General features: G+C 71.5%; 104 protein-coding genes, 1 tRNA gene and 2 other RNA genes (2 of these 107 only partly in view). 49 read left to right on the forward strand and 58 right to left on the reverse strand.

Annotated features, from left to right (window positions below; genetic code table 11):
• The 19 genes from ftsZ to J5Y10_RS12210 all read right to left on the reverse strand — a co-directional run.
• Positions 1-148 carry the 5' portion of a cell division protein FtsZ gene (ftsZ, locus tag J5Y10_RS12120; protein ID WP_209373888.1) on the reverse strand. 1,430 nt of this gene lie to the left of the window's left edge, so the window shows 148 of its 1,578 coding nt (coding positions 1-148); it begins with the start codon at positions 146-148; its stop codon lies beyond the left edge, outside the window.
• Positions 149-205: 57 nt separating this feature from the next.
• Positions 206-1,507: a cell division protein FtsA gene (gene ftsA / locus J5Y10_RS12125; protein WP_209373890.1), complete on the reverse strand. Its 1,302-nt coding sequence runs from the start codon at positions 1,505-1,507 to the stop codon at positions 206-208.
• Positions 1,504-2,400 (reverse strand): cell division protein FtsQ/DivIB, encoded by an 897-nt coding sequence (locus J5Y10_RS12130; protein WP_209373892.1) that lies wholly within the window; start codon positions 2,398-2,400, stop codon positions 1,504-1,506. The genes ftsA and J5Y10_RS12130 overlap by 4 nt, the downstream gene beginning before the upstream one ends.
• A complete protein-coding gene (locus tag J5Y10_RS12135) occupies positions 2,390-3,343 on the reverse strand; it encodes a D-alanine--D-alanine ligase (protein WP_209373893.1) in 954 nt (317 codons plus the stop codon). The genes J5Y10_RS12130 and J5Y10_RS12135 overlap by 11 nt, the downstream gene beginning before the upstream one ends.
• On the reverse strand, positions 3,340-4,230 hold the full coding sequence (gene murB, locus J5Y10_RS12140) for a UDP-N-acetylmuramate dehydrogenase (RefSeq protein ID WP_209374149.1): 891 nt from the start codon (positions 4,228-4,230) through the stop codon (positions 3,340-3,342). Before murB ends, J5Y10_RS12135 begins: the two co-directional genes overlap by 4 nt.
• A 23-nt stretch (positions 4,231-4,253) precedes the next feature.
• Entirely contained in the window at positions 4,254-5,696 is a 1,443-nt protein-coding gene (murC, locus tag J5Y10_RS12145; protein WP_209373894.1) for a UDP-N-acetylmuramate--L-alanine ligase, read from the reverse strand.
• 3 nt (positions 5,697-5,699) lie between these two features.
• Positions 5,700-6,830: an undecaprenyldiphospho-muramoylpentapeptide beta-N-acetylglucosaminyltransferase gene (gene murG, locus J5Y10_RS12150; RefSeq protein WP_209373895.1), complete on the reverse strand. Its 1,131-nt coding sequence runs from the start codon at positions 6,828-6,830 to the stop codon at positions 5,700-5,702.
• The gene (locus J5Y10_RS12155; RefSeq protein WP_408901580.1) at positions 6,827-7,972 is read right to left on the reverse strand and encodes an FtsW/RodA/SpoVE family cell cycle protein; all 1,146 of its coding nucleotides are present in this window, start codon (positions 7,970-7,972) and stop codon (positions 6,827-6,829) included. Before J5Y10_RS12155 ends, murG begins: the two co-directional genes overlap by 4 nt.
• Positions 7,969-9,315, reverse strand: a complete 1,347-nt coding sequence (gene murD, locus J5Y10_RS12160) for a UDP-N-acetylmuramoyl-L-alanine--D-glutamate ligase (protein WP_209373897.1) — start codon at positions 9,313-9,315, stop codon at positions 7,969-7,971. Before murD ends, J5Y10_RS12155 begins: the two co-directional genes overlap by 4 nt.
• The gene (gene mraY / locus J5Y10_RS12165; protein WP_209373898.1) at positions 9,315-10,400 is read right to left on the reverse strand and encodes a phospho-N-acetylmuramoyl-pentapeptide-transferase; all 1,086 of its coding nucleotides are present in this window, start codon (positions 10,398-10,400) and stop codon (positions 9,315-9,317) included. Before mraY ends, murD begins: the two co-directional genes overlap by 1 nt.
• A complete protein-coding gene (locus tag J5Y10_RS12170; protein WP_209373899.1) occupies positions 10,397-11,776 on the reverse strand; it encodes a UDP-N-acetylmuramoyl-tripeptide--D-alanyl-D-alanine ligase in 1,380 nt (459 codons plus the stop codon). Before J5Y10_RS12170 ends, mraY begins: the two co-directional genes overlap by 4 nt.
• Positions 11,773-13,236, reverse strand: coding sequence for a UDP-N-acetylmuramoyl-L-alanyl-D-glutamate--2,6-diaminopimelate ligase (locus J5Y10_RS12175; protein WP_209373900.1), 1,464 nt, complete (start codon positions 13,234-13,236; stop codon positions 11,773-11,775). Before J5Y10_RS12175 ends, J5Y10_RS12170 begins: the two co-directional genes overlap by 4 nt.
• Positions 13,223-15,304, reverse strand: a complete 2,082-nt coding sequence (locus J5Y10_RS12180; RefSeq protein WP_209373901.1) for a peptidoglycan D,D-transpeptidase FtsI family protein — start codon at positions 15,302-15,304, stop codon at positions 13,223-13,225. The genes J5Y10_RS12175 and J5Y10_RS12180 overlap by 14 nt, the downstream gene beginning before the upstream one ends.
• Complete coding sequence (gene ftsL / locus J5Y10_RS12185; protein ID WP_209373902.1) at positions 15,301-16,275, reverse strand: cell division protein FtsL; 975 nt, start codon at positions 16,273-16,275, stop codon at positions 15,301-15,303. Before ftsL ends, J5Y10_RS12180 begins: the two co-directional genes overlap by 4 nt.
• Complete coding sequence (gene rsmH / locus J5Y10_RS12190) at positions 16,272-17,249, reverse strand: 16S rRNA (cytosine(1402)-N(4))-methyltransferase RsmH (RefSeq protein WP_245214613.1); 978 nt, start codon at positions 17,247-17,249, stop codon at positions 16,272-16,274. The genes ftsL and rsmH overlap by 4 nt, the downstream gene beginning before the upstream one ends.
• Positions 17,246-17,707 carry a division/cell wall cluster transcriptional repressor MraZ gene (mraZ, locus tag J5Y10_RS12195; protein WP_209373903.1) on the reverse strand — a complete coding sequence of 154 codons (462 nt, stop codon included), beginning with the start codon at positions 17,705-17,707 and terminating at the stop codon, positions 17,246-17,248. Before mraZ ends, rsmH begins: the two co-directional genes overlap by 4 nt.
• Before the next feature lie 285 nt (positions 17,708-17,992).
• An RNA gene (gene rnpB / locus J5Y10_RS12200) (RNase P RNA component class A) lies at positions 17,993-18,402 on the reverse strand.
• Positions 18,403-18,447: 45 nt separating this feature from the next.
• Positions 18,448-19,266: an N-acetylmuramoyl-L-alanine amidase gene (locus tag J5Y10_RS12205; RefSeq protein ID WP_490384330.1), complete on the reverse strand. Its 819-nt coding sequence runs from the start codon at positions 19,264-19,266 to the stop codon at positions 18,448-18,450.
• A 10-nt stretch (positions 19,267-19,276) separates the two neighbouring features.
• Positions 19,277-20,062 (reverse strand): TerB family tellurite resistance protein, encoded by a 786-nt coding sequence (locus tag J5Y10_RS12210; RefSeq protein WP_209373904.1) that lies wholly within the window; start codon positions 20,060-20,062, stop codon positions 19,277-19,279.
• A 248-nt stretch (positions 20,063-20,310) separates the two neighbouring features.
• Between J5Y10_RS12210 and J5Y10_RS28435 the strand changes: the two genes are divergently transcribed.
• Positions 20,311-23,181 carry an AsmA family protein gene (locus J5Y10_RS28435; RefSeq protein WP_209373905.1) on the forward strand — a complete coding sequence of 957 codons (2,871 nt, stop codon included), beginning with the start codon at positions 20,311-20,313 and terminating at the stop codon, positions 23,179-23,181.
• A gap of 66 nt (positions 23,182-23,247) precedes the next feature.
• On the opposite strand, the gene J5Y10_RS12220 is transcribed toward J5Y10_RS28435, so the two are convergent.
• From J5Y10_RS12220 to J5Y10_RS12250, 7 genes are all read right to left on the reverse strand, one after another.
• The gene (locus J5Y10_RS12220) at positions 23,248-24,240 is read right to left on the reverse strand and encodes an isopenicillin N synthase family dioxygenase (RefSeq protein ID WP_209373908.1); all 993 of its coding nucleotides are present in this window, start codon (positions 24,238-24,240) and stop codon (positions 23,248-23,250) included.
• Positions 24,241-24,586: 346 nt separating this feature from the next.
• Positions 24,587-24,808 carry a ribbon-helix-helix domain-containing protein gene (locus J5Y10_RS12225; protein ID WP_209373909.1) on the reverse strand — a complete coding sequence of 74 codons (222 nt, stop codon included), beginning with the start codon at positions 24,806-24,808 and terminating at the stop codon, positions 24,587-24,589.
• A 27-nt stretch (positions 24,809-24,835) separates the two neighbouring features.
• Complete coding sequence (locus J5Y10_RS12230) at positions 24,836-25,486, reverse strand: LysE family translocator (RefSeq protein ID WP_209373910.1); 651 nt, start codon at positions 25,484-25,486, stop codon at positions 24,836-24,838.
• 53 nt (positions 25,487-25,539) lie between these two features.
• A complete protein-coding gene (locus J5Y10_RS12235; RefSeq protein WP_209373911.1) occupies positions 25,540-26,952 on the reverse strand; it encodes a class II fumarate hydratase in 1,413 nt (470 codons plus the stop codon).
• Positions 26,953-26,991: 39 nt separating this feature from the next.
• The gene (locus J5Y10_RS12240) at positions 26,992-28,131 is read right to left on the reverse strand and encodes an alanine racemase (protein WP_209373912.1); all 1,140 of its coding nucleotides are present in this window, start codon (positions 28,129-28,131) and stop codon (positions 26,992-26,994) included.
• On the reverse strand, positions 28,128-28,532 hold the full coding sequence (locus J5Y10_RS12245) for a VOC family protein (protein WP_209373913.1): 405 nt from the start codon (positions 28,530-28,532) through the stop codon (positions 28,128-28,130). The genes J5Y10_RS12240 and J5Y10_RS12245 overlap by 4 nt, the downstream gene beginning before the upstream one ends.
• A 39-nt stretch (positions 28,533-28,571) precedes the next feature.
• A complete protein-coding gene (locus J5Y10_RS12250) occupies positions 28,572-28,973 on the reverse strand; it encodes a RidA family protein (protein WP_209373914.1) in 402 nt (133 codons plus the stop codon).
• Positions 28,974-29,983: 1,010 nt separating this feature from the next.
• Between J5Y10_RS12250 and J5Y10_RS12255 the strand changes: the two genes are divergently transcribed.
• Positions 29,984-30,733, forward strand: coding sequence for a carbonic anhydrase (locus tag J5Y10_RS12255; protein ID WP_209373916.1), 750 nt, complete (start codon positions 29,984-29,986; stop codon positions 30,731-30,733).
• Between the two features lie 45 nt (positions 30,734-30,778).
• Here J5Y10_RS12255 and J5Y10_RS12260 read toward each other — a convergent pair whose 3' ends face one another.
• The 3 genes from J5Y10_RS12260 to ssrA all read right to left on the reverse strand — a co-directional run bounded on the left by J5Y10_RS12260 (position 30,779) and on the right by ssrA (position 33,783).
• Positions 30,779-32,425: a fumarate hydratase gene (locus J5Y10_RS12260; RefSeq protein ID WP_209374155.1), complete on the reverse strand. Its 1,647-nt coding sequence runs from the start codon at positions 32,423-32,425 to the stop codon at positions 30,779-30,781.
• A gap of 345 nt (positions 32,426-32,770) precedes the next feature.
• Positions 32,771-33,295, reverse strand: coding sequence for an SspB family protein (locus tag J5Y10_RS12265; RefSeq protein WP_209373917.1), 525 nt, complete (start codon positions 33,293-33,295; stop codon positions 32,771-32,773).
• 127 nt (positions 33,296-33,422) lie between these two features.
• Positions 33,423-33,783, reverse strand: a transfer-messenger RNA (tmRNA) gene (gene ssrA / locus J5Y10_RS12270).
• Between the two features lie 160 nt (positions 33,784-33,943).
• Here ssrA and J5Y10_RS12275 point away from each other — a divergent pair.
• Positions 33,944-35,113: a helix-turn-helix domain-containing protein gene (locus J5Y10_RS12275; RefSeq protein ID WP_209373918.1), complete on the forward strand. Its 1,170-nt coding sequence runs from the start codon at positions 33,944-33,946 to the stop codon at positions 35,111-35,113.
• Here the strand turns inward: J5Y10_RS12275 and J5Y10_RS12280 are convergent.
• Positions 35,070-35,969, reverse strand: a complete 900-nt coding sequence (locus J5Y10_RS12280) for a dienelactone hydrolase family protein (RefSeq protein WP_209373919.1) — start codon at positions 35,967-35,969, stop codon at positions 35,070-35,072. The two genes, J5Y10_RS12275 and J5Y10_RS12280, sit on opposite strands and share 44 nt — an antisense overlap.
• Before the next feature lie 129 nt (positions 35,970-36,098).
• Positions 36,099-36,407: a hypothetical protein gene (locus J5Y10_RS12285; protein WP_209373920.1), complete on the reverse strand. Its 309-nt coding sequence runs from the start codon at positions 36,405-36,407 to the stop codon at positions 36,099-36,101.
• 213 nt (positions 36,408-36,620) lie between these two features.
• Between J5Y10_RS12285 and J5Y10_RS12290 the strand changes: the two genes are divergently transcribed.
• The 5 genes from J5Y10_RS12290 to J5Y10_RS12310 all read left to right on the forward strand — a co-directional run bounded on the left by J5Y10_RS12290 (position 36,621) and on the right by J5Y10_RS12310 (position 39,972).
• On the forward strand, positions 36,621-36,842 hold the full coding sequence (locus tag J5Y10_RS12290; RefSeq protein WP_209373921.1) for a hypothetical protein: 222 nt from the start codon (positions 36,621-36,623) through the stop codon (positions 36,840-36,842).
• Between the two features lie 79 nt (positions 36,843-36,921).
• Positions 36,922-37,860 (forward strand): FAD-dependent thymidylate synthase, encoded by a 939-nt coding sequence (gene thyX, locus J5Y10_RS12295; RefSeq protein ID WP_209373922.1) that lies wholly within the window; start codon positions 36,922-36,924, stop codon positions 37,858-37,860.
• Positions 37,861-37,879: 19 nt separating this feature from the next.
• Positions 37,880-38,203 carry a hypothetical protein gene (locus J5Y10_RS12300; RefSeq protein ID WP_209373923.1) on the forward strand — a complete coding sequence of 108 codons (324 nt, stop codon included), beginning with the start codon at positions 37,880-37,882 and terminating at the stop codon, positions 38,201-38,203.
• Between the two features lie 85 nt (positions 38,204-38,288).
• On the forward strand, positions 38,289-39,044 hold the full coding sequence (budC, locus tag J5Y10_RS12305) for a meso-2,3-butanediol dehydrogenase (protein WP_209373924.1): 756 nt from the start codon (positions 38,289-38,291) through the stop codon (positions 39,042-39,044).
• Between the two features lie 43 nt (positions 39,045-39,087).
• Positions 39,088-39,972: a PfkB family carbohydrate kinase gene (locus J5Y10_RS12310; RefSeq protein WP_209373926.1), complete on the forward strand. Its 885-nt coding sequence runs from the start codon at positions 39,088-39,090 to the stop codon at positions 39,970-39,972.
• Position 39,973: 1 nt separating this feature from the next.
• Here J5Y10_RS12310 and J5Y10_RS12315 read toward each other — a convergent pair whose 3' ends face one another.
• Together J5Y10_RS12315 and J5Y10_RS12320 are read right to left on the reverse strand one after the other, a co-directional pair.
• Positions 39,974-41,104 (reverse strand): hypothetical protein, encoded by a 1,131-nt coding sequence (locus J5Y10_RS12315; protein WP_209373928.1) that lies wholly within the window; start codon positions 41,102-41,104, stop codon positions 39,974-39,976.
• Positions 41,105-41,158: 54 nt separating this feature from the next.
• Entirely contained in the window at positions 41,159-42,295 is a 1,137-nt protein-coding gene (locus J5Y10_RS12320; RefSeq protein WP_209373930.1) for an Mrp/NBP35 family ATP-binding protein, read from the reverse strand.
• A gap of 182 nt (positions 42,296-42,477) precedes the next feature.
• Between J5Y10_RS12320 and hflK the strand changes: the two genes are divergently transcribed.
• The 3 genes from hflK (at position 42,478) to J5Y10_RS12335 (ending at position 46,365) form a co-directional block, all read left to right on the forward strand.
• Entirely contained in the window at positions 42,478-43,722 is a 1,245-nt protein-coding gene (gene hflK / locus J5Y10_RS12325; RefSeq protein WP_209373932.1) for an FtsH protease activity modulator HflK, read from the forward strand.
• Positions 43,719-44,594: a protease modulator HflC gene (gene hflC / locus J5Y10_RS12330; RefSeq protein WP_209373934.1), complete on the forward strand. Its 876-nt coding sequence runs from the start codon at positions 43,719-43,721 to the stop codon at positions 44,592-44,594. Before hflK ends, hflC begins: the two co-directional genes overlap by 4 nt.
• A 232-nt stretch (positions 44,595-44,826) precedes the next feature.
• Positions 44,827-46,365: a Do family serine endopeptidase gene (locus J5Y10_RS12335; protein ID WP_342452904.1), complete on the forward strand. Its 1,539-nt coding sequence runs from the start codon at positions 44,827-44,829 to the stop codon at positions 46,363-46,365.
• A 298-nt stretch (positions 46,366-46,663) separates the two neighbouring features.
• Here J5Y10_RS12335 and serA read toward each other — a convergent pair whose 3' ends face one another.
• Both serA and J5Y10_RS12345 read right to left on the reverse strand, forming a co-directional pair.
• Entirely contained in the window at positions 46,664-47,947 is a 1,284-nt protein-coding gene (serA, locus tag J5Y10_RS12340) for a phosphoglycerate dehydrogenase (protein ID WP_245214615.1), read from the reverse strand.
• 77 nt (positions 47,948-48,024) lie between these two features.
• Positions 48,025-48,678 (reverse strand): SCO family protein, encoded by a 654-nt coding sequence (locus J5Y10_RS12345; protein WP_209373937.1) that lies wholly within the window; start codon positions 48,676-48,678, stop codon positions 48,025-48,027.
• A gap of 123 nt (positions 48,679-48,801) precedes the next feature.
• On the opposite strand from J5Y10_RS12345, the gene J5Y10_RS12350 reads away from it, so the two are divergent.
• A complete protein-coding gene (locus J5Y10_RS12350; protein ID WP_209373939.1) occupies positions 48,802-49,134 on the forward strand; it encodes a hypothetical protein in 333 nt (110 codons plus the stop codon).
• Positions 49,135-49,229: 95 nt separating this feature from the next.
• Complete coding sequence (locus J5Y10_RS12355; protein WP_209373941.1) at positions 49,230-52,736, forward strand: cadherin repeat domain-containing protein; 3,507 nt, start codon at positions 49,230-49,232, stop codon at positions 52,734-52,736.
• A 7-nt stretch (positions 52,737-52,743) separates the two neighbouring features.
• Here J5Y10_RS12355 and J5Y10_RS12360 read toward each other — a convergent pair whose 3' ends face one another.
• On the reverse strand, positions 52,744-53,196 hold the full coding sequence (locus tag J5Y10_RS12360; RefSeq protein ID WP_209373943.1) for an Lrp/AsnC family transcriptional regulator: 453 nt from the start codon (positions 53,194-53,196) through the stop codon (positions 52,744-52,746).
• Positions 53,197-53,343: 147 nt separating this feature from the next.
• Here J5Y10_RS12360 and J5Y10_RS12365 point away from each other — a divergent pair, with 147 nt between their 5' ends.
• Entirely contained in the window at positions 53,344-56,748 is a 3,405-nt protein-coding gene (locus J5Y10_RS12365) for an indolepyruvate ferredoxin oxidoreductase family protein (protein WP_209373945.1), read from the forward strand.
• Between the two features lie 8 nt (positions 56,749-56,756).
• Here the strand turns inward: J5Y10_RS12365 and J5Y10_RS12370 are convergent, their stop codons facing one another.
• Both J5Y10_RS12370 and J5Y10_RS12375 read right to left on the reverse strand, forming a co-directional pair.
• The gene (locus J5Y10_RS12370) at positions 56,757-58,439 is read right to left on the reverse strand and encodes a porin (protein WP_209373947.1); all 1,683 of its coding nucleotides are present in this window, start codon (positions 58,437-58,439) and stop codon (positions 56,757-56,759) included.
• Between the two features lie 107 nt (positions 58,440-58,546).
• Entirely contained in the window at positions 58,547-59,023 is a 477-nt protein-coding gene (locus J5Y10_RS12375) for an NMCC_0638 family (lipo)protein (RefSeq protein WP_209373949.1), read from the reverse strand.
• Positions 59,024-59,168: 145 nt separating this feature from the next.
• On the opposite strand from J5Y10_RS12375, the gene J5Y10_RS12380 reads away from it, so the two are divergent.
• The 3 genes from J5Y10_RS12380 (at position 59,169) to J5Y10_RS12390 (ending at position 61,877) form a co-directional block, all read left to right on the forward strand.
• Positions 59,169-60,332, forward strand: coding sequence for an acyl-CoA dehydrogenase family protein (locus J5Y10_RS12380; RefSeq protein ID WP_209373951.1), 1,164 nt, complete (start codon positions 59,169-59,171; stop codon positions 60,330-60,332).
• An 82-nt stretch (positions 60,333-60,414) separates the two neighbouring features.
• Positions 60,415-60,780 (forward strand): hypothetical protein, encoded by a 366-nt coding sequence (locus J5Y10_RS12385; protein ID WP_209373953.1) that lies wholly within the window; start codon positions 60,415-60,417, stop codon positions 60,778-60,780.
• Positions 60,781-60,869: 89 nt separating this feature from the next.
• A complete protein-coding gene (locus J5Y10_RS12390; protein ID WP_209373955.1) occupies positions 60,870-61,877 on the forward strand; it encodes a Bug family tripartite tricarboxylate transporter substrate binding protein in 1,008 nt (335 codons plus the stop codon).
• A gap of 40 nt (positions 61,878-61,917) precedes the next feature.
• Here the strand turns inward: J5Y10_RS12390 and J5Y10_RS12395 are convergent, their stop codons facing one another.
• Entirely contained in the window at positions 61,918-62,901 is a 984-nt protein-coding gene (locus J5Y10_RS12395; protein WP_209373957.1) for a dienelactone hydrolase family protein, read from the reverse strand.
• Between the two features lie 142 nt (positions 62,902-63,043).
• Between J5Y10_RS12395 and J5Y10_RS12400 the strand changes: the two genes are divergently transcribed.
• A complete protein-coding gene (locus J5Y10_RS12400; protein WP_209373959.1) occupies positions 63,044-64,441 on the forward strand; it encodes a M20/M25/M40 family metallo-hydrolase in 1,398 nt (465 codons plus the stop codon).
• Between the two features lie 21 nt (positions 64,442-64,462).
• Here J5Y10_RS12400 and J5Y10_RS12405 read toward each other — a convergent pair whose 3' ends face one another.
• Together J5Y10_RS12405 and J5Y10_RS12410 are read right to left on the reverse strand one after the other, a co-directional pair.
• On the reverse strand, positions 64,463-65,470 hold the full coding sequence (locus J5Y10_RS12405; RefSeq protein WP_209373961.1) for an alpha/beta hydrolase: 1,008 nt from the start codon (positions 65,468-65,470) through the stop codon (positions 64,463-64,465).
• Positions 65,471-65,565: 95 nt separating this feature from the next.
• Positions 65,566-66,663, reverse strand: coding sequence for a hypothetical protein (locus tag J5Y10_RS12410; RefSeq protein ID WP_209373964.1), 1,098 nt, complete (start codon positions 66,661-66,663; stop codon positions 65,566-65,568).
• Between the two features lie 341 nt (positions 66,664-67,004).
• Here J5Y10_RS12410 and J5Y10_RS12415 point away from each other — a divergent pair, with 341 nt between their 5' ends.
• Entirely contained in the window at positions 67,005-67,574 is a 570-nt protein-coding gene (locus J5Y10_RS12415) for an EF-hand domain-containing protein (protein WP_209373966.1), read from the forward strand.
• Positions 67,575-67,692: 118 nt separating this feature from the next.
• Here the strand turns inward: J5Y10_RS12415 and J5Y10_RS12420 are convergent.
• Positions 67,693-67,767, reverse strand: a tRNA-Val gene (locus tag J5Y10_RS12420).
• A gap of 92 nt (positions 67,768-67,859) precedes the next feature.
• On the opposite strand from J5Y10_RS12420, the gene J5Y10_RS12425 reads away from it, so the two are divergent.
• The gene (locus J5Y10_RS12425) at positions 67,860-68,342 is read left to right on the forward strand and encodes a GNAT family N-acetyltransferase (RefSeq protein ID WP_209373968.1); all 483 of its coding nucleotides are present in this window, start codon (positions 67,860-67,862) and stop codon (positions 68,340-68,342) included.
• 74 nt (positions 68,343-68,416) lie between these two features.
• On the forward strand, positions 68,417-69,238 hold the full coding sequence (locus J5Y10_RS12430) for a DUF3108 domain-containing protein (protein WP_209373970.1): 822 nt from the start codon (positions 68,417-68,419) through the stop codon (positions 69,236-69,238).
• An 81-nt stretch (positions 69,239-69,319) separates the two neighbouring features.
• Here J5Y10_RS12430 and J5Y10_RS12435 read toward each other — a convergent pair whose 3' ends face one another.
• Both J5Y10_RS12435 and gph read right to left on the reverse strand, forming a co-directional pair.
• Complete coding sequence (locus J5Y10_RS12435) at positions 69,320-70,075, reverse strand: molybdate ABC transporter substrate-binding protein (RefSeq protein WP_209373971.1); 756 nt, start codon at positions 70,073-70,075, stop codon at positions 69,320-69,322.
• Between the two features lie 69 nt (positions 70,076-70,144).
• Positions 70,145-70,795, reverse strand: a complete 651-nt coding sequence (gene gph, locus J5Y10_RS12440) for a phosphoglycolate phosphatase (protein ID WP_209373974.1) — start codon at positions 70,793-70,795, stop codon at positions 70,145-70,147.
• A gap of 94 nt (positions 70,796-70,889) precedes the next feature.
• Here gph and glmU point away from each other — a divergent pair, with 94 nt between their 5' ends.
• From glmU to J5Y10_RS12460, 4 genes are all read left to right on the forward strand, one after another.
• Complete coding sequence (gene glmU / locus J5Y10_RS12445; RefSeq protein ID WP_209373976.1) at positions 70,890-72,209, forward strand: bifunctional UDP-N-acetylglucosamine diphosphorylase/glucosamine-1-phosphate N-acetyltransferase GlmU; 1,320 nt, start codon at positions 70,890-70,892, stop codon at positions 72,207-72,209.
• A 3-nt stretch (positions 72,210-72,212) separates the two neighbouring features.
• Positions 72,213-74,036, forward strand: coding sequence for a glutamine--fructose-6-phosphate transaminase (isomerizing) (glmS, locus tag J5Y10_RS12450; RefSeq protein WP_209373978.1), 1,824 nt, complete (start codon positions 72,213-72,215; stop codon positions 74,034-74,036).
• 150 nt (positions 74,037-74,186) lie between these two features.
• Entirely contained in the window at positions 74,187-75,494 is a 1,308-nt protein-coding gene (locus J5Y10_RS12455) for an MFS transporter (protein WP_245214620.1), read from the forward strand.
• A gap of 45 nt (positions 75,495-75,539) precedes the next feature.
• Entirely contained in the window at positions 75,540-76,388 is an 849-nt protein-coding gene (locus J5Y10_RS12460) for an oxygenase MpaB family protein (protein WP_209373980.1), read from the forward strand.
• Positions 76,389-76,391: 3 nt separating this feature from the next.
• On the opposite strand, the gene J5Y10_RS12465 is transcribed toward J5Y10_RS12460, so the two are convergent.
• The 4 genes from J5Y10_RS12465 to fahA form a co-directional block, all read right to left on the reverse strand.
• Positions 76,392-77,336 carry a Bug family tripartite tricarboxylate transporter substrate binding protein gene (locus tag J5Y10_RS12465; protein ID WP_209373982.1) on the reverse strand — a complete coding sequence of 315 codons (945 nt, stop codon included), beginning with the start codon at positions 77,334-77,336 and terminating at the stop codon, positions 76,392-76,394.
• A 65-nt stretch (positions 77,337-77,401) separates the two neighbouring features.
• Positions 77,402-78,361, reverse strand: coding sequence for a Bug family tripartite tricarboxylate transporter substrate binding protein (locus tag J5Y10_RS12470; protein ID WP_209373984.1), 960 nt, complete (start codon positions 78,359-78,361; stop codon positions 77,402-77,404).
• The gene (locus tag J5Y10_RS12475) at positions 78,358-79,146 is read right to left on the reverse strand and encodes a cyclase family protein (RefSeq protein ID WP_209373987.1); all 789 of its coding nucleotides are present in this window, start codon (positions 79,144-79,146) and stop codon (positions 78,358-78,360) included. Before J5Y10_RS12475 ends, J5Y10_RS12470 begins: the two co-directional genes overlap by 4 nt.
• A 26-nt stretch (positions 79,147-79,172) precedes the next feature.
• The gene (fahA, locus tag J5Y10_RS12480; protein ID WP_209373989.1) at positions 79,173-80,471 is read right to left on the reverse strand and encodes a fumarylacetoacetase; all 1,299 of its coding nucleotides are present in this window, start codon (positions 80,469-80,471) and stop codon (positions 79,173-79,175) included.
• A gap of 56 nt (positions 80,472-80,527) precedes the next feature.
• Here fahA and J5Y10_RS12485 point away from each other — a divergent pair, with 56 nt between their 5' ends.
• Positions 80,528-81,220 (forward strand): GntR family transcriptional regulator, encoded by a 693-nt coding sequence (locus tag J5Y10_RS12485; RefSeq protein WP_209373991.1) that lies wholly within the window; start codon positions 80,528-80,530, stop codon positions 81,218-81,220.
• Positions 81,221-81,308: 88 nt separating this feature from the next.
• Here J5Y10_RS12485 and J5Y10_RS12490 read toward each other — a convergent pair whose 3' ends face one another.
• On the reverse strand, positions 81,309-81,524 hold the full coding sequence (locus J5Y10_RS12490) for a hypothetical protein (RefSeq protein WP_245214621.1): 216 nt from the start codon (positions 81,522-81,524) through the stop codon (positions 81,309-81,311).
• Between the two features lie 268 nt (positions 81,525-81,792).
• On the opposite strand from J5Y10_RS12490, the gene J5Y10_RS12495 reads away from it, so the two are divergent.
• Positions 81,793-83,265, forward strand: coding sequence for an NAD-dependent succinate-semialdehyde dehydrogenase (locus tag J5Y10_RS12495; protein WP_245214622.1), 1,473 nt, complete (start codon positions 81,793-81,795; stop codon positions 83,263-83,265).
• 22 nt (positions 83,266-83,287) lie between these two features.
• Here J5Y10_RS12495 and J5Y10_RS12500 read toward each other — a convergent pair whose 3' ends face one another.
• Complete coding sequence (locus J5Y10_RS12500; protein ID WP_209373994.1) at positions 83,288-84,145, reverse strand: DUF6492 family protein; 858 nt, start codon at positions 84,143-84,145, stop codon at positions 83,288-83,290.
• Between the two features lie 119 nt (positions 84,146-84,264).
• Here J5Y10_RS12500 and gorA point away from each other — a divergent pair, with 119 nt between their 5' ends.
• From gorA to J5Y10_RS12520, 4 genes are all read left to right on the forward strand, one after another.
• Positions 84,265-85,656, forward strand: a complete 1,392-nt coding sequence (gene gorA / locus J5Y10_RS12505) for a glutathione-disulfide reductase (RefSeq protein ID WP_209373996.1) — start codon at positions 84,265-84,267, stop codon at positions 85,654-85,656.
• 93 nt (positions 85,657-85,749) lie between these two features.
• Positions 85,750-86,418 carry a chemotaxis protein CheB gene (locus tag J5Y10_RS12510; protein ID WP_209373997.1) on the forward strand — a complete coding sequence of 223 codons (669 nt, stop codon included), beginning with the start codon at positions 85,750-85,752 and terminating at the stop codon, positions 86,416-86,418.
• A gap of 125 nt (positions 86,419-86,543) precedes the next feature.
• Positions 86,544-87,923: a class II 3-deoxy-7-phosphoheptulonate synthase gene (locus J5Y10_RS12515; protein ID WP_209373998.1), complete on the forward strand. Its 1,380-nt coding sequence runs from the start codon at positions 86,544-86,546 to the stop codon at positions 87,921-87,923.
• A gap of 16 nt (positions 87,924-87,939) precedes the next feature.
• Positions 87,940-89,091, forward strand: a complete 1,152-nt coding sequence (locus tag J5Y10_RS12520; RefSeq protein WP_209373999.1) for a beta/alpha barrel domain-containing protein — start codon at positions 87,940-87,942, stop codon at positions 89,089-89,091.
• A 20-nt stretch (positions 89,092-89,111) separates the two neighbouring features.
• Here the strand turns inward: J5Y10_RS12520 and J5Y10_RS12525 are convergent, their stop codons facing one another.
• Both J5Y10_RS12525 and J5Y10_RS12530 read right to left on the reverse strand, forming a co-directional pair.
• Complete coding sequence (locus J5Y10_RS12525; RefSeq protein WP_209374000.1) at positions 89,112-89,549, reverse strand: hypothetical protein; 438 nt, start codon at positions 89,547-89,549, stop codon at positions 89,112-89,114.
• Positions 89,550-89,628: 79 nt separating this feature from the next.
• Positions 89,629-90,672, reverse strand: a complete 1,044-nt coding sequence (locus J5Y10_RS12530) for a 2OG-Fe(II) oxygenase family protein (RefSeq protein WP_209374001.1) — start codon at positions 90,670-90,672, stop codon at positions 89,629-89,631.
• 144 nt (positions 90,673-90,816) lie between these two features.
• On the opposite strand from J5Y10_RS12530, the gene J5Y10_RS12535 reads away from it, so the two are divergent.
• From J5Y10_RS12535 to J5Y10_RS12570, 8 genes are all read left to right on the forward strand, one after another.
• Positions 90,817-91,818, forward strand: a complete 1,002-nt coding sequence (locus J5Y10_RS12535) for an SDR family oxidoreductase (RefSeq protein WP_209374003.1) — start codon at positions 90,817-90,819, stop codon at positions 91,816-91,818.
• 111 nt (positions 91,819-91,929) lie between these two features.
• Complete coding sequence (locus J5Y10_RS12540) at positions 91,930-93,339, forward strand: nitrilase-related carbon-nitrogen hydrolase (protein WP_209374005.1); 1,410 nt, start codon at positions 91,930-91,932, stop codon at positions 93,337-93,339.
• Positions 93,336-93,737, forward strand: coding sequence for a hypothetical protein (locus tag J5Y10_RS12545; RefSeq protein WP_209374007.1), 402 nt, complete (start codon positions 93,336-93,338; stop codon positions 93,735-93,737). The genes J5Y10_RS12540 and J5Y10_RS12545 overlap by 4 nt, the downstream gene beginning before the upstream one ends.
• Positions 93,734-95,065, forward strand: a complete 1,332-nt coding sequence (gltX, locus tag J5Y10_RS12550; RefSeq protein WP_209374009.1) for a glutamate--tRNA ligase — start codon at positions 93,734-93,736, stop codon at positions 95,063-95,065. The genes J5Y10_RS12545 and gltX overlap by 4 nt, the downstream gene beginning before the upstream one ends.
• Before the next feature lie 5 nt (positions 95,066-95,070).
• Positions 95,071-96,513, forward strand: coding sequence for a cysteine--tRNA ligase (gene cysS / locus J5Y10_RS12555; RefSeq protein WP_209374011.1), 1,443 nt, complete (start codon positions 95,071-95,073; stop codon positions 96,511-96,513).
• Positions 96,498-97,004 carry a GNAT family N-acetyltransferase gene (locus J5Y10_RS12560; RefSeq protein WP_209374013.1) on the forward strand — a complete coding sequence of 169 codons (507 nt, stop codon included), beginning with the start codon at positions 96,498-96,500 and terminating at the stop codon, positions 97,002-97,004. The genes cysS and J5Y10_RS12560 overlap by 16 nt, the downstream gene beginning before the upstream one ends.
• 73 nt (positions 97,005-97,077) lie before the next feature.
• Positions 97,078-97,911, forward strand: coding sequence for an RNA methyltransferase (locus J5Y10_RS12565; protein ID WP_209374015.1), 834 nt, complete (start codon positions 97,078-97,080; stop codon positions 97,909-97,911).
• 54 nt (positions 97,912-97,965) lie between these two features.
• Positions 97,966-98,712: a sulfite exporter TauE/SafE family protein gene (locus tag J5Y10_RS12570; protein WP_209374017.1), complete on the forward strand. Its 747-nt coding sequence runs from the start codon at positions 97,966-97,968 to the stop codon at positions 98,710-98,712.
• On the opposite strand, the gene J5Y10_RS12575 is transcribed toward J5Y10_RS12570, so the two are convergent.
• Positions 98,713-99,681, reverse strand: a complete 969-nt coding sequence (locus J5Y10_RS12575; protein WP_209374019.1) for a Bug family tripartite tricarboxylate transporter substrate binding protein — start codon at positions 99,679-99,681, stop codon at positions 98,713-98,715.
• A 124-nt stretch (positions 99,682-99,805) separates the two neighbouring features.
• On the opposite strand from J5Y10_RS12575, the gene J5Y10_RS12580 reads away from it, so the two are divergent.
• From J5Y10_RS12580 to J5Y10_RS12590, 3 genes are read left to right on the forward strand one after another with little or no spacing between them, the layout of a single operon-like run.
• Entirely contained in the window at positions 99,806-100,459 is a 654-nt protein-coding gene (locus tag J5Y10_RS12580; protein WP_245214623.1) for a CDP-alcohol phosphatidyltransferase family protein, read from the forward strand.
• A complete protein-coding gene (locus J5Y10_RS12585) occupies positions 100,456-101,442 on the forward strand; it encodes a phosphatidate cytidylyltransferase (RefSeq protein ID WP_209374024.1) in 987 nt (328 codons plus the stop codon). The genes J5Y10_RS12580 and J5Y10_RS12585 overlap by 4 nt, the downstream gene beginning before the upstream one ends.
• The gene (locus J5Y10_RS12590; protein WP_209374026.1) at positions 101,439-102,158 is read left to right on the forward strand and encodes a lysophospholipid acyltransferase family protein; all 720 of its coding nucleotides are present in this window, start codon (positions 101,439-101,441) and stop codon (positions 102,156-102,158) included. Before J5Y10_RS12585 ends, J5Y10_RS12590 begins: the two co-directional genes overlap by 4 nt.
• A gap of 8 nt (positions 102,159-102,166) precedes the next feature.
• Here J5Y10_RS12590 and J5Y10_RS12595 read toward each other — a convergent pair whose 3' ends face one another.
• Positions 102,167-103,432, reverse strand: coding sequence for a flavin-dependent oxidoreductase (locus J5Y10_RS12595; protein WP_209374028.1), 1,266 nt, complete (start codon positions 103,430-103,432; stop codon positions 102,167-102,169).
• 56 nt (positions 103,433-103,488) lie between these two features.
• On the opposite strand from J5Y10_RS12595, the gene J5Y10_RS12600 reads away from it, so the two are divergent.
• The 4 genes from J5Y10_RS12600 (at position 103,489) to J5Y10_RS12615 (ending at position 106,603) form a co-directional block, all read left to right on the forward strand.
• Complete coding sequence (locus tag J5Y10_RS12600; protein WP_209374030.1) at positions 103,489-103,965, forward strand: MarR family winged helix-turn-helix transcriptional regulator; 477 nt, start codon at positions 103,489-103,491, stop codon at positions 103,963-103,965.
• Between the two features lie 70 nt (positions 103,966-104,035).
• Positions 104,036-104,983, forward strand: a complete 948-nt coding sequence (locus J5Y10_RS12605; protein ID WP_342452905.1) for an amidohydrolase family protein — start codon at positions 104,036-104,038, stop codon at positions 104,981-104,983.
• 134 nt (positions 104,984-105,117) lie between these two features.
• Positions 105,118-106,098, forward strand: coding sequence for a Bug family tripartite tricarboxylate transporter substrate binding protein (locus tag J5Y10_RS12610; RefSeq protein ID WP_209374032.1), 981 nt, complete (start codon positions 105,118-105,120; stop codon positions 106,096-106,098).
• Between the two features lie 40 nt (positions 106,099-106,138).
• On the forward strand, positions 106,139-106,603 hold the full coding sequence (locus J5Y10_RS12615; RefSeq protein ID WP_209374033.1) for a hypothetical protein: 465 nt from the start codon (positions 106,139-106,141) through the stop codon (positions 106,601-106,603).
• Between the two features lie 18 nt (positions 106,604-106,621).
• Here the strand turns inward: J5Y10_RS12615 and J5Y10_RS12620 are convergent, their stop codons facing one another.
• The gene (locus J5Y10_RS12620) at positions 106,622-107,077 is read right to left on the reverse strand and encodes a DUF3237 domain-containing protein (RefSeq protein WP_209374034.1); all 456 of its coding nucleotides are present in this window, start codon (positions 107,075-107,077) and stop codon (positions 106,622-106,624) included.
• Positions 107,078-107,088: 11 nt separating this feature from the next.
• Positions 107,089-107,307 carry a hypothetical protein gene (locus J5Y10_RS12625; protein WP_209374035.1) on the reverse strand — a complete coding sequence of 73 codons (219 nt, stop codon included), beginning with the start codon at positions 107,305-107,307 and terminating at the stop codon, positions 107,089-107,091.
• Positions 107,308-107,548: 241 nt separating this feature from the next.
• Here J5Y10_RS12625 and rpsD point away from each other — a divergent pair, with 241 nt between their 5' ends.
• The 3 genes from rpsD (at position 107,549) to J5Y10_RS12640 (ending at position 110,211) form a co-directional block, all read left to right on the forward strand.
• Positions 107,549-108,166 carry a 30S ribosomal protein S4 gene (rpsD, locus tag J5Y10_RS12630; RefSeq protein WP_209374036.1) on the forward strand — a complete coding sequence of 206 codons (618 nt, stop codon included), beginning with the start codon at positions 107,549-107,551 and terminating at the stop codon, positions 108,164-108,166.
• A gap of 85 nt (positions 108,167-108,251) precedes the next feature.
• A complete protein-coding gene (locus tag J5Y10_RS12635) occupies positions 108,252-109,028 on the forward strand; it encodes a TspO-related membrane protein (protein WP_209374037.1) in 777 nt (258 codons plus the stop codon).
• 154 nt (positions 109,029-109,182) lie between these two features.
• Complete coding sequence (locus J5Y10_RS12640; RefSeq protein WP_209374038.1) at positions 109,183-110,211, forward strand: amino acid ABC transporter substrate-binding protein; 1,029 nt, start codon at positions 109,183-109,185, stop codon at positions 110,209-110,211.
• A 10-nt stretch (positions 110,212-110,221) separates the two neighbouring features.
• On the opposite strand, the gene J5Y10_RS12645 is transcribed toward J5Y10_RS12640, so the two are convergent.
• Together J5Y10_RS12645 and J5Y10_RS12650 are read right to left on the reverse strand one after the other, a co-directional pair.
• Entirely contained in the window at positions 110,222-111,181 is a 960-nt protein-coding gene (locus J5Y10_RS12645) for a Bug family tripartite tricarboxylate transporter substrate binding protein (RefSeq protein WP_209374039.1), read from the reverse strand.
• 74 nt (positions 111,182-111,255) lie between these two features.
• Positions 111,256-111,304 carry the final stretch of an MFS transporter gene (locus tag J5Y10_RS12650; RefSeq protein WP_209374041.1) on the reverse strand. Its footprint extends 1,226 nt past the window's final position, so the window shows 49 of its 1,275 coding nt (coding positions 1,227-1,275); the start codon falls outside the window, past its right edge; its stop codon occupies positions 111,256-111,258.

A 111,304-nucleotide genomic window follows, 5' to 3' on the forward strand; every position in this document is an offset into this window, starting at 1 on the left:
TGTTGGCGACGAGGAACTCCACCCCGTCAAGCCCCATGCCGATCATGTTGTTCACCGCGTTGCAGCCCGCGCCGCCCACGCCGATGACCGTGATTCGCGGCGTAAAATCCGTGTGTTGCTGCCGCGGAATGGTCAAATTCAGCGTCATCGTTCTAGCCCCCTTCGAAGACGCGATGAAAACGAATCGCCCCCAGGACCTTATGCATCACACCCGGTCCCGGAGCCAATTGACGAAACGCGCGAAAACGCCCCTCGATCCCTGTGAAGCGTCATCGAAATCCAGTGCCGGACGCCCCTCGCCGCCACCCCAGGCGATGAGGCCCAGAGTGGTCGCGAATCCGGGCGCGTGGAAGGCTTCCGGCAGGCCCCGGACCGGGGCCGGACGGCCGAGCCGCACCTGCCGCCCGAGGATCCGCGCCGCCGTCTCCCGCATGCCCACCAACTGGCTCGCGCCGCCGGTCAGCACCACGCGCTGCCCGGCCTCGGGACCCAGATGGGCCTCCGCCAGCCGGTCCCGCACCAGCTCCAGCGTCTCCTCCACCCGCGGGCGGATGATGGAGAGCATCTGTGCGCGGGGCACGCGGGCCAGGCTCTCCCCGTCCTCGCCGATCTGGGAGAGGGAGAGCATCTCCCGCTCGTCCTCGATCGTGCCGAAGAGGCTGCCGAACATGGTCTTCAGCCGCTCCGCCTGGTCGAGCGGGGTGGAAAGGCCGCGCGCCAGGTCGTTCGTGACCTGCCACCCGCCCACGGGCACCTGCGCGGTGTGCAGCAGCATCCCCTCATGCACCACGGCGAGGCTGGTCGTGCCGCCGCCCATGTCGATCACGGTCGCGCCCAGCTCCCGCTCATCCTCGCTCAGTGCCGAGAGGGCGGCGGAGTAGGGGGCGGAGACGGGCTCCTCAACCTCCAGGTCGCAGCGCAGCAGGCAGTTGCCGAGGTTGCGGAGCGAGGCGGAGGCGGCGTCCACGATGTGCAGCCGCACGCCGAGGCTCTCTCCGAGCATGCCGCGCGGGTCGGAGACGCCGGGGGTGGCATCCAACGTGAAGTTCAGGGGCAGGGCGTGGATCGCCTCCCGCCCTTCCTCAGCCATGCGGCGCCGGCCCTCGTTCACCATGGCGCGCAGGTCGGCCTCGGTCACGGCGCGGCCGCCGATGGTCCATTGCACATTGCGCTGCCGGCTGCCGGGCTGCCCGCAGGAGAGGTTAACGATCACGCCGGAGAGCTTGGTGTGCGCCATCTCCTCCGCATGCGCCACCGCGGCGCGGATGGCGCGCTCGGCCGCGGCGAGGTCGGTGATGTTGCCGCCCTTCACCCCGTGGCTGCGCTGCCAGCCATAGCCCAGGGCGCGCGGCAGCCCGTCCGGCTCGATCCGCGCGATGACGCAGACGACCTTGGTGCTGCCGATATCCAGGACGCCGAAGGTGCCGCTGCGTGCGCGGGGATGCCGCGGGCGGGGTGGCGCCAGGCCGGGGCCGGCGCCATCGGGCACGCGGGCCACGGCGTTCACCCGTTCCTCCCGCGCGGGCGGGCCGAGGTCGGGGTGGCCGCGGGCTCGGCCGCAGAGGAGGCCGCGGGGCGCAGCACCAGCCGGTCCGGCAGGCGCAGGTCCACGGTCTGCATCGGGCGGTCCAGCAACTGGCTCTGCCGCTGCAGCTCCGCCAGGCGCTGGATGGCCACCTCCTCATGGCCTTCGGGCAGCAGCACGTCCGTGCCGCTGTGCAGGCGCAGGTTCCAGCGGCGCTCCCCGATGCGGACCAGCGCCTGGGTACGGGCCTTCACGTCCGGCGCATCGCCCAGGAGGTCGTAGAGCGGCGCTGCGCTCTTCTCCGCCCCGGCGCCGACGATGAGAGGCAGGGGGCCGAAGGCGTCGAGGCGGTCCGTCGCGACCGTGCGGCCCTCGCGGTCCACGATCGCGAAGCGGCCGTTGTTCTGCCAGATGGCGAAGGGCTGCCGCTCCTTCACCTTCACGAGCACGAGGCCGGAGAGGTGGCGTTGCACCTCCGCTTCCTCGATCCAGGGAATGGCTTCCAGCCGCTCCCGCGCCTTGTCCGGGGAGAAGCCGAGCACCGGATCGCCCGCACGGACGGACAGGGCCTGGCGAAGCTGCGCGGCGGGCGTGTTGCGCGCGCCTTCGACTTTCACCTCGCTGACCACCAGCCCGCTGACGCGCTCGCCGAGCCTCGCCGTCGCGCCTTCCACGGCGGCCGAGAAGCGGCTGGCGGGATCGAGCTGCGCGACGCCGAGGGCCGCGACGCCGCAGAGCGCGATCACCGCGCCCACCTTCGCCGCCGGCCGCAGCATCGGCCGCTTCCGCCGAAGCCAGAGCCGCAGCGCGCTCGGCCGCACCGGCTCCGGCGGGGCCGGGCGGGCGCGGATGCCGGCCTGGAGCTTACGCGGCATCGCGCATTCCCTTCGGCCCACGCTCCATCCCGTCATGCCGGGCCTGCTGCACCATCCAGGCGCAGAGCTCGGGAAAGGTGATGCCGCGATACGCCGCCTGTTCCGGGACGAGGGAAGTCGGCGTCATGCCGGGCTGGGTGTTCACCTCCAGAAGCACAAGCCCTTCCGCGCCGGGGCGGGAGTCGTCCCAGCGGAAGTCGCTGCGCGAGACGCCGCGGCATCCCAGCGCCGCGTGGGCGGCCACCGCCACCTGCATGGCCCGCGCCGCCACCTCATCGGGCACCCGCGCCGGAATGGTGTGGGCGGAGCCGCCATCGGCGTATTTCGCGTCGTAGTCGTAGAAGGTGCGGCTGGTGTCGATCTCCGTCACCGCCAGCGCCCGGTCCTCCATCACCGCGACTGTCAGCTCGCGGCCAGGGATATAGGGCTCGGCGATGATCTCGCCCCACTGCCAGGTGGCCGCGATCTCCGCGCGCCGGTTGTCGCCGCCGCGCAGGATGTGCACGCCGACGGAGGATCCCTCCCGCACCGGCTTCACCACATAAGGGAAGGGCAGGGGGTCCGCATCGGCCAGTGCCGACGCCTCCAGCAGACGGTGCGGCGCGACCGGCAGGCCGGCCGCCGCGAAGGCCGCCTTGGCGGTCGCCTTGTCCATCGCCATCGCCGAGGCCCGAAGCCCGGAATGCGTGTAGGGAATGCCCATCCAGTCCAGCACGCCCTGGATGGAGCCGTCCTCCCCGAAGCGCCCGTGCAGCGCGTTGAACACCACGTCCGGCCGCGTGGCGGCGATGCCCGCCACCACGGCGCCGAGGTCCGGGCCGGGATCGAAGGTCACGACCTCGAACCCTGCCTCCCGCAGCGCCGCCGCGATCTCCCGCCCGGAGGAGAGGGAAACCTCTCGCTCGCTGGACAGCCCGCCCAGAAGGACCGTGACACGGGTCATGCCGCGCGCTCCCCGATGCGCTTGATCTCCCATTCCAGCGTGATGCCGGAATGCGCGAGGACGGCGGCACGCACCGCCTCGCCAAGGTCCTCAAGATCGGCCGCTTTCGCGTCGCCGGTGTTGAGGAGGAAATTGCAGTGCTTCTCGCTCACCTGCGCGCCGCCCAGGACCTTGCCGCGGCAGCCCGCGGCATCGACCAGCGCCCAGGCCTTGTGCCCCGGCGGATTGGCGAAGGTGGAGCCGCCGGTGCGCGCCCGCACGGGCTGCGTCGCCTCCCGGCTCTCGCGGATCTCCGCCATGCGGGCGGCAATCGCGCCCTTGTCGCCCGGTACGGCATGGAAGCGCGCCCGCACCACCACACCACCGGGCGGAAGCTGGGACCGGCGGTAGGACAGCCGCAGCTCGGCCGCGCGCACGCGCAGCAGCCCGTCGACGGTGGCGATCTCCGCCCAGTCCAGTACGTCCGCCACCTCGGCCCCGTAGGCGCCGGCATTCATTGCCACCGCGCCGCCGACGCTGCCGGGAATGCCGGAGAGAAATTCGAGGCCGGCAAGCCCGGCCGCGGCGGCGTGCTCCGCCACGTTCGCGTCCAGCGCGGCGGCACCCGCCACCACGCCATCCGCTTCCACATCCACGTCACCGAAGCCGCGCGCGAGGCGCAGCACGATGCCGCGCACCCCGCCATCCCGCACGATGAGGTTAGAGGCGGCGCCCATCACCATGACCGGCGCCTCGGCCCGCCGCAGCAGGCGCAGCAGGTCGTCCAGATCGGCCGGGCGCACCAGCCAGTCCGCATTGCCGCCGACGCGGAACCATGTTCCCGGCCCGAGCGGCGCATCCTTCTGGACGCGGCCGCGCAGCGCGGGAAGCGGGGTTGTTTCCCCCATGGCCGCCATGTCGACGGAGGCGCTCATGCCGCGCCCTTGATCCGGCGCGGGCCGCTCTTCGCCTGCAGCTCCGTGAGTTGTGCCGGCAGCGCGTGCGCCCAGGTCGTGATGTTCCCCGCACCGAGGCAGACCACGTAGTCGCCCGGACGCGCGATGGCGTGCACCATCTCCGCCAGGTGGTCGGGGGAGGGCAGGGGCACGACGGAGCGGTGACCATGGGCGCGCAGCCCCTCGACCAGCCCGTCCTTGTCCCGCCCCTCGATCGGCTGCTCACCGGCCGCGTAGACATCGGCCACGATCACGGTGCCGGCGTCGTTCATGCAGGTGCAGAACTCGTCGAACAGCGCGTCCAGGCGGGAGTAGCGGTGCGGCTGCACTACGGCGATCACGTCTTTCGCCCCGGCCTGCCGCGCGGCCTTCAGCACCGCCGCGATCTCCACGGGGTGGTGGCCGTAGTCGTCGATCACCATGATGTTGCCGGCCTGGCCCGCCAGGGTGAAGCGGCGCTTCACGCCCTTGAACCCGGCCAGCGCCATGCGGATCGTCTCCTCCGGCACCTCCATCTCCACGCCAATGGCGATGGCGGCCAGCGCGTTCAGCACGTTGTGCTGGCCCAGCATCGGCAGGCGGAAGGGCTTGAGGTGCCGCGTGCGGCGGGAAAGGCGGTCCTGCACCACCACGTCGAAGGTGGCGCCCATGCGGTCCGTGATCACCCGCTCCGCCCGGACATCCGCCTGGGGGGAGAAGCCGTAGGTGATGAGGCGGCGGTCGGAGAGGCGCGGGATCATCGCCTGCACCTCCGGATGGTCGGCGCAGAGGACCGCGAAGCCGTAGAAGGGGATGTTGCCGACGAAGTTAGCGTATCCCTCCTTCATGTTGTCGGCATTGCCCCAGTGGTCCAGGTGCTCCGGGTCCATGTTCGTCACCACGGCGACCACGGCGGGCAGCTTCAGGAAGGACCCGTCGCTCTCATCGGCCTCCACCACCATCCACTCGCCGGCGCCCAGCCGCGTGTTGGTGCCGTAGGCGTTGATGATGCCGCCGTTGATCACGGTGGGGTCGATCTTCGCGGCTTCCAGCACGCAGGCGACGAGGCTGGTGGTGGTCGTCTTCCCATGCGTCCCGCCGACGGCGATGGACCACTTCAGCCGCATCAGCTCTGCCAGCATCTCCGCGCGGCGCACCACGGGCAGGAAGCGCTTGCGGGCCTCCTGCACCTCCGGGTTGTCGCGCTTCACGGCGGAGGAGATGACGACGACCTGGGCCTGACCCAGGTTCGCCGCGTCATGGCCGATGGTCACGGCGATGCCGGCCTCGCGCAGGCGGGTGACGTTGTAGCCCTCCGCGATGTCGCTGCCCTGCACCTGGTAGCCGAGGTTGTGCAGCACCTCGGCGATGCCAGACATGCCGATGCCGCCGATCCCGACGAAATGAATGGGGCCGATGTTCAGCGGCAGGGCGCGCATGGGCTAGGGCACTTTCCCGATGGGCGTCGCCGCCACGAGTGAGAGGACCCGGTCCGCCAGCCTCTCGGCCGCGTCCGGTCTTCCGAGAAGTGCCGCAGCCCGGGCCATTCCGTCCAGGGTTTCCGGCGCCTGAAGAAGATTTTTCAGCGCCGTGGCAAGGGATTGGGGCGTGAAGCTCGCCTGCACGATCAATTCCGCCGCTCCGCGCTCGGAAAGGGAACGGGCGTTCCCGGTCTGGTGGTCGTCGATCGCGTGGGGAAGGGGCACGAGAAGGCTCGGCCGGCCCGCGCAGGCAATCTCCGCGACCGTCGAGGCGCCGGCGCGCGCGATCACCAGATGGGCTGCGGAAAGCCGCGCCGCGACATCGCCGAAGAAGGGCGCCAGTTCCGCCTTCACGCCGGCGGCGGCATAGGCGGTGCGGGTGCGGTCCATGTCTTCCTGCCGGCACTGCTGCACCACCCGCAACCGGCGGCGATCCGCTTCCGGCAGGGCGGTGATGGCGGCGGGCACCACGTCCGAGAAGACCCGGGCGCCGAGCGAGCCGCCGAGGACGAGGATCCGCACCTCGTCCAGCGGCGGCGCATAGCCCTGCGCGTAAAGTGCCGCGATCGCAGGGCGCACGGGATTTCCCAGCACTTCCGCCCGCACGCCCGCCGGCACGCGGGTCGTGCCTTCGAAGCACAGTGCCAGCAGGTCCGCCCCGCGGGACAGGGTGCGGTTGGCGCGGCCGAGCACCGCGTTCTGCTCGTGCAGCACCGTCGCTGGACGGCGGGAGCCCGGCAGCAGCCGCGCCGCCAGCAGCGGCGGCACGGAGGGATAGCCGCCGAAGCCCACCACCGCCGCGGGATTAAGATCCAGGAGGAGCCGCCGCGCCTGCATCGTGCCGCGCATCAGCGCCACCGCGCCCTTCGCCGCGCCGAGCACCCCATGGCCCGCGAGGCCGGAGCCCTTGAGCACGAAACGCTCCGCATTCGCGAAGGTCGGACTGTCCAGGGAGGAGGAGCGCGCATCGGTCATCAGCGCCACCCGCTCCCCGCGCCCGATCAGGGCGGCGGCCAGCGCCTCGGCGGGGAAGAAATGCCCGCCCGTGCCGCCGGCCGCGATGACGATGGGGCGCGCGACGGGACCTCTCACGTGAGCGTCCCCTCCTCGGCCCGGCTCATCCGCTTCCGGGTGAGAGCCAGCAGGAAGCCCATGCCGAGCGCGATGGCGATGACGGAGGAGCCGCCATAGGACACGAAGGGCAACGTCATCCCCTTGGTCGGGATGAGGTGCAGGGAGGAGGCCATGTTGATGAAGGCCTGCAGCCCGAACTGGGTCAGCAGCCCGGAGGCGGCGAGAATAACGAAGAGGTCCGTCTCCGCCAGCAGCCGCATCATCCCCCGCACCACGACGAAGGCGAAAAGGCCGAGGATGAGGAGGCAGATCATCAACCCGAACTCCTCACCCACCACGGCATAGACGAAGTCGGCATGCGCGTCGGGCAGCACGTTCTTCATCCGGCCCTCGCCAGGGCCCACGCCCATCATCCCGCCCGCGCCGAAGGCCTCCAGCGCCACGTCCACTTGGTAGCTGTTCCCGCCCTCACCGAATAGGAACTGGTTCACGCGCTTATGGACGTGGTCGAACAGGAAATAGGCGCCCACGATGCCGGAGACGCCCATCAGCCCCAGCCCGCCGACGAGGGCAAGGTTGATCCCGGCCACGAAGATCTGCGCGAAGAAGACGGAGGAGACGACGAGCAGCATGCCGATATCAGGCTGGCGCTGCAGCACCAGAGCCACGCCGAGATAGGAGACCAGGGCCGCGCCCCACATCGCCGTGCCGCGCCGCCCGGCGAGCTTCGCCTCGGAGATCAGCCAGGCCGCGAAGACCGCGAAGCAGGGTTTGAGGAACTCGGAGGGCTGGAGGGAGCCGAGGAGCGGCAGGTTCAGCCAGCGCCGCGCGCCCTTCACCTCCGCGCCGATGAACAGCGTCGCGATCGTCAGCAGCAGCGCGCCGGCGAAGCCGAGGATCGCCAGCCGCCGGACCCCCTTCGGGCTGAGCAGCGAGACGCCCGCCATCACCGCCGACGCGCCGGCGAGGAACATCACCTGCTTGGCGAAGAACATGTTGCGGGACGAAGCGCCGATGCGCTCCGCCACCGCCGGCGCCGCGGCCAGCACCATGACGTAGCCGAAGCCCACCAGGGTGAAGAGGGCCGCGAGAGTCCAGCGGTCCACGCTCCACCACCAGCGGCCGAGGGTGGAGGTATCGGCGCGGGAGAGTGCCATCAGGCGGCCTCCGCTTCACGGTTGGCAAGGTTGCGGACAAAGTCGCGGAAGGCATCGCCCCGCGCTTCGAAGGAACGGAACTGGTCGAAGGAGGCGCAGGCCGGGGAGAGAAGCACGGCACCGCTGCCGGTCCGCCGCGCCGCTTCCAGCCCCTCAGCCACGGCGGCGTCCAGCGTGCCGACGACCCGGTGCGGCACGCCGTGCTCGGCCAGGGTGGCCGCGAACTCCTCCGCCGCCTGCCCGATCAGCAGGGCTTCCGCCACCCGGGGGAAGAGGGACGCCAGAGGCACGATCCCGCCGGCCTTCGGCACCCCGCCGGCGATCCAGACCACGCGGTCGTGGCAGGCCAGGGCGTAGGCGGTGCTGTCGGCGTTCGTCGCCTTGCTGTCGTTGAGGAAGGCGATGCCATCCACCTCGCCCACCCGCTCCTGCCGGTGCGGCAGGCCGGGATAGGTGAGCAGCGCCCGCCCCGCCACGGCGCGCGCGATGCCCAGCCCGAAGGCCAGTGCCGTCGCGGCCGCCGCGTTCTGCGCGTTGTGCGGGCCGGGCAGCGCCAGCGCGCCGGACAAGTCCACAATCACGCCGGCACCGTCCCGCAGCAGCGCGCCGTCGCCCCAGATCCCGCCGGGCTGCGGCATGTGGCCGGAGACCGGCACCACCCGGCCCTCATGCGCCGCCGCCACCGCCCGCGTCTCCGCGTCGTCCATCCCGAAAACGGCGAGGTCGTTCCCCAGCATCACCCGCGCCTTGGCCGCGGCATAGCCGGCCATGTCACCGTGCCGGTCCAGATGATCCGGCGAAAGGTTCAGAAGCGCCCCCAGCGCGAAGCGCGCCCGGTCCAGCCGTTCCGCGGAGTAGGAGGACATCTCCAGGATATAGACGCCGTCGTCTGCCAGCACCGGCATGTCCAGAGCCGGCGGGCCGAGGTTGCCGCCCGTCGCCACCACCATCCCGGCCGCCCGCGCGAGATGGTCCAGCAGCGCCGTGGTCGTGGACTTGCCGTTGGTGCCGGTGATCCCGACGAAGCGCGCCCGGCTGCCCACCGCGCGCACGGCGCGATACAGGAATTCCACGTCGCACAGGACCGGTGCGCCGATCTCCGCCGCGCGTCGCGCCAGCGGATGCGCCTTCGGCCCCCGGTGCGGAATGCCCGGGGAAATCATCAGCAGGTCGAAGCGCTCCGGCTGCCCGACGGCGATGCCGGCCGCTTCCGCCGCCGCCCGCGCCGCCTCGCCGTCATCCCACGCCGTGACATCCGCGCCCCAGTCGCGCAGGCGGCGCGCAGCCGGCAACCCGGCCCGCCCCAGCCCGAGAACCGCGATGCGCTGTCCGGCGAAGGGCGTCATCACCGGATCTTCAGCGTGGAAAGGCCGATGAGGGCCAGGATCATGGAAATGATCCAGAACCGGATCACGATGGTCGGCTCCGACCAGCCCTTCTTCTCGTAGTGGTGGTGCAGCGGCGCCATCAGGAACACGCGGCGCCCGGTGCGCTTGAACCAGAAGACCTGGATCACGACCGAGAGCGTTTCCACCACGAAGACGCCGCCCACGATGGCCAGCACCACCTCGTGCTTCGTCGCCACTGCCACGGCACCGAGCGCGCCGCCCAGCGCCAGGCTGCCCGTGTCGCCCATGAACACCGCCGCCGGCGGCGCGTTGAACCACAGGAAGCCCAGCCCGGCGCCGACGAGCGCGGAGAGGAAGACCGCCAGCTCGCCCGTGCCCGGCACGAAGACCACCTGCAGGTAGTCCGCGAAGACGCGGTTGCCGACGAGGTAGGCGATGATGGCGAAGACGCCCGCCGCGATCATGACCGGCACGATCGCCAGCCCGTCCAGCCCGTCCGTCAGGTTCACGGCGTTGGAGGAGCCGACCATCACCAGCATTCCCACCAGGGGAAAGAAGACACCGAAGGGGATCAGCACGTCCTTGAACACGGGCACCGTCAGGCTCTCGTTCAGCCCGGGCGGCAGCAGGTAGAGGATGGCGATGGCGATCACCAGCGCCAGCCCGAACTGCACCACCAGCTTGCCGCGGGCCGAGACGCCCTTGGTGTTCCGCTTCGTCACCTTCAGCCAGTCATCGGCGAAGCCCAGCAGCCCGAAGCCGAGGGTGACGACCATCACCGCCCAGACCAGCCCGTTCCGCAGATCCGCCCAGAGAAGGGTGGAAACCGTCAGCGCCAGCAGGATCAGCACGCCGCCCATGGTGGGCGTGCCCTTCTTCTCGATCAGGTGCCGCTCCGGCCCATCCGCCCGGATCGGCTGCCCGCCGCGCTGGAAGCCGCGCAGCCAGCGGATCACCATCGGCCCGAACACCATGGAGAGCACCAGCGCCGTCAGGCAGGCCGCGCCAGCGCGGAAGGTGACGTAGCGCAGCAGGTTGAAGATGATGAGGTCGCCCGGGCCGGCGAGCAGCGCGGGGATCATGCCGCCGCTCCCTGCTGCTCGAGCGCCTTGATGGCGCGCACCACCACCGCCATGCGGCTGCCGAGCGACCCCTTCACCAGCACGGAATCCCGTGCCCGCAGCGCATCCGCCACCAGCGGCGCCAGCGCCGCGCTGTCCGCCGCGTGCGCACCACGCTTCTCCGCCGGCAACGCATCGTGCAGCGCCGCCATCTGCGGGCCGCAGGTGAACACCACATCCGCGCAGGCCGCCGCGTCCGCGGCCAGGGCGGCGTGCATCGCCGCACCCTCGTTACCAAGTTCCAACATATCACCCATCACGGCCACGCGCCGCGTTCCTTCCTGTGCCGCCAGCACGGCAAGGGCCGCACGCATGGAGGTCGTATTGGCATTATAGGATTCGTCGAGCAGCAGCACCGCGCCGCCCGCCACGGGGACGACGACGCGCGCCCCCCGGCCGGCCAGTGGCGCGAAGCGCGCCAGCCCTTCCGCGAACGACCGGGGATCCGCGCCCAGCGCCCGCGCAGCGGCCATCGAGGCCACCGCATTCATCGCCATGTGCCGCCCGGGAACGGGCAGGGACACGGCGAAGCTCTCCCCGTCCAGCCCGACACGGAAGGACTGGCTTTCGGCATCGCCCCTCCAGTCCAGCAGCCGCGCCGTGCCGCTCTCACCGAAGAGAACGGCTCTCACGCCCGCTTCCTCCGCCCTCCGGTGCAGCAGGGCGGCGCAGGGACCTTCCGCCGGGATCACCGCCACACCGCCGGGCTCGAGCCCCAGCACGATGTCGGCCTTCTCCTCGGCGATCGCCTCCATGGAGCCGAGCCGCCCGAGATGGGCCGGCGCGATGGTGGTGATGACAGCGACATGCGGCCGCGCGAGGCGGGAGAGGGGAGCAATCTCCCCCCGGTTGTTCATCCCGACCTCGATCACGCCGAACCCGGCGGAAACCGGCATCCGCGCCAGCGTCAGCGGCACGCCCCAGTGGTTGTTGTAGCTCGCCACAGCCGCATGCACGGCGCCGCACGCGGAAAGCCCGGCCGCCAGCATCTCCTTCGTGCTCGTCTTGCCCACGCTGCCCGTCACCGCGACGAAGCGCGCGGGGGAACGGGCCCGCCCAGCAGCACCTAGCGCCGTCAGCCCCGCCAGCGTGTCGCCCAGGCGCAGCAGCGGCACGGCGCCCGGCACCTCCCGGTCCACCATCGCGCAGGCGGCCCCGCGTGCCATCGCGTCCGGCACGAAGTCGTGCCCATCCCGCACATCGCGCAGCGCGACGAACAGATCGCCCGGCCCGACGCTCCGGCTGTCGATGGAAACGCCGGACACCGCCACGCCGTCCGGCACGTCGCCGCCCGTGGCCGCGCGCAGCGCGGCGGAATCCCACAGCGCCGCGCTCACGCCGCGATCCCCGCCAGCGCCCGCACCACGGAGACGTCGTCGAAGGGATGCGTCACCCCGCCGATCGTCTGCCCGCTCTCATGCCCCTTGCCCGCCACCGCCAGCACGTCGCCAGGGCCGAGGGCCGCCATCGCCTCCGCGATCGCCGCTTCCCGCCCGCCGATGTCGGTGCCGCCGGGGCAGCCCGCCAGCACCGCCGCCCGGATCCCGGCCGGGTCCTCGCTGCGGGGATTGTCGTCCGTCACCACCACCCGGTCGGCCAGCCGCGCTGCCGCCGTGCCCATCAGCGGCCGTTTGCCGGGATCACGGTCCCCGCCGGCGCCGAACACCACGTGCAACCGGGCGGCGTGCGGACGAAGCGCCGCCAGAAGCCGCTCCAGCGCGTCGGGCGTGTGGGCATAGTCCACATAGACCGCCGCGCCGTTCGGCAGCCGCGCCGCAAGCTCCATGCGGCCGCGCACGCCGGAGAGACGGGGCAGGGCGCGCAGCGCGCGGTCCGCCGGAAGACCCGTGGCCACGGCCAGCGCCGCCGCCAGCATCACGTTGTCCGCCTGATAACGCCCGACCAGCGGCAGGTGCAGCACCTCCCGCCGCCCGAAAAGGGTGATCTCCAGCTCCTGCCCGTCGGCCAGGGGCGTGTGGCGCAGCAAGCGCAGATCGGCGCCGGCCTCGCCCACCGTCACCAGCCGCAGGTGCCGCGCGGCGGCGATGGAGCGGATGGCGGCCAGCGTCGCGCCGTCCATATCCGCGTTCGCCACCGCCGGCCGGCCGGCCTCAAGCAGCGTGTCCAACAGCCGCAGCTTCGCCGCGCGGTAGTCCTCGATCGTGCCGTGGTAGTCCAGATGGTCGCGCGTCAGGTTGGAGAAGCCGGCCCCCGCCAGCATCACCCCGTCCAGCCTGCGCTGCTCCAGCCCGTGGGAGGAGGCCTCCATCGCCGCGTGCGTCACCCCAGCGCGCGCGATGGCGGCCAGGGTGGCGTGCAGCGAGACGGGATCCGGCGTGGTCAGCGAAGGCCCGGGCGGGAAGCCGTCCGCCACCAGCCCCAGCGTGCCCATGGAAGCGGCGCGCGATCCCGCATCGGCCCAGATCTGGCGCAGGAAGTCGGCAGTGCTCGTCTTGCCGTTGGTCCCCGTGACGGCGACCACCGTGCGGGGCTGCGCGCCGTGGAAGCGCGCGGCCATCAGCGCCAGTGCGCGCCGCGCATCGGCCGCCATGACCATCGGGCGCGGCGGCACGCCAGGCGGCCACTCCGTGCCTTCCGGCGCCAGCACCGCCGCCGCACCGCGGCGCACCGCCTCCTCGATATGCGCGCGGCCATCCGTGCGGGCGCCTGGCAGCGCGGCGAAAAGCGCGCCCGGAACCACCTGCCGGCTATCCGCCGTCAGCGCCGTCACTTCCGGCCGGGCCTCGTAGCGCATCGCGACGGAGTCCAGCCGGGCCATCAGCTCATCGAGCCTCATGGCTCGTCATCAGGCCCGGCTCCTCGTCGGAGCCGGTGAGCGTCGCGGCTTCCGCGGCCATGGAGAAGCGGATGCGGCTCACCGCCTGCTGCCACATCGTCTCCACCTCCGTCACCCGCAGCGGCACGGGCGCCGGCAGGGTGGGGGAGGACGGCACGGGTTGCGGCGTCGCCGGGCGGGGCGCCATGGCCGGTGTCGTCATCGGGCGCCCCGGCACGGCCGGCGGCGCGACGGGCGCACCGGGCCGTGCGGTGGCCGCGGTCGCCGGGCGCTGCGACGGGCGTCCGGGCTGCAGCGGGATGGTGATGGCCTGCACGATGGCCGGGTCCTGTGGATTCTCGGGAATCAGTCCCAGCACCGGCGCGATGCGGGAGATCACCGTGCCCGCTGCCGGCGCCGCCACCCAGCCCGCCGTCGCGTAGCCGTGCGATCGCGCGTTCGGGTTCGGCTCGTCGACCATCACGTAAATCGCGTAGCGCGGCGCGTTCATCGGAAAGGCGCCGACGAAGGCCGCGATGCGCTTGTTCGGCAGGTAGCCGCCACGGGGCCCCGTCTTCTGCGCCGTGCCCGTTTTGCCGCCGACGAAATAGCCCGGCACATCCGCGCCCTTGCCGGAGCCGTCCGTCACGACCAGCCGCATCAGCCGCCGCATCGTCTCCGATGTGCGCTCGCTGATCACGCGCGTTCCCTCGCGCGGCACGTTCGGCGGCTGCGCCAGCAGCGTCGGCTGGCGGAGGATGCCGCCATTCGCCACCGCCGAGATGCCGGTGACGACGTGCAGCGGCGTCACCGCGATGCCGTGGCCGTAGGAGATCGTGAACATGTTGATCTCCTTCCAGCCACTGGCCGGCGGGACCATCGGCAGCGCCGTCTCCGTCAGCTCGATCCCCTGGCGGGAGAGCATGCCCATGCGGCCCAGGAACTCGCGCTGTCGCTGCGGCCCGAAGGTCTGCGCCATGTGCGCTGCGCCGAGGTTGGAGGAATAGGCCAGCACCTCGGGGAAGGTGATGATCCGGTTCTTGCCCTTGTAGTCCGTGATCGTGAAGCGCCCGAAGCGGATCGGGTGCGCCGCGTCGAAGGTGCTCGTGTTCACGTTCGCCGTGCCGAACTCCAGCGCGGCGGAGGCGGTGAGAAGCTTGAAGGTCGATCCCGGTTCGTAGGTGCCGACGGTGACGCGGTTGAAGCGCTGGTCCTGCGTCGCCTCGCCGATGTCGCCCGCGTCGTAATCGGGCAGGGACACCATGGCCAGCACCTCGGCCGTGTTGATGTCCAGCACCACCCCCGCACCGCCGATGCCGGAGAAGTCCTCGATAGCCTTCGCCACGCCGTCGCGCAGCGCCAGCTGCACGCGGATGTCGATGGCGGTCCGCAGCGGGTCGTTCGGCCGCGCCCGCAGCCGCTCGTCGTGGTAGCGCTCCATGCCGGAAAGGCCGGCGCCGTCCACGTCCACGTTGCCCAGCACATGCACCGCCGCCCGGCCCTGCGGGTAGTAGCGGCGCTCGCCCTCCTCGAAGTGCAGCCCGGCCACGCCGAGGTCGTTCACCGCCTGCTTCTCGCGCGGTGTCAGAGCGCGGGCGAGGTAGGAGAACTGCCGCTCGCCGGAGAGGCGGCCAACCAGCCTCTCCCGGTCCAGCTGCGGCAGCACGCGGGCGAGCCGCGGGGCCACCTCGGCCGGGTTATCGATCTGCCGGGGATTGGCATAGAGCGCGGTGACAGGCAGCGAGACCGCGAGGATCTCCCCATTGCGGTCCGTGATCGGCGCGCGGCCCGTCACCGGATCGGGCCGGGGGACGGAAGCCGCCTCGCGCTCGGCCATGCGGCGCGGTTCGCGCGGATCGATCACCGTCGCGATCGTCGCCTTCAGCGCCACGGCGCCATAGATCAGGCCGAAGCCGGCGGCGGCCATCACCAGCCGCCCGCGGCTCTTCTCCAGCACAGCCCGGCGCGCCAGGTCCGGCTGGCCGAGGCGCGCGGCTCCGCGGCCGTCCGTCACCCGCGCGGCCTGCACGGGCTCGCGCAGCTGGTAGGCGATGGCGGCGTTCGGGTCGGGGGCTGCGGGGTCGTTCACCGCAGCGTGCCCGCGCTTGCGCTGGCCACCGGCACCGGCGGCGCGAGCATGGGCCGGGACGCAGCCCCGAGCATCGAACCCATCTGGGCGGCGAGCGGGGAGGGCGACACCGGGGCGGGCGGCGGCGGCGCGCTCGGGCGCATGTGCAGCGCCGTGCGCAGCAGGGCCGCCGGCTGCGGCGGGGCCGCCAGGTTCATGCCGCGATCCACCTCACGCTCGGCCAGTCGGGGTTCCGCCACGCGGGGGCGGGGCGCGCGTGGCGCCTCCGCTCGGGCCATCTCGGCGCGGCCGGCATCGGACCGTGCAATCTCGGCCGGGCGGGGCGCCGGCTCACGCGGCTCGGGAAGGCGCATCGTGGCCACCTGCGGCAGGTGCGGCGGCGCCACGCGCGCGGGCCGCTCCACGACGGCGCGCTCGATCTGGGCCGGCGGGGAAGGTGCCCGCTCGGCGGAGGCGACAGCAACTGGCGCGGGTCGGGCCGGGGCGGCAGGCGGCGGCGGCGGCGCGTCGGGCGGCAGCGGCAGGGCGGCAAATAGGTTTGGATCCGCGGCGCCGGCGGTCGCCGGCAGGGACGGGCCGGGGATGCCCGTGACGGAGGCGGCCGCCGCCACGGCCACGCTGCTGGCGGACCCGCCCCGCTCGCCGGGTATGGGGGCGAAGAGGCTCGGCGCGCCGGCGAAGGACACCGCTGCCGGCAGGCGCCGGTCCAGCTCGGCCGGCCGCACGAACTGCGCGGTCTGCATCACCTCGAGCGGCAGAACCCGGTTGGCGGCGGCGCGCAGGCGCTCCGGCTCGTTCAGCATCGCCCATTCGGCGCGCAGCACCGCCGTGCGCTCCCGCGCCGCCTCGGTCTGCTTCACCGTGTCGCGCAGCACCTTCTCCAGCTGCGAGACGTCGTGCTTCACCGAGTAGAGGTGCAGCCCCGCCCCCGCGGCCGCGACCAGCGAGAGAAAGGTGAGGGGTCGAATCATGCGGCCAGCCTCTCGATGGCGCGGAGCCTTGCGGACCGCGCGCGGGGGTTCGTGTCTGTCTCTGCGGTTGATGGCCGCAGGGCGGTGTTGGTGAGCAGGCGGAATTCCGCCGACTTCTGGGCATGCACGAGGGATGCCGGATCGAAGCGGGAGGCGCCGGGCGCCTTCCCCGCCGCGTCGCGCATGAAGCGCTTCACGATTCGGTCCTCGAGCGAGTGGAAGGAGACGACGACGAGGCGCCCGCCGGGGGCCAGCAGCCGCACGGCCGCTTCCAGCCCGCGCTCCACCTCGCCCAGCTCGTCGTTCACGCGCAGGCGCAGCGCCTGGAAGGAACGGGTCGCGCTGTCCATGCCGGAGGGGTCGCGCGGCATCACCATGTGGATGGCCTCGGCCAGCTGCAGCGTCGTCTCAAAGGGGGCGTCGCCGCGGGCGGCGATGATCTTGCGGGCGATCCGGCGGGAATGGCGCTCCTCGCCCAGTTCCCACAGCATGTCGGCCAGCTCGCGCTCCGGCAGGGTGTTCACCAGGTCCGCCGCGCTGGGGCCGGACTTCTCCATCCGCATGTCCAGCGGCCCGTCGGTGCGGAAGGAGAAGCCGCGATCCGCCTCGTCGATCTGGTAGGAGGAGACGCCGAGGTCGAGCACCACCCCGTCCAGCGCCGTGATCCCGCGATCCGCCATCAGGGCGGCCATGTCGCCGAACCGTCCCTCCACCAGGTGCAGCCGCCCGGGGAAGCGGTCCACGAGGGAGGCGCCGCGGGCGATCGCGTCGGGGTCGCGATCCACGGCGTAGAGGGTGCAGGCGGCGGAGGAGAGGATGGCGGCGCTGTAGCCGCCGCCGCCGAAGGTGCCGTCGAGAAAGGTGGCGCCGTCGCGAGGGGCGAGCGTCGCCAGCACCTCGGCCAGCATGACAGGCACGTGGCCGCCGCCGGTGGGGTCCGGCGCGACCAGGGAAAGGAAGGGAGCCTCGCTCATGCGCGGCCTCCCGCGGTCGCCGGCACGGTCAGCCCGCGCTCGCGCGCCCGCTGGCGCGCGGCCTCGACCCGCCTGCGGGCCGCCTCGGGCTCCCAGAGCTGGAAGGAGCGCCCGGTGCCGAGGAAGGTCACCGCCTCCGTCAGCCCGGCATGGGCGATCAGGTCTTCCGGCAGCACCACCCGCCCCTCGCCATCGGGCTTGAGCGGATAGGCATCGGCGAAGAGGCTGAGGGAAAGGTCGTCGAGGTTGTCGGAGAAGACATCCAGCTGCTCCAGCCCCGCGGCCATGGTCTCGAAGACCGGCTGCGGCCAGGCCTCCACGCAGGCATCGCGGTGGGAAAGGCGAAGGATGATGTCCTGCGTGCCCAGGCGCTCCAGGGCCGCGCGGAAGGCGGCAGGGACGGAAACCCGGCCCTTCCGATCCAGCTTGCCCGTGAAGGTGCCCATGAAATGGGTCATCCGCTGGACGTCCGCCCCCTCGCGGCCGCACTGGGCGACTGGTGTGATCCCCTCAGATGGCCGGCGAGGCCCCCCGACCCCGCCGGCTCACCCGACCATCCCGCCAGCCCCTCGCCCCCCTCAGGTCCGGGCCCTTGCGGGATGCCTTGGGATAACATGGGCCGTGATGGGTCAACAAGCGCGATTGCGTGTGCGCGACAAACTGTTGCTGGCAGGCAACGCTACTGAAAGCCGAGCAATTCAATCGGTTATGCGGGTGAACTGAAAGTCTTGTTTAGGAGAGGAAATGCCAGACGGCCTGTAAGCCGGGTTCTGTCAGCCCCCGGCTCTCGCCGGGAACAGGACGACCATTCCTCTGGAACCCCTGTTGCCAGGGGCTTCTCGCGGCCAACCCGGATGGCGGGGCGGGAAGCCCCTGGCGGCGAGTCCCGAAGGAATCCCGCCGGCCATCCCTATTCGGCCTTGCTCCCGGTGGGGTTTGCCGTGCCGCCCCTGTCGCCAGGGGCGCGGTGGGCTCTTACCCCACCGTTTCACCCTTGCCTGGAAGGCCTTTCGGCCGTCCCGGCGGTCTCTTCTCTGTGGCACTGTCCCTGGGGTCGCCCCCGCCGGCCGTTAGCCGGCACCGTTTTCCCATGGAGCCCGGACTTTCCTCCACCGCCCCTTTCGGTGCTGGCAGCGGTCGTCCGGCCGTCTGGCGCGCGGGGTATGCGACTCGGTCGAACGGGGGTCAACCCGCCCGCTCAGCGCCTCGCCGCCTCCTCCGACTCGGCTGCGGCCAGCGCCGCCACCGCCTCCAGCCGGGCCAGGGTGCCGGCATCGGCCCGGCCGCCCCACTCCTCCTGTCGCCAGTGCCGCTGGAAGGCTACCAGGGCCACGTCCGGCCGCGCGGGGTCCACCGGGTAGCCGATCCGCCGCAGCAGTTCGGATGCCCGTGCCATGCCGCCCGGCACGGTGGAGAGGTCGCCGCCCTCCACACCTTCCGGCCACAATCCGATGCCGAGGGAGGCCAGGCCCTGCCAGTCGAACAGTTCCCCCGGGTCCCGCTTGCGGTCCGGCGCCACGTCGCTGTGCGCCACCACGTTCCGCGCGGGGATGGGATGGCGCGAGAGGATCTCCAGGCAGAGATCGGCCAGAGCCGCCATCTGCAGGGCGGGGAAGGGCCGGTAGCCGCAGGAATGGCCGGGGTTCACCACCTCGATCCCAATGCTGCGGGCGTTTAGCCCCTCATGGCCCCGCCAGTGGGAGATGCCGGCATGGGCGGCCCGCCGCGCCTCCGGCACCAGCCGGAACACCCTCCCGTCCTCCTCCACCACGTAATGGGCAGAGACCTTCGCCACCGGGTCGCGCAGCCGCTCGATGGCCGCCGCACCGCTCTCCATGTCCGTGTAGTGCAGGATCAGCGTGTCGATCGGCACGCCCGGCGGCCGGTCGTCCTGGTTCGGGCTCGGCAACTCCTTCACCGCCAGCCCGCCCTCGATGGGCACCCGCGGCAGCCCGGCCGCCCGGCCCTTGCGGGCACCGGGCCGGGGGCCGGGAAGGGGGCCGCGCCGGGCGGTCACGGGGGGATCCTCATAGGCCGCGCTCCCGCTTGATCCGGTCCCAGGCCGCGTTGATGTCCGCCACCTTCTCCGTCGCCCGCCGTGCCATCTCCACCGGCAGACCGCGTGCGGCGAGGCTGTCCGGATGGTGCTCCCGCATCAGCCGCTTCCAGGTGGCGCGGATCTGCTCGTCCGTTGCCCCGCGCGGCAGGCCCAGCACGGCGTAGGGGTCCGGGCCCTCGGGCGCGAGGGCGGGGGAGGAGGGGTTGGGCCGCCCCAGCCGCGCCCTTTCCCAGGACGCCGCGTCCAGCCCGAAGCGGGCATGCACCCCGCCCAGAAAGGCCAGTTCAGTCCGGTTCGCCGCCCCGTCCGCCTCGGCGATGCGGAACAGCGCGCCCAGCACGTCCTCCAGCACCGGCCGCTCCTCCGCGAAGGCAGCGCCCAGGCGCTCGGCGTAGGGCTCCGCGCCCTCGGCGCTGTCCCGTGCCCGGTCGAAGAGCTGCGCCACCTCCCGCATGTTCTCCGGCGGCACGTGGAAGACGCGCTTGAAGGCGTCGATCTCCTCGCGCTTCACGGGGCCATCGGCCTTGGCGAGCTTCGCCGAGAGCACGACAACGGAAACCGCGAAAAGGCTTTCCCGCGAGCCGAGCATCGCCGCGATCCGCGCGCCGTCCAGGCCGGGCAGACCCATGTTCAGGCCGCGCCCGAGCGTGCCCTCGTCCGCCGCGTGCCCCAGCGCGCTGCCGAGCATGGCGCCCACCGGCCCGCCCATGGCGAAGCCGACCGCCCCGCCGATGATCTTACCCCAGAACCCCATGGGTCAGCCCGAGCGCGCTCCGTCCGCCGATCCGCCTAGCCTATGCCCGGAAACATGCCCGCGCGAAAGCGCACTTCCTTGTCCCCCGCCCCCGCCTCAAGCATGGTCCAGCCACGGGGAATCGTGGTCCCGGCAGGGCGGAGGCAGGGTGTCGACAAGGGCGGCCATGGGCGGGGCGGAACCGGGCCATTCCCGGCCGGCCCCGGGCAGAACCTGGCCGGCCGCCGGCAGGGCCTGGCCGGACTAGGATGCGTCGCTCCCTTCTGGCCGGCGTGGGCCTCGTCCTCCTTCTCGCCGCGGTTCTCGCCACCCTCTGGGTCGCCCCCCTTTTCACGGATTGGACCGCGCGTCGGGCCCAGCTGGCGGAGCTGGCCGCCGCCCGCATCGGCCGTCCCGTCACCCTGCACGGCCCCGTGCGCCTGCGCCTGCTGCCCTATCCCGTGGTGGAGGCGCAGGGCGTCACCCTCGGCGATGCCGGGGACGGGTTGGGCTTCGCCGCCGCGTCCATGCGGCTGCGCGTGGATGGCGGCGCGCTCCTCCTCGGCCGGATCGCCCCGCGGGAGATCGCGATCGTCGGCGCGGAGCTGCGCCTCCCCTGGCCTCCCGCCGATGCCGCCAACCTGCCAGCCAGCCTCTCCACCCTCTCCGCCCGGCTCGTGGACAGCCGCGTCATCATCGGCGGCATGCGGCTGGAGAACGTGCAGGCCCGGCTGACGGCGGGCGACGCCACTCAGGGCACCCGCGCCGAGGGCCTTTTCGCCTGGGGCGGGCTGGAATGGCGCTTCGAGGCCGGGATCGGCCGTCCTGGCTACGATGGCTACACCCCGGTGGACCTCAGCCTCGCCATGGGCAACGCCGCGATCGCCGCGCGCGGCGTGCTGACCCCGGAAGGCACGGTGGACGGCAGCGTGGAGGCCTCCGGCCCCGACCTCAGCGCCCTCGTCCCCGGCCCGCCCGGACCCTTCCGCGCCCGGGGCCGGCTGACGGTCGCCGCCGACCTGCTGGCGGCGGACGACCTCACCCTCGACATCGGCGGCAGCCCGGCGCGGGGCGCGATCACCCTCCGCCTCTCCCCGCAGCCCCGGCTCGACGCGGCGCTGCTGGCGGGGCGGCTGGATCTGGATCCCTGGCTGGCGGCGCTCCGCACCCGTCCCTCCACCCTGCCGCTGGGGCTCGACCTCTCGGCGGAGGCGGCGGGCTTCCGGGGCGTGGCGCTGCGCCGCCTCCGCGCCGCGGTCTTCCGGGAGGGTGGCGCGTCCGGCGGCCGGCTCACTCTCTCGGACGTCTCCGCGATCCTCCCCGGCGGGACGAGCGTGGAGCTGAACGGCGCCACGGCTGGGGAGCGGCTGGAGGCCGCGCTGCGCTTCTCCGGTACCGACCTGCGCGGAACGATCGAGGCGGTCGCCCCCGCCATCGCCCCCTCCGGCGAGAACTGGACCGCCTGGCTAGCCCCTGGCCGTCTTCGGGAAGGGGAGGGACGGGCGCGGCTGGTCCTGGAACCCGGCTCCATCGCCGTGCCCGAGCTTTCCGCCACGCTGGACGGCATCCGCGTTTCCGGCGCCGGCGTGCTGCGCTTCGGCGCCCGCCCGGCGCTCGGCCTGGGTCTGACCCTGGACGCGCTGGACCTGGAGGGCTGGCTCCGCCCCGGCCTGGACTGGCCCACCGCCAGCCGCCTCCTCGGCGGCATCGACGCCAACCTGCGCCTGGCGACGGAGCGGGCGCGATGGCGCGGCGCGGTGCTGGAGCGCGCCTCCCTGGACGCCGCGCTGGAGAACGGCCGGCTCACCCTGCGCCGCTTGGCCGGGGCACTGGCCGGCGGCGACCTCTCCGCCTCCGGCACCGCCCTTCTGGGCGCCAGCCCGCGCCTTTCGGACGCCGTGCTGGACTTCTCCGCCCGCAGCGCGCGCGACCTGCTGGCCCTGCTCCCCGGCGGCTGGCCGGATGCCACGCGGCTGGCCGGGGAGTCCATTACCCTCCGCGTCGCCGGCGGCGGCCCGCCCGAGGCCCTGGCGGTTCAGGCCAGCGCCGAGCTGGGCGAGGCCCGGCTGGAAACGGCGGGCACGCTGGACCTGCCCGGCCGCCGCGCGACGGGGAACCTCACCTTTCGCCATCCCGGTGCCCCCCGCCTGCTGAATGACGCGCTGGGCCTGACAGGGGAGGGGGTGCTCCCCTGGATCGGGGAGGGCTCCTTCTCCCTCGTCGCCTCCGGCGCGGCAGGGGCGGGAGGTGCCGCGGCGGAGCGCTTCGACCTCGTGGCCGGGGCGCTGCGGGCCGGCGGCGCCCTGGCCCTGTCCCTTGAGGGACCCCGCCCGCGCCTGACCGGCCGCATCGCCGCCGAGACCCTTTCCCCGCCCGCTTCCCCCTGGCACGGCAGCGATCCCATTCCCTTCGCCGCCCTGCGGGCCGCGGATGCCGAGCTGGCCCTCTCCGTCGCACGCCTGGAACCGCTCGACCTGCCATCCGTGCGTGACCTGCGTGCCCGCTTGCGCCTGAAGGACGGCGCCCTGGCGCTGGAGGACGCCGAGGCGGCGCTGGACCCCGGTACGCTGCGCGGAAGCGCCGCCCTCGACACCAATGGCGACGCGCCGCGCCTTTCCGCGCAGGTCGCGCTGCGCAGTGCCGGCATCACCGGCCCGCTCCTCGGCCTTCCGCTCGACATCACGGCGGGGCAGGCGGAAGCGGATATTCGCCTCTCCGCCACCGGCAGCAGCCCGGCCGCTCTCATTGCGACCCTGGCCGGGGAAGCATCCCTGGCCGTCCGGGAGGGAAGGCTGGCGGGCCTGGATGCCGCCGCCGCCGGCCGCGCCGCCGCGGCGGGGGACGAGGCCATGCTCCGCGCTGCGCTGCAATCCGGCGAGACGGGGTTCGCCACCCTTTCCCTCCGCGCCGCGCTGGGGACAGGGCGCGCCACCCTGTCCGAAGGCACCGCCTCCGGCGATGGCGTGGCCCTCACCCTCCGCGGGGAAGTGGACCTGGCCCGTGCCGCCCTCGACCTCACCGCGGCCGAGAAGCCGGCCGACCCGGTGCCGGAAGTCGGCATCCGCCTCACCGGCCCCGCCGCGGCGCCCCGCCGCGTGCCGGAACTGGCGGCCTGGCTGCGGTGGCGGGCAGAGCGCTGACCTGAACGAGAAAGGGCCGGAGGGGATGTTCCCTCCGGCCCCCCAGCTCACCCGAAGGCCGCCGCGCTACATCCCGATCTTCGCAAAATTCGCGGCGATCCGCATGTCCAGGAAGTCCTTCGCCGTGATCGGCGGCTCGGACCCCGTCGGCGCCTGGATGAGCGCGTCGCGGTTGGCCTGGCAGAAGAAGGGCAGGGAGTAGCGCGGGCCGAGATATTCGTCCGCGCGCGGCATCCGCACGCGGTGCAGGTTGGACTGCAGCTTCCCGTCGCTCCAGCGCGACAGCATGTCGCCGATGTTGCAGGTGATGAGGCCGGTCACCGGCGGCACGTCCGTCCAGGCCAGCTCGCCGCCATCGGCTTCCTTGCCCGGGCAGAGCTGCAGCCCCCCCTGGCCGGTGCGCTGATGCAGCAGCGTCAGGCAGTCATAGTCGGTGTGCGCGCCGGCGCGCCAGCCCGTGAAGTCCTCCGGCTTCGCGTCCACCATCGGCAGGTAATGAATCATGCGCTGCGTGGATTGGTACTCGGGCGAGGTCGGATCGTGCGCCTCGGTAAAGAAGTCCGCGGGAAAGCCGAGCTTGTCGGCGAAGCAGGACAGCACCTTCATCCCCACCGCCCAGTTCGCGCGCTCGAAGGCCAGCATGCAGGCCTTGAAGCCCGGCAGTTCCTCGCCGCTGGGCCAGAGGCCGGCCATCTTCGGCACGGTGATCTGGAAGGACTCCTTATTGTCCGCCGTGCCGGTGGAGGGGCGGACCTGGGCCTTGTACTCCCAGCCGTAGTTGGTTCCCTTCGCCATCGGGTACTTCGCCTTCACCTCCTGCGGCAGGGCGAAGAAGCGGGCCGTCATCTCGAAGGCCTCGTCGATCTGCTCCAGCGGGATGCCGTGGTCGGAGAGCTGGAAAAAGCCGATCTCGGTGGAGGCCTTCCACAGCTGATCCGCGATCTCCGCCTTGCGGGCCTCGAAATTGGCGAGGCTGATGACGGGAACCTCGCGGTCCTTGGTGATGCCCATGCCGCCGAAGCCGGTCTCCCGGTTCAGCTCCTTCAGCGCGTAAGACATGTCATTCTCCTATCGGGCGGCGCGGGTGCCGCCGGGGTGATGGAGCAATGTCAGGCGCCCAGGAGGGCGGCCGCCGCTTCTACTCCGTGAACCGCCTGCCGGGATGGCGGGCGGGAAACGTGTGTCAGGCGCCCTGTCCTCCGTGGCCATGCAAGGGCCGCGGTGCCGGATGGGATCCGGCCCGGTCGTTCATGGGAGGATGAGGAAGGAGAGTGAGCACCGGGCACCTCGACAGGATGGTCTGTCGGAGCAATGCCCCAGGTCCAAAAGAACCTTGGCCGCTTCTACTCGCGGAGTGAGGATTAGAACGCTGCACGCCGGCCCCGCAAGCAAAAACGGAGCCAGATCAGCCCCGCTGCGCGATCCGCAACGCCAGCACCCGGAGAGCCGAGGCAAGGGGCAGCCCGGGATCGTCCCGCGCCGCATCGGCGGCCAGGACGAGGCGCAGCAGGTTCTCCCCCCGCCGCGCGGCCTCCGCCTCCAGCGCCGCCCAGAACTCGGGCTCCAGCGCGATCGAGGTCCGGTGCCCGGCGAGGGTGAAGGACCGCTTGACGAGATGCCCGGCCATCGGGGGCAGCCCTGCCCCGGCCTGCCGCTAGGCCGCGGAAACCGGGCGACGCGTCAACGCGAGGCCGACACCGAGCGCGACCATGGCGACCCCGGACGCCTCGCGAAGCCGGCGGACGAGGCCCGGGCGCCCCAGCGCCCCCCTGCGGACACGGGCGGCCAGCACCGCCACCGCTACATCGACGAGCGTGTTGAGCGCCACGGAGACAAGCCCGAGCACGGCGAACTGCATCGCCACGCCCCCGGCGGCCGGGTCCACGAACTGCGGCACGAAGGCGAGGAAGAAAGCAGCCGTCTTCGGGTTCAGCGCCTCCACCAGGGCCCCCTCGCGGAAGGCGCGGCGGGTTCCGACGGGCGAGCCGCCACCCCCCAGCGCCGCCTGGGCATCGCGGCGCGCGGTCCAGATGGTGCGCAGGCCGATCCAGATCAGATAGGCGGCACCGAGCATCTTCAGCGCCGTGAACAGCTCCGCGCTCGCCAGCACGACCGCGGAGACGCCGAGACCGCCGGCCAGCACATGCACCATGCCGCCGATCCCCGTGCCGAGGCTGGAGGCAATGCCCTCGCCACGGCCGCCGGAGAGCGTACGGGCGGCGACGTAGAAGATCCCCGGCCCCGGCGTCAGGGCGAGGACAAGGGCGGCTGCGGCGAAGAGAGCGAGCTGGCTGAAATCGGGCATGCCCGGCAACCTACCAGCCCGCGTCCGCCGTTCCAGCCCCCGGGAAGGGGCGGCTAGCCGCCGGCCAGCGTGGCGCCCGGCCGGGTCATCTCCTCCGGCCGCACCCAGCGATCGAAATCCTCCGGCGACACGAAGCCCAGCTTCTCGGCGGCGTCGCGCAGCGTCAGGTTCTCCGCCAGCGCCGTCTTGCCGATCTTCACGGCCTTGTCGTAGCCGATCCGCGGGTTCAGCGCCGTCACCAGCATCAGGGACTTCGCCACGTTCTCCGCAATGCGGTCCCGGTTCGGCTCAAGCTTCTCCACCATGTTGTGGGCGAAACTCTCCGCCGCATCCGCCAGCAGGGTGGCGGATTGCAGCACGGCCTGGATGATCACGGGCTTGAAGACGTTCAGCTCCAGGTGCCCCTGCGTGCCCGCGACCGTCACGGTGGTGGTGTTCCCCATCACCTGCGCGCAGACCATCGTCAGTGCCTCGCTCTGCGTCGGATTCGTCTTCCCCGGCATGATGGAGGAGGAGAGGCCGTCCGCCGGGATCACCAGCTCGGAGAAGCCGGAGCGCGGCCCCGAGCCCAGCAGCCGGACGTCATTGGCGATCTTGTTCAGCGAGACGGCCACGCTGTTCATCGCCCCCTGCAGCGCGACGAAGGCGTCGTGCGCCCCCATGCCGACGAAGGGGTTGGGATGGGCTGTAAAGGGAAGCCCGGTCAGCGCCGCCATCCGCTCCGCGAAGCCTCGCGCGAAATCGGGGTGGGTGTTCAGCCCGGTCCCCGCGGCCGTGCCGCCCTGGGGCAGGGCGAGAAGGTCGGGCAGCGCCGCCTGCACGCGCGCGATCCCGGCCTCCACCATCATCGCCCAGGCCCGGAACTCCTGGCCGAGCGTGACGGGCACCGCATCCATCAGGTGCGTGCGGCCGAGCTTGACGATCCCGTCCCATTCCTCGCCGCGCTTGGCCAGGGCCGCGCGCAGCACCTCCAGCCCGGGCACCAGCCGCTTCGTCACCGCCTCCGCGGCAGCCACGTGCATCACCGTGGGGAAGCTGTCGTTGGAGGACTGGCCACGGTTCACGTGGTCGTTGGGGTGCACCGGCTTCCGGCTGCCCAGCTCCTGGCCGAGCATCTGGTTCGCGCGGTTGGAGATGACCTCGTTCGCGTTCATGTTCGTCTGGGTGCCGGACCCGGTCTGCCAGACATGCAGGGGGAAATCGGCGTCGCGCTGATTCCCCGCCACTTCCTTCGCCGCAGCGATCACCGGCTCCGCGATATCGGCCGGCAACTCGCCCAGCGCCAGGTTGGCCTCAGCCGCGGCCTGCTTCTGCAGCCCCACGGCCCGGATCAGCGTCGGCGGGAAGACCTCCGAGCCGATGCGGAACAATCGCCGGGCGCGCTCCGTCTGGGGCCCCCAAAGACGGTCGGCTGCGATCTCGATCGTGCCGAGGGAATCGGTTTCGGTGCGGGTGTTTTCAGGCATGGCCGGCACTTGGGCAGCCGCCACCCGCGCGTCGAGCCCCTAGTGCCAACCGTCGATACGCGGCCAGCGCGCAATGGCGTTACCCGTTCCGTCCAGCACCTCGTAGGCGCCGTAGCCCCCCGCCGCCGTCAGGCAGGCATGGTTGGGATAAACCCGCACCAGGGCCCCGACAGGGAGCCGTTCGAACCAGGATTCATAGGGCACCGGCACCATCCCATGCTCCTGGTAGGCGTGCAGGACGTGCAGCGGCAGCGCCGCCCCCGTCTCCGCATCCCCCAGCGTGCCGTAGGCGGTCCCGGGCGCGAAGGCATTGGCCGTCACGTCCTTGGAGAGTGCCAGCGCCCCCGCATCCAGCACCAGGGACATGGAAGCCCGGTTGTGCCCGATCACGGTGGACAGCACGGACAGCGCCAGGTCGTCCCAGCCACACTGCCCACGCGACATTTGGGCAAGGTCCCAGAACAGCCCCACCCCGGCCCGGATCTCCGTCACCCCATCCAGGTGCCGCGCATGCAGCAGGGTGGGGGAGGAGCCGACAGAGACGATCGGCGTCTCCATCCCCGCGCCCCGGATGGCGCCGGCGGCCGAGGCCGTGGCCACCCGCTCCTGCTCCGCGACGTCGGCGATGGAGGCATTGTCGGCCGAGCCGTAGGAATGGCCGCCATGGGTCATCACCCCCGCCAGCCGCAGGTTCCGCGAGCCATGGATCGCCCGCGCCACGGCCAGAGCCTTCTCGGGCGGCACGCCGGCCCGGTGCTCGCCGGAATCCACCTCCACCAGCACCTCGTGCGTGGCCCCGGCGGCGGCGTCCAGCAACCCCGCCATCTCCGGGCTGTCCACCACCAGGATCAGCCGCGTCCCGTGATGCCGCGCCAGCGCCTCCGCCCGGGGAAGCCGGGCCGGGATTGCTGTGGCCGCCAGCAGGATGTCCGTCGCCTGGCCGGAGGCCGCCAACACCTCCGCCTCCTTCATCGTGGAGACGGTGGCGGGCCCGGTGCCGCCCCCATGGGCGACGCGATGCACCTCCACGGACTTGGCGGTCTTGAAATGCGGCCGGAAGGAAACCCCCAGGGCCTCGGCCCGCGACCGCATCCGCGCCGCGTTCGCCTCCAGCCGCGCGAGGTCCAGCAGCAGCCGGGGCGTGTCCGCCACGCCGCCGCCCGACCAGGGGCCGCTCAAGGCATGTCCCCGTAGGAGGAGATCTCGATCAGGTTCCCGTCCGGGTCGCGGCAGTAGACGGAGGTGATCGCGCCCAGCGCGCCCGCCTTCTCCACCGGCCCCAGCTCGATCGTCACGCCGCAATCCCGAAGGTGGGAGGCCACGTCCTCGGCCATGACCGTCACGATGAAGCACAGGTCCTGGCCGCCGGGCAGGGCGGATTCCCCCGTGAACCATTCCTCCTGGGACACGTCCTGGGGGCGCAGGTTGATCTTCTGGCCGCCGAAGCGCAGCGAGGTGCGGTTGTGCGGGCCGAAGCTCTCCAGCTCCATGCCCAGCACGCGCTGGTACCAACTCGCCATCGTCTCCACGTCGCGGCAGGTGATGACCAGGTGGTCCAGGCGGTCCACGGCGAAGCGCATCGTTCTCGTCCTTCTCGGCCCCCGGATCGGGGTCTGGAATCAAGGGGCAGGGGTGCGGAAGCGCGGGCGCAGCCGCGCCGTGGCCTCGATCTCGATCTTCATCTCGGGCGTTTGCAGCCCGGCATGGATGAGGGTGGAGGCGGGGCGGATCTCCCCGAGATACAGGCGCAGGACGGGCCAGCAGGGTTCCCAGTCCGCCCGGTCCGGCACGATGAACATCAGGCGGACCACATCCTCCAGAGATGCCCCGGCCTGGGCGAGCGCGGCGGCGATGTTCTTCAGCGCCCGCTCGCACTGCACCTGCACGTCGTCCGAGATCGTCATGGTGTCGTAGTCGTAGCCCGTGGTACCGGAGACGAAGACAAGGTCCCCGTCCACCACGGCGCGGGAATAGCCGATCTCCCGCTCGAAGCGGGAGCCGGAGGAGATCAGGCGTCGCATGTCGCCATCCCCTGGCGATGGCCCGGCAGGGATGCCAGGCAGGTGGGAGATGCCAGGGCAGATGACAGGGCGGAACGGGCGGGTCAATGGCCGGCATGGCAGCCCGCCCGCCGCCCGGCCAGGGTACCACGATCTGCACGGGTTCCCGGCCTCTTGCGTGGCGAACGGATCGACCGTTCCCCGCGGTCCCGCCCTGCGGCGACCTGCCCTGGGAGCTGTCGTCGGCCAGCGCCCCCTCCGCCCCCGTCTTCAGACGTGCCCGGCAAGGATCACGGTTCGGCCGGCGCTGCCTCCGGAATCGAAGCGGGACGACGTTCCGGGCAGGTGCGCAACGAGGCCGGCGCGCCTTGCCAAACCTCGGCTGAGGACATGACATGGCGTCATGAGAGCGCTCCATCCCGCACGACACGCTTCACCGCAACGACCGGGGTGCGGCAACCGGGCTCGGGCCGTTGCCGCGATGGTTGCCCTGGCGCTGCCATTCGGTCCTGGAGGCTGCTCAACCGCGACCACGGCCCCGACCTTCCCGGCAGACTACAGGGAGGTGTTCGCCGTCAATCTCGCAGCGGAATACGAAGCCTCCAACGGGAGGTCGCCCGAGATCACGAGAGAGCCGCGATCCGTGGCGAACGCCTTGTTCGCCACGACGACCGTATGGGTCCGCTACCGCGTTCGCGGTACCCTCTCATACGACCGGCTCTTCTCGGCCGATGGAGACGGGACCGTCTGGCGCTGCATCGGTATCAGCGCGGACGCCAATCACCCTGAGCGGGGCATCAGAGCTGCGAGGACCGTCATGGATCGGGGCGACCGCTGCCCGCAACTCGTCGAGTTCACACCGTTCACCGAACTGGAGAGGGTGGCTGATCGGCTTCGCGGGTGTCGGGCGACAGGGAAGCAGTTCTGCGTCGTTTCTGAACCAGGCACTCGTCCGGAACGCGCCATCCGTTTGCGGCCCCCGAGTTAAAGAATCGTGCGGACGGCACTGCAGACCATGGAAGACCTGAACGATGCCGGATGACTCTTGCGGCTGCTGCGCCAAGGCCGCCCTGCGCGGCCGGGCCGGCGGCCGGCGCGGCCTTCTCTGCGCCGGCCTCGGCGCGCTGACCGCGCCCGCAGCCCTTGCCCCGGCCCGGGCGGCTGACCCGGTGCCCCACACCCGCCTGACCCCGGACGAGGCCCTGACCCTGCTGAAGCGGGGCAACGACGAGTTCCGGCACGAGGAGCCCTTCAGCTTCCCCCATGGCCACAAGACCCTGGCCGACCTCTCCCGCGGGCAGGCGCCCTTCGTGGTCCTGGTCGGCTGCTCGGACAGCCGCGTGCCGCCGGAACTGCTCTTCGGGCGCGGCCTGGGCGAGATGTTCATCGTCCGCAACGCCGGCAACACGGTGGATACCGCGGCGCTGGGCAGCATCGAGTACGGGGTGGGCGTGCTGGGCTGCCCGCTGGTGGTGGTAATGGGCCACCAGAGCTGCGGCGCCGTGGCGGCCTCGCTGGAGATGGTGGAGCACAACACGGCCTTCCCCGGCGTGATCGGGGAGATGGTGCAACCCATCCTGCCCGCCGTGCTCTCTGCCCGCCGCCCGGACGGGACGATCGCGCTGGACGATGCCGTGGTGGCCAATGCGCGCCGAGTGGCCGCACGGATCAAGACCCAGAGCGTGGTGCTGCAGGACGCGATCCGCGCCGGGCGCCTGAAGGTGGTCGCCGCCCGCTACGAACTCGAGACGGGCGATGTCCGCTGGCTTGAGGAGGGGTGAAATTCCGGCCCGCGGCGCCCCGGAAGGGACGCCTCGAGCGGTCGCTCACTCCAGCCCGTCGTAGAAGTCGTTGCCCTTGTCGTCGACGATGATGAAGGCGGGGAAGTCCTCCACCTCGATCCGCCACACGGCCTCCATGCCGAGCTCGGGGTATTCCAGCACCTCCACCTTGCGGATACAGTCCTGCGCCAGCCGCGCCGCCGGACCGCCGACGGAGCCGAGGTAGAAGCCGCCGAACTGCTTGCAGGCATTGGTGACGGCCTTGGAGCGGTTGCCCTTGGCAAGCATCACCAGCGACCCGCCGGCGGCCTGGAACTCCGCCACGTAGCTGTCCATCCGCCCCGCGGTGGTCGGGCCGAAGGAACCGGTGGGCATCCCCTCCGGCGTCTTGGCCGGGCCGGCGTAGTAGACCGGGTGGTTCTTGATGTAGTCCGGCAGGCCCTGGCCGGAATCCAGCCGCTCCTTCAGCTTGGCATGCGCGATGTCGCGCGCCACCACGATGGTGCCGGTCAGCGAGACGCGGGTCTTCACGGGGTGCCTGGAAAGCTCCGCCCGGATCGCCTCCATCGGCTGGTTCAGGTCGATTTTCACGACCTCCCCGGCCTCCTCCAGCCCCTCGGTCTGGTCGGGCAGGAAGCGGGCGGGGTCGTGCTCCAGCTCCTCCAGGAACACGCCCTCCGGCGTGACCTTTGCCTTGATCTGCCGGTCCGCGGAGCAGGAGACGCCGATGCCGATGGGCAAGCTGGCACCGTGCCGGGGCAGGCGGATCACCCGCACGTCGTGGCAGAAATACTTGCCGCCGAACTGCGCGCCGATGCCGATGTTCTGCGTCAGCTTGTGGATCTCGGCCTCCAGCTCCCGGTCGCGGAAGGCGTGGCCCGCCTTGCTGCCCTTGTCCGGCAGTGTGTCGTAGTAGCGGGTGGAGCCCATCTTCACCGTCTTCAGGTTCGTCTCGGCGGAGGTGCCGCCGATGACGATGGAGAGGTGGTAGGGCGGGCAGGCGCTGGTCCCCAGCGTCTTGATCTTCTCCTCCAGGAAGGCGAGCAGCTTCGGCTTGTTCAGCACGGCGCGCGTCTGCTGGTACAGGAAGGTCTTGTTGGCGCTGCCACCGCCCTTGAGGATGAACTGCAGGAAGAACTCGTCCGCGTGGTAGTCACCCGGGGAGGCGTAGATGTCGAACTGCACCGGCAGGTTGTTGCCGGTGTTCACCTCGTCGTACATCGTCAGCGGCGCCATCTGGGAATAGCGCAGGTTCGTCTCGGTGTAGGTGCGGTGCACGCCGTAGGAGAGGGCCTCCTCCTCGTCGCCCTCAACCCAGACGCGCTGGCCCTTCTTGCCGAAGACGATCGCCGTGCCCGTGTCCTGGCACATCGGCAGCTTGCCGCCCGCCGCGATGCTCGCGTTCTTCAGCAGGTCCAGCGCCACGAAGCGGTCGTTCGCGCTCGCCTCGGGGTCCTTCAGGATGTTGGCCAGCTGCTGCAGGTGCCCGGGGCGCAGCAGGTGCGACACGTCCTTGCAGGCCTGGAAGGCCAGCTGCTCCAGCGTCTCTGGCTTGATCTTCAGGATCGTCTTGCCATCCACCTCGACCGTGGAGACGCCGCCGATCTCCAGCTTGCGGTAGGGGGTGGTGTCCTCGGCAAGCGGGAACATCGGGCTGAACAGGAAGCCGGCGCTGCGCTGGGAAACAGGCATGCCGGAATCCGCCTCGGCGCCGTCATGGGTGGCCACCGGCGTGGCCGCGCTGCTCGGGCCGGGAGGCACCGGCACGTTGGCGTCGAGCGTCTGGTCAGATGAGGAGGTGATGGGGGAGGTCACGAAGCGCGCTCCAAGATCATGGTCCCCCAGATCAGAAGCCCTGGGGTCGGCGGGAGAGGCCCGGCGGCCGCCCACCGGAGAGGCAAACGGCCGCGCGCGGCCAGGCGGTCGCGCGGCGGGAGGACGTTCGGGTGTTAGCGCGGCCCTGTCGGGGGCGCCAGCAGGTAGAACGTAAATGGAAACGGGGTGCGGCCCGGGGAAGGGGCCGGGCGCCCTTATTCCTTATTCCTTCGTCGGGCGGCGCCGGAAGGCGTCTAGGCTCACCACCTGGGCCGGCGCGTCGCCCCGCGCTGGGGCCTCCTCCGGCGCGGGCGGGCTCTCGGGCTCCACCGGCTCCGGCACCTGCTCGGCCTCCGCCTCCGGGATCACGGCATCGCCGAAGCGCAGTCCCACCCGGACATGCGGGTCCCAGAAGGCCACCAGCGCCGCGAAGGGGATCACCAGCGTCGCCGCCACCCCGCCGAAGGAAAGCCCGACCGAGACCTTCTGCTCCCCCCGGTCCACCGTCAGGTCCCAGAACTGGTGCTGCAGGACGATCGTCATCTCCTGCGGGTAGCGGGCCTTCAGGTGGCCCGGCACCTTCGTGTCCCGGTGGTCGGTGCGGAAGGTCAGATAGAAGTGGTGCTCACCCGGCAGCCCGTTCTTCGCCGCGAACTCCAGCGCCCGGAGCGCCACGTTCCGCATGGCCTCCTCGGTCCAGCGATCGTAGGGCAGCAGGCTTTCGGGAGGTGGCGCGGAATCGCTCATGCGCTGGTCGTGTCCAAGGCTGGTCCGGTCATCATCGGTCGGTCAGACGCAACATACGGCAACGCGGCCCCGCGGCCTAGTTGCGCGGCGCGCAGGCGCAAGAGGCAATGGGATGGCAGCAGGAAAAGGTGGGGGGATTCTGTTGCCCCGTTCCCCCCGGACGGCGCTTACCTATCTCTAGGCAGCGAGCGCCATGGTCTCGCGACCATTATCGTTGGCACTTGTGATTTAGCCCGATAACGGCGGTACAATGCCGGGCAAAGGACACGTCTTTACCGCGCGCGTCGAGCCTGTTTCGCCCCCATGACCCGCTTCCCGTGCCGGGAAGGCCCCTCTCAGGGTCCGGGCCGATAAGCCCGGTTCAGGATGGTGGAGGCGCCGGGCACTGCCCCCGGGTCCACAACGCTTATTCCACGTGCCGTTTATCACCATAGTCGCCCGAAGGCGGCACCACGGATATAGGCGCCCGTGCAGGCTTTGACCAGGGGCAAGCCGTCCCTTCCACCACCCCCGGCGGTATCGCCGCCCGAGGAACTCGTCCGAAGCTGTTGCAAGCAAAACCGATTGATCAGTGACTTATGGCACCGCGTCCCGCAGCAGATCGGACGTAACGTTCTGAACTAGCAACGTACTAGGGACGGGTCTGCGATGGGAACCACGCACCCACCTCTCCGCAAGGTCATCGACGCCATCTACGCCGCGGCGGCGAGCCCGGAGGGATGGTCGGATGCCCTGACCGTCCTGGCCGACCATGTCGGCGGGACCGGTGCCATGCTCGTCTTCAACGCCCCGGCGGAGAAGCGGGCGGCGATGGTCACGGGGCGGCTGCGGCCGGACCTCACCCAACTCTATATGCGGGACCCCAGCTACGCCGATAATCCCTGGACCACACGGCTCACCGCGGTGCCCATGGGGCGCCCCGGCATCGCCAGCCGCTACGTGGACCCCGCGCTGCTGCGCCGGACGCCGACCTATGCCGATCTTCTCCTGCCCCAGAAGATCGAGGACCTGGTCGTGCTCACCCACCCCGCGATGTCGCGCGGCCGGGCCTCGGGCGGCTTCGGGATCACCCTCTGCCAACGCGGGGCGGAGCGGGCGGATGACGCTGCACGCCGCCTCGGGCGTCTCGCGCCCCATCTCTATCGCTGCCTGGAGATCTCGCTTCGCATGGCGCCCTATGCAGATGGCCGGGCGCAGCTGGACGCGGTGCTGCAGGCGATGCCCGGCGCCGCCCTGCTGCTGGACGGGGCAGGCCGCCTGCTTCTCGCCAACCCACCGGCGGAAGCCGTGCTGCGCGCCGCGGACGGGCTGACCGCCGGGGCCGATGGCGGGCTGCGCCTCGTGGCCTCGCTGCCGGCGGAGACGCGCCTCCTCTCCCGCCGGGTCGCGGAGGCCCTGGCCTGCTCGGCGGATGCGGAGGAGGCGCTGTCCGGCCCCTTCCTCCTCTCCCGTCCCTCCGGCCGGCCGCCGCTCCTCCTGACCGTCCTTCCCCTTCCGCCATCGGCCTTCCCGATCTGGCACATGGGCAGCAGCCCCCGCGCCCTGGTCCTGGTGACGGACCCGAACGCCCTGCGCATGGTGGAGGCCGCGGGGCTCTGCGCGGTGCTGGGCCTGACTCCCGCCGAGGCGCGGGTGGCCACCCTGATCGCCGCCGGCGCCAGCGTGCCGCAGGCCGCCTCGGCACTCTGCGTCTCGCCCACCACCGTCAAGACGCAGCTCTCGAGCTGCTTCGAGAAGACCGGGCTGCGGTCCCAGATGGCGTTGGCCCGGCTCATCAACGGCTTCCCGGGCGCCCCAGAAGGGGATGCAGAAAGCTGACCAGCCGCTCGGCCGCATCCACCGCAACCCCCGCATCGGCCTCCGTCCGGATGCGCCCGCCGCCGGGAAGCGGGAGGAGAACCGTCCGGGTGCCGTAGGCCGCGCCGATGTCCCAGCCGTAGCTCGCCGTCGGGTAATCGTGCCAGCGGGCGGCGGGCCGCCCGGCGACGGTTAGTTCCCGCCGCAGCGCCTCGCAGCGGCCGGGCGGCTCGCGCGTGTCCTGGCCGGGGACGAAGAGGGCCGCCGGGGCCGAAGTCCAGGGCTGCGGCCTGGCATACCCGTCGTCCAGCAGCGCCGCGCAGCCGGGATAGAGGGCGGCATGGGCGACGAAGCGCGGGCCGTAGGGCCCGAGCACCGGGTAGGCGACCTCATCCGCACCGGCCAGGAGCGCGAGGCGGCCGCCGGAGCCCAGACCCACCACCGCCACACGCCTGGCGTCGATCTCCCGCCGCTCGGCCAGATGCGCCAGCACGTCCGTCAGCTGCTGCGCGCCGGCCCAGGCGTCGTCCGCCGCCATGGCGATCTCGGTGCCGGAGGCGAGGTGGCCGTCGGGCGAGTTGGCGTCGAGGTCGATCTGGAGGGTAGCCCACCCCTCCTCCACCAGGATCTCCGAGAGTTCGGCAACCCGGCCATCCATCTCGTAGGCGTCGGCCACGAGGATCACGGCAGGGAAGGGCGGCCCGTCCGCCTTTTGGGAGGGGAGGGTGAGCAGGGCGGGCACCAGCCGCGGCGGCTCCACGGCCTGCGCGAGGCTGAGCACCAGGACGGACTGGCTGTCCTCCGCGCGCGCCTGCGGCCCAGCGGCGAGACTGACGGCGAGGAGGGTGAGGGCGAGGTGGCGACGATGGCTTGGCATGCGCGGATCTCCGGCCGATGCGCCTGCCCGGGAGGTGCCTCCGCGGGGTGGAAGGGCCATGACCCTCGGCCCTTGGGCAACCGCCGCGCATCCTCCGATCGGAGGAGCGCGGCGGGCGGTTGGCGCGGACTACCGCGCGCTGTCGCCGGGGCTGCAGGGCCGCTCGCCCTGGACCAGGAAGCCGAAGGTGTCGCGCTCCGGAAGGCCGGTCACCTCGCCCACCACCTGCGGCGTGGGCGACAGCACCGGGCGGGGCGAGCAGGCCTGGCCGGCGAGGTAGCCGATGGTGTCGCGCTCCGGCTGGCCGGTCACGGTGCCGACGGGAACGGGGGTGGCCGGCGCGGTGGCGGAAGGCGCCTGCGCCCAGCCCGGCGCCGCGAGAAGGAGCACGAGGGCTGCGCTCCGCAAGGCGGGGCCGGCCTTGAGGATGTGGTTCATAAGATCTCTCCCGGAACGGCCGGCATCGTCTCGCCTGGCCTGTGGCCAGCCTGCCGCGGCAGGCTGACCGCCCGCATCCTCCGACCGGAGGAGAGGGGCGGCCCGCCCTCAGCCCGGCGCCGGCCCGAACCGGTCGAACCTTCGCTGCTTTGCGGCGTTCCAGGGACCAGCGCCACAGACCCCTTGGCCGCCCGACCGCCAGCGAGGACCCCGATGACCGCCACCCTCTCCCTGCCGCGCGCCGCCTCGGCCGTAATTCTTCTCGGCCTGCTGGCCGCATGCTCAAACGATGCCGCGCCGGGCCGTGCCTCTGCGCCACCTCCGCCCGGCCTGACCAATTCGGGCATGAACACGCCGCAACCGGCGGAGCAGCGGGCGGGAACGCTGCCCTCGGGCAACAGCACCAACCCCGGGACCTCGGCCAACACCCGCTAAGCCTCCGGACCGCCTCGGCACGGCTGGTGGTCGGCTCCGCGCCCCGTTAAACCCCCTGCCCTGGGCGAGGGGGGCGAGGATGGAACTGACCGAGACGCAGCGACAGGAGCTGGCCGAGGCCGAGGCCCAGCGCCACGAGACCCGCCGCCCCGTCTCCCCGGGGCTGGAGGCGATGCTCTTCCGCCCGGTTCCGCTGCTGGACCACGGCTTCGTCCGGGTGGTGGACTACATGGGCGATGATACCGCCGTGGTGCAGGCCGCCCGCGTCTCCTACGGGCGCGGCACGAAGGCGGCGAACGAGGATCGCGGGCTGATCCGCTACCTCATGCGCCATCGCCACTCCACGCCCTTCGAGATGTGCGAGATCAAGTACCATGTGAAGCTGCCGATCTTCGTGGCGCGTCAGTGGATCCGCCACCGCATGGCGAACGTGAACGAGTACTCCGCCCGCTACTCTATCCTGGACCGCGAATTCTACCTGCCCGCCCCGGACCAGCTCGCCGCCCAGTCCGCCGTGAACCGCCAGGGACGCGGTAGCGTCCTCCAGGGCGACGAGGCCGCGCGCGTGCTGGACCTGCTGCGGGAGGATGCTACCCGCAACTACGACCACTACCTGGAGATGCTGAACGAGGACCCGGACGGCCGCGTGATCGATGAGGGCCGCCGCGGCCTTGCGCGTGAGCTGGCGCGCATGAACCTCACGCTGAATGCCTATACCCAGTGGTACTGGAAGACCGACCTCCACAACCTCCTCAACTTCCTGTCCCTGCGCGCCGACGCCCATGCGCAGTACGAGATTCGCGTCTATGCGGACGCGATGCTGGACACGGTGCGCGCCTGGGTGCCGCTGACCTATGAGGCCTTCCGCGACTACCGCCAGGGCGCCGTCACCTTCTCCGCCCAGATGCTCGCCGCGGTGCGGGGCATGCTGGACGGGCAGAACCCGCTGCAGGAGGGCAGCGGCCTGTCCAAGCGCGAGTGGCGCGAGCTGATGTCGATGCTTGGCCGCGAGGCCTGATCCCGCCCCGGCACGCGCCATGGGCAAGCCCCCCGCCCGCGCCGGCGGCGTGCCGGCCAAAGCCCCCGTGGGCAAGGCCCCTGGCGGCCCAAAGCCCGCGCGCCCCCGCTCCCCCGCGAAGGCGAAATCGGCCGCGAAGCCCCGGGCCGCCGCCTTCCCCGTGGCACGCGGCGGCTGGCTGTCGCGGCTCTTTGGTGGGGCCTCCTGGCTCGGCGTCGCCGTGATCGTGCTTTCCGTCCTCGTCCTCCTGCCCATCGCCGCCGCCGTGCTGGGCGATATCTGGGCCGTCATCATCGGCGCCCTGATCGGCGGCTTCGCGCTTGGCCGCGCCACCGCGGGATGACACCGGCGCAGGCGGCCGCTCACAAGGCACGCCACCCGTGCCGCCCTCGCGCGTTGTGCATCGGCAGCGCTCAGAGGAGGCGGCGATGGCGGACAAGGTTGTTCTGGTAACGGGGGCCGGCTCCGGCATCGGCGAGGCGACCGCCCGTCGCTTCTCGCTGGACGGCTACGCGGTGGTGCTGGCCGGCCGCACGAGGGCGAAGCTGGAACGGGTGGCGGCAGACCTGCCGGCGGACCGCGCCCTGGTAGTGGAGGCCGACGTGTCGGACGAGGAGGCCTGCATCTTCCTCATCAACCGCACGCTGGAGCGCTTCGGCCGGCTCGACGTGCTGGTGAACAATGCCGGCGTCCATGCCAGCGGCCCGGTGGCGGAGGCGAAGACCGCGGACTGGCGCAAGGTGATGGGCACGGACCTGGACGGCGTCTTCTTCCTCACCCGCGCCGCCGTGCCGCAGCTCGTCTCGACGCAGGGCAGCATCGTCAACGTCTCCTCCGTCTCCGGCCTCGGCGGGGACTGGGACATGAGCATCTACAACGCCGCCAAGGGCGCCGTGACGAACTTCACCCGCGCCCTGGCCATGGAGCTCGGCCCCAAGGGCGTGCGCGTGAACGCCGTGAACCCCGCCCTGACCCTCACCGACATGACGAAGGACATGAAGAACGACGAGACCCTGATGGCGAAGATCCGGGAGCGCACGCCGCTGCGCCGCCCCGCCGACCCGGACGACATCGCCGACGTCATCGCCTTCCTGGCGAGTCACGACGCCCGCTACGTCACCGGCGTGAACCTGCCGGTGGATGGCGGCCTCTCTGCCTCCAACGGCCAGCCGCCCCAGGCCTAGCGGCCCGGCTTGCGGGCGGCACTCCGCCGCCCGACAAGCGCGCATGCCTGTCACCGTCTTCGGCTCCGCCAACGCCGACCTCGTCTTCCCCGTGGAGAGTCTTCCAGCCCCAGGCCACACGGTGCTGGGCGGCGCTTGGCGGGCGCTTCCCGGTGGCAAGGGTGCGAACCAGGCGGTGGCGGCGGCACGGGACGGGGCGGCGGTGCGTTTCGTGGGGGCCGTGGGCCGGGACCCCATGGCCGCCATCGCCCTCTCCGCCCTGCGCGAGGCCGGGGCCGACCTCTCGGCCGTGGCGAAGACGGAGGAGCCCACGGGCGCGGCCTGCATCTGCGTGGATGCCGCAGGCCGCAACCAGATCGCCGTCTCCCTCGGCGCCAATGCCCTGGCCCGCGCTGCCGGTGTGCCGCCCCTGGCACCGGGCGAGGTCCTGCTGATGCAGATGGAAGTCCCGCCGGACGAGAACGCCGCCCTGATCCGCCGTGCCCGGGCCGAAGGGGCGCTGTCCGTCCTCAACCTCGCCCCGGCCGCGCCGATGGAGCCGGACGCGCTCCGCGCCCTGCACCTCCTGGTGGCGAACGAGCACGAGGCGGCTTGGCTGGCGGCGCATCTCGGCTGCGCCAGTTCCGCCGCCGGGCTGCACGCGGCGCTCGGCATCACCGTGGCCGTCACCCTCGGGGAAGCCGGCGCGGAGGCGGCGGGGAAGGGAGGGCGCTGGCATATCCCGGCCTTCCCGGTTCATGCCGTGGATACGTCCGGCGCCGGGGATGCCTGGTGCGGCGTCCTCGCCGCCGCCCTCGGGCGCGGTGTGCCCCTGGAGCCCGCCATGCGCCGGGCCGCGGCCGCGGCCGCCCTTGCCTGCACCCGTCCCGGGGCGGCCGGGGGGATGCCGCTGGCGGCCGAGACGGAGGCATTGCTCGGGGCCGGCTGAGTCAGCCTCGCAAAAGGGTCAGCCGGATCGCCAGGGCCCGCAGGTCGCCCGCCTCCGCCTTGTCCTGCGCGCTCACCAACTGGCTGCGGATGGTGGAGATCCGCACGCCGCGCGCCTCGGCGATCTCCGCGGGGGATTGCCCGGCTGCCAGGGCCAGCGCGACCTCCGCCTCCGTGCGGGTGAAGCCGAAGAGGCGTTGCGCGCGCTGGAGGGTCGTCTCGTCGGCCGTCAGCGCCTCCGGCGTGATCAGCACCAGCGTCCAGCCCACCCCCCCGGCGACCTTCCGGAGCAGCGGCGAGACGGTGATGCGGCACGGCCCCGCCACGCCAAGGGAAAACAGGCATTCCAGCCCGGGCCCGCCGCGTGCCGCGTCGGCGATGGCAACGAGAAGGCGGTGCGTGTCCGCCTCCCGCTCCAGACGCAAAACCCGGTCGGGCGGCGCCCCGCGCAGGATCAGGCCTCCGGCGCCATCGAGTCTCTCGGCGGCGCTGTTGGCCAGCCTGACCCGCCCATGGCCGTCCGTGACCACCGCCGCCGTCCTGATGCCTTCCATCATCGCCGCGACGCCGAGATCCCAGTTCAGCGATGCTGCGGGCCCGCCCGGGGCGGCCAGTTGGATCGCGACCTGCCAGGCGCGCTGAAGGTGAGGGAGCAGGCGCTGCAAGCGCGCCGCCTGTCCGGCCGAGAAGGCGTCCTGCTCCTTGGGCCGCAGGACCGACAGCGCCCCGAAGGCCGCGGCCGGATCGGCGCGCAAGGTCATGCGGGAGCCGATCACATGGAAGGTCCCGATGCGGCAGCCGAAATCATTGTAGTACTCGGACCGGGCCAGTTCCGCGTCCGGGATCAGCTCCGCCCCGTGCATCACCGCGTTCCACGTCATCCGGCCGCTCTGGGCCAGCCAGGGATCGAGCCGGTGGTAGTACTGGTGGTAGAGGGTCGCCCCCTCCTGCGGGAGGTTGGTCAGCAACTCCGAGACGGGATGGCCGGTCCGTGGGTCCACCATCCAGAGGGCTGCCGAAACGCCGCCGACCGCCCGGGCCAGGGCAGCCGGCACTCGCGCCCTTGCCGCCAGATCCGTGGCTGACAGGTAGATATCGGCAATCAGGGCTTCCCACGCTGCATCATCGCTCATGCAGCGCGCAGGATAGACATGTCTTGACAGCGCAACAATCTCGGGCGCGTCTCCTCAGTCCACCACGATCCGCGGCCCGCTCCCCGCCTTCGCACCGCCCGCCTTGGCCCAGACCCGCTCCGCGATGGCGCGGTAGAGCGAGGCCTCGTGGCTCTCCGGCGCCGCGAGCACCACCGGCCGTCCGGCATCCGCGTGCTCCCGGATGGAGAGAGTCAGCGGAAGCTCGCCGAGGAACTCCACCCCCAGCCGCTCCGCCTCCGCCCGCGCCCCGCCATGGCCGAAGACATCGCTGCGGTGATTGCAGTTCGGGCAGCAGAAATAGCTCATGTTCTCCACGAGCCCGAGCACCGGCACGCTCACCTTCTCGAACATGCGGATTCCCCGCCGGGCGTCCAACAGCGCCACGTCCTGCGGGGTGGAGACGATCACGGCCCCCCGCAGCGCCACGCGCTGGGAAAGGGTGAGCTGCGCGTCCCCCGTGCCCGGCGGCATGTCGATAATCATGCAGTCCAGCGCGCCCCATTCCACCTGGGACATCATCTGCTCCAGCGCGCCCATCACCATGGGGCCGCGCCAGATCATCGGCTGCTCCTGGTCCACCAGGAAGCCGATGGACATGGCCTTCAGCCCCCAGGCCTCCACGGGCATGATCCGGTTCCCGTCGGTCCGCGGGCGCTCGTTCGCACCCAGCATCATCGGGAGGGACGGGCCGTAGATGTCGGCGTCCAGCAGCCCCACCCGAAGACCCTTCTGGGCCAGGGAGACGGCCAAGTTCACCGCCGTCGTGCTCTTCCCCACTCCGCCCTTGCCGGAGGCGACCGCGATCACCGCCCCGGCCTCCTGCAGCAGCATGCCCCCGCGCGGCCCGGGGCTGACCCCGGGGCCCGGCCCATGGGAATGCGGGCCGGGGGAGGGCGCCTGAGCCGGAGCCGGACCACTGGCCCGGTGCGCCGTCAGCACCGCCGCGGCGGCCCTGACGCCCGGCACCGCGCGCGCCGCGGCCTCCGCCGCCGCCCGCACGGGCTCGTACTCCCGCGCCCGCTCGCGCGGCACGGCGATCTCCACCTGCACCATGCCGTCCCGCACGGCGACCCCGCCCAGGAGCCCCGCCGAGACGATGTCCCGCCCCGACGCCGGGTCACGCACCCCTGCCATCGCGGACCGCACCGCCGCCTCCAGCCCGCTCACCATCGCTTGAAAACCCCCGCATCCCCGCCAACATGGCGACCTGCCCGGCCTGCCCCCGGATCAAGGGGGAGTGGGCCGCGAATGCCATATGGGCGGCCCCCATCCCGTTCAACCCACCATGGGGCTTCCCATGACGGGCCAAGCGGGCGGGGCCGCCTCGTTATCCAGGGGAGAGTGACCACCAGATGCCGTGGAACAACAGCGGCGGACCGAATCCCTGGGGATCCCCTGGCGGCGGCAACAACCGCCCGCAGGGTCCCTGGGGCAGCCCGCCGCCGAATGGCGGGAGCAATGGGGGCCAGGGGGGCCGTGGTCCCGACCTGGACGATGCCATCCGCCAGGCGCAGGACGCGGTGCGCCGCTGGATGCCGCGCCGCTTCCCCGGCGGGGGCGGTGCCTCCGGCGGCAAGGGAATCGCGATCCTCGCGGTGCTGGCGCTCGCCGCCTGGGGCGCCTCCGGCGTCTACCGGGTGCAGCCGGACGAGCAGGGCATCGTCATGCGCTTCGGCGCCTATAACCGCTGGACCGGGCCGGGCCTGAACTACCGCATCCCCTGGCCGGTGGAGAGCGTCACCACGCCCCGCGTCACGCGCATCAATCGTGTCGATGTCGGCTTCCGCAGCGCCGTGGATCCTGGCGCCATGGCCCAGCGCCCCACCCCCAGCCGCGACGTGCTGGAGGAAAGCATGATGCTCACCGGGGACGAGAACATCATCGACATCGACTTCGCCGTGTTCTGGCGCATCCGCAACGCCGGCGAATACCTTTTCAACACGCGCAATCCCGACGTGACCGTGAAGTCCGCCGCCGAGAGCATGATGCGCGAGGTGATCGGCCGCACGCCGATCCAGCCCGCGCTGACCGAGGCGCGCGCGCAGATCGAGCAGCAGGTCCGCCAGGGCACCCAGGCCATCCTCGACCAGTACGGCGCCGGCGTGGAGATCACCCAGGTGCAGCTGCAGAAGGTGGACCCGCCCCCGGCCGTGATCGAGGCCTTCCGCGACGTGCAGCGCGCCGCCGCCGACCGCGAGCGCGCCCGCAACGAGGCTGAGGCCTATCGCAACGACATCATCCCCCGCGCCCGAGGCGAGGCGGAGCGGATGGTGCAGGAGGCGCAGGGCCAGAAGGACAGCCAGATCGCCCGCGCGAAGGGCGAGGCGCAGCGCTTTATCTCCGTCCTCTCCTCCTATCAGGCGTCGCGGGACGTCACGATGCGCCGCATCTACCTGGAGACGATGGAGGAGATCCTCCGCAAGAACCCGAAGATTATCGTGGACGACCGTTTGCAGGGCCTCGTGCCCTTGCTGAACCTCGATGGCGGCCGCGCGCCGTCGCCGGCCCGCGGCGCCGTGCCGCAGCAGCCGCCCCGGGCCCCGAACGCCGCGCCCGCCGCGCCGCAAGGGTCCAACCTCCAGGGGGCCGCCCGATGAACCGCCTGACCATCGCCCTCGTGGCGGCCGTGCTGGTGGTGCTGACCGCCGCCTCCAGCCTTTTCACGGTGCAGCAGACGCAGCAGGTGCTGATCACGCAGTTCGGCGAGCCGCGCCGCGTGATCCAGGAGCCGGGCCTCCACGTGAAGGTGCCCTTCATCCAGAGCGTGATCGCGCTGGACCGCCGCCTGCTGGATTATGAGGCGCAGGGCGAGGAACTGATCCTGAACGACCAGCGCCGGCTGATCGTGGACAGCTTCACCCGCTTCCGCATCACCGACCCGCTGCTGTTCTTCCAGACGGTGGGCGTGCAGGAGAACGGCATCCGTGGCCGCCTCGCCTCCATCGTCTCCTCCTCACTCCGCCGCGTGCTTGGCAGCGAGACCCTGCTCAACGTCCTCTCGGCGGGGCGCCTGCGGATCATGAACGAGATCCGGAACCAGGTGAACCGCGAGGCCAAGAGCTTCGGGATTGAGGTGGCCGATGTCCGCATCCGCCGCGCCGACCTGCCGGAGGAGAACACCCAGGCCATCCTGTCCCGCATGCAGTCCGAGCGCGAGCGCGTGGCCCGCGAGGCGCGTGCGGAAGGCGAGGAGCAGCGCGCCCGCATCCGCGCCCTGGCGGACCGCGACCGCACCGTGCTGCTGGCCGAGGCGACGGCCCAGGCCGACGTGCTGCGCGGCCAGGGCGAGCAGGAGAGCATCCGCACCTTCGCGGACGCCTTCCAGCGCGACCCTGAGTTCTTCAACTTCTGGCGGAGCATGCAGGCCTATCGCGAGGCCTTCGCCGAGGGCGGGGAGACGCGCCTCCTCCTCTCCCCGGACAATGAGTTCTTCCGCTTCTTCCGGGAGCTGCCGGGCGTCCCGCGGTAATCCACCGCTGGGGCTTGGCCCGGACACACGGCCAGGACGGCCCGCCCCCACCTCCGGGGGCGGGCCGTTCTGCTGTTTGCACCAGGAGGTGATCGATCCCGTCGCCCTTTGTAACCGACGGGCCCTTTCGCCCGGGCCGGATTGGTCCAATCTGCGACCGAGACGCTCCCCGGCCCCTCATGGCCGCCGGGCGCCGCGTCCCGATGCCATGAAGCCCGAAGGGACACCCCCAGTGCGCCTCCGCACCCCGATCGCCGCCACCCTAGCCCTCATCGGGGCGATGGCGGCGGTGCCCATGACGCCCGTTCTCGCCCAGACCCCGATGCAGAACGCGCCGACCTCCTTCCGGCCGCTGGCCCAGCAGCTTCTGCCGGCGGTGGTCAGCGTGCAGGTTTCCACCAGCCCCGCCGCCCGCAATGCCCAGCGCCCCGACGCGCCGGACGCCCCGCAGGCGCCCCCGGGCAGCCCCTTCGAGGAGTTTTTCCGCGACTTCCTCGAGCGCAACCGTCCGCCGGGTGGTGGCCAGGGTGGCCAGGGCGGGCCCCGCCAGCAGCCGCAGCAGCGCCGCGGCACCTCGCTCGGCTCCGGCTTCATCATTGACGCCGAGAAGAAGTTCGTGGTGACCAACAACCACGTCGTCGAGGGCGGCACCGAGATCAACGTGGTGCTGAGCGACAATACGACGATCCAGGCCGAGCTGGTCGGCACCGACCCGCGCACCGACATCGCCCTGCTCCGCCTGAAGACCGACCGCCAGCTCACGGCCGTGCAGTTCGGCAACTCGGACGAGGCGCAGGTGGGCGACTGGGTGCTGGCCATCGGCAACCCCTTCGGCCTCGCCTCGTCCGTCTCCGCCGGCATCGTCTCCGCCCGTTCGCGCGACATCCGCCAGGGCCTCTACGACGACTTCATCCAGACGGATGCCGCCATCAACCGCGGCAACTCCGGCGGCCCGCTGTTTGACATGCAGGGCAAGGTGGTCGGCATCAACACCGCCATCTACTCGCCTTCCGGCGGCTCCATCGGCATCGGCTTCGCCATTCCCTCCAACCTCGCGCGCGGCATCGTCGCCCAGCTCGAGGATGGCGGTCGCGTGCGCCGCGGCTGGCTCGGCGTGAACATCCAGCAGGTGACGGACGAGATCGCCGATAGCCTCGGCCTCAAGCCCGTCCGCGGCGCCCTCGTCGCCCGCGCGCAGGAGGACGGGCCGGCCGCCAAGGGCGGCATCCGCAACGGCGACGTGATCCTGCGCTTCAACAACCAGGACGTCCGCGAGATGCGGAACCTGCCGCGCATCGTGGCCGAGACCCGCGTCGGCACAGCCGCCCCCGTCGTGGTGTGGCGCGACGGCAAGGAGGAGACGGTCACCGTGACCGTTGCCGAGCTACCGGCCGACCAAGCGGAGGCTCAGAACAGCGGCCGCTCCGCCCAGCCCCGCAGCGAGGTGGTGGATTTGGCAGGTCTCGGCCTGAAGGTCGGCCCGATCACCGGCGAGGCCCGGGAGCGCTTCAGCCTGCGCGCCGAGCAGCGCGGCGTCCTCATCACCGAGGTGGACCCGAACGGCCCCGCCGGCGAGCGCGACCTGCGCCCGGGCGACGTGATCGTGGAGGTGCAGCAGGAGCGCGTGAACACGCCGCAGGACGTGCAGAACCGCGTGGAGGCCCTGCGCCGCCAGAACCGCTCCACCGCGCTTCTCCTGGTGGAAGGCCAGCAGGGGCAGCGCTTCGTCCCGCTGCGTCTCCGCGAGGAGGGGAGCGGGCGCCGGAACTGAACCGGCCTACCGGTAACCCAGGGGGCGCTGCCCCCTGGACCCCCGGGCAAGCGTGAAGTGTTTGTCACGAGCCAGGAGGCCGAGCCTTCTGGACCTGCATCGGGCTGCCGCGAAACGGACTTCAGATCGCGGCGCCCGACGATCGGGATCGGGCATGTGCTTGCAGTCGCCTCGGGTCACGGACCCGAGGCTACCGTCAGCGCCGTCAGATCAAGGTCTGTAAGAGGATGATGGCGAGGAGTCCGGGGGGAGGAAGAATTCTCTCGTCCTCCCCCGGGAACAGAGCCTCAGCGCAGGCTCAGCCCCGCTCATAGAGCAGCCGCGCCCGCACCGTCCCGGGAAGGGCGCGCAGTTCCTGCAGCACGGCATGCGCGTCGGCCAAGCCTTCCGCGTCCACCACCACGTAGCCGATTTCGGCATCGGTCTGCAGGTACTGGCCGGCGATGTTGGCGCCGTGGCGCGTGAACACCTCGTTGATGGCGGCCAGCGTGCCGGGGTGGTTGCCGTGCACGTGCAGGAAGCGGGCGCCCCGGGCGCGGGCCGGCAGGATCGCCTCGGGGAAGTTCACCGCCCCGAGCGTCGCGCCGGTATCGGAGTAATCGGCCAGCTTGCGCCCGGTCTCCTCGCCGATGCGGGACTGCGCCTCGACCGTGCTGCCACCGATATGCGGCGTCAGGATCACGTTCTTCAGCCCCTGGAGCGGGGAGACGAAGGGGTCGTCGTTCTTCGCCGGCTCCTCGGGGAAGACGTCCACCGCCAGGCCGTGGATCTGGCCGGATTCCACGCCCGCCTTCGCCGCATCCAGGTCCACGATCCGGCCGCGGGCGTTGTTGATGAGCACGGAGCCGGGCTTCATCAGCGCGATCTCCTCCGCCCCGATCATGCCCTGCGTCTCATGCGTGTCCGGCACGTGCAGCGTCACCACGTCGGCGCCCGCCAGCAGCGCCCTAAGCGAGGGCATGGACTGCGCGTTGCCGTGCGGCAGCTTCGGGATCGGGTCGTAATAGGTCACGCGCATCCCGAAGGCCTCGGCCAGCACGGAGACCTGCGCGCCGATGTTGCCGTAGCCGACGATGCCGAGCGTCTTGCCCCGCACCTCCCGGCTGTCGGCCGCGGACTTGTCCCACACGCCCTGGTGGGCGGCGTTGGAGCGCACGGGGATGCCGCGCAGCAGCATCACGATCTCGCCCATCACCAGTTCCGCGACGGAACGGGTGTTGGAGAAGGGGGCGTTGAAGACGGGGATGCCGCGGCGGCGCGCAGCGGCCAGGTTCACCTGGTCCGTGCCGATGCAGAAGCACCCGACCGCGATCAGCCGGTCCGCCGCCTCCAGCACCGCTTCCGTCACCTGGGTGCGGCTGCGGATGCCCAGCAGATGGACGCCCTTGATGGCCTCCTTGAGCGATGCCTCGTCCAGCGCCTTCTTCTCGCGCCGGATGTTGGCATAGCCGGCCGCGTGCAAGGTCGCCACGGCGCTGTCGGAGATTCCCTCCAGCAGCAGAATGCGGATCTTGTCCTTGGCCAGGGACAGGGGGGCGTGGCCGGGCAGGGCGTCGGGCATGATGCCGCAGGATTGCCGCATTCCCGCACCTCGGCGCAACCGCGCTGGAAGCGGGGCAGGGCCGCCGCCCGCCGATGCCGGATTCCCGGGTCGGGAGATCAGCCCAGCTGGGCCCGGATGGCCGTGGCCATCTCCTCCGGGGTCGCCCCCGGGCGGAACAGGGTCCGGAGCGACCCGTCCCGACCCATCAGGTAGGTGAAGGCCGAATGGTCCATGAGGTAGTCCGAGGCGCCGGGCGGCGTGACCTTGGCGTAATAGACCCGCCAGGCCCTCGCTGCCGCCGAAACCTGGGCCGGCGTCCCCGTCAGCCCGAGGATCGAGGGGTGAAACAGGGCGACGTAGTCCTTGATCTTCGCCGGCGTGTCCCGCTCCGGGTCGATGGTCACGAAGACCGGGCGCACCTGATCCGCCTGCGGGCCCAGCAGGTCCATGGCCTGCGCCACGGCCTGCAGCTCCGTCGGGCAGACATCCGGGCAGAAGGTGTAGCCGAAGAAGACCAGGGCCAGCTTTCCGCGGAGGTTGGCCTCCGTCACCGTCTTCCCGTCCCCGTCCACCAGGGTAAAGGGGCCGCCCACGGAAACCCCGCCGGGCAGCGCCACCCCGCCCGCGCTCGGGGCCGGCGAGTCGCCGAGAAGCCGGGCGAAGGCGGTCCCCAGGGTTTCCCCGGGCTTCCTGACGAGGAACGTAGCCCCCCAGACGGCACCCAGGCCGAGAATGAGAAGGAGAACGGCGATGCGGACAGCGCGGGTCATGGCCCGGCATATAGCGCAGCAACTGCAACGGGGGACGGGGTAGATGCGTTTATCGCCCTGTTGTTCCGCATTCCCCAATTCCCAGACGAACGGAATCCTCAGGCCAGAAAGGAATTTTGCACGATGCCCGACCGGGACCCTGCCCTCGAGACTCTGGCGGAGATCGCCAACGACAACCTGGCCGAGCGGATCCGCCACGAAGCGGCCGCACGAATCCTGGTTGCCGCGCGCCGCATCCACGCCCTTCTCGACCGCCGCGGTGGGGATCACCTGGTGGACAGCCTCGCCGCGGGTTGGGACCCTCACGCCGTGACCGCGCTGGAATACACGGAGACGATGCCCGTGCGCGTGCTGGACGGGCTTCTGGCCGCTGCCCCCCGCTGGGCCCGCGCCATGCGCGATCTCGTGGAGCCCTCCGCCTTCGAGAACCCGACCCCGGGCGCCGCGGCCGCCTGACGGCGCGCGGCCGCCCCCGCGGCGTCCGCTAATCCGGCCTTAACCCGGTTCGACGAAAACTCCGCCGCGTCAGAAAGACGCGAGCGGAGCGCAGCATGCCCGTCGTGGCCACGGGCACAATGCCCGCCACTATCCTTGAGACCGAGGACGCGGGCGATTGGTTCGCGACCTTTACCCTGTCGGGTGTTTCCGGCGTCAGGGACGTCGCGCTGACGGGAAGCGGCGCCTCCTTCTTCTCTGCATCGCTCGATTCGGGCGGCCGCGTCGTGGTGGCCCCCCTGGGGGCCATCGACCGCGAGGCTTTCGCCAGCGGCGCGGACCCTGTGCTGCGTCTCGGCCTTTCCATCCTTTCCGGCGGAACCTGGCTCAGCGCGACGGAAAGCTGGTCCGTCACCCTGCTCGGCGTCGACGATACCGCGCCGTCCGGACTGCGCTTCAGCAGTGGCGGCGTGGTGCTGGAGAACGACCTGGGCGCCGAGATCGGCAACCTGCTGGCGGACGATCCCGATAGTCCGGCGGGGAGCCTGGAATACCGGGTTCTCTGGCCGGACTCGGCATGGTTCGAGATCGTTGGCACCACGCTGAAGCTGAAGGACGGCGTGGACCTCCTGCGGGAGGGCGGCACCTCGCGCGAAGTGATGATCGCCGTCTCCGACGGGCGGAACGAGGCCGCTTTCAGCATCGGCGTCGCCGTGCTGAACGTCACCGACCAGGATGGGACTGCTCCCGTCTCGCCACCCGTCTCGGCGCCCGTGTCGCCGCCCGTGTCGCCGCCCGTGTCGCCGCCCGTATCGCCACCTGTGTCGCCGCCCGTATCGCCGCCGGTTTCTCCTCCGGTCTCGCCGCCCGTCTCTCCGCCGGCATCACCGCCCGCTTCGCCGCCGCCTCCCGCGGCGGACATCGTGATCACCCATACCGGCAGCAACGCCGCCGTGGCCGAGGGCGGTGCGAACGACACCTTCACCGTCAGCCTCGCCACCATGCCCACGGCGGCGGTCACCGTCACCTTCACCGTCGACAGCTCGCTGAATCTTCAGCGCAGCGCGAACGGCATCTTCGCCAAGACCGTCAGCTTCAGCATCGCGCCCGCTGACTGGGCGAGGCCTCGGACCGTCATCGTCTCGGCGGTGGACGACTCGGCTTATGAGGGCACACAGACCGGGCGCATCGCGATCGGCGTCGCCAGCGCGGATTCCAGCTACTCGGCCCTGAGCGGTCTCGGCGTGAACGTGACGATCACCGACAACGACCTGCCGCCATCCCCACCCCCGCCACCACCGCCGCCACTATCCGCCCCGCTACCCGGCATCGTCATCGTCCAGACGGGCAGCAATACCGCGGTCGCCGAGCGCGGTGCGGGGGACAGCTTCACGGTCGCCCTCGCCACGCGGCCGGTCGCGCCGGTGACCGTGACCCTCCTGGCCGGGCCTGATCTCCTGCTCGCGACGAGTGGGGGTGGGGTGGGGGCCTCCGTCACCATCACCTTCACAACGGAGAACTGGGCCGCGGTCCGCGCGGTGATGGTGAGCGCCGTGGATGACGGCGTCGTGGAAGGGGCGGAGATCGCCGGGATCGCCTTCTCCCTCTCCAGCGCCGATCCCTCCTACAACCGCATCTCCGTTCCGGCCCTGCCCGTGGCCGTGATCGACGCGCCAGTGACTGCCCCAGTCTCCCCGCCCCCCTCTCCCCCAGCTTCCCCGCCCGGCACCACAGTCCTGGCCCCGGGCGGCAGCACCGGCACGGTGGCGATCTCGGGCTCGGGCCTGGCGGTCCTGTCGCACGCCGCTGGCGACACCGCGTCCATCGCCAGTCAGGAAGACGGCATCCTCGTCACCTGGCGCGACGGAACGACGACGCTGCTGACCGGCGTCACCAGCATGGCCTTCGCCGATGGCCATGTGGTCTTCGACGGTGCCTCGGCCGGCGCCCGAGCCCTCCGCGCCTACCAGGCGATCCAGGGCACGGATCCGACGGCCGCGTCGCTCGGCTACACGGCCGAGCTGCTGGCGAAGGGCATCCCCATGCTCGCCGTCACCTCCTCGCTCCTGGGAACGGCGGACTGGGCGCAGCGCAGCGCCGGCCTCGACACCCAGGGGATGATCCGGCTGATCTACCAGGACGTGATCGGCTATTCCCCACCGCCGGCCGCGCTGGACTACCTCGTGGGGGCTGCCGCCCGCGGGGCCAGCCTCGCCGAGATCGCGGCCATGCTCATCGACACGCCGGAGGCCGCCTCCTTCTCCGAAGCGCAGAATCCCGCGGGCATCTGGGTGGCGCAGATGACCGAGCGCGAGATCGTGCGCGCCTACGATGCCGTTCTGGACCAGTTGCCGGACCCTGCCGTGCTGGCACGGTGGTCCTTCCTGCTGGACAACGGCTACGTCTTGCCCTGGCAACTCTACGTCTACCTGGCCTCGACGGATCTTTTCATCGCGCGCCACGGGGGCGAGTCCAACGCGGAGTTTGCGGTGGCTGCCTATGAGCAGGCACTGGAAAGGGCGCCGACCCTGCAGGAGCAGTTGGCGGCGCAGAAGGCGCTCGACACCGGCTTGCTCACCCGCATCAACCTGATGACGAACCTCGGCACGATGCAGTCGGAGATCGGCCTTGCGCCGGGCAATGGCCATGCCGAGCAGACCGCTTATCAGGAACGCCAGGCGGCCGGAGAGGTGCTGTGGCGCGGGCATTCGCTGGCGGACATCGCCAATTCCACGACCGGCCACGCCGTGAGCACGCGCAGCGCAGAGGAACTCTCGAAGATCGAGGTCGCGCCCGATGGTCTCGCCCTGCATTGGCAGGATGGAACGGAGGTGCGGCTCGGCGCCGTGCAGGAACTCTCCCTCGCCAATGGCAAGCTGGAGCTCGACGGCGCCCTGCCGGAAGCCGTCATGACCCGGCTTTACAAGGCGACGATCGGCTGGGACCTGACGGGCGCCGGGGCCGCGGCCTTCGCGAACCTCCTTCACTCCGGCGCCACGCTGGCCCAGGTCGCGGACATGTTCCTCAGCACGGATCCGGCGCGGGCGCGCATGGCCGGGCTGGACGCGGGGGGACAGATCGGTCTCGTCTATAAGGGTCTGATCGGTCAGGCTCCCGCCGCCGAGACGCTCGCCTACCTCAAGGGCTTCCTGCAGATCGGGTTCAATCTCCCGACGATCACCGCCTGGCTTGCCGAGCTGCCCGAAGCCGAAGGCGCCTTCGAGCGGAGTCACCCGACGGGGATCTGGGTGCCGGACACCGCCGCCGCAGCCGTGGTGCGGGCCTACGACGCCACGCTCAACATCACGCCGGACCCTGCCAGCCTCCTGATCTGGAAGGCGCTGATGCCGTCCCCGGCAAACCTCGTCACCCTCTACCAACAGCTGATGGATACCGACATGTACCATGCGCTCCATGACGGCCTGAGCGACGCGGCCTGGGTCGCCGCCACCTACCGGGCCGCGCTCGAGGAGGACTTCCTCCCGGGCCAGCTGGCCCATTCCACAGGCCTCGTCGAGAGCGGCGCGGTTTCCCATCTCGGCATGGCGGTCGCGATCGGCGAGTTGCAGCCGCTGGTCGAGCCGCCCCGGTTCCTGACCGCGAGCAGCGTGGACCTGCTCTGATCCGCCGTCACGGCACGGCCGAGACCTCCCGCTTCAGGCAGCGCAGCGTAAAGGCGCTGCGCGTGTGCCGCACGCCGGGTAGGCGATAGATCTTCTCCCGCAGCAGGGTCTCGTACCCCGCCGTGCCGCCCACCGCCGCTTTGATGATGTAGTCGTACTCGCCGGTGACGAGGTGGCACTCCAGGATCTCGGGAATGCCGTGCACTGCCTCCTCGAAGCGGCGGAGCGCGCTCTCGTCGTGCTTCTCCATCATCACCTCCAGGAACACCGTATCCGGCATCCCCAGCGCCGCCTGGTCCAGCAGGGCGGCGTAACCCTTGATGACGCCCGCGGCCTCCAGCCGCTTCACCCGCGTCCAGCAGGGGGAGGCGGAAAGCCCCACCTCCTCCGCCAGCTCCGCGTTGGAAAGGCGCCCCTGCCGGGCCAGGGCCCGGAGGATGCGGCGGTCGGTCGCGTCCATGTTTCCTCCATATCGCGGAATTTTCTTCCGTCCCTTCGGCGGCGCACAACGAAAAACGGGAGAGAACCGCCGGGATTTCCGGTCCATCCTCCCCCATATTCCCCAGGAGAACGAGCCCCCGCAGAGGGCTCGGCCGGAGTGACGTGTATGGGAAGCGTGCAACGGGCCACGATGCGCCTGGACGATCGCTGGGAGTCCAGCGAGGAGCCGGTGCTGATGACCGGCATCCAGGCGCTTGTTCGCCTGCCCCTGGAGCAGCGCGCACTGGACCGCGCCGCCGGGCGCAATACGGCGGGCTTCGTCACCGGCTACCGCGGCAGCCCGTTGGGCGGCTACGACAAGGAACTGCAGAAGCAGGCGAAGCGCCTGGCCGAGGCCGGGGTCGTCTTCCAGCCTGGCCTGAACGAGGACCTCGCCGCCACGGCCGCCTGGGGCACGCAGCAGGCCAACCTTTTCAACGACGGCACGAAGGACGGCGTCTTCGGCATCTGGTACGGCAAGGGGCCGGGCGTGGACCGCAGCGGGGACGCGCTGCGCCACGCCAACATGGCCGGCACCTCTCCCTTGGGCGGCGTGCTGGCCCTGGCCGGAGACGATCCTTCCGCCAAGTCCTCCACCGTCGCCAATGCTTCCGACCACGCCTTCATGGACCTGGAGATCCCCTTCCTCGACCCGGCGGGGGTACATGAAGTCCTGGAGTTCGGGCTGAAGGGCATCGCCCTCTCGCGCTTCGCCGGCACCTGGGCCGCGATGAAATGCGTGGCGGACACGATGGACGCCAGCGCCAGCTTCCGCATTCGCCCCTGGGCCCCGATCATCCCGGAAGGCGACTTCGAGGGCGAGGACGGCCGCCACATCCGCCTGCGCGACCTCGTGCTGGCGCAGGAGCGCCGGCTGCGCCGCACGCGCCTGCCCGCCGCGATCGCCTTCGCCCGCGCCAACGGGCTGGACCAGGTGGTACTGGATTCCCCACGCGCCCGCTTCGGCATCGCGGCCCGCGGCAAGGCCTATGCCACGCTGCGCCAGGCCATGCTGGACCTCGGCATCGACGACACCGCCGCGCGCCTGCTGGGCATGCGCATCTGGAAGGTCGGCCTTGCCTGGCCGCTGGACGACGCGGCCGCGCGTGCCTTCGCGGAAGGCCTGGACGAGATCCTGGTCGTCGAGGACCGCCGCTCCTTCCTCGAGGCCCAGCTTCGGGATGCCCTCTATCGCGCACCGAACGCGCCCCGGATCACCGGCAAGCGCGACGAGGCGGGCGCACCGCTGCTGTCCGACCTCGCGGAACTCGACGCCGCCGCCATCGCCAGGGCCCTGGACGCCCGCCTGCCGCGCGAGCCGCGCCCGGAGTCCATGGCCGCCCGCCTCGCCGCGCTGACCGCGCTGGCCGAGGCCGCGCGCGCGCCCGTCGCGCTGCGCCAGCCCTGGTTCTGCCCGGGCTGCCCGCACAACTCCTCCACGAAGGTGCCGGAAGGCTCCCGCGCCATGGCGGGCATCGGCTGCCACTACATGGTCACCTGGATGGACCGGGACACCGAGGTCTTCACCCATATGGGCGGGGAAGGGATGCCCTGGCTCGGCCAGAAGGACTTCGTGAAGACCGGCCATGTCTTCGCAAATCTCGGTGACGGCACCTACTCGCATTCCGGCAGCCTCGCCATCCGCGCCGCCATCGCGGCGAAGGCGAACATCACCTACAAGATCCTCGTCAACGGCGCCGTCGCCATGACCGGCGGCCAGACGCCGGAAGCCGAGATGACGGTGCCCCGCATCGCCGCCCAGATGGCCGCGGAGGGCGCTGCCCACATCGCCGTCGTCTCGGACGATCCGGAGCGCCATCGGGACGACCCGACGATGCCGAAGGGCATCGCCTATCACCACCGCGACAGCCTGGATGCCGTGCAGAAGGATCTGCGCGAGCGCCAGGGCGTGACGATCCTGATCTACGACCAGGAATGCGCGACCGAGCGCCGCCGCCACCGCAAGCGCGGCACCGCCGCCGCGGCCACGAAGCGCGTGGTCATCAACCCGCGCGTTTGCGAGGATTGCGGCGATTGCGGCGTGCAGTCCAACTGCCTTGCCGTGCAGCCCGTGCAGACGGAGTTCGGGCAGAAGCGACAGATCGACCAGTCCGCCTGCAACCAGGACTTCTCCTGCCTGAAGGGCTTCTGCCCCTCCTTCGTCACGCTGGAGGGTGCGGAACCCGCCGCGCACCCGCAATCCGCCATGGCGCCCGAGAACCTTCCCGACCCCGCGCAGCCCGCCCTGCGCGGCGAGGCCTGGAACGTCGTCCTCGCCGGGATCGGCGGCCAGGGCGTCACCGCGCTTGCCGCCATTCTCGCCACCGCCGCGCATATCGATGGCCGCCCGGTCCGCAGCATGGATCAGCTCGGCCTCGCCCAGAAAGGCGGCGGTGTGCAGGCGCAGATCCGCATCGGTGCGGAAGGCGCGGCCCCCGAGACCCTTGCCGGCCCGCGCATCGGCGCCGGACAGGCCGACCTGCTGATCGCCGCCGACGCCATCGGCGCGCACGGCGCCAATGTCCGCCCGCTTCTCTCCAGGGACCGAACGGCCGCCGTGGTGAATGCCGATGTCGCGGCCACCGCCGGCTATCTGCTCGGCACCCCGCGCGCCGACGCACCGGCCATCCTGGACAACCTGCGCGCCACCTCGCGCGAGCTGCTCGCGCTGCCCGCCGCGCACCGCGTGGAGGAGACGCTGGGCGACGCCATCTTCCTCAACGTCTTCCTGCTCGGCACCGCCTTCCAGCGCGGCCTCCTGCCCCTCTCGCTCGGTGCGATCAATCGCGCGCTGGAACTGAACGGCACGGCGGTGGACCGGAACCGGACCGCATTCGCCCTCGGCCGCGCCGCCGCCCTGGAAGCGCCCGCCACCGTGAAGACGCCGGAGACGCTGGACGAGCTCATCGCCCGCCGCGTCGGCGACCTCACAGCCTATCAGAGCGCCGCCTACGCGCGGGACTATGCCGGCTATGTGGCCCGCATCCGCACGGTGGATGAGGGCCTCGGCCGCGCGGTCGCCATCCAGCTTCACCGGCTCATGGCCTACAAGGATGAGTACGAGGTGGCCCGCCTGCACGCCGATGCCGCCTGGCAGGCCTCGCTGGATGCGGGCTTCACCGGCACGAAACGGAAGGTGCTGCACCTCGCGCCGCCCTTCCTCTCCCGCACCAATCCCGAGACGGGGCGCCCGGTGAAGCGCGACTTCGGCCCCTGGATGATCGGCGCCATGGGCCTGCTGCGCCACGGCAAGGTCCTGCGCGGCACGGTGCTGGATCCCTTCGGCCACACGGAGGAGCGCCGCACCGAGCGCGCCCTCATCGCCGAGTTCCGCGAAGGGCTGGAGGCGCTGCTGCCGCGCATGGATGCCGGCAACCGCGACACCATCCGCGAATGGGTGGAGGCCTGGGGTGGCATCAAGGGCTTCGGCCCGGTGAAGGCCGCGAAGATCGGCAAGGCCCGCGCGCGCCTTGCCGCCCTTGCCGCGCGGCTGGACACCTCCGCCGCCATCCCTGCCATGGCGGCGGAGTGAGGCCGCGCTCAGAACCTCACGATCGCCGAGGCCTGGATGCGGTCGGACCGGCCGCCCCGCGCGCCGTTCACGTCGCGGTTCTCCAGGCTCCGCTCGGCATGGATGTACTCGATGCCGAGGTCGATCGGCTTCACGGGACTCCAGATCAGGTTCACCGCCGCGGCCCAGATGCTGCGGTTCACCGCGTCGCACACCGTGCCGCTGCCCGCCCCCGCGCAGCCGGCGAAGTTGCGGACATAGTCCGGATAGCTCAGCCTGACCCAGTGCAGCGAGGCGTTCGTGCGCAGCGTCTCCGTCCAGTGATACTGCAGCCCTACCATCGCCGCGGCCACGTCCACGGTATCGACCTGCTGCCCGCCACTGGCCACCGCCGGGAGCCCGAAGCTCGTCACGGCCCCGAAGCCGGCGGAGCTGGAATCCAGGTAGCGCCCCAGCCCCTGTCCGTAATGCGCGCTGCCCGCCAGGATCAGTCGCTTGTCAATGAGGTTCACCGCGCCCGTGGCGCCGATGCCGAAGCCCAGCGCGGAATCGCTGTAGCGCTGCGCGGGACTGGTCGCGCCCTCGTTGCTGATGCGGATCTGGCGCAGCATGCCGCGCAGCGCGGCGAAGCCCCAGCGGCCCTCCCAGATCGCCTGCGCCGTCAGGTCCGGCACCTGGTTGATGCCGAAGCCCGCCCCGCCATTCGCATCGGGATAGCTCGTGCCGCCGGTGGCGGTGATGTCGCTGTAGCTGTTCTCCAGCGCCACCTTCACCGTGATCCCGTCGCCCAGCCGGCGGGAATAGCGGAGCTGCGCCTGGCGCACCGCGTCCATGGCCAGCGGCGTCCAGTCGTTCAGCCATTGCAGCGGCACCAGGGGCGTGTCGGCGAAGAGCGAGAAGCTCTGCCCCACCAGCACGGTCCCCCAGCCGCCGTCCTGGAACTGCCCGAACTCGGCGAAGGCCTGGCGCAGGCGCGGCGTATAGGCGTTGCTCGTGCCCTGCGTCGTCAGGTCGTTGGTCTGCCCGGCGAAGTCGATCTCGACCTGCGTCCGCACCTCGCCGAACTCCGCGCCGAAGGGGGTCCGCGTCTCGATGCCCAGGCGGGAGCGCCGGCCGCTCGCCTGGAAATCCCCGGGCTGCCTCGCGCCGTTCGCACCGTGGGACAGCGGGATGGACTGGCCGTTGATCGTGTCGGACCGGTTCCGCGGCCCGAGATCGCCGGACATGTTGAGCTTGGCGAAGCCATAGAGCCGCACGGATGTGTCCGTGCCCGGCACGCGGAAGGAGCCGGGGAAGGAGCCTCGCCACTGGTCACTGGAATCCGCCCGCTGCGCCTGGACGGGAATGGCCGAGGTCACCTGCGGCGGCGCCTGATCCGCCCCGCCCGCGGCGCTGGATCCGCCGCGCGCGAGAGCCGTAGGCGGGGCGCCCTGCGCCGGAGCGGAACCGGGGGCGGCCGGGGCCTGCGCCGGCGCGGCGCCCGTCACCGGGCGGGCGGCGCGCGTCAGTTCCGCATTCCGCTGGTCGGCGCGGCGCTGCGCCGTCTCCAGCTGGTCGATGCGCCGCTGCAAGGCGTTGAGCTGCGCCCGCAGCTCCTGCACCGTCTGCGCGGAGGCTGGAAGGGTGGCGCAGAGAAGCCCCGCGCCGGCCGCGGAGGCCAGAAGAAGCTTTCGGACTGCGGGCCCGCCCCTTGCGCTGCGCTCTGGTGTCATGGAACCCGCCCCGTCAGAAACTGGCCGGCAGGGTCCCGGTGCGGCACCGGGCGGGCAAGAACAGGTGTTATTCGCGCGTGCGGACGAGACGAATCGTCACACCGCCCTCAGGGCCGCCGGGGCGCGACCGTGCCGAATGTCAGCACGCCCTGCGTCCCCGCCCGCGGATCGGCATCCCCGGTGAAGGCCAGCGCCAGATCCGGCCGCCCGGCCTGGCCGGAGGAGAGGCGGTATGTGATCTGCCGCGCCGCCCTGGCGCCCGGCACGGGCACGCTGCCGTCAAAGGCGCGCGTCACCGTCAGCCCCGGCCGCGCCGTGCCTTCCGCGAGACGCACGAAGAGCGGTTCGGCCGTTTCCACGTCCATGCGCTGCAGCCGCAGGGAACAGGCCACGGGTCTCTGGCTGAGAATCAGCACCATCGTCCCCACCGAGGCCCCGCGCGCCACCATGACCTGCCCCTCGCCCCCGCGCAGGAGGGAGGCGGCCTTGTCCGCCGGGATCGCGGCGAACCCCGCCTCCCGCGCGGCGGCGGCGCTGTCCCCGCCCGCCAGCACCCGGGCGCAGATCTGCATGAAGCTGCCCATGGCCGCCGCCGTCTCCTCCGTGAGCGGCGCGGCGGCGTGGGAGGGGAGGGGGATGAGCGCCAGCAGCGCCAGCAGAACTGGACGCCGCCCCGCGCGCGCGGCCCAATGGGGAAAACCCCGATGAGAGAAACGAGGAAACGGCACCATGCCCCTGGATAACGCCTTCGACCTGCCCGAGGACACCCGCGCCCTGCAGGAAGTCGCCCGGGACTTCGCCCGGGAGGTGCTGGCCCCGAAGGCCCTGGAATGGGACGCCGCCCGACACTTCCCGGTTGAGGAGATGCGCCAGGCCGCAGCGCTCGGCATGGCCGCCCTCTATGTGCGGGAGGAATCGGGCGGCTCCGGCCTGACCCGCCTGGACGCGGCCGTGGTGTTCGAGGCGCTGTCCACCGGCTGCCCCGTCACCGCCGCCTTCCTCTCCATCCACAACATGGTCGCCTGGATGATCGACCGCTGGGGGAGCGAGGCCCAGCGCGCGGAGCACCTGCCCGCCCTCGTCACCATGGAGCGCATCGCCTCCTACTGCCTGACGGAGCCGGGCTCGGGAAGCGACGCCGCCGCGCTGCGCACGAAGGCCGCCCGCGACAACAGCGGCTACGTCCTCAACGGCTCCAAGCAGTTCATCTCCGGCGCCGGCACCTCGGACCTCTACCTCACCATGGTCCGCACGGGCGGGGAGGGGCCGGACGGCGTCTCCGCCCTCCTGGTTCCGAAGGACACGGAAGGCCTCTCCTTCGGTGCCAACGAGAAGAAGATGGGCTGGAACGCCCAGCCCACGCGCATGATGACTTTCCAGGACGCGCGCGTCTCCGCCGACGCCCTGCTGGGCGAGGAAGGCCAGGGCTTCCGCATGGCCATGGCCGGGCTGGACGGCGGGCGCCTGAACATCGGCGCCTGCTCCATCGGCGGGGCCCAGCGCGCGCTGGACATCGCATTGGACTACGTGCGGGAACGCCGCGCCTTCGGGAAGGCCGTCTCCGACTTCCAGGCCACGCAGTTCCGCCTTGCCGACATGGCGACGGAACTGGAGGCCGCCCGCTCCCTCCTCTGGCGCGCCTGCGCGAAGCTGGACAGCAAGGCGCCGGATGCCGGGCCTTTCTGCGCGATGGCCAAGCGGTTCGCCTCCGACACCGGCCACCGCGTGGCGGATGAGGCGCTGCAACTCCTCGGCGGCTACGGCTACCTGCACGACTACGGGGTGGAGAAGCTGGTACGCGACCTGCGCGTCCACCGCATCCTCGAGGGCACGAACGAAATCATGCGCGTCATCATCGCGCGCCACCTCCTCGGGCGCCGGGACTCGCGTTGACTCACGCTGGCGTGAGTTGCCATCTTCCGCGCGGAACGGTTGCGCGGCGGCAACCCACGCCAGGATGGCGAGAGGAGAGCGTATGTCCCAGGGCTCCATGATGCGGTCCGGCCTCGCCGCACCGCTCGCCCTGGCCCTCCTCCTCCCGCCCCTCGCCCCGGCGGCCCGCGCCCAGGGCGAGGTTCGCAGCGTCGTCGTTCCCGCCGAGGGTGCCGTGGTCATCCCGCCCCGCAGTGCCCCGCGGCTTGCGGCCCGCCCGGCCGGAACCGGCGTCGGCGTTCCCATTCCGCCCGGCGCCTCCCGCAGCCCCGTCTTCCTGCCGGATGCTGGCACCGGTCTCGCCGCTCCCGTCCTCGGCCTAGCCCTACCGGCCATCGCGGGCGCGCTTCTCGGCGGCAGCATCGCCGGTTCCAGGAGCGGCAGCTCCGCCCCGGCGCGCACGCGCTAGGAGTCCCACCGGGATCGCGGCTAGGAGCCGCTCCCGTTTCGCATTATGTCCGGGTCAGGCGATCCGAACGCCCGGAGGAGGCAACGATCATGTCCAACAGCGATCACACGATCACGCGGCGCCTGGCGCTCGGGGCCGGCCTCGGCACCGTTGCCGCCGGCCTCGCGCCCGCCGCGCGCGCCCAGTCCCAGGGCGGGGCCTATCCAAACCGCCCGGTCACGATGATCGTCGGCTTCCCGCCCGGCGGGCAGACCGACTTCGCCGCACGGATCGTGCAGCCGGGCCTTGCCCAGAACCTCGGCCAGTCGGTCGTGATCGACAACCGCGGCGGCGCTGGCGGCAATATCGGCACGGAAGCCGTGCTGCGCGCGCGGCCGGATGGCTACACGCTGCTCGCGGGCAATTCCTCGCCGATGGCGATCAACCCGCACACCTTCCCGAACATGACGATCAACCCGCTCGATCTGATGCCGATCGGGCTGACGCTGCAGAGCTCCATGGTCCTCTGCGTCCATCCCTCCGTACCCGCCAACAACGTCCGGGAGCTGGCCGCCTGGATCAAGGCGCAGCCCGGCGGCGTGAACTACGGATCCCCGACGGCCGGCAGCCTCTCCCACTGCGCGATGGAGCTGTTCCGTGACCGCATCGGCAAGCCGGAGATGGAGAGCGTGCCCTATCGCGGCTCCGGCCCGGCCATCCAGGACTTCGTGGCCAACCGCTTCTCCGCGATGTTCGACGCCGCCTCCGTCCTCTCGCCCTTCATCAAGTCCGGCCAGCTGAAGCCCATCCTCGTCAGCGGCGCCGCCCGCGCCCCCGCGCTGCCGGATGTGCCGACGGCCGCCGAGCAGGGCCTGCCGGACTTCGTCTTCACCGCCTGGATCGGCCTTTTCGCCCCGAAGGGCACGCCGGACGAGGTGATCCAGCGGGTCCACGCTGCGCAGGACGCCGCGCTGAAGGACCAGGCCGTGCGCGACAAGATCACCGGCCAGGGCGACGAGCCCGGCGGCGGCTCCATCGAGGACTTCGCCAACATGGTTCGCCGTGACCACGCGCGCTGGGGCAAGGTGGTGAAGGAGAACAACATCACCGCCGTCTGATCGGTCGGGGCGGCCGTGCCGGGCACGGCCGCCCCGCTCCTCAGCGCAGCAGCGTCTCCACCAGGAAGGCCCGCACGTTCCGGCGCACCGCCGCCGCATCCTCCGCCGCATAACCCGTATGGGCCCCGACGGCGACGCAGGACGAGGTCTTCTGCACGAAGGGCTCGTTCGTCCCGGCGAGGTTGATCACGCCGTTCGCGCCCTCCTGCATCCGGCAGTTCCGCGTGCTCTGCGCGGTCGGCACGGGAACCAGCGGCGGGATCATCGGGCTGTCGAAGCCGTGCTGGCCGTTCGGGTATTCCGTCAACGTCGCATCGGCCCCGGCCGCGCGCAGCCGCTCCACGTAGTCGCGGCAGGGCGCGACGGGCACGTAGTCGTCCACCACGCCGTGGTGCAGCCGGATCGGCACGGCCGCCACCCCCGCGTCGCCCTCGTAGCGGACATTGCAAGGCGTATAGAGCCCGATATGCGCCGCGAAGCGGTTCCCCGAACTCCCGTGCAGCCGCCGGAACCGCTCGCTCGCGGAATAGACCGCGGCCACCGCCCCCTTCGAGAACCCCATCACCGCGATCCGGTCCGCCCGGATGCGAGGATGCGCCGCCAGCAGGTCCAGCGCGCGATAGGCGTCGACCATCATCGCCAGCGAATGCAGCAGGTCCTGGTCCGCCACCGTGCTGGTGATCCCGCGCCCCGCGAAGCTGTCGAGGATGAAGGCCGCGATCCCCGCCTCGTTGAGCTGCCGGGCCCAGAGCTCCGTCGAGCCGCTGATGCCGCCCGACCCGTGCACGAGTACCACCGCGGGAACGCGGCTCGTCGCCGGCCCCTGCGGCAGGCGAAGCTCTCCCGCCAGCGTCACCTCTCCGCCCTTCTCACCGCGCAGGAAGGCGCCGCCATCCGGCGTCGTGCTCCGCAGCGGCAGCACCTCCGTGCGCCCGGGCAGGGTGGCGCGCATGTCCTGCGCCAGGGCGGGCAAGGCCGCCGTCAACCCCAGGGCCAGCAGGACGGCAAATCCGTGTGCTCTCATGGCATCTCCTCCGCGGGCGCGCTGCCGGCGCCTTCTCCCGGTATTGCGGCACCCGCCCGGCGCGCCGTCAATCGCACCGCGCCACCTCCCGGCCCGGCCCGATCCGCACTATTCCCCTGATCACCATCGAGAGGAGGGCCCCATGCCCAGCCGCGAAGCCGCCATCGCCCGTGCCCGCGCCGAATTCGACAGCGGCGCCTTCCGCGACCGCCTGGCCGCCCTGATCGCCATCCCCTCCACCTCGCAGGACCCTGCCGCGGCCGCGGAGTGCCGCCGCTACCTGGAGGAAGGGATCCAGCCCTGGGTCGCCCGCCTCGGCTTCACCTCCTCGATCCACCCCAACCCCGAGCCGGGCTGCGGCCCCATCCTCATCGCCGAGCGCGTGGAGGACCCCTCCCGCCCCACCGTTCTCCTCTACGGCCATGGCGACACCGTGCGCGGGCTGGAGGACCAGTGGAGCGACGGCATCAAGCCCTGGGCCGTGACCGAGAAGGACGGCCTCTGGTACGGGCGCGGCACCGCCGACAACAAGGGCCAGCACATCATCAACCTCGCGGCCCTTGAGGCCGTGCTGGCCGAGCGGGACGGCAAGCTCGGCGCTAACGTGAAGCTGGTGCTGGAGATGTCGGAGGAACTGGGCTCCAAGGGCCTTCGCCCCTTCGTCGAGGCCCATCGCGACGCGCTCGCCGCCGACGCCCTCATCGCCTCAGACGGCCCGCGCGTGGAACCTGCACTGCCCACCATCGCCGCCGGCTCCCGCGGCAGCTTCATGTTCGACCTCGTGGTGAAGCTGCGGAACGGCGGCGTCCATTCCGGACATTGGGGTGGCCTGACGACCGACCCGGCCATCCTCCTCTCCCACGCCATCGCAAGCATCGCCGACCAGCACGGGAAAATCCTCGTCCGCGACTGGCTGCCCGGCGAGACCGTGCCCGCCAATATCCGCGCCGCGCTGGAGGGCTGCCCCGTTGGCGGAGGGGAGGGCGCCGCCACCATCGACGAGGGATGGGGCGAGCCCGGCCTGACCCCCGCTGAGAAGATCTACGGCTGGGCCAGCTTCATCGTCCTCGCCATGCTCAGCGGCCGCCCCGAAGCCCCGGTGAACGCCGTGGCTCCGGACGCCCGCGCCGTCTGCCAGATCCGCTACACCGGCGATTCCGATCACGCGAAGTTCGAGCCCGCGCTGCGCGCCCACCTGGACGCCCACGGGTTCCAGAAGGTCGCGATCGAGAAGACCGGCATCCGCATGCCCGCCAGCCGCACCCCGCCCGACAATCCCTGGGTGCTCTGGACCAAGGCGAGCATGGAGACGTCGCTGAACACCCGCGTGCAGGTCACGCCCAACGCCTCCGGCGGCCTGCCCGGTGACGTCTTCGTGGACCTGCTGGGCACGCCGCTCGTCTGGGTTCCCCATTCCTACAACGGCTGCAAGCAGCACGGCCCGGACGAGCACGTGATCCCCGCCATGATGCGGGAAGGGCTGGCGGCCTTTGCCGGCATTTGGTGGGACCTGGGCGAGCCCGGCACGCCGGCCCGCTGAACCCGGGCGCGCGCGGGGCGGCTAGGCCCCGCGCAGTGCGGGGAGCGTGAGGAACTCCTCCATCACGTGCCAGATCCGGTGCCGGTTCGTGCCGAGCACCGCGACATGCGCGATCCCCCGCATCATCGCGAACTGCTTGTCCCGGTTCGGCAGCTGCCCGAAGAAGTCCAGCAGCTCCGCATCTGTCGCGTTCCCGTCCGTCTCCGCCCGGCACATCAGCACGGGGCAGGCGATGCGCTTCGGATCCACCATCGGCATGTTCACGGCCATGTCGAGATAGGTGCCGCTTGGCGCGCGGTCCGTCAGCGCCAACTCGTAGTCGGCCAGCGCCTGCGGCACCGCCGGCTCGAAGGTCGAGGGATCGTCGCGGCTGAAGATCCCCACGAAGGCCTCGCGGTTCATCATCCGGAAGTTCCGCGCGCGGTAGCTCGCCACCTGCTCGCGCCGCCGCATGATCTCCGGCGCGCCCTCGCCGGTATAGGTGAAGGCGTCCAGCACCAGCCGCTCCACCCGGTCCGGGTTCTCGTTCGTGAAGCGCCCGGCGCGGATGGCGCCGGAGGACTGGCCGTAGACCATCAGCGTGCGCTGGCCCGTCACCTCCTCCACCTTCGCGAAGCCGGCCTTCAGGTCCTCCACGCCGGATCGGATGTCGGAATTGCTCCCGGTGCGGGACGATTTTCCGTAGTTCTCGTGGTCCAGCGCCCAGACGTCGAAGCCCAGCCCGGCGAAGTGCTCCATCATCGAGTAGCCGGGATGGCCGGGCACCTGCAGGTCGAACCCGCCGCGGCCGGAGAAGGACGATCCGTGCACGAGGAAGAGCACGGGCCGCCGCTCCGACCCGGCCGCGCGGCGGCGCCAGAGATAGAGGTTCACGTCGCCCTTCTTCGCCCAGTGCTCCTCCGCCTCGATCGAGGTGCCGGAAGGACGGGGCGCCTCACCCGCCGCGAGGGCGGGGGTTCCTGCCGCGAGGGCCGCGAGCGCCGCCACGCCGGCGAGCCCACGGCGTGGAAGGGCGGGATGATGGGCCATGGTCGCTCCTCGATCCTTCTGGTTTCGGAGGAGCTTGGTCCCCGGCAGGCCGTCTGCCAAGCACCGGCGAGAAGGCGCGCGGCGGGGCTCCGCCGTCACCTGAGGAGCAGGGTCAGGATACGGACGAGCTCGCGCAGGTTCTGCACGCCCGCCTTATCGCAGGCATTGCGCAGCAGCGTCCGAACCGTGCTGAGCCGCACCGCCCGGATGGTCGCGACCTCCTCGGGGCCTCGTCCGGACGCCAGCATCGCGGCCGCCTGTGCCTCGGCGGAGGTGAAGCCGAAGACGATGATGCCGAGCTGCGTCAGCCGCGCCTCGTCCGACCCCGGTGAGAGGCGGCGCAGCAGAAGCAGCGCCAGCCCCGGTGATCGGCCCCGGCCGTCCTGCCCCAGCATCTGGCGGGGCAGGGGGGTGACCAGCACGGCGTGCTGCGCGCCGCCGGCATCCGCCAGCCGCCGCGCGCCCCCCGCCCCGCCGCGGGCCGCGTCCGCCACCGCCCGGCGCAGCCAGGCCGTGTCCTCCGCCCCCGTCGCGGAGATCGGCGCTCCGCCGCCCCCGCGCAGCCGCAACGGCCCGCCCTCCCGGTCCAGCGCCTCGGCGGCGGCATTGGCCCGCAGCACCATGGCGGAGCCGTCCAGCACCGCCGCCGGTCCGGACAGTACCTCCAGCATCTCGCCCCCGGCCGTCCCGCCGGTGTCCTGCGCCTCCAGCTGCAGGCTGCGGCGGAGATGCGGCAGCAGGCGGTTCAGGCCCTGCACCGCGAAGTCCTCGAAGGCGCCCGCGCCGCGCGGCCGCTGGATGGAAACGGCCCCGGCCAGGCGCGGCGCGTCGTCCGCTCCCCACAGGGGAAGCGCCGTCCCCAGCACATGGAACTGCCCGTGAAGGATCCCGTGTTCCGCGTAGTAGGGGTTTCGGAGGAGGGCGTCGTCGGCGATCAGCTCCGCCCCGCGCACCACCCGTCCTGGAGTGGAGCGGAGGAGCGGCACCGTCCAGGGATCATGGGCGTGCCAGTGCGCGGCATAGCCGGCCAGCGCCTCCACGGTCATGTTGGTCAGGGCGCGGCCGGCCGGTGCGCCGGTCCGCGGGTCCAGCGTCCACACCGCCGCAGCCCCTCCGCCCAGCAGGATGTTGAGCGAGGGCGCCACGCGCGCCGCCGCCCGCGGGTCGAAGGCGGCGAGGTACAGGTCGCCCACCAGCTCGTCCCAGCGACGCTCCTCCTGCGTCAGAGCCGTTTGAATGGAGGGCGCTGACGGAATCCGTGCGGAACCGGTGGTTGTCCTAGGGCCTGTCATCGACACGGCATCGTACGAAATTCGGCGGTAGTTAACACCCGGCGTTGCGGTCGATCCGGCGGGTTGGGTGTCCACGGGCATTCCTGCCCGAACTCCAAAGCCAGTTCGGCATCAGCATCGAGGTCCGCTCCCGGTCCGCCAGTCCGGCGATCGGCACGGTGGTCACGCTTCATCACCGAGGCCGGCTCGCGGCGTTACACGGCACGTCCCATCTTCGGGGCGGCCCCAAGGAGGACCAGCCATTGAGCCGTGACCGCAAGACCACCTTCTCCGCCCTCGCCATCGCCCTCGGGATCGGCGCCATGGCCCTGCCTGCCCTGGCCCAGCCCGCGACCCCCCAGCCCGCGACCCCCCAGCCTGCCGCGCCCGAGGCAGCCCCGATGCGCCCCGCCGCCGGCCCGGCCCAGGTCATTCCCATGGGCCGGGGCGCCGAGCGCATGCTGCAGGGCGCCGATGCCAACCGCGACGGGCGCGTGACCGAGGCCGAGGCCTGGGACGCCCTGGCCGCCCGCTTCGCCGCCGCCGACACCAACAAGGATGGCGGCCTCACCTGGGATGAATTCCGGAGCTATGCCTTCGCCCAGGCCCCGCGCGGCGCGAACCCTGCACGGCAGGAGCGGGTCGAGCGGATGGAGGAGCGCGCACAGTCCATGTTCCGCGCCGTGGACGCCGACCGCGACGGCCGCGTGACGACGACGGAGCTGCGCCCATTCGCCGAGGCGCTGTTTCGCTCCCGCGACCTGAACGGGGACACCGCCCTGACCCGCGACGAGCTGCGGCCGGGCCGCGCCTCTCAGACCCGGGCCCAGTAGGCGCGTTGCCCCCAGCCGCGCGCCGTCACGGCGCGCGGCCTGGGAGGGCCGCGGACCCCAATGGAGCCGTTGCCAGGACCTGTCGGATTGTCGTCGATGTCCCCACGGGAAGGGGAAGTGGTGGGCGCGACAGGGATTGAACCTGTGACCCTTCGCGTGTGAAGCGAATGCTCTCCCGCTGAGCTACGCGCCCGGAGTGGCGGGGCATATCCTCCACCCGCGCCGGCCTGTCAAGCGGCTGGGAATGGCCTTGTCCCGGCCCCGGCGCCCGCCCAATCTCGCCCTGTGACGCAGCCCTTCCGCATCGCGCCCGCGACCTCCGCCCCGGACCTGGACGAGGTGGCGCGGCTCTTCCGCGGCTATGCGGAAGCCCTCGGCCTGGACCTCTCCTTCCAGGGCTTCGAGGCCGAGCTGACCTCTCTGCCCGGTCGCTACGCCCCGCCCGAGGGTGCCCTCCTCCTCGCCCGCGCCGGCGATGGCGCACCGCTCGGCTGCGCCGCCCTCCGGCCACTGGGGGCGGGTTCGTGCGAGATGAAGCGCCTCTACGTCCTTCCCTCGGCGCGCGGACTGGGCCTCGGCCGCGCCCTGGTGGAGGCTGTCCTCGCCGCCGCCCGCGCCGCCGGGCATCGGGAGATCAGGCTGGATACGCTGCCCGGCATGGCGGAAGCCATCGCCCTCTACCGGCGTGCGGGGTTCCGCCCCATCCCGCCCTATTACGAGACGCCCGTGCCCGGCACGATCTTCCTGGCCCGCCCGCTGGAGCCCTGACCGCGCTGGTCACCGCCCCCCTGTTCAAGATGCCGGTCCATCACGATCTATAAAGGATCATCGAAGGACATCGCATGAACCCGGTCCGGCCAGCTCGCCTCGCCCTGCTTGCCGTTCCGGCCCTGCTGTTCCTCACGGGCGCTCCCTCCGCCCAGGCCCAGCCCATCGCGGCCACCTATACGGTCCAGGCCGTCGGCATGACGGTGATGGAGGTGAACGCCACTCTCGACATTACCGAGGCCGGCTACACCGTTGAGTTCCGCACCCGAACCCGTGGCGTGGTCGCGGCCTTCTCCGGCGGCACCCTCGTCACCCGTGTGGAAGGCGTGTGGGAAGGCGACCGGGCCCGCCCGCGCCGCTACGTCTCCGAGGGCGTCTGGCGCGGCGAGAACCGGCGCACCGTGATCGAGTGGCCGGGCAATCAGCCAGCGATCCGCGCCATGGTCCCGCCGAACGACGAGGAGCGGGAAACGGTGCCGGAGGATGCGCGGCGCAACACCGTGGACAACCTCTCCGCCATCGCCCAGCTCGTCCGCCAGGCCCGCCGGACCGGCAATTGCGACGGCAGCCTGCGCGCCTTCGACGGCCGCCGCCTGAGCGAGACCACCGCCCGGTCCCGGGGCCGGGAGCAGTTCGCGCCCGCCCGCGACGAGTGGTCCGGCACCGCCCTGCGCTGCGACTTCGAGGGCCGGTTCCTCGCCGGCTTCCGAAAGGACGAGGACCGGGAGGCCGCGCGCCGCCCCCAGACCGGCACGGCCTGGCTGGGCGAGGCCGCGCCGGGCCGGCCGTTGATCCCTGTCCGCATCGATTCCGTGAACCGCTGGTTCGGCACCATCTCCGCCCGCCTCGCCAGCTTCGGCCCGCCCGGCGAGGCCCAGGCGCGGGCGGGGAACTGACCTCCGATCTGTCCCGGGCCGGGGAGAGGAACCTCCTCTTCGCCTCGGACAGGTCAGAACGAGGGCAGGTCTCGATCGCCGCTACTCCGCCGGCACTTCCATCCCCTTGGCCCGCAGCACCGCCCGTCCTGCCGGCCCCGCCAGATGGGCCAGGAAGCCCCGCGCCGCCTCTCCACCCGCGGTGGGGGAGGGGGAAAGGCCGCCGGAATAGCTCGTCCAGGACTGGATTTCCGCCGGCAGGGGCCCAACCAGCACCACCCCGGCGACCGGCAGGATCTCGCTGATCTGGTGTATGGCGAGATCGGCCGACCCGTCCGCCACGCGCTCCGCCACAAGCCCGCCCCGCACCAGCACGCGCCGGTCCCGCATCTGGTCCGCGACCCCCAGGCGCTGCAGCAGCCCCTCCACATAGGCGCCGCTCGATCCGCCGGAGGCCGGGTCGATATAGGCGATGCGCGGCGCGGCCAGCACGGCCGCGCGGAACGCCTCGACGCTGGCGACGTCCGGACGCGGCGCATCCGCCCGCACCCCGACCCCCACGCCCACCCGCGCCAGCGGCACCGCGCCGGGCGCCACCCGGCCGGCACGGGCCAGCGCCTCCATCTGCGCGGGCGGCACGATCAGCAGGTCGAAACCCTCGCCCTCCGTCACGCGCCGGGCCAGGGCGCCGGCCGTGTCGTTCGCCACGACCAGATGGTGCCCGGTCTCGCGTTCCCAGGCCGGCGCGGCGGCCAGCACCACGGCCTTGAAGGCTCCGGCTGTCAGCACCCGCACATCCGCCGCGGCGGCAGGAGAGCAGGCCAGCACCGTCGCGGCCACCGCAAACCAGCGCACCACGCGTATCATCCTCATCCCCCGCCCTTGCGCCGTGATGCTGCGGCCCGGCGCCGGCCGCCGCAATGGCCCTCAGCCCGGCAGGACGGAGGCCAGCAGCCCGACCAGCTCGGCCGGCGCGCCTGCGACCGGCGCCCCCTCCGCCATTTCGGGTGTGCCGTAACCCCAGGCCGCGAAGACCGGGGCGATCCCCGCCGCCTTCGCCGCGCGGGTGTCGTTCTGATGGTCCCCGATCAGCACGGCGCGCCCCGGCTCCGCCCCCATCCGCGCCAGCAGCGCGAGGGGATGGCCGGGATGGGGCTTCCTGACGGGGAAGCTGTCGCCCCCGCCGATATCGTCCAGCACGGAGGTCAGCCCGAGGTCACCCAGGACGATCCGCGCCGCCTTCTCCGGCTTGTTGGTGCAGACCGCCAGCCGCCACCCGCCCGCCTTCAGGGCGGCCAGCGCCTCGGGGATGCCGGGGAAGGGCCGGGTCTCGTCCGCCGCATGGGCCTCGTAATCGGCCAGGAACTCCGCCACCAGCAGCGGGGTGCTCTCCAGGCTCCGGGCGGCGCAGGCCCGCTGAACCAGCACCGCCACCCCGTCCCCGATCATCCGCCAAACCTCCTCCCGGGTGAATCCCGGGCGGTCATGGGCGGCCATCAACCGATCCAGCGCGGCATGGATGTCCGGCGCGCTGTCCAGCAGCGTGCCGTCGAGGTCGAAAAGGGCGATGCGATCCATGCCGGACCCCATGCCATCCCGCATTACGGCCCGCAATGAAGGTTGAGCCGTCTTCGCCCTTGCGGAAGCTGCCGGCACAGGGCTTATCCACCCCATGCAAAGGGCTGCCATCCTCCTCGCCGCCGGGCTCGGCACCCGCATGCGCTCGGCCCTGCCGAAGGCGATGCACCCCGTGGCCGGGCGGCCGATGCTCAACCACCTCATCGCCGCCTGCGAGGAGGTGTTCGACCGCATCGTCGTCGTCACCGGTCCGGACATGCCGGCGCTGGAGAAGGCGGCTGCCCCCCATGCCACGGTGGTGCAGCGGGAACGCCTGGGCACCGGCCACGCCGCCCTGCAGGCCGCCCCCCTGCTGGAGGGATTCGAGGGCGACGTCGCCGTCCTCTATGCCGATAACCCGCTGATCACGGCCGAGACGCTGCGCCGCCTCCTCCTCGCCCGCGTCTCCTCCGACCTCGCCCTGCTCGCCATGCGCCCCGCCGATCCCGGCCGCTACGGCCGCGTCGTGCCGCACGGGGATGGCGGCATCGCCGGCGTGGTGGAGTGGAAGGACGCGACGGAGGAGCAGCGCGCCATCACCCTCTGCAATGTCGGCGTGATCTGCGCCGCCGCCCCGCGCCTGTTCCACTGGCTTCGCGAACTGAAGAACGACAACGCCGCCGGCGAGTACTACCTGACCGACGTGGTCGCCGCCGCCCGGACCGAGGGCTTCCGCGCCGTCGCCGTGGAGGCTGCAGAGGCCGAGTGCCGGGGCATCAACTCCCGCCTGGAACTGGCGGAGGCCGAGGCCGCCGTGCAGGCCGCCCTGCGCCGGAAGGCGATGGAGGGCGGCGCCACCCTGACCCGCCCGGAGAGCGTCACCCTCTCCTTCGACACGCGGATCGGCCAGGACGTCACGGTCGGCCCGGACGTGGTCTTCGCGCCCGGCGTCACCATCGAGGACGGCGTGGATATCCGCGCCTTCTCCCACCTGGAAGCCTGCACCGTGCGTTCGGGCGCCGTGATCGGCCCCTTCGCCCGGCTGCGCCCGGGCACGGAAGTGGGCGCCAACGCTCATGTCGGGAACTTCGTGGAGCTGAAGGCGGCGGTGCTGGGGGAGGGAGCGAAGGCGAATCACCTCTCCTACATCGGCGACGCCACGGTGGGCGCGCGCACCAACATCGGCGCCGGCACCATCACCTGCAACTACGACGGTTACGCTAAGCACAAAACCAATATCGGGGCGGGTGTCTTTATTGGCTCAAACGCGACATTGGTGGCGCCCGTCTCACTGGGTGATGGCGCCTTCGTCGCGGCCGGCTCTACTATCACCGAAACGGTCGTGCCGGATGCCATGGCCTTCGGCCGCGCCCGCCAGGAGCAGAAGGAAGGCCGCGCCGCGGCGTTCCGCGCCTCCCGCCGTAAGGAGAAGTAAGCGATGTGCGGTATAGTCGGCGTCGTCGGTCGCGAGGAAGCGGCGCCCCGCCTGCTGGAGGCCCTGCGCCGCCTGGAATACCGCGGCTATGACAGCGCGGGTATCGCCACCCTGGTGAACGGCCATGTGGAGCGCCGCCGCGCCGAGGGCAAGCTGGGCAACCTGGCCGAGGTGCTGGAGCACGACCCGCTGCCCGGCACCACCGGCATCGGCCATACCCGCTGGGCCACCCACGGCGCCCCCACCACGCGCAACGCCCACCCGCACGGCACCAGCCGCGTCTCCATCGTCCATAACGGCATCATCGAGAACCACGCCGAGCTCCGCGCCGAGCTGGAGGCCGAGGGCGCGGAGTTCGAGACGGAGACGGACACCGAGACCTTCGCCCGCCTCGTGGACCACCGCCTCGCGCGGGGCGACAGCCCGGAAGACGCCTTCTCCGGCGCCCTCAAGCGCGTGCACGGCGCCTTCGCCCTCGCCGCGGTCTTCGCCGGCCACCCCCGCAAGCTGCTGGCCGCCCGCCAGGGCGCCCCGCTCGCGATCGGCTACGGCGAGGAGGAGATGTTCATCGGCTCCGACGCCCTGGCCCTGGCCCCGCTGACCCGCCGCATCGCCTATCTGGACGAGGGCGACTGGGCCATCGTCAGCGACCGCGACGCCCGGTTCTTCGACGCGGCGGACCAGCCCGTGGAGCGTGCGGTCAAGACCACCGCCTTCTCCGGCGCCGCCATCGGCAAGGGCAACTACCGCCACTTCATGGAGAAGGAGCTGCACGAGCACCCCGCGGTGATCGGTGACACGCTCCGCCAGTACGTGGACCCCGCCACCCGCGCCGTGGCCCGCCCCGCGCTGCCCTTCGACCCGGCGACGCTGCCCCGCCTCTGGCTCTCCGGCTGCGGCTCCGCCTTCCTCGTCTGCAACACCGCCCGCTACTGGTTCGAGACGCTCGCCCGTCTGCCCGTGGACTGCGATGTGGCGAGCGAGCTTCGCTACCGCGATCCGCCGCTGACGGAAGGCGGCGCCGCCATGTTCGTCTCCCAGTCCGGCGAGACGGCGGACAACCTGGCCGCCATGAAGCTGCTGCGCTCCGGCGGCCAGTCCCTCGTCTCCGTGGTCAACGTGCCGGAAAGCACCATGGCGCGGGAGAGCGACACGACGCTGATGACGGTGGCGGGCCCCGAGATCAGCGTGGCCTCCACCAAGGCCTTCACCGCCCAGCTCTCCGTCATGGCCTGCCTGGCGATCAACTTCGCCCGTGCCCGCGGCGCCATTGACGCCGCCGAGGAGGCGCGCCTGACCGCCGCCCTGCTGGAGGTGCCGGAGCACGCCGCGAGGCTGCTGGATTCCAGCACCGAGATCGAGGCCCTGGCCGCCGACATCAAGGATGCGCGCGACGTCCTCTACCTCGCCCGCGGCAGCCTCTTCCCCATCGCGATGGAAGGCGCCCTGAAGCTCAAGGAGCTCTCCTACATCCATGCCGAGGGCTACGCCGCCGGCGAGATGAAGCACGGCCCGATCGCCCTGATCGACTCCTCGGTGCCGGTGATCGCCCTGTGCCCGAGCGGTCCTCTCTTCGAGAAGACCGCCTCCAACCTGCAGGAGGCCGCGGCCCGCGGCGGCCGCATTATCGCCTTCACGGACGAGGACGGGGCCCCCGCGCTCCGCCGCTTCGCCAGCCGCGTGATGGTGCTGCCGAAGGTCGATCCCTTCGTCGCCCCGATCCTGCACGCCATCCCCGTGCAGATGCTGGCCTACCACGTGGCCGTGCTGAAGGGCACGGATGTGGACCAGCCCCGCAACCTCGCGAAGGCCGTCACCGTGGAGTGACCCCGGCCGGGGCGACGACGGCCCGGCCCCTGCGTTCCACCGGTCAGGAATGATGGAGACGCCGTTGTGTACCGCTCCGCCCGGGCGTAACGGGCCCCGGGCGGGCCACGCCGGGCCCGCCCAAGGTTTCCTTGAGAGGACCGGGCCCGCATGAGCCAGACCGCGCTCGACCCCCAGACCCGGCCGGAGCCCATGACCGGCTCCGTCCCTCCGCCGGAACAGGGTGGGGCAGGGAGTGGCCCGACGGGCGGCTCGGAAGGGACCGCCTTCGCTGTCCTCCTGTCGCTCAGCTTGTGCCACCTGCTGAACGACATGATGCAGTCGCTCGTCCCGGCCCTCTATCCCATCCTCAAGGCCAACTACGCGCTGGATTTCGGGCAGATCGGCCTGATCACCCTGGCCTTCCAGTTCACTGCCTCGCTCCTGCAGCCCCTGGTCGGCGCTTACACCGACCGCCATCCCATGCCCTATTCCCTCACCATCGGCATGGGCTCCACCCTCGTCGGGCTCCTCGTGCTCTCACAGGCCTCAAGCTACCCCGTGATCCTGCTCGCGGCGGCCCTCATCGGCATGGGATCCTCGGTTTTCCACCCGGAATCCTCGCGGGTCGCGCGCCTCGCCTCGGGCGGGCGCTACGGGCTCGCCCAGTCGCTGTTCCAGATGGGCGGGAATTTCGGCCAGGCGATCGGCCCGCTCCTCGCCGCCTTCATCGTGGCCCCCCGCGGCCAGGGCAGCATCGCCTGGTTCTCCGGGGCGGCGCTCCTTGGCATGCTCGTCCTGTTCCGGATCGGTGCCTGGTACGTGCGGAACCGGCAGAGGGCCATGCCGCGCGGGCGGCGCTCCGGCGGCAATGCGCCGGCCGCCCTCGGGCGCAACCGCGTGCTCTTCGCCATCGGCGTGCTGGTGATGCTGCTCTTCTCAAAGAACGTCTACACGGCCAGCCTCAGCTCCTACTACACCTTCTACCTGATCCACCGCTTCGATCTCTCGGTGCAGACGGCGCAGGTGCTCCTCTTCGTCTACCTGGCCTCGGTCGTGGTCGGCGGGCTGGCCGGCGGCGCCATTGGGGACCGGATCGGTCGCTTGCCGGTGATCTGGTTCTCCATCCTCGGCGCGCTGCCCTTCACCCTCGCGCTCCCCTATGTCGGGCTGGTGCCGACGGTGGTGCTGACGGTGCTGATCGGCCTGATCATGTCCTCCTCCTTCTCGGCCATCCTCGTCTACGCGCAGGACCTGATGCCGGGGAAGGTTGGCCTCGTGGCCGGGCTGTTCTTCGGCCTGTCCTTCGGCCTGGGCGGGCTCGGGGCGGCCGGGCTGGGGGAACTGGCCGACATGGTCGGCATCGACGCGGTCTACCGCATCTGTTCCTTCCTGCCCTTCCTGGGCCTGCTCACCGCCCTTCTTCCCAACATTGAGGGCGGGCGGCTTCCCGGCTGGCTCCTGCGGCGGCGGGCGTAGCGGGCGCCCGCCGCAACGCCCCTCCGTTCCGCCCGTTCAAACAGGATGCCCCCCGCCACCAGTCCCGCCCATCCGCTGAAGCAGGCCATCGCCGCCCAAGTCACTGCCTTGTTCAACGACCGCGCGCGGGGCGAAAAGCCCGTGCAGCGCCGCCCGGACGGGCTTTTCGGCCCGCGTGCCGTGGCCTGGCGCGTGCACGGGGACGTGGCATCCATGATGGTTGGCGGCATCGCCGGCCTGCTGCTGCAGATGCTCCACCCCGCCGTTCTTGCAGGGGTCTGGGACCATTCGAACTTCCGCAGCGACATGCGCGGCCGCCTGCGCCGCACGGCCCGCTTCATCGCCCTGACCACCTATGGCGGGCGGGAGGAGGCGGAAGCCGCCATGGCCCGCGTGCGGGGTATCCACGACCGGCTGGGCGGCACCCTGCCGGACGGCACGCCTTATGCGGTGAGTGACCCCGCCCTGCTCGCCTGGGTGCATGTCACGGAGACAACCAGCTTTCTGGATGCCTGGATCCGCTACGCCGAGCCGCGCATGTCCATGGCCGACCAGGACCGCTACTTCGCGGAGATGGTGCAGATCGGCACCGCCCTGGGGGCCGATCCCGTGCCCCGCAGCCGTGCCGAAGCGCAAGCGCTGATCCGCGCCACCCGCCCGCAGCTTCGGGTGAACGCCCGCACGCGGGAGGTGGCGCAGCTTGTCCTCACCCAGCCCGCCCCGCATCGGCTGGCCGAGCCGGTGCAGCGCCTGACGATGGGGGCGGCCGTGGACCTGCTGCCAGGCTGGGCCCGCGCCATGCACGGCCTGCCCGCCCCCGTCCTCGCCCGCCCACTGGTCCGCGCCGGCACCTTCGGCGTGGCGCAGACCCTGCGCTGGGCCTTCGCGCGGTAGTTCTTACTCGGGCTGGACGCCCAGTTCCTTCAGGATGCGGCCATAGCTCGCATACTCGTCGCGCAGCATCTGGTTCAGCGCCGCCCGCGGCATGAAGGCCCCGGGTGCGCGGGTGGTCGCCAGCACCTGCTTCACGGCCGGGGTTTCCAGCGCCGTGCGGCAGGCCTCCTCAAGCCGGTCCAGCACGGGGGCCGGCGTGCCGCGCGGCGCGTAGATGCCCACCTGGCTCAGCTGCAGCGCGTCGACGCCCTGCTCCCGCGCGGTCGGCACGTCCGGGAAGTCCGGGTGCCGGCGGTTGGAGAACACGGTAATCAGCCGCATCCGGCCGGACTGCACCATCTCCGCGGCCGAGGAAACGACCGCCGCCGAGAAGTCCAGCCGGCCACCGAGCGTGTCGTTCAGGTGCTGCGCCTCGCCGCGATAGGGAACGTGGTTGAACTCCACCCCAGTCGCCTTCTGCACGCGCCAGACGCCGAGCTGCGGCAGGGAGTTCGGCCCGGGGCTGCCGAAGCTCATCGTGCGCTTCCGCCCCTCGGCGATCAGGTCCGCCAGGTTGTGGATCGGGCTATCCGTCCGCACGACGATGCCGAGGATGTTCTCGTTCGTCCCGCAGACCGCCTCGAAGTTCGCCGGCTCGGTGCCGGCGGTGCGGACCATGTGCGGCTGCACCACGATCGCCGTCATCGGCGTCTGGCCCAGCGTGTAGCCGTCCGGCTGGCTCGTCGCGACGACGCGCATGCCCACCACGCCGGAACCGCCGTCCCGCGTGATCAGCACCAGCGGCTGGCCCAGCACGCGCTGGAAATGCTCGCTCATCGCCCGGATCAGCACGTCCGCCGTGCCGGGGGAGTAGGGCATGATCATCGTGATGGGCTTGTCCGGGTATTCCGCCCGCGCGGGCAGCGCGGCCCCCAGCGCCAGCACGGCGGAGAGTAGAAGACGACGCATGGTGCACCTCATTCCTGGACGGCGCCGCCGGTTCTTGCCGTGTCGGCGCCCTGCTTCCCTGCCGGTCAGTCCGGCGTGACGCCCAAGGCCCGCATCATCGGGCCGTAAACCTCGTACTCGCTGCGGATCAGCCGGGTGAAATCCGCCCGGCTCTTGTAATCCACCACCAGCCGCAGCTGCTTCGCCACGCGCAGGAAGCCTTCCTCCTGCACGCCGCTGCGGCAGGCCTCCTCAAGCTGCGCCAGCACCGGCTCCGGCGTGCCCGCCGGCGCGTAGAGGCCAACCGGGCTGTATTGAAGCGCGTCGATCCCCTGCTCCCGCGCCGTCGGCACGTCCGGATAGTCCGGGTGCCGCCTGTCGGAGAAGACGGCCAGCAGCCGCAGCCGCCCGGAATCCAGCAGCCCCGAGGCGGAGGACACCACCACCGCCGAGAAATCCAGCCGCCCCGCCAGAACCTCGTTCAGATGTGGCGGGTCCCCGCGGAAGGGGATGTGGTTGAACTCCACCCCCGTGGCGCGCTGCACGCGGAACATCGCCAGCTGCGGCAGGGAATTCGGCCCGGGGCTGCCGAAGCTCATCGCCCGCCGCTTGCCCTCCGCCACCAACCCCGTCAGGTCACGGATGGGGTTGTCGGCGCGCACGACCACGCCAAGCACGTTCTCGTTCGTGCCACAGATTGGCGCAAAATTTGCGGGCTCCGTGCCGGTGTTCCGCACGAGATGCGGCTGCACCACGATCGCCGTCATCGGCGTCAGCCCCAGCGTGTGCCCATCGGGCGGGCTGGTCGCGACGAAGCGCATCCCGACCACGCCCGATCCGCCATCGCGGTTCACGATCACCACGCTCTGTCCCAGCACGCGCGTGAAATGCTCGCCGAGCGCGCGGCCGTAGGAATCGGCCGCGCTTCCCGGGGAATAGGGCAGCACGATCGTGATCGGCCGGTCCGGGAAGGCCCGCGCCCCGCCCGCAAGGACGAGGCAGCCCAGCAGAGCCGCGCCGAGGATCCGGGCCGCCCGCACGCTCATCCCTCCAGGATCGCCACGGCCCGCGTCCAGCCGGCGGAAGCACCGTGGATCTTCACGGGGAAGCAGGACACCGTGAACCCGTCCGGCGGCAGCTGGTCCAGGTTGGAGAGCTTCTCCATCTGGCAGTAGCCGATCTCCCGCCCGGCCCGGTGTCCCTCCCAGATCAGGGAAACGTCGCCCGTCTCCTGCACGCGCTTCTTCGTGAAGCTGAAGGGCGCGTCCCACGACCAGCCGTCCGTTCCCACCACGCGCACGCCGCGCTCCGCCAGCCACAGCGTCGCCGCGCGGCCCATGCCGCAGCCGCTCTCCACGAAGTCGTCCTGGCCGTAGCGGCTGCCGGCGCGGGTGTTCACCAGCACGATCTCCAGCGGCTTCAGCTCGTGCCCGATGCGACGCAGCTCCGCCTCCACCTCCTCCGCCGTCACCACGTGCCCATCCGGCTTCTCGCGGAAGTCCAGCTTCACGCCGGGCTGGAAGCACCAGTCCAGGGGCACCTCGTCGATCCGCATGGAAGGCCGCCCGCCCGGCACCAGCTTCTCATCCATGCGGGAGAAGAAGTGGTAGGGCGCGTCCATATGCGTGCCGTTATGGGTGGAGATGTTCACCTGCTCCACCGCCGCGTACTCGCCGTTCGGCAGCGCATCCACGGGCACGGCCATGAACTCGGCCATGGATGGCGCGGTCATGTGGTGGTCGCGGTAGTCGATCTGCGGCAGCATGTGCGGCGGGTCGCTCTTGATGCCCGCCGTCAGCGCGACCGAGATGTCGATGATCTTCCTTGGCATGTCTCTCTCGTTTCCTTCCCGCCCGTTCATTCGGCGGGCCAGGGGATCGCCGGCAGGATCTCCGCCCGGCACTCCCCGAAGCCGATGGAGACGGCGCCCTCCGCATGGGCGCGCCCGCGGAAGATCACCTCGTCCCCGTCCTCCAGGAAGCGCCTGACCTCGCCGCCGGGCAACTGAATCGGCCCGCGCAGGACGATCTCCGCCATGCAGGCCTCCGACCCCGCCTCCGGGCCGGAGCAGGTGCCACTGCCGAAGAGGTCGCCAGGCAGCAGGTTGCACCCGTTGCTCGCGTGGTGCGTCACCATCTGCGCCGGCGTCCAGGCCATGTGCGCGAAATCCGTCGCCGTCAGCCGTGCCGGCTCATGCCCGGCCGCCCGCATGGGCGGCGTCAGCAGGAAGACCTCCAGCGCGATCGAGAGCCCACCCCGCGCCCGGTCTTCCGGATGATCGAGATAGGGAAGGAGGGGCTCCGCCTCCGCCACCCGCCGTCCCGCGATGGCGAAGGGGATCATCGCCTCCGCCGTGACGATCCAGGGCGAGACGCTGGTGGACAGGCTTTTCGCGAGGAAAGGCCCGAGCGGCGGCATCTCCCACATCTGCATGTCGCGCGCCGACCAGTCGTTCAGCAGCCCGTAGCCGAAGAGCCGATCCTGCGCGCGGGAGAGGGGGACGGGCGCGCCCAGCGCGTTCTCGCCCGCCAGCCACACCGCCAGTTCCAGTTCGTAGTCCAGCGCCTCGGTCGGGCCGAAATGCATGCCCTCCTTCTTCCGCCACTGCCCGTTCGGCCGAACCACCGCCTCGCCGCTCACTCGCACGGAGGAGGCGCGGGAGTGGTAGGCCACGGGTAGGCTGTCGAATGCCGGCGGCAGCGGGGATTGCGGGTTCTTCAGCGCGCCCAGCCGCCAGGAATGGTCGCGGGAGACCATGAAGTCCGAAAAGTTCGCGATCGCGCTCGGCAACTGCATCCGCGCCGATGCCATGGAAACGAGGATGTCCTCCCGCCCCGCCGCCCCGCTTCCCTCGGCCAGGAGCTCCGATACCGCCACCCGCAATTCGCGCGAGGCTGCGCGCCCCATGGCCATCAGCGGGTTCAGCGTGGGGCCTGCCGCGGCCTCGGCCGCTGCGCCGGAGAGCAGGCCGGCATCCAGCGCCGCCCGCAGGTCCAGCACTTGATCGCCAATGGCCACGCCACCGCGCGGCGCCTCACCATCGCGGGAAAAGACCCCGAGCGGCAGGTTCTGAATGGGAAAGTCGCAACCTGCGACGTTGGCGGAGGCGACCCAGGCCCGGCGTTCCGGGTCATGGGTGAAGTCAGGGACGTTCATGCGCCCATCCTGTCGCGCTTGCGGAAGGCTGCCAAGAGGAAATATATATTTCAGTCTTGATCGATAATCCGCCCGGACCCGACGCCCTGACCCTTTCCGAAACCGCCGCGAGGCGGCTGCGGCAGGACATTGTTGGCGGCGGCTTGCCGCCCGCGACGAAGCTGCGCCTGCGTGATCTCTCGGCCCGCTACGGCCTGGGGGCCACGCCGCTGCGCGAGGCCCTGGCCCGCCTGGCCGCGGAGGGCTTCGTCGTGCTGGAGGGCCAGAAGGGCTTCTCCGTTCCGCCCGTTACCCGCGCCCACCTCCTCGACGTCACCCGCTCTCGCCAGGTGGTGGAACCGGAGGCGCTGCGCCTCGCCATGTCCGGGGGCGGCGCGGCCTGGGAGGACGGGGTCGTCACCTCCCTCTCCCTGCTGCGGCACGAGATCGGCCGGCGCGACCCGGCCAGCGAAGCTTGGCTGGACGCCTATGAGGTTCGCCACCACCGCTTCCACCGCGCCCTGATCGCCGCCTGCCCGTTGCCATCGCTGCTGCGCTTCTGCGACGACCTCTACCTGCAGAAGACCCGCTACCGCCGCCTGATGGAAACTGCCCACCAGGACTGGCCGCGCATGCTGGCCGTGCACGAGGCACTCGCCGAGGCCGTTCTCGCCCGGAGCGAGAACGCCCCCTCCATGCTCGCCGCCCATATCGGTACGACCGCCGAACACGTCCTGGCCCTCCTGGGCGAGGCACCACCGGGCCCCTGAACGCGCCCCTGAACGCGGAAAGGGCATCGCTCGGAGACGATGCCCTTTCACGTCGCGGGAATCGGAGGGGCCGGGAAGCCCCGCCCGATTAGTCGCCGGAACCGGCCACCGGTGTCTCGGCGCTGAAGTGGCCGCACCAGTCCTCGCGGGAAACCACCGGCCAAAGGCCATGGGCCTCCGGGCTCGGTTGGGTCACCGGCGGGTTGTAGCGGCACAGGCCCTCCGCGGCGGCCTGGGCCTGGGCATGGTCGTCGAAGAACTTGCAGCGGGTGCAGGCAACGTCGGGGGAGTGGGTCATGGACATGGGGTCTGCTCCTCGGGGGTGCTGGTGGAGGGGGCAGGCGAGGCGCCCCGCTCAAAACGATCTCAGCATCAGAACACCGCCGCGGCAGTGAAGTTCATGGTCCGGATGCAAGACGACATTCAACTATACTTGGGAAGCGCGATGCATTCTCATTTCCGCCATGTATTCGAACTGATATTTACTCGCACCCTCATTCCGCCCTGCCGCGCCGGGTGACATCGGCCGCCGACCGGCCCATCTTCCCGCCGTCCGCCAGAGGAGGCCCGCCATGCTCGACACCGCCGCCAAGATCGTCCTGAAGGACCCCAACCTCTTCCGGCAGGCGAACCGCGTCGGCGGCGCCTGGGTCCAGGCCGCCTCCGGCAAGACGATCGCCGTGAGGAACCCCGCCACCGGCGAGGTGATCGGCCAGGTCCCCTCCCTCTCGCAGGAGGAGGTGCGCGGCGCCATCCAGGCCGCCTACGACGCCCAGCCCGCCTGGCGCGCCCTCCTGGCGAAGGAGCGGGCCGCCATCCTGCGCCGCCTTTTCAACCTCATGCTCGAGAACGTGGACGACCTCGCGGCCATCATGACGGCCGAGCAGGGCAAGCCGCTGGCCGAGAGCAAGGGCGAGATCGCCTACGCCGCCTCCTTCATCGAATGGTTCGCGGAGGAGGGGAAGCGCGTCTACGGCGACATGATCCCCACCTTCAAGCAGGGCAGCCGCATCCTCGTGATGAAGGAGCCGATCGGCGTCTTCGCGGCAATCACGCCCTGGAACTTCCCGGCCGCCATGATCACCCGCAAGGCCGGCCCCGGCTGGGCCGCGGGCTGCACCGGCGTCATCCGCCCCGCCTCCCAGACGCCCTTCTCCGCCCTCGCCATCGCCGTCCTTGCTGAGCGCGCGGGCATGCCGGCCGGCGTCTGCAACGTCGTCACCGGCAGCGCGCGTGAGCAGGGGGAGGAGCTCTCGACCAACCCGCTGGTCCGCAAGCTCTCCTTCACCGGCAGCACGGAGGTCGGCCGCACCCTGCTCGCCCAGTGCGCCGGGACCATCAAGAAGACGAGCATGGAGCTCGGCGGCAACGCCGCGTTCATCGTCTTCGACGACGCGGACCTGGACGCGGCCGTGACCGGCGCCATGGCCTCCAAGTTCCGCAACACCGGGCAGACCTGCGTCTGCGCCAACCGCATCTTCGTGCAGGAGGGCGTTTACGACGCCTTCGCCGCGAAGCTGAAGACGGCGGTGGAGAACCTGAAGGTCGGCAACGGCATGGAGCCGGGCGTCACCCAGGGCCCCCTCATCAACGCCGACGCCGTGGCCAAGATCGAGGACCACATTCAGGACGCCACCGCGCATGGCGCGAAGGTGCTGACCGGCGGCCACCGCCATTCCCTCGGTGGCAACTTCTTCGAGCCGACGATCCTGACCGACGTGCCGGTGACGGCGAAGGTGTTGAAGGAGGAGACCTTCGGCCCCATGGCCCCGCTGATCCGCTTCAAGGACGAGGCGGAGGGCATCCGCCTGGCCAACGACACGGAGTTCGGCCTCGCCGCCTATTTCTACGCCCGCGACGTCGGCCGCATCTTCCGCGTGGCCGAGGGGCTGGAGAGCGGCATCATCGGCATCAACGAGGGCATCATCTCCACCGAGGTCGCCCCCTTCGGCGGCGTGAAGGAGAGCGGCCTGGGCCGGGAAGGCAGCAAGTACGGGATCGAGGACTACCTGGAGATCAAGTACTGCCTCATCGGCGGCGTCTGATCCGGACGGGAAGGGGGGCGGATCAGCCCCCCGACCCCGGCCCATCCATCCCCAACATCGCCCGCGCCGCTTCCGGCGCCAGCCCCGTGGAGCTCTGCAGCACCACGAACCCCCCGCGCCCCTTGAGCGCCAGGTCCAGCGACCACCCCTCGATCTGCGGCGCCCGCCACAGGCTCCGCATCACGAAGATCCGGTACCCCTCCGGTATGGCGTGGAGCTTCTCCAGCAGCCCGGCATCCCTCAGGTGGTGCCAGTACAGCGTGTACTCCGTCCATTTCAGCCCGCCGGCATGCCGGTCCGCCAGGGCCCGCTGCCAGTCCCCGTGCCGGGCCTCCAGCGCCTCCAGCAAGTCCCGCATCCCCTCCGCCGAGATCAGGGCGGGGGTCACGTCCATCGTCTCCGGGTAATCGAAGGGCGTCCCCAGCAGCTCCGCGGCCGCCGAGCACCAGGTGTCCCCCTCCCGCACCGCCTTCCGCTGCACCCCGGCCCGGCCATCGGGCATCGCGTCGGCGACCCCCCACTCCCGGATCAGCGCCACATCCGCGTCCAGCGTCAGGTAGAAGGGCGCGGGGCAATGCCGGGCGAAGCCCATCTTCACCAGCATCTGCCGCACGGTGCCGCGCACGGTCGCATCACCCGCCACGCTCTCCGCCAGCACCGCGGAATCCGGCATGAACTGCAGCGCCACCTTCCCGCCTCCGGAACCGGCATGGGCTGCCCGCACGGTCTCCATCGCGGAGTCCGGCGCCACGATGAAAAGGGTGATCGGCTCCCGCAGGAATCGCTCCAACGAGGCGAGCAGGATCCGGGCCCGCTCGATGTCGTTGTGGCGTGCCGAAAGGGTGAGCATGGCCACGAACGGCGCTTCGGCCCTCTCCATTCACCGCTCCTTCATACCCCGCCCCCTCCATCCCACGCCCGCCCCTGCGCGGGAACCCGGGCCGACCCGCACCGGCGACACCCTTGCGCCACCGCGCCCGACCCCCGATTTTTATGGGCATGAGCGCCCCCCATCCCCACGACTTCGACCTTTTCGTCATCGGCGGCGGCAGCGCCGGCGTGCGCCTGGCCCGCATCGCCGCCGGCCACGGCGCGAAGGTCGGCATCGCCGAGGGCCGCTTCTGGGGCGGCACCTGCGTGAACGTGGGCTGCGTGCCCAAGAAGCTGATGGTTCAGGCCGCCGAGTACGGCGAATGGGCGAAGGACGCCGCCGCCTTCGGCTGGCACCTGGGCGAGGCCACCCATGACTGGCCCACCCTCGTCCGCGCCCGGGACATGGAAGTGGCGCGCCTCTCCGGCATCTACGGCCGGATGCTGGGTGGCGTCGGCGTGCAGACCTTCGAGTGCTACGCCCACTTCACCGGCCCGCACGAGCTGAAGGTCGGAGACCGCACGGTCACCGCCAACCGCATCGTCATCGCCGTCGGCGGCAGCCCCATCCGCCCCGACATCCCGGGTGCCGAGCACGCCCTGATCTCCGACGACCTCTTCACCCTGCAGGAGCGCCCACGGCGGGTGCTGATGATCGGCGGCGGCTATATCGGCCTGGAATTCGCCAATATGCTGCACAACCTCGGCTCCGAGGTGACGCTCGCCTATCGCCAGCAGCTCCCCCTCCGCGGCTTCGACCACGAGCTGCGGGAGGTGGCCGCCGAATCCCTGGCGGCCAGCGGCCTTACCATCCTGCCCGGCGAGTCCCCGGTGGAGATCACCCTTTCCGGCGAGACCCGGATCGTCCGCATGGCCAGCGGCAAGGTCGTGGAGGCCGACGCGGTCTTCTTCGCCACCGGTCGCAAGCCCGCCACCAAGGGGCTGGGCCTGGACGCCGCCGGCGTGAACTGCCGCGAAGGCGCCGCCATCGCCGTGGACGACGACCACGCGACCAACGTGCCGCACATCTACGCCATCGGCGACGTGACGGACCGGGTGAACCTCACCCCCATGGCCATCGCCGTCGGCCACGCCCTGGCCGACACTCTCTTCGGCTCCCGCCCGCGCCACGCGAGCTACGAGAACGTGCCCAAGGCGGTCTTCATCTCCCCGCCCATGGCCAGCGTCGGCCTGACGGAGGAGGAGGCCGCCCTGCGCGGCCCGGTGGAGATCTACACCAGCCGCTTCACCCCCATGCGCCACACCATCACCCGCCGCACGGACCGCAAGACCCTGATGAAGCTGGTGGTGGAGGCCGAGACCGGCTGCCTTCTGGGCGCCCACATGCTGGGCGAGGAGGCGCCGGAGATTATGCAGGGCATTGCGGTGGCCGTGGTGAACCGGCTGACCAAGGCGCAGCTGGACGCCACCATCGGCATCCACCCGACGGCGGCGGAGGAGTTCGTGACTATGCGGGTGGCGACCCGGCGCGTGGGGGAGGGGGCGGCGAAGGCCGCCTGAGCGCGGCGGGCGGCATTCCGCCTTGCGTTACGACACGTCTGTTCCCGCCCTCCGCCCTTGGTCTTTTTCCCGGTTGGCGGCGTTGCATTCCCGATGACCCAGCCCTCAAACCTCTGGTTTGTTGCCATGGGCGCCTCCGGTGCGGAGGGGCTCGACGACCTGAAAGAGGTTCTGCGCGAGTTTCCGGCAAACTTCCGGGCGGTGGTGCTGATCGTGCTGCACCGCCCCTGGGGCCTCCCGACCCATCTCCGCTCCATTCTCTCGCGGGCTTCCAGCCTGCCGGTTCTCGTCGCCGAGGAGGGGGAGCTGTTCGAGACCGGACACGTCTATATCGGCGAGCCGGAGGAGCACCTGACCCTCGCCGCCCGCAGCTTCGGCGCGGTGACCCCCGATCCCGCGAGGCTGCACCGCAACCGCACCGTGGACCTCCTCTTCCGCTCCGTGGCCGAGTTCGCGGCCGGGCGCGCCATCGGCGTCGTCCTCTCCGGCTCCCTGGATGATGGCTCCCGCGGGCTGGCGGCCATCCACGCGGCCGGCGGGTTGACCATGGTCCTCACCCCCCGGCTCTTTCCCCGCCACGGCATGCCGGAGAACGCGATCGGCTATGACGGCCCGGTGGACGTGATCGGCAGCCCGGCGCGCATAGCCGCGGCGATCCGCGCGGCGATCGGGACTGGCGGACGGGATCCGGCAGGCCTCAGGCGCGGGCGAGCGCCGGACCACCCTGCCCGGGAAGAGCCCGTCGGGAGCGGTTTCCCGTAGGCTGCGCCCGGAACGGCTGCCTGAACGACCGGCGACTGAACGCTTGCTCCCTGATCCTCCCTCGCTATGGTGCCCGACCGCCGCGCGAGACGGCCCACGCCCGCCCACACCGGACAGATCACCTCATGGCCCACCCCTGGCACCCCGCCTCCTGGCGCGACATGCCCATCCGCCAGGTCCCGTCCTACCCCGACGCCGCGGCCCTCAGCGCCATGGAGGCGAAGCTCACCCGCTTTCCGCCCCTGGTCTTCGCCGGCGAGGCCGACCGCCTGACGGCCCTGCTCGCCCAGGCCGGTGAAGGGAAGGCCTTCGTCCTCCAGGGCGGCGACTGCGCCGAGAGCTTCGCGGACTTCCACGCCAACACCATCCGCGACACTTTCCGAGTGCTGCTCCAGATGGCCGTGGTCCTCACCTTCGGCGGCGGCCTGCCCGTGGTGAAGCTCGGCCGCATGGCCGGCCAGTTCGCCAAGCCCCGCAGCAGCGATACGGAGACGGTCGAGGGCCAGAGCCTCCCCTCCTACCGCGGCGACATCATCAACGCCCCGGAGTTCACGGAAGGCGCCCGCACCCCGGACCCGAGCCGGATGGAGTTCGCCTACCTCCAATCCGCCGCCACGCTGAACCTGCTGCGCGCCTTCGCCACCGGCGGCTTCGCGGACCTGCACCAGGTCCACCAGTGGAACCTCGGCTTCGTCGCCCGCTCCCCGCTCGCGGAACGCTACGCCGACATCGCCCAGCGCATCGACGAGACCCTGCGCTTCATGGCCGCCTGCGGCATGAACAGCATTACCGCCCCGCAGATCCGGGAGACGGAGTTCTACACCTCCCACGAATCCCTCCTCCTCCCCTTCGAGGAGGCGATGACGCGGGAGCCCTCCACCCACCAGGGCCGCCACTACGCCTGCTCCGCCCACTTCCTGTGGATCGGAGACCGCACCCGCCAGCCCGATGGCGCGCATGTCGAGTTCCTGCGCGGCGTGGCGAACCCCATCGGCCTGAAGGTCGGCCCGACGACGGCCGTGGAGGACCTCCTCCGCCTCAGCGAGATCCTGAACCCGAACAACACCCCGGGCCGCCTGACCTTCATCACCCGCATGGGCGCGGCGAAGCTGGAATCCAACCTTCCGCCTCTCCTGCGCGCCATCAAGAAGGAAGGCCGCAAGGTCACCTGGCTGTCCGATCCCATGCACGGGAACACGCACAGCGCAGGCGGCTACAAGACCCGCTCCTTCGACGCCATCCTGCAGGAGGTGCGCGGCTTCTTCGACATGCACGAGGCCGAGGGCACGATCCCCGGCGGCGTGCACGTGGAGATGACGGGCCAGGACGTCACCGAATGCCTCGGCGGCGCCCACCGGCTGACGGAGGCGAACCTGAGCGAGAACTACGCCACCTTCTGCGACCCCCGGCTGAACGCCGAGCAGTCGCTGGAACTCGCCTTCCTCGTGGCGGAGGAACTGAAGTCCCGCCGCGCCGCCACCCTCCACCTCCGCGCGGCCCAGTAGGCGAGGGACGGCATCCATGGACGCGATTCCCCAGAACCCGCCCGGCAACCCGCTCGAGGCGGACATCGCCGCGCGCACGGATGTCTACTTCAAGCGCACGAAGGCCGTGGTGCAGCGCTTCGGCGATGCCCGCGTCACCTACGCCCTCTTCCTGCGCCGCCCCGTCGTCTCCGCACCGCGGCTGATGCTGGACTGGCTCAACGCCGTCGCCGCCGAACGCGGCCTCGATCTCGACGTGAAGCTGATGCATGAGGAAGGCACCTGGGTCGGCGCGGGCGACCCCATCCTCTACATCACCGGCTCCTTCGCCGGCCTGGCGGACCTTGAGACCCTCCTCCTCCAGAAGCTCGGCGCCGCCTGCGTCGCGGCCCACAACGCCTACCAGATGTGCCTGGAGCTGCCGCAAGTCGAATTCCTGGCCATGGAGGCCCGCCACTGCGCCGGCGCCGAGATGCAGGAGATCATGGCCTACGCCTCCAGCATCGGCGGCAAGGCCGCGAAGGCGGAGGGCGCGCGCGGCTTCGTCGGCAACGCGAACGACGCCACGGCCCACTACTACGGCGCGCTGCGCGGCCTCGGCACCATGCCGCATGCCCTGATCGGCTATGCCGGCTCCACCCTCCGCGCCGCGGAGATGTTCCACGAGACCTTCCCGGATTCCAACCTCACCGTCCTGACGGACTACTTCGGCCGGGAGGTGACCGACGGGCTGGAAGTCTGCCGCCGCTTCCCCGAGATCGCGGCCGAGGGCCGCCTCGCCGTCCGCCTGGACACGCATGGCGGCCGCTTCCTCGAGGGGCTGGACCCGCAGACCTCCTACGCAGTGATCGAGCGCCACGCGCCCGGCGCCATCCGCCGCTATCGCAGCGAGAGCGAGCTGCGCCACCTCGTCGGCACCGGCGTCTCGGCCGCCGCCATCTGGCGCATGCGCGACGCGCTGGACGAGGCCGGCTTCCCGAAGGTGCGGATCATCGCCTCCTCCGGCTTCGGCGTCTCCAAGTGCCGCGTGATGGCGGAGGCCCGCGCCCCCATCGACACGATCGGCACCGGCAGCTTCATCCCCGACAGCTGGGGCGAGACCTACGCCACCGCAGACATCGTGGCCTATGACGGGGAACCGCGCGTGAAGGTCGGCCGCGAGTTCCTGCTGCGCGGCGCCCAGGGATAGGGGATCGGGGTAGGGCGGCGCTACAGCGCCACCCGCCGCACCCCGGCGTCCCGCATCCGCCGCACCTCGCCACCATCTAACGGATCGAGCACGAGGATGGTGATGCCCTGCTGCATCCCCTCCGCCCTCACGCGATACACCCAGTCCATCGCGAAGGCGCCGTTGCGCAGCGTGTAGCCGCCGGTCAGGCTCACCTGCATCTTCTCGGGCCGGTCCATGTTCACCAGCAGCAGCGGCGCCTGGAGCGAGACCGAGAAGCTCCGCCCCTCCACCGGCGCCGCCGTCAGCTTGAGCGAGACGGGCTTGCCCTCATTGGCGCTCACGAAGCGTCCGAAGGCCGCTGCGTTGCGCGCGGTCAGCACGCCCTGCAGTTCCGGCGTCCCGGATTGCGCCATGGCGGCCGAGGGCAGCAGCACCAGCCCGCCCAGCATCCCCCGCCGCGTCAACGCACCGACCATCCAGCCATCCTCCGTACTGTTTCCGCCATCGGCGCCCGCCAATATGGCGCGGGCATGGCACCTCAAGAGGAGGTGACCCCTATCGCATCTGGATGCCCTGCTGCCCGGCCGCGGCGCGCTGCCGGATCAGCGCCTGCTCCTGCTTCGCCCCCTCCGCATCGGTGAAGAAGGTGAAGATCGCGAAGCGCCGGCCGCGGGTCACGGGCAGGGCCTCGTGCAGCATGTCGCAGCCGAAGATCGCCGCCCCGCCGGCCTCCGGCTCATGCAGGTCCGGCCCGAACTCCGGGAAGCGCAGCGTCCCGCCCTCGTACTCGCCCGTGTTGAGGTTCAGGCTCATCGCGAAGCGCCGATGGGCGGTGAAGGGCGTGCGGTTGTCGCGGTGCGCCTCGAAGGCCCCGGCATCGGCGGCATCGTAGCACCCGATCCGCGGCACCTCGTAAGAGACGGGCTGGAAGCGGTAGGCCCGCATCATCTCCGGCAGCACCCGGCGCATCAGCCGGGCGTGAAAGGTCTCGTAGAGCCCCCGGTCGTCCAGGAACACGTCCGCCCGGCGCTTGATCCGGTGCGCCCCGGCCGCCTCGGCGGCACCGGCCACCCGGTCCTTCTGCTTCTCGCCCCGCTCCCAATGCGCCAGCAATGCCGCCACCAGTTCCGGCTCCAGGATGTCCGGCACCAGCAGCACCGGCGCGCCGCCGCGCCGCACCGGCGGCGCCGGGGCAGGGGAGGGAAGGGCTGCCAGCGCCGCCCGCACGGCGCTCGCCATTCCCGCCGGCCCGGCAGGCGCGGCGAATTCCAGCCGCCCACGCGGCGAGACCACCGCCACCCCACCCCCAGCCAGCCCAAGGGCCCGGAAGGCACCACCCCCCGCGTCGAAGACCCGCTGCGGCCCCGGCCGCACCGTTCCGTCGGGCGCGCCGGCCAAAACCTCCACCAACACCGTTCCCGCCGCGCGCGCCGCGCTCTCCAGCGCCGGTGCCTCCTCCTCCGGCAGCCCGCCCAGCGCCAGCACCCGTGGCCGTCCGGCGATGACCTGTCCCATCACGTCGAAGCCCTGGCCGGAGGCGTCGGGCAGCACGATCCCCGGCAGGTGATCGCCCACAAGGAAGACGGAACGGTCGCTCATGGCGTCCTTTCTCGCGCGCCGCGCCGCGCCCCGCTACCCCGGCCGCACCCGATTCTGATCGCCCGGAGCAGCCCGATCCCGGCCGCCGAGCGTTAGCCAACTGCCCGCCCCAGGCGCGGCGCGGACGACAGGGAAGACAGGATTATGGACGAAACGAGGATGTCGCGGCGCGGCATGGTCGGGGCCGCCGCCGGCGTCGGCATGGTGGTCGCGGCGGCCAGCCCCGGCGATGCGCAGGCACAGGCCCAGCCCGGGGCGGCCCCGGCCGCGCTGCCCGACCCCCGCAGCCGCTACCCCCGCCCGCCCTTCCAGGAGCAGACCCAGCCCTTCCCCGGCCTGGCCGGCCGCATGAACCCGCGCCCCGACCATGGGGAGGAGAGCTACAAGGGCTCCGGCCGCCTCGCCGGCCGCAAGGCGCTGGTCACCGGCGGCGATTCCGGCATGGGCCGCGCCGCCGCCATCGCCTTCGCGCGGGAGGGGGCCGATGTCGCCATCAGCTACCTGCCGGACGAGGAGCCCGACGCGCGGGAGGTGATCGACCTCATCCAGAAGGCCGGCCGCACCGCCCTGGCCTTGCCCGGCGACATCCGGGACGAGGCGCATTGCCGCCAGATGGTCGCCACCGCCGTGGAACGGCTGGGCGGCCTCGACATCCTCGTCAACAACGCCAGCCGCCAACAGCAGCGCCAGGCCCTCGGCGACATCAGCTCCGAGGATTTCGACGCGACGATAAAGACGAACATCTACGCGATGTTCTGGATCACCAAGGCCGCGCTGCCGCATCTCAAGCCCGGCGCCGCCATCATCCAGACCACCTCGGAACAGGCCTACGACCCGTCGGAGAACCTGGTGGACTACGCCATGACGAAGGCGGCGATGATGAACTTCACCAAGTCCCTCGCGAAGCAGCTTGGCCCGAAGGGGATCCGCGTGAACGGCGTGGCTCCCGGCCCGATCTGGACCCCGCTCCAAGTCTCCGGCGGCGCGACGATGGAGAAGCTGAAGACCTTCGGCGGCAATACCCCGCTCGGCCGCCCCGGCCAGCCGGCGGAGCTGGCCTCCATCTACGTCCAGCTCGCCGCGGCCGATGCCAGCTACGCCACCGGGCAGGTCTATGGCGCCGCCGGGGGCAGCGGCCAGCCCTGACCGCTCCATGCGGGGGTCGGTGCACCGCGCCGATCCCCGTATTCGATGCGAAAACACCGGGAAAACAGGTATTTCCGCGCGCGGGGGAACTACCCTAGGTTCGTGCGATCCATGCACGACCCACTCCGTATCGCCCTGGCCAGCTTCAACCCGCGCATGGCCGCGCCCGAGGCCAACGCGGCGGAGCTCGCCGCGCTGCGCGCCCGCGCGGCCGATGCCGGCGCGGACCTCCTCCTCACCCCCGTCCACTCCCTTTCCGGCGCTGTTCCTCCGGCCGTCGCGGGTGATGCTGCCTTCGCCGCGGCCTGCGAGACCGCGCTAGCCCCGCTTGCCACCGCGGATGGCCCCGCCATGACGGTCGGCCTGCCCTGGCGGGAGCATGGACGCCTGCACGAGTCGGTCGTCGTTCTCGCCGAGGGGGGCCTCCGCGGCCGCCGCACCGCCCACCACCCGCGCCCGGGCTTCGACCCAGGCCCCGTGCCCGGCCCGCTCGCCCTGGGCGACCTCCGCCTCGGCCTCATGCCCGGCGCGGACTGGCGCAACCCCGCAATCCCCGAGACCCTGGCCGAGACCGGCGCCGAGATCCTCGTCGCCTTGGACTCCCTTCCCGAGGAGACGGACAGCCCGGAGCGGATCCTCCAGGCCGCCCTGTCCCGCGTGGTGGAGAACGGCCTGCCCCTGGTCCTCCTCAACCGTCTCGGCGCGGAGGAGGAGAGCGCGCATGACGGCGCCGCCCTGGTCCTGAACGCCGACCGCTCCCCCGCCCTCAGGACCCCTTCCTTCGCCGAATCCTTCACCGTCACGGAGTGGCGGCAGGAGGGAGGTGCCTGGCGCTGCGCCTCATCCCCGCTCTCCGCCCCGATGGAGTGGGAGGAGCGCCTCTGGCGGGCCCTTCTCCTCGCGCTGCGCGACCACGCCCTGCGCTTCGCCCCGGCCCCCATCCTGATCGCGCTGGACGACGACCCGGCCACCGCGCTGACCGCCGCCCTGGCCGTGGACGCCTTCGGCACGGATTCCATCCGGGTCCGCGCCTTCCTGCTGCAGGAAGCCGCCGCCCCGCTGGCCAGCCGCCTCGGCCTGGCCTCCTCGATCCTGGACCTGGGGCCCGCCCTGGAGTGCCTGGGCAATGCCCTCCCGCCTGCCGCCCCCTTCCTGCGGAACCCGCTGCGCCGCCTTGCCATGGATGTGCTGTCCCAGGCAGGGCAGGGGGTGCAGCCCGTCAACGGCTTCAGCGCCTGCTCCGCCGCGTTTTTCCCGCTCCGATACCTTTCCCCGGCCCAGTGCCGCCGGTTGGCCGAGTGGCGCAATGCCGCCCGCCCGCCCGACGCCCTGGGCCCGGAATACCCCTTCCTGCCCCTGCCGGCGGAGGAGCCCGCGCCCGCCGAACGGCATGAGTCCGGCCTGACCCTCTGGCAAAGCCTGGTGCGCGCGGACTACAAGCGCCGCCTGCTCCCGCCCGGCCTGAACATCGCCCCCCGCGCCTTCGGCCACGCAGAGAAAGACAGGGCCCAGGCACCATGAGCGACCACCACTCCCCCAAGCCCGCCCCGACGGGCCCCTTCGTCCGGATCAAGGACCTCTCCGGCGGGAACGGCGACGAGCCTGTGGAGGACATCCGCGGCTTCGCCACCGCCGCGGATGCCGCCACCTTCGCCCGCCGCTACGTGCGCGACAGCGTCGAGCGCTGTCGCACCCCCGGCGCCGACGCGGATGCCGTGCTGGCCGCTTGGTTCGCCTTCGGCGAGGACGCCGAGGCCCTGGACCTGGACGGGGAGCACTGGACCAGCGCCGCCGAGGTTCGCGGCTTCGCCGAGAAGCCCCCGCGCACCCGGACGGAGCGCGATTGGCGCGCCCTCGACCCCCGCCGCCACCTGCCGAACGAGGACGACGACAGCGCCGGGGAGGAGGAGGGCGAGTGAAGGTCCGCTTCGCCCCCAGCCCCACCGGCTGGCTCCATGTCGGCAATGCCCGCCCCGCCCTCGCCAACTGGCTGGAGGCCCGCAAGCGCGGCGGCACCTTCCTCCTCCGCCTGGACGACACGGATACCGGCCGCAGCAAGCCCGAATACGCCCAGGGCATCGAGGAGGACCTGCGCTGGCTCGGCCTCGACTGGGACGATTTTCTCCGCCAGTCCGACCGTACCGCCGCCTATGAGGCCGCGGCCGAGAAGCTGAAGAAGGCCGGCCTGCTCTATCCCTGCTTCGAGAGCGAGGAGGAGCTGAACTTCAAGCGCGAGCAGCGCCGCAAGCAGGGCCGCGCGCCCATTTACGACCGCGCCGCCCTGAAGATGACGAAAGACCAGTACGAGCGGGCGCTGGCCAACAACAAGACCCCTTACTGGCGCTTCAAGCTCAACACCCGCACCGTCGCCTGGCGCGACGGCGTGCTGGGCGAGCGCAGCGTGAAGCTGCCCAGCCTGTCGGACCCCGTGCTGATCCGCGCGGACGGGTCCTTCCTCTATACCTTCACCTCCGTCGTGGACGACCTGGAGACGGGCATCACCCACATCATCCGGGGCGAGGACCACGTCACCAACACCGGCATCCAGATCGACATCATCGAGGCGCTGTCCGGCCGCCCCAACCGCATCTACTTCGCCCACATGCCCCTGCTGCTGGACGCGGAGGGCGGCCCGCTGTCCAAGCGCCTCGGCAGCATTTCCCTCCGCCAGTTCCGGCGCGATGGGATCGAGCCGGCCGCGATGACCGGCTACCTCGCCGCCCTCGGCAGCTCGCGCGATCCCGTGGCGGCATCCCCGCGCGACCTGGTCGCGGACTGGGACATCACCCGGATCTCCCATTCCCCCGCGCGCTTCGACACGAAGCAGCTTCTCGCGCTCAACCGCAAGCACCTGCACGCCCTGAGCTTCGAGGCCGTGAAGGACCGCCTGCCCGAAGGTGCCGACGAGGCCTTCTGGCTCGCCGTGCGCGGCAACCTCGACCTGCTGAACGAGGCCCGGGACTGGCACGAGGTCGCGCGCGGAGAGATCACCGTGCCCGAGCAGCCGGACCAGGCCGATCTGCTGCGCGCCGCGACCGACGCGCTCCCCGCCGAGCCCTGGGACGAGGCCACCTGGCCCGCCTGGACCGCCGCGATCGGCGCTGCGACGGGCAAGAAGGGCAAGCCCCTCTTCCTCCCCCTCCGCCGCGCCCTGACGGGCGAGGACCACGGCCCCGACCTCAAGACCTTCCTGCCGCTGATCGGCCGCGACCGCGCCGCGATCCGCCTGCGGCGATCGATCGGCTGAACACGATGCACCTCCACTTCCACGACAGCGCCCGCCGCGAGAGGGTCGAGTTCCGCCCGATCGACCCGGAGCACATCCGCCTCTACGTCTGCGGCCCGACCGTCTATGACCTCGCGCATCTCGGCAATGCGCGCCCCGTCGTCGTCTTCGACGTGCTGGCCCGCCTGCTGCGCCGCGTCTATCCGCGCGTCACCTATGTCCGGAACATCACGGACGTGGATGACAAGATCAACGCTCGCTCCCGCGAGAGCGGCGAAAGCATCGCCGCCATCACTGCCCGCACGACCGCCGACTTCCACGCGGACATGCAGGCCCTGAACTGCCTGCCGCCCGACGTGGAGCCGCGCGCGACCGCCAGCATCCCCGAGATGATCGAGATCATCGGGAAGCTGATCGCCAACGGCAACGCCTACGAGGCGGAAGGGCACGTGCTCTTCTCCGTCGCTTCCTACCCCGAATACGGCCGCCTCTCCGGCCGCACGCCGGACGAGATGCTCGCCGGCGCCCGCATCGAGGTCGCGCCCTACAAGCGCGATCCCGGCGATTTCGTCCTCTGGAAGCCCAGCGACGCGGAAACACCGGGCTGGGACTCCCCCTGGGGCCGCGGCCGCCCGGGCTGGCACATCGAGTGCTCCGCCATGGCCTGGCGCAATCTTGGTGAGGAGATCGACATCCATGGCGGCGGCGCCGACCTGATCTTCCCCCACCACGAGAACGAGGTGGCGCAGTCCTGCTGCGCCTTCCCCGGCAGCCGCTTCGCGCATCTCTGGATGCACAACGGCATGCTGCTCGTGGACGGCGAGAAGATGTCGAAGTCCGTCGGCAATTTCCTGACGGTGCGGGGCATCCTCGCGCGCGGAGCCTGGGCCGGCGAAGCCTTCCGCCTGCTGCTGCTGAAGACCCATTACCGCGCCGCCCTGGACTACACCGCCGAGCGCCTGGACGAGGCCCGCGCCGAGCTGGACGACCACTACGCCCTCCTCGTCCGCAACCTGCCGAAGCCCGAGGCCGACGACGCGACGGTGGCCGACATGGTTGCCTGGGCGCTGGAACCCCTGGCCGACGACCTGAACACCCCCCTCGTCATCGCCCGCCTGCGCGACCTGCGCGCGCTGGAGAACGTGATGCAGGTCGGCGGCTCCATGGCCACGGTCCTCGCCCGCGCCGACCGCGGCTGGAACCCGAAGCCCGGCCAGGCCGGCGCCGCCCTGCGCGAGGCCGCCGCCGCCATCGGCCTGCTCCCCTCCCAGCCCAAGGCCTGGCGCCAGGGACGGACGACGAGCGGGGAAGGGCAGGATGACGCGGCGATCGAGGCCGCCATCCAGGCCCGCCTGGACGCCCGCGCCCGCAAGGACTGGGCGGAGGCGGACCGCATCCGCGCCGACCTCGCCGACCGCGGCATCGTGCTGGAGGACGGGAAGGGCGCGACCACGTGGCGCCGGGCATAGGCCTGCGCCGCGCGACCGCGGCCGACCTCCCCTATGTCATGGCCGTGGAGGCGACCCCCGGCCACGACGCCTTCATCAATCACCAGAGCCGGGAGGAGCACGAGGCCCAGCTCGCCTCCCCCGCCTTCGCCTACTTCGTGGCCGAGGCAGGTGGCGCGCAGGTCGGTTTCGCGATCCTCTCGGAGATGACGGAGGCGCGCGGGAACCGCTGCCTCAAGCGCCTCGCCCTGGCGCGGCCCGGCGGCGGCCTCGGCCGGCCCCTCTTCCGCGTCATCACCGACTGGGCCTTCGCCAACACGCCCGCGCACCGCTTCTGGCTGCACGCCCTGCACACCAATGCCCGCGCCATCCACCTCTACGCGTCCGAGGGCTTCACCGAGGAGGGTCGCCTGCGCGAGGCCCGCCCGCGCGAGGATGGCACCCGCGCGGACCTCGTCGTCATGTCGATGCTGCGCCCGGAATGGCAGGCGCGCCGCACCGGGCCCGGCTGATTCCCGCAAAGGGCAGGGCAGGGGCACCGCCATTCCCCTTGCCCAACCCGGCCCGCAGCGGCATCCCCCCGATATGACCGGCAAAGAGGGCGGCGCCGCCCTGACACCCCCGCCCAGCGAGAGCCCCATCGTGGTCCTCGTCCGCCCGCAGATGGCGCAGAACATCGGCACCGTGGCCCGCGCCATGGCAAATGGCGGCCTCTTCCACTTACGAATCGTGGCCCCGCGCGACGGCTGGCCGCAGGAGGTCGCCTGGCGCGCCGCATCCGGCGCGGACCGCATCCTGGACGCCGCCACGATCCATGAGACGGTGGACGATGCCGTGGCGGACTGCCATCGCGTCTTCGCAACCTGCCCCCGCCCGCGCCACATCATCATTCCCGTGCGCACGGCCCGCAGCGCCGCGGAGGACCTGCGCGCCATCAACGCGGAGGGGAAGCGCGCCGCCATCCTCTTCGGGCCGGAGCGCGCGGGGCTGGAGAACGAGGACATGGCCCGCGCCGATACTCTTGTCCGCTACCCCCTCAACCCCGTGCATATGAGCCTGAATCTCGCCCAGGCCGTGATGATCCTCTCCTACGAGTGGTGGATGGCCGAGGAGCCCACCCCGCCCCGCGCCCTGATGACGAACGAGACCCGCGTCGCCACCAAGGGCGAGCTGGAGGGCTTCCTGGGCCGCCTGACCCGCGAACTGGACGCCTGCGGCTTCCTCGACAACATCCCCAAGCGCCCGGGCATGGTCCGCAACATCCGCCACCTCTTCGAGCGCGGGGAGGTGACGGAGCAGGAGCTTCGCACCCTGCACGGCGTGGTGACGGAACTCTCCCGTGGCCGCGTCGCCCGCGGCGGCCCGGCCGCGCCGGAGCCGCCGTCAATGCCCACGGTGGATCCGCAGATCGACGGCTAGGCGCTGGACAGCGGCGCGCCCTGCCGCCAGCCTGCCGCGTCCCCGAAGGCGCCGATGGATTTCTCCGACCTGCCTGCCGCCGGCACCATGGCCGTCACGGTCGTCATCGCGGCCGTCGCGGGGCTGGCGCGCGGCTTCTCCGGCTTCGGCGCCGCCCTCATCTTCATCCCGCTCGCCAGCGCCACTCTCGGGCCCCGTATCGCCGTGCCGCTCCTCCTGGTGGTGGACACGGTCACCGCCTTTCCTCTCATCCCCGCCGCCTGGCGCGGGGCGGAGCGGCGGGAGGTCGGCTCCCTCCTTCTCGGCGCCCTGGCGGGAACCCCGGCCGGCACCTGGCTCCTCCTGCACCTGGATCCCACCGCGCTCCGCTGGGGCATGTGCGCCCTTGCGCTGGCCATGCTCGCCCTGCTCGCCTCGGGATGGCGCTATCACGGCCGCCCGGCGCTGCCTCTCTCCATCGGCGTCGGCGCCGCCTCCGGCATCCTTTCCGGCGCGGCCCAGATGGGCGGACCGCCCGTGGTCGCCTATTGGCTCGGCGGCGCCATTCCTGCCGCGCGGGTGCGGGCCAACATCGTCCTTTTCTTCGCCGCCTCCGGCCTCATCAGCGCCGCGGTCTACCTCGCCGGAGGCCTTCTCACGGCAGAGGTCCTGCTCCTCTCCGCCCTCGTCGCCCCCGGCTACGCCCTCGGCCTCTGGTGCGGCGCCCGCCTCTTCGGCCGGGCCAGCGAGAAGGCCTTCCGCCACGCCTGCTTCGCCCTCATCGCCCTCGCCGCGATCCTCGGCCTGCCGCTCCGGGGCTGACTACTCCCGCGCGATCCCCAGATCGCGCAGCACCTGCCGGTTGCTCTCGCTTTCCGCCGCGAAGCGCGTCCGGAACTCCGCGCCCTCAAGGTAACTCGGCACGGAGTTCAGCCGCCCGGCCGCCGTCGCGAAGCTCTCGCTGCCCACGGCCTCCTTGCAGGCACGCTGGATCGCCTCAGCGATGGAATCCGGCAGCCCCGCCGGCGCTACCAGCCCGCCCGCCGAGCTGCCGACGATCGGGTACCCCGCCTCCGTCATCGTCGGCGCCTCCGGCAGCGCCGCGATCCGCCCGGCGCTGAACACCCCGGCCACCGGCAGCCCGGAGGAGACGGGGATGGAGGGGCTTTCCACGAACCCCATGATCTGCCCGCCCATCGCCGCCTGCGCCATCGGCCCCGCCCCGGTGAAGGGCACGTGCAGCGCCTCCACCCCCGCGGCCCGCAGCAGTCGCGCGATCAGGATGTGCTGCGTGCTGCCCTGCCCGGGCGAGCCATAGACCAGCGCCTCCTTCCCGCGCCGCCCATAGGCCACCATCCCCGCGATGTCGCGGAACGGTGCGTCCTTCGCCAGGATCAGCACCTGCGGGTTGTCGTAGACGAGGCAGAGATAGCGGAAGCTGTCCAGCGAGTAGCTCAGCGGCACCAGGTGCGGCTGCGCGGTCAGCGGCGTGTTGGGGGAGAGCCCGATCGTGTATCCGTCCGGCCGCGCCCGTGCGATCTCCGCATCGCCGATCGAGCCGGATGCGCCGCCGCGATTCACGATCACCACGCTCTGCCCCAGCGCGCGGGAGAGGGCGGGCTGCAGGGCGCGGGCCATCAGGTCCGTGTTCCCGCCGGGCGGATAGGGCACGATCAGCTGCACGGGGCGGGATGGATAGCTCTCCTGCGCCTCCGCCATCACCGGCACCGCCAGCGCCATCAGCGCCCCCGCGCACCACCGCCTCGCGAGCGCCCAGGCCGTAACGGACATCGGATTCCCTCCCGTGATTGCGCGGAAGCCTATCGGCGCGGGTGCGATGGCTCAATCGCGGCTCGGTTGGCCTTTCCGCCCTGGGCCTGCCACTCTCCCCGCCATGGAAACGACAGGACAGGGCGTGGCAGGCCAGGGGGCAGGGCAAGGGGGCGCGGACCGCCGCCCTATCGCCGCCCGCGACACGGGCTTCGCCAATCGCTTCGCGGGCTGGCTGATCGCCCGCCGCGCCTCGCCCAACGGCATCTCGGGTGCCGGCATGGTGGCGGGGATTCTCGCCGGCCTTGCCCTGGCCGGCACGGCCTGGTGGCCGGAAGCCGCCCGCCCCCTCTGGATTCTCGGCGCCCTCTTCGTCCAGCTCCGCCTTCTCGCGAACCTGATGGACGGCATGGTCGCCATCGGCCGCGGCGTAGCCTCCCCGGTGGGTGAGCTGTGGAACGAGATCCCCGACCGCGTCTCCGACACTGCCACCCTGCTCGGCCTCGGCGTGGCGGCGGGCAGTCCGGCCTGGGGACTTGCCACCGCGCTCGCGGCCATGGCCACCGCCTATGTCCGCGCCACCGGCAAGGCCGCCGGGACGCCCAGCGACTTCCGCGGCCCCATGGCGAAGCAGCAGCGCATGGCGCTCGTCACCGTCCTCGCCGTGTTCTGCGCCGTCACACCGGTCGCCTGGAACGCCCCGCTGCCCTTCTGGGCCCTCGTCATCATCACCGTGCTCGCCTCCGTGACGGCGCTGCGCCGCCTCCACGGCATCGCCGGAAAGCTTCGCGCCCGATGATCCCGAATCCCGAAGGCGGCGTCTTCGCCCACCCCGTCACCACCGGCATCATCGTCGCCACCCTCGCGGTCCTGGCGGTCTCCGGCCTCGCCATCCTCTGGCTCTCGAAATCCGGCCGCGCGAAGCCGGAATTCCGGCGGGAGCTCTGGCTGCGCTGGGCCTCCTGGTGCGTGCTGCTCCCGCTGATGCTCGGCCCCGTCCTGCTCGGCCGCGCCTGGACCATCGGCGCCGTCACGGTCCTCTCCCTGCTTTGCTACCGGGAATACGCGCGCGCCACCGGCCTGTTCCGGGAACGCGTGCTCAGCGCCACGGTGGTCATCGGCATCCTCGCCGTGAACTTCGCGGCGCTGGACCACTGGTACGGCTTCTTCGTCGCCCTCTGGCCCCTCATGGCCTGCCTGCTGGCCGTGGCGACCATCCCGCTGGACCGCCCGGCCGGCTACATCCAGCGCGTCGCCCTCGCCATCCTCGCCTTCATGCTCTTCGGGGCGGGCCTGTCCCATCTCGGCTACATGGCGAACGACCCGGGCTACCGCCCGCTCGTCCTGCTGCTCCTCACCGCCGTCGCGCTGAACGATGTGGCCGCCTTCACGTCAGGCAAGCTCATCGGCGGCGCGAAGCTCGTGCCGGCCACCAGCCCGAACAAGACCGTCTCCGGCTCCCTCGGCGCCGTGATCGTCACGACAACCCTCGTGGCCTTCGTCGGCGGCGCCATCTTCCGCGGCACGCCGCTCGCCAACCCCGTCTGGCTCGTCGCCATGGGGGCGCTGGTCAGCATCGCCGGCCAGATGGGCGACCTCCTCCTCTCCTCCATCAAGCGCGACCTCGGCATCAAGGATATGGGCACCGTCCTGCCCGGCCATGGCGGCGTGCTGGATCGCTTCAACTCCCTCCTCCTCGTTGCCCCCGCGATTTTCCACCTCGTCGGCTATTTCGTGGGCTTCGGCCTCGCCGTGCCCGCGCGCGTCATCACGGGACCATGATGGACGACTGGAACCTTCGCCCTGCCCGAGACCTCGGCCTTTCCCCGGCCGATCGCCTGAAGAGCCTTTCGCGCGAACAGGGCCTCGTCGGCCTTGCCCTCAACGCCGCCTGGCGCCGAAGCGTGCGCGGCTACCTCGCCGCCGCCCACCGCTTCCGCGTCATGGGGCGGGAGAACCTGCCGGCCGAGCCGCCCTTCGTCCTCGTCGCCAACCACGCCAGCCACCTGGATGCCCTGGCCCTGGCCGCCGCCCTGCGCGGCCCCGCCGCCCGCCGCGCCCATGCCATGGCCGCCGGTGATCTCTTCTTCGCCGGGCCAGCCGTCTCGGCCTTCGCCGCCTACGCCATCAACGCCCTGCCGGTGTGGCGCGGCCGCTCCCGCCGCGGTGACCTCGACACCATGCGCGCGCGGCTGGTCGAGGATCGCCTCGCCTACATTCTCTTTCCCGAGGGAACCCGCAGCCGCGACGGCGCCATGGCCCCATTCCAGCCCGGCCTTGGCATGCTCGTCGCCGGAACCGACATCCCCGTCGTGCCCTGCTGGCTGGAGGGTGCACGGGACGCCTGGCCCGCCCAGTCCGCCACCCCGCGCCCCTTCTGCCCCCTCTCCCTCACCATCGGCCCGCCGCACCGGTTCCCTGATGCGGCGAACGACAAGGCCGGCTGGCAATCCGTCGCCACCACCATGCAGGCCGCCGTCCGTCGCCTCGCGCCCTGAAGGCCCGCTCAGGCCCGTGCCGCCTCGTCCAGCCGCGCGGAAAGGCTGGGCCGCGCGTTCAGCAGGACCGGATCGAACCCAGCCTTCCTCTTGTAGCCGCGCGAGATCTCCTCCAACTCCGAGAAGGGCAGCACCGCCTCGCGCCCGCCAACGGCCTCGAAGCCATCCGGTGCCCGCTGCTCCGCCAAGTCCAGGACCAGGTCCGGCCCCTGTCCCCGCGCCGCCTGCACCAGCGCCGAGGTCGCCGGCCGCCGTGCCGCCTCGTAGGCCCGCAGCCCCGCCAAAGCATCGCCCTCCACCGCCAGGTGATAGGCCAGCGTCCGCGCATCCAGCACGCCCTGCGACGCCCCGTTGGACCCGATCGGGTACATCGGGTGCGCCGCATCCCCCAGCAGCGTCACCCGCCCGCGCGTCCATTCCGGCAGGGGATCGCGGTCCACCATCGGAAACTCGTAGACCTCCTCCGTCGCCCGGATCAGCGAGGGCACGGACAGCCACGGCCACTCCCACCCCTCGAAATCCGGCAGGAAGTCCTCGATCCGCCCGGCACGGTTCCAGTCCTCCCGTGCCCAGTGCATGTCGGCCGGCATCCGCTTCTCGGCGATCCAGTTGATCAGCGCCGGGCGATCCGCCGTCGCCTCCCGGATGGGGTAGCAGACGAACTTCAGGTCGTTCGTCCCCGCCTGCACCATGGTGCGGCCCGTGAGATAGCCCGGGTGTTCGGACACGGCCCGCCACATCAGGTTCGCATTCCAGCGCGGCGCCCCCTCATGCGGGTGCCAGGCCGCGCGGATGGCGCTGTGGATGCCGTCCGCGGCCACCACCACGTCCCCGCGCGCGGCGCCGCCGCCGTCCAGCCGCAGCGTCGCGCCATCGCCATCCGATTCCGCCCCGACCCCGCGCGAGCCGAGATGGATCGCATCCCCAAGCCGCTCCCGCGCCGCCTCCAGCAGAAGCATGAACAGCACGCCGCGATGAATGCTCACCTGCGGCCAGCGGTAGCCCGCCGCCAGCCCGCGATCCTCACGCCAAACCTCCTCGCCGCGCTTCGTGGCGTAGAGCAGCTCCCGCGTCGGCACGCCCGCGGCCAGCACGCGCTCGCCCAGCCCCAGTTCCGTCAGTTCGCGCACGGCATGAGGCAGCAGGTTGATGCCGACGCCGAGCGCCCGCGGCGCCGCCACCGCCTCGTGCACCTCGACCCCGATACCCGCCTGGTGCAGGGCCATCGCGAGCGTGAGCCCGCCGATTCCGCCGCCGGAAATGACAACGTGCATTGGCCGTTCCTCCTCTTGCCGGGCAGGATGGCAGTCCGAGAGGAAAGGTTCAACGATTGAACGATCTGGATGACGAAATCCCGGAACCCGCCGATTTTGGCCCGCTGTCCGGCACCGTCTCCTACGGCATCAAGCGCGCCTACCTCCGCGTGATCCGCGATCTGGAGGCGTCGCTATCCCCGCTCGGCTTCACGCCGCCGCTGCTCGCCGCCCTGTCCATCGTCGCCGCCACCCCTGGGATCGCGCCCGCCCGGCTGGCCGCCGCCATGGGCCATGGCCGTTCGCGCGCCGCGCCGCTGCTGGACCACCTGGAAGGACAGGGCCTTTTGGAACGCCGCGCCGGGCCGGACCGCCGCAGCATCGGCCTCCACGCCACCGCCCAGGGCCGCACGGCCCTGCGCCGCCTCAAGCCGGTGGTCGCCGAGCACGAGGCCCGCATCACCGCCAGTCTTTCTCCCGCGGAGGCCGGGGCTCTGCCCGTTCTGCTGGAGCGCCTAGCGCCGGACAACTGGGCGGGCCGCGAATCCTCTTAAGGGTGTCCTGCCGCCCTCGGCGGGCCTAGCCTCCGCCATCCGCCCAGCAAGGGCGGAACGGAGGAAATCAGTGAACACCCCCCATCACGGCCGGCGAACCGTCCTCGCCGGCGCAGCCGCCCTTTCCGCCGCCGCCATCGCGCGCCCCGCCCTGGCCCAGCAACCCGTCCCCTTCTCGGTCGGCACGGAAGCCCCGCGGTTCCGCGCCCCGCCGAACGCCTGCGACTGCCACTTCCACATCTACGACAACCGCACCCCGCCCGCCCCCGGCGGCCTCGCCGCGCCCGACGCCTCGCCGGACGACTACCGCAAACTCCAGCAGCGCATCGGCACCACGCGCGGCGTCGTCATCCAGCCCTCGCTCTACGGCACGGACAACACGCCCACGCTGCGGGGCATGGCCGCCCTGGGCCCCAACTTCCGCGGCGTCGCCGTGGTGAACACCTCCGTCACCGATGCCGAGCTGCAGCGCCTGCACGCCGCCGGCATCCGCGGCATCCGCTTCAACCTCGCCCAGTTCGGCGCCACCACGCTGGAGATGCTGGAACCCCTCTCGCAGCGCGTGGACGCCCTGGGCTGGCACTGCCAGATCAACATGCCCGGCGAGAAGATCGTGGAGGCCGGCGACACCTTCCGCCGCGTCCGCGGCAAGCTCGTCTTCGATCACCTCGCCCATTGCCCGCAGCCCGCGGGCGTAGAGAGCGAAACCTTCAAGGTGATCCGCGCCCTCATCGACAAGGGCAACACCTGGGTGAAGCTGTCCGGCGCCTATGCCGACACAAAGTCCGGCCCGCCCGCCTACGCGGATTCCAGCGCCGTTGCCCGCGCCTTCGCCGCCGCCGCGCCCCAGCGCATGGTCTGGGGCAGCGACTGGCCCCACCCGACCGAGGCGATGGACAAGAAGCCCGACGACGCCGTGCTCTTCGACCTCCTCACGAACTGGGTGCCGGACGAGGCCGCGCGCAAGCGCATCCTCGTGGACAACCCTGCCGAGCTCTACGACTTCCCGAAGAGCTGAGCCGGGGAAGGGGAGGGGGCGTGGCCCCCTTCCCACCCGTTGACCGCAACAATCCCGCCATGCACGAGATCGCCGCAGACACGCCGCCGCCCCTGTCGGGCAGGACAAGGCGAGAGACGGGACAGGAAACCTCCATGACGCCTTCCGGCATCGGCCGCCGCGCCGCGCTCGCACTCCTGCCGGCGCCCCTCCTTCTGACCCGCGCCCGCGCCGCCCTGCCGGACCGCCCGCTCCGCCTCGTCCTCGGCTTCCCGCCCGGCAGCGGCCCGGACGTGGTGGGCCGCATTCTGGCCGAGGGCCTTCGCGAGGCCGTTCCCGCCGGCGTGGTGGTGGACAACAAGCCGGGCGCCGCCGGCGCCATCGCCGCGCAGGAGGTCGCCCGCGCCGCCCCGGCGGACGGCACCGCCCTGCTCTTCGGGGAGGTCGGCCAGCTCGCCATGGCCCCCAGCACCTATGCCCGCCTGCCCTATGACCCCGCGCGGGACTTCGCGCCCGTCGCCCAGGTCGCGGCCGCCGACTTCGCCTTCGTCGTCCCCACCACCGTCGCCGCCAACAACCTCGCGGACTACGTCACCTGGGCGAAAGCCGCGCCGCAGGTCTTCATGGGCACCTTCGGCGCCGGCACCCCCGGCCATTTCGGCGCCGCCATCCTGGCGAACGAGGCCGGCTTCCCGATCGAGGCCGTCCATTTCCGCGCCACCGGCGACGCGATGACGGCCATCCTCAACGGCAATGTCCAGGGCATGTTCGGCACCGTCGCCCTCGTCGCCCCGCATGTGAAGGCCGGCAAGCTGAAGGCCCTGGCCGTCACCGGCCCTGCCCGTTCCCCCCTGTTGCCGGAGGTGCCCACCACCACGGAACTTGGCCGCCCGTCGCTGGCCTTTGACGCATGGTTCGGCCTCGTCGCCCCCGCCGCGACGCCTGCCCCCACCCTGTCCTCGCTCGACGAGGCCGTGGGCCGCGCCCTGGCCGCCCCGGCGCTGCGGAGCAAGATGGAGGAGGCCGGTTTCCGCGCCGCCCCCCGGAACCGCGAGGCCTTCGGCGCCCATATGCGCGCCGAGACCACCCGCTGGGCCGATGTGGTCAAGAAGACCGGCTTCCGCGCGATCGAGTAGATCCCACCACTGACGTCAGGCACCACGGGAGGACTCAAACTTGGCGCTTCGCGGCTGGGCGAGCCTCGCGTGGCAGTCCGATTACGGCCAGTTCTACCTTGTTGACCCCGGGGATTCCGCCTTCCGCCCACCGGAAGAGATCACGCCGGAGATGATGAACCGGAGCCTCTTCGTCCCTGCCAACGGCCTCGTCGTCTACACCGAGGGGTGCCTGCAGCAGCGCATCGACATTGCCATCCACGACACGGAGCCGGACCACCCCACGGCCGAGCCGATGGGCGGCAATCCCTGGGCCCGGGTGGGGACCGTCGGCCTCCTCTTCCCGTCGCGCCGCTTCGCGCTCTCCAGCCCGTCAAGCCCGTCCCCGCTGCCTTGCGGTCCCTTCTTCCTCCTGGATTCCGCGACCGTCATGGCACGGATCAGCTGGATGGAATTCCAGGGCAGCCGGGACGACAGCGTTCCCGTGGAGCCGGACGTCATCGCCATCGCGCTCTGGCCGGCCTGAACCTCGGCGCCAGCGTGCCTAGACGGCGTAGACCCGGATCCGCACGCTCTCCGGCCGCCGCTCCCCGAAGCCGACGAACAGGCTGCGCCCCAGCCAGGCATGCTGCCCCGCCGCCGTCTCGAACACCGGGTTGGTGCGGAAATATACCCGCTCCGGCAGCACCGGTTCCCCGCGCATCAGCCGCGCCATGTCCTCCGGCGCGGCCGTTCGCAGACCCCGGTTCACGACATAGACCAGCGCGCCGTCCGAGAGCCGCAGCGAGTAGCGCGCCTCGATCTCCGCCACCCCGTCCGGCCGGATCAGCTGGAAGTCCGCCCCACCGGGCAGGATCTCCCCCTCCATCCGGGGCCCGAAGACCCGCCCGCCATGGATCGGGATGATCCGCCGTTCCCCCAGCGGCGTGGCACCGACCAGGACGGGCGGCCCCACTGCCACGTCCAGCTCCCCGACGAACTCCCCCAGCGCCTCGGCCATCGTCCCGCCCTTCAGATCCGCTTCTCGGCGTCCAGCCGCTTCACGAGCTTCTTGGCCAGGATCTTCCCGATCCACCCCGCCAAGGGTGCGGCCGGGATCACCAGCACCCAGCCGGCATGCGCGCCCTGCGTCACCATGCCCAGACCCAGGGCGAGCATCAGCCCGCCCACCAGCGCCCCCATCACCCCGGCGGTGAGCCCAAGGACGAGGATGTCTTCGCGGATTCCCATCCGCGCCCGTTACGGACCCCCCCTGGGTTTGACAAGGCTTGGTTTGACAAGCGCCCCCCAATCCCCTATCGGCCGCCGCTCTTCCCGGGAACGTGGACGTGCCCAGGGGCCTTTGGCCTCCTGCCCGGCGCGCGCCCGCCCCGGCCCCGCAGTTCCGCGGGCGCCGAGGGACTACCGGGACAACACCACGGGCAACGAGCTGAACAGCCGCCAGCCCGGACTGCGATGAAGGAGCCGGCGCATGACCAAGCGCGCGGAAAGCAAGTACAAGATCAACCGCCGCCTCGGCGTGAACCTCTGGGGCCGCGCGAAGTCCCCGATCGCCAAGCGCGAGTACGGCCCCGGCCAGCACGGCCAGCGCCGCAAGAACAAGCCGACCGACTTCGGCATCCAGCTGATGGCGAAGCAGAAGCTGAAGGGCTACTACGGCAACATCGGCGAGAAGCAGTTCCGCAAGTACTACGACGAGGCCGTGCGCCGTAAGGGCGACACCTCGGAGAACCTGATCGAGCTGCTGGAGCGCCGCCTGGACTGCGTGGTGTACCGCATGAAGTTCGTGGTCACGCCCTTCGCCGCCCGCCAGTTCGTCAACCACGGCCATGTCACCGTGAACGGCCAGCGCGTGAACATCTCCTCCTACCTCGTGAAGGACGGCGACGTCATCGAGGTGAAGGAGAAGTCGAAGGGCCTCACCGCCGTGCTCGACGCTGCCCAGTCCGGCGAGCGCGACGTGCCGGAATACATCCAGGTGGACCACCGCCAGATGAAGGGCTCCTTCGTCCGCGCCCCGAAGCTGTCCGACGTGCCCTATCCCGTGCAGATGGAACCGAACCTCGTCGTCGAGTTCTACTCGCGCTGATCAAACCCAGCCCTTAGGTTGGCGTTGCCCGGACGGCCGGAGGGGATCACCCTCCGGCCGTCTCTGTTTCCGGGGATCGCCGACCATGCCGCAGGACCAGCTCCGCCGCCTCCTCTGCCTCATCCTGCCCTGGGTGCAGATCGCCACCGCCTTCCTTCCGGCCCTCGGCCTCGGCACCTCCATGGCCGTCGTCTCCGCCGCCGCCCGTACGCCCGTCGTGCCCGCCGGCTACGCCTTCTCCATCTGGAGCATCATCTTCGCCCTCGCGGCCGCCTACGGCATCTGGCAGTTCCTGCCCGCCAACCGCGATAGTGCCCTGGCCCGTCGCACCGGCTGGCCGCTGGCCGGGGCCTTTGCCCTCAACACGCTCTGGCAGGTCACCTCCCAGCTCACCGGCTCCGTCGGCTTCGGGCTCTTCCTTATCATCCTCGCCAGCCTTGCCTGCGCGCTCTGGGCCCTCTTCGTCGCCCGCAGCACGCCGGAGGCCGGCCTCGGCGCCCGCTGGATCGTCGCCCCGCTCACCGGTCTCCTCGCGGGCTGGCTCACCGCCGCCAGCTTCGTGAACCTCTCCTCCGCCGCCCGCTTCGCGAATGTCCTGCCGGAACACGGGATCGCGGCGACGCTCGCCGCCGTCATCATTCTCCTCGCCGCCGGGGGTGCGGCGGCCGCCCTCGTCTGGCTGCTGCGGCGGGATTCCACCTGGTTTGCCGCCGCCATTCTCTGGGCCTTCGTCGGCGTCGTCGCCGCCAACCTCGGCGTCAACCAGGTGAACATTCCCGCCGCCCTCGCCGCCGCCGTGATGCTGGCCCTCGTCTTCGCAGTCACCTGGCAGCGCCGCCGGGTGGCCCCGCTGCCGGCCTGAAGCTGAAAGTCACTGGTCCGGGCAGTCACCCCGGCGGCTGCTCGCGGCCTGTGCAGCGCGCCGGTTCGGCCCTTTCATTAACCGCCCGCAGCGTGTTGACGGCACCCGTCCGCGCTTCGCACGCTTCCCTCACGAATCAGGGAAGGCAATAACCATGTTGAGACGCGCAATCCTGGCGACGATGACCGCCGCCGCCGCCCTTCTCGGGGCCCAGCGCGCCGCCGAGGCCGGCCCTCAGTACGATGCCATTAAGGCCCGCGGCACGCTGAACTGCGGGATCCACACGGGCATCGCGGGTTTCGCGTTGCCGGATTCCCGCGGCGTCTGGCAGGGCTTCGACGTCGATTTCTGCCGCGGCCTCGCCGTCGCGCTCTTCAACGACCCCAACAAGGTCCGTTACACCCCGCTCTCCTCTTCCACCCGCTTCACCGCCCTCTCCTCGGGCGAGGTCGACGTGCTGTTCCGCACGAGCACGGGGACGATGCTGCGCGATGTTGGCCTCGGCATCCGCTACGTCTCGACGGCCTTCTACGACGGGCACGGCTTCATGGTCCGCGCCAGCGCGAACATCGCCAAGGCCAGCGAGATGGGCGGCGCCACGATCTGTCTCATCCAGGGCACGACGAACGAGGGGATCACCGCGGACTACTTCCGCTCCAACAATCTCTCCTTCACTCCCGTCCTCTTCGCCCGCACCGATCAGGCGGCCGAAGCCCTGCAAGCGAATCGCTGCGACGCCTTCGGCACCGATGCCTCCCAGCTCGCCGCCATCCGCTCCTCCATGCCGAACCCGAGCGAGTGGAAGATCCTCGACGAGCGCTTCTCCAAGGAGCCCTACGGCCCCTATGTCCGCCGCGGCGACGACGAGTGGTACGACGTGGTCCGCTGGTACGTGAACGCCGTGATCCAGTCGGAGGAGAGCGGCGTCACCAGGACGAACGTGGACGAGGTGAAGCGCACCACCACCAACCCCGACACGCGCCGCCTGCTCGGCGTTACGCCGGAACTCGGCCAGGCGCTGAAGCTGGACCCGAACTGGGTGGTGAACATCGTCAAGGCTGTCGGCAACTACGGCGAGATCTACGAGCGCCACATGGGCCCGCGCACTCCCGTCGGCCTCGCCCGCGGCGCCAACGAACTTTGGACGCGCGGCGGGCTGCTCTACGCGCTTCCCATGCGCTGACGGGGCCGGCCTAGAGCCGCAGCCCCATGCGCCGGATCATGGCGGACTCATCCTCCACGGTCCGGCGCACGAAGTTCGTGTACTCCTCCGGCCCCATCGGCATCGCCGGCATGTCGTACCGGTCCAGCACCGCCGCATGGGCCGGATCGGCCACCGCCGCCCGGAACGCCGCGTCCAGCGCGCGCACCACGCCGGCATCCATTCCCTTCGGCCCCGCCACGCCGTAGGGCGAGGTGGACACGATATCCATCCCCAGTTCCTTCAGCGTCGGCACGGCGGGAAAGCGCTTCGCCCGGTCCGGTCCCCAGGTGACCAGAAGGCGGAGCCGCCCCTCCTCCACGAGCGGTCCCCATCCGGAGCTGTCCGCCGTGGCGTGGATCTGCCCGCCCAGCAGCGCCTGCATGTTCTCCGCCACGCCGCGGAAGGGGACATGGACGTAGGTGATGTCCCGCAACCCCGCGATCTGCTCCATCGTGATGTGCAGCGAGGTGCCGACACCCGGCGTGCCGTAGTTGAACTTCCCCGGATTGGCCTTCGCATCCGCCAGAAAGGCCGGGAAGTCCGCCCAGGGCGCGTCCGCCTTCACCACCACGCCGAAAAGATAGCCCGTGAGGTGACTGACGTAGGTGAAGTCGGCCAGCGGGTCGAAGGGTGGGCGCTGGCTCATGTAGGGGACGCGAAAGACGCTGATCGGTATCTGCGCCAGCGTGTAGCCGTCCGGCCTCTCGCTCAGCAGTGCCTGCGCGCCGAGGATGCCGCCCGCACCCGCCTTGTTCTCCACCACCACGGGCTGGCCGAGCCGCTTGCCCGCGGCATCGCAGAAGGCCCGCATCTGAACGTCCGTCGTGCCGCCGGGCGCCCAGGGCACGAGCATCCGGATCGCCTTGTCCGGGAAGCCCCGCTGCGCGAGGGCGGGTCGGGCCAGCGCGACGGCACCCAGGCCGAGGGCCTGGCGGCGGGTGAAAGGCATGGGATTTTTCCCGTTTCGTTTCCTCCCTGTGAGTATCGGCGGTGTTTCGAGCCGAGGGGAAGCGGAATCGCCTCTCACGCCCGCCGGCGCAGCCTGGGCAGCACCAGCAGCGCCACCAGCACG

This window comes from Roseomonas indoligenes, assembly GCF_017813365.1.
GTDB classification, from domain to species: domain Bacteria; phylum Pseudomonadota; class Alphaproteobacteria; order Acetobacterales; family Acetobacteraceae; genus Roseomonas; species Roseomonas indoligenes.

Excerpts from the sequence above, each read along its gene's own strand:
- J5Y10_RS12130 (WP_209373892.1), bottom strand. The coding sequence starts at position 2,400 with ATGCCGCGTAAGCTCCAGGCCGGCATCCGCGCCCGCCCGGCCCCGCCG.
- J5Y10_RS12135 (WP_209373893.1), bottom strand. The coding sequence starts at position 3,343 with ATGACCCGTGTCACGGTCCTTCTGGGCGGGCTGTCCAGCGAGCGAGAG.
- murB (WP_209374149.1), bottom strand. The coding sequence starts at position 4,230 with ATGGGGGAAACAACCCCGCTTCCCGCGCTGCGCGGCCGCGTCCAGAAG.
- murC (WP_209373894.1), bottom strand. The coding sequence starts at position 5,696 with ATGCGCGCCCTGCCGCTGAACATCGGCCCCATTCATTTCGTCGGGATC.
- murD (WP_209373897.1), bottom strand. The coding sequence starts at position 9,315 with ATGACGCCCTTCGCCGGACAGCGCATCGCGGTTCTCGGGCTGGGGCGG.
- mraY (WP_209373898.1), bottom strand. The coding sequence starts at position 10,400 with ATGATCCCCGCGCTGCTCGCCGGCCCGGGCGACCTCATCATCTTCAAC.
- J5Y10_RS12175 (WP_209373900.1), bottom strand. The coding sequence starts at position 13,236 with ATGAGGCTCGATGAGCTGATGGCCCGGCTGGACTCCGTCGCGATGCGC.
- ftsL (WP_209373902.1), bottom strand. The coding sequence starts at position 16,275 with ATGATTCGACCCCTCACCTTTCTCTCGCTGGTCGCGGCCGCGGGGGCG.
- rsmH (WP_245214613.1), bottom strand. The coding sequence starts at position 17,249 with ATGAGCGAGGCTCCCTTCCTTTCCCTGGTCGCGCCGGACCCCACCGGC.
- mraZ (WP_209373903.1), bottom strand. The coding sequence starts at position 17,707 with ATGACCCATTTCATGGGCACCTTCACGGGCAAGCTGGATCGGAAGGGC.
- J5Y10_RS12210 (WP_209373904.1), bottom strand. The coding sequence starts at position 20,062 with ATGGGGTTCTGGGGTAAGATCATCGGCGGGGCGGTCGGCTTCGCCATG.
- J5Y10_RS28435 (WP_209373905.1), top strand. The coding sequence starts at position 20,311 with ATGCGTCGCTCCCTTCTGGCCGGCGTGGGCCTCGTCCTCCTTCTCGCC.
- J5Y10_RS12220 (WP_209373908.1), bottom strand. The coding sequence starts at position 24,240 with ATGTCTTACGCGCTGAAGGAGCTGAACCGGGAGACCGGCTTCGGCGGC.
- J5Y10_RS12225 (WP_209373909.1), bottom strand. The coding sequence starts at position 24,808 with ATGGCCGGGCATCTCGTCAAGCGGTCCTTCACCCTCGCCGGGCACCGG.
- J5Y10_RS12230 (WP_209373910.1), bottom strand. The coding sequence starts at position 25,486 with ATGCCCGATTTCAGCCAGCTCGCTCTCTTCGCCGCAGCCGCCCTTGTC.
- J5Y10_RS12235 (WP_209373911.1), bottom strand. The coding sequence starts at position 26,952 with ATGCCTGAAAACACCCGCACCGAAACCGATTCCCTCGGCACGATCGAG.
- J5Y10_RS12245 (WP_209373913.1), bottom strand. The coding sequence starts at position 28,532 with ATGCGCTTCGCCGTGGACCGCCTGGACCACCTGGTCATCACCTGCCGC.
- J5Y10_RS12250 (WP_209373914.1), bottom strand. The coding sequence starts at position 28,973 with ATGCGACGCCTGATCTCCTCCGGCTCCCGCTTCGAGCGGGAGATCGGC.
- J5Y10_RS12255 (WP_209373916.1), top strand. The coding sequence starts at position 29,984 with ATGCCGGATGACTCTTGCGGCTGCTGCGCCAAGGCCGCCCTGCGCGGC.
- J5Y10_RS12260 (WP_209374155.1), bottom strand. The coding sequence starts at position 32,425 with ATGCCTGTTTCCCAGCGCAGCGCCGGCTTCCTGTTCAGCCCGATGTTC.
- J5Y10_RS12265 (WP_209373917.1), bottom strand. The coding sequence starts at position 33,295 with ATGAGCGATTCCGCGCCACCTCCCGAAAGCCTGCTGCCCTACGATCGC.
- J5Y10_RS12275 (WP_209373918.1), top strand. The coding sequence starts at position 33,944 with ATGGGAACCACGCACCCACCTCTCCGCAAGGTCATCGACGCCATCTAC.
- J5Y10_RS12280 (WP_209373919.1), bottom strand. The coding sequence starts at position 35,969 with ATGCCAAGCCATCGTCGCCACCTCGCCCTCACCCTCCTCGCCGTCAGT.
- J5Y10_RS12285 (WP_209373920.1), bottom strand. The coding sequence starts at position 36,407 with ATGAACCACATCCTCAAGGCCGGCCCCGCCTTGCGGAGCGCAGCCCTC.
- J5Y10_RS12290 (WP_209373921.1), top strand. The coding sequence starts at position 36,621 with ATGACCGCCACCCTCTCCCTGCCGCGCGCCGCCTCGGCCGTAATTCTT.
- thyX (WP_209373922.1), top strand. The coding sequence starts at position 36,922 with ATGGAACTGACCGAGACGCAGCGACAGGAGCTGGCCGAGGCCGAGGCC.
- J5Y10_RS12300 (WP_209373923.1), top strand. The coding sequence starts at position 37,880 with ATGGGCAAGCCCCCCGCCCGCGCCGGCGGCGTGCCGGCCAAAGCCCCC.
- budC (WP_209373924.1), top strand. The coding sequence starts at position 38,289 with ATGGCGGACAAGGTTGTTCTGGTAACGGGGGCCGGCTCCGGCATCGGC.
- J5Y10_RS12310 (WP_209373926.1), top strand. The coding sequence starts at position 39,088 with ATGCCTGTCACCGTCTTCGGCTCCGCCAACGCCGACCTCGTCTTCCCC.
- J5Y10_RS12315 (WP_209373928.1), bottom strand. The coding sequence starts at position 41,104 with ATGAGCGATGATGCAGCGTGGGAAGCCCTGATTGCCGATATCTACCTG.
- J5Y10_RS12320 (WP_209373930.1), bottom strand. The coding sequence starts at position 42,295 with ATGGTGAGCGGGCTGGAGGCGGCGGTGCGGTCCGCGATGGCAGGGGTG.
- hflK (WP_209373932.1), top strand. The coding sequence starts at position 42,478 with ATGCCGTGGAACAACAGCGGCGGACCGAATCCCTGGGGATCCCCTGGC.
- hflC (WP_209373934.1), top strand. The coding sequence starts at position 43,719 with ATGAACCGCCTGACCATCGCCCTCGTGGCGGCCGTGCTGGTGGTGCTG.
- serA (WP_245214615.1), bottom strand. The coding sequence starts at position 47,947 with ATGCGGCAATCCTGCGGCATCATGCCCGACGCCCTGCCCGGCCACGCC.
- J5Y10_RS12345 (WP_209373937.1), bottom strand. The coding sequence starts at position 48,678 with ATGACCCGCGCTGTCCGCATCGCCGTTCTCCTTCTCATTCTCGGCCTG.
- J5Y10_RS12350 (WP_209373939.1), top strand. The coding sequence starts at position 48,802 with ATGCCCGACCGGGACCCTGCCCTCGAGACTCTGGCGGAGATCGCCAAC.
- J5Y10_RS12355 (WP_209373941.1), top strand. The coding sequence starts at position 49,230 with ATGCCCGTCGTGGCCACGGGCACAATGCCCGCCACTATCCTTGAGACC.
- J5Y10_RS12360 (WP_209373943.1), bottom strand. The coding sequence starts at position 53,196 with ATGGACGCGACCGACCGCCGCATCCTCCGGGCCCTGGCCCGGCAGGGG.
- J5Y10_RS12365 (WP_209373945.1), top strand. The coding sequence starts at position 53,344 with ATGGGAAGCGTGCAACGGGCCACGATGCGCCTGGACGATCGCTGGGAG.
- J5Y10_RS12370 (WP_209373947.1), bottom strand. The coding sequence starts at position 58,439 with ATGACACCAGAGCGCAGCGCAAGGGGCGGGCCCGCAGTCCGAAAGCTT.
- J5Y10_RS12375 (WP_209373949.1), bottom strand. The coding sequence starts at position 59,023 with ATGGGCAGCTTCATGCAGATCTGCGCCCGGGTGCTGGCGGGCGGGGAC.
- J5Y10_RS12380 (WP_209373951.1), top strand. The coding sequence starts at position 59,169 with ATGCCCCTGGATAACGCCTTCGACCTGCCCGAGGACACCCGCGCCCTG.
- J5Y10_RS12385 (WP_209373953.1), top strand. The coding sequence starts at position 60,415 with ATGTCCCAGGGCTCCATGATGCGGTCCGGCCTCGCCGCACCGCTCGCC.
- J5Y10_RS12390 (WP_209373955.1), top strand. The coding sequence starts at position 60,870 with ATGTCCAACAGCGATCACACGATCACGCGGCGCCTGGCGCTCGGGGCC.
- J5Y10_RS12395 (WP_209373957.1), bottom strand. The coding sequence starts at position 62,901 with ATGAGAGCACACGGATTTGCCGTCCTGCTGGCCCTGGGGTTGACGGCG.
- J5Y10_RS12400 (WP_209373959.1), top strand. The coding sequence starts at position 63,044 with ATGCCCAGCCGCGAAGCCGCCATCGCCCGTGCCCGCGCCGAATTCGAC.
- J5Y10_RS12405 (WP_209373961.1), bottom strand. The coding sequence starts at position 65,470 with ATGGCCCATCATCCCGCCCTTCCACGCCGTGGGCTCGCCGGCGTGGCG.
- J5Y10_RS12430 (WP_209373970.1), top strand. The coding sequence starts at position 68,417 with ATGAACCCGGTCCGGCCAGCTCGCCTCGCCCTGCTTGCCGTTCCGGCC.
- gph (WP_209373974.1), bottom strand. The coding sequence starts at position 70,795 with ATGGATCGCATCGCCCTTTTCGACCTCGACGGCACGCTGCTGGACAGC.
- glmU (WP_209373976.1), top strand. The coding sequence starts at position 70,890 with ATGCAAAGGGCTGCCATCCTCCTCGCCGCCGGGCTCGGCACCCGCATG.
- glmS (WP_209373978.1), top strand. The coding sequence starts at position 72,213 with ATGTGCGGTATAGTCGGCGTCGTCGGTCGCGAGGAAGCGGCGCCCCGC.
- J5Y10_RS12455 (WP_245214620.1), top strand. The coding sequence starts at position 74,187 with ATGAGCCAGACCGCGCTCGACCCCCAGACCCGGCCGGAGCCCATGACC.
- J5Y10_RS12460 (WP_209373980.1), top strand. The coding sequence starts at position 75,540 with ATGCCCCCCGCCACCAGTCCCGCCCATCCGCTGAAGCAGGCCATCGCC.
- J5Y10_RS12465 (WP_209373982.1), bottom strand. The coding sequence starts at position 77,336 with ATGCGTCGTCTTCTACTCTCCGCCGTGCTGGCGCTGGGGGCCGCGCTG.
- J5Y10_RS12470 (WP_209373984.1), bottom strand. The coding sequence starts at position 78,361 with ATGAGCGTGCGGGCGGCCCGGATCCTCGGCGCGGCTCTGCTGGGCTGC.
- J5Y10_RS12475 (WP_209373987.1), bottom strand. The coding sequence starts at position 79,146 with ATGCCAAGGAAGATCATCGACATCTCGGTCGCGCTGACGGCGGGCATC.
- fahA (WP_209373989.1), bottom strand. The coding sequence starts at position 80,471 with ATGAACGTCCCTGACTTCACCCATGACCCGGAACGCCGGGCCTGGGTC.
- J5Y10_RS12490 (WP_245214621.1), bottom strand. The coding sequence starts at position 81,524 with ATGTCCATGACCCACTCCCCCGACGTTGCCTGCACCCGCTGCAAGTTC.
- J5Y10_RS12495 (WP_245214622.1), top strand. The coding sequence starts at position 81,793 with ATGCTCGACACCGCCGCCAAGATCGTCCTGAAGGACCCCAACCTCTTC.
- J5Y10_RS12500 (WP_209373994.1), bottom strand. The coding sequence starts at position 84,145 with ATGGAGAGGGCCGAAGCGCCGTTCGTGGCCATGCTCACCCTTTCGGCA.
- gorA (WP_209373996.1), top strand. The coding sequence starts at position 84,265 with ATGAGCGCCCCCCATCCCCACGACTTCGACCTTTTCGTCATCGGCGGC.
- J5Y10_RS12510 (WP_209373997.1), top strand. The coding sequence starts at position 85,750 with ATGACCCAGCCCTCAAACCTCTGGTTTGTTGCCATGGGCGCCTCCGGT.
- J5Y10_RS12515 (WP_209373998.1), top strand. The coding sequence starts at position 86,544 with ATGGCCCACCCCTGGCACCCCGCCTCCTGGCGCGACATGCCCATCCGC.
- J5Y10_RS12520 (WP_209373999.1), top strand. The coding sequence starts at position 87,940 with ATGGACGCGATTCCCCAGAACCCGCCCGGCAACCCGCTCGAGGCGGAC.
- J5Y10_RS12525 (WP_209374000.1), bottom strand. The coding sequence starts at position 89,549 with ATGGTCGGTGCGTTGACGCGGCGGGGGATGCTGGGCGGGCTGGTGCTG.
- J5Y10_RS12530 (WP_209374001.1), bottom strand. The coding sequence starts at position 90,672 with ATGAGCGACCGTTCCGTCTTCCTTGTGGGCGATCACCTGCCGGGGATC.
- J5Y10_RS12535 (WP_209374003.1), top strand. The coding sequence starts at position 90,817 with ATGGACGAAACGAGGATGTCGCGGCGCGGCATGGTCGGGGCCGCCGCC.
- J5Y10_RS12540 (WP_209374005.1), top strand. The coding sequence starts at position 91,930 with ATGCACGACCCACTCCGTATCGCCCTGGCCAGCTTCAACCCGCGCATG.
- J5Y10_RS12545 (WP_209374007.1), top strand. The coding sequence starts at position 93,336 with ATGAGCGACCACCACTCCCCCAAGCCCGCCCCGACGGGCCCCTTCGTC.
- cysS (WP_209374011.1), top strand. The coding sequence starts at position 95,071 with ATGCACCTCCACTTCCACGACAGCGCCCGCCGCGAGAGGGTCGAGTTC.
- J5Y10_RS12565 (WP_209374015.1), top strand. The coding sequence starts at position 97,078 with ATGACCGGCAAAGAGGGCGGCGCCGCCCTGACACCCCCGCCCAGCGAG.
- J5Y10_RS12570 (WP_209374017.1), top strand. The coding sequence starts at position 97,966 with ATGGATTTCTCCGACCTGCCTGCCGCCGGCACCATGGCCGTCACGGTC.
- J5Y10_RS12575 (WP_209374019.1), bottom strand. The coding sequence starts at position 99,681 with ATGTCCGTTACGGCCTGGGCGCTCGCGAGGCGGTGGTGCGCGGGGGCG.
- J5Y10_RS12585 (WP_209374024.1), top strand. The coding sequence starts at position 100,456 with ATGATCCCGAATCCCGAAGGCGGCGTCTTCGCCCACCCCGTCACCACC.
- J5Y10_RS12590 (WP_209374026.1), top strand. The coding sequence starts at position 101,439 with ATGATGGACGACTGGAACCTTCGCCCTGCCCGAGACCTCGGCCTTTCC.
- J5Y10_RS12595 (WP_209374028.1), bottom strand. The coding sequence starts at position 103,432 with ATGCACGTTGTCATTTCCGGCGGCGGAATCGGCGGGCTCACGCTCGCG.
- J5Y10_RS12610 (WP_209374032.1), top strand. The coding sequence starts at position 105,118 with ATGACGCCTTCCGGCATCGGCCGCCGCGCCGCGCTCGCACTCCTGCCG.
- J5Y10_RS12620 (WP_209374034.1), bottom strand. The coding sequence starts at position 107,077 with ATGGCCGAGGCGCTGGGGGAGTTCGTCGGGGAGCTGGACGTGGCAGTG.
- J5Y10_RS12625 (WP_209374035.1), bottom strand. The coding sequence starts at position 107,307 with ATGGGAATCCGCGAAGACATCCTCGTCCTTGGGCTCACCGCCGGGGTG.
- rpsD (WP_209374036.1), top strand. The coding sequence starts at position 107,549 with ATGACCAAGCGCGCGGAAAGCAAGTACAAGATCAACCGCCGCCTCGGC.
- J5Y10_RS12635 (WP_209374037.1), top strand. The coding sequence starts at position 108,252 with ATGCCGCAGGACCAGCTCCGCCGCCTCCTCTGCCTCATCCTGCCCTGG.
- J5Y10_RS12640 (WP_209374038.1), top strand. The coding sequence starts at position 109,183 with ATGTTGAGACGCGCAATCCTGGCGACGATGACCGCCGCCGCCGCCCTT.
- J5Y10_RS12645 (WP_209374039.1), bottom strand. The coding sequence starts at position 111,181 with ATGCCTTTCACCCGCCGCCAGGCCCTCGGCCTGGGTGCCGTCGCGCTG.